Raw genomic sequence first — 115029 nt, forward strand, 5'->3', positions numbered from 1 at the left:
ACGGGCCTCGCCTCGACGGTGACCGCGCTCATCGCGGCGGAGCTCGAGCTGTACGTGGTGCTCTGAGCCGGCTCGCGTGCGTCGGACACGCGCGCCCCGCCCCACCGGCCGGCTCGCGGCATCCGCTCAGCTACTTCAGCGACTTCTGCAGCAGCACGGTGCCGAGCCAGCGCTCGAACTTGAAGCCGACCCGGCCCATGCGGCCGATCTCCTCGAACCCGAACTTCTCGTGCAATGCGATCGACGCCTCGGCGCCCTGGTCGGCGATGACGGCGATCATCTCCTTGAGCCCTGCGGCCTTCACGCGGGCGATGAGCTCGGCGAGGAGCGCCCGCCCGAGCCCCTTGCCCGCCGCCGCGGGCCCGAGGTAGATCGAGTTCTCGACCGTGTACCGGTAGGCGCGCTTCTGCTTCCACGGCGACACGAGCGCATAGCCGAGGATCTGCCCCGACGGCGACTCGGCCACGAGGAAGGGCATGCCGAGCTTCTGGAGGTAGGAGAACTTCGCCCTCCACTCGCGAAGGGTCATCGCATCCTCATCGAACGTGACCGTTGAGTTCGCGACGTAGTAGTTGTAGATCTCGCGCACCGCAGGCATGTCGGGGAGCCGGGCGTCGCGGATCGAGAACTCGAACGGCGCCTCGGCCGGCTCGGGCTTGCGCAGGTGACGGGGCAGCACGCGCCGCTCCTGGTATTCCTCCTCGAGCATCCCTCCAGATTACTCCGGGCGTGTTGCATCCGGATGTCAGTCCGGCAGGCTCCAGTCCACCGGCTCGCCGCCCTGCGCCACCAGCATCGCGTTCGCCCGGCTGAACGGCCGCGACCCGAAGAACCCGCGACTGGCCGAGAGCGGGCTCGGGTGCGCCGACTCGATGACCGGCGTGTCACCCAGCAGCGGCCTGAGGCCCTGGGCGTCGCGCCCCCACAGGATCGCCACGAGCGGCGTGCCGCGCGCCACCAGCGTGCGGATTGCGTGGTCGGTCACGTGCTCCCAGCCGCGCCCCCGGTGCGATGCCGGCAGGCCCGGCTGCACCGTGAGCACCCGGTTCAGCAGCATGATGCCGTTCCGGCTCCAGTGCGTGAGGTCGCCGTGCGCGGGCGGCGCGATGCCGAGGTCGTCGGCGAGCTCGCGGTAGATGTTCGCGAGGCTGCGCGGCACCGGCCGCACGTGCGGGTCGACGGCGAAGGAGAGGCCGATCGGATGCCCCGGCGTCGGGTACGGGTCCTGGCCCACGATGAGCACCCGCACGCCGTCGAGCGGCGCGCCGAACGCCCGCAGCACCCGGTCGCCGCTCGGCAGGTAGCCGCGGCCTGCCGCCGTCTCGGCGCGGAGGAAGTCGCCGAGCGCGGCGATCCCCGCCCCGACGGGCGCGAGGGCGCGCGCCCAGCCCGGGTCGATGAGGCCGTCGGCGGCGAGCTCGTCGAGGGTCTTCGCCACGTCAGGCGCCGATCGTCGACACGAGCACACCCGACTCCGCGGGGAGCGCCCGCCAGACGCTGCCGTGCCCGGCCACGCGCAGGCCGCCGTCGCCGACGAACGCCGCAAATGCGGCGCCGTCGGGCTCCTCCTGCCAACCACCGCCCACCAGGTGCACGCTCACGCGGCACCCTCCGCGAGGTCGACGGGCGGCAGCGCCGACCACGGGAACACGATCCAGTCGTCGGTGCGCCGGTGGTCGTAGTCGGGCTCGAGCACCGTGTGCGACTTCGTGTAGAGCGTCGCGGTGCGCACCTCGGCGCCCTCGTCGCGGATGATGGCGACGACCTTAGCGAGCGTGCGGCCGGAGTCGGAGACGTCATCGACGAGGAGCACGCGCTTGCCGCCGAGCGCGGGGGCGTCGAGCATCGGCGGATGCAGCACCGGCTCGGGCAGGCGCTCGTCGATGCCCGAGTAGAACTCCACGTTGATCGAGCCGCACGCCTTGGTGCCGAGTGCGTACGAGACGGCGCCCGCGAGGAGCAGCCCGCCCCTGGCGATCGCGATCACGACATCGGGCCGGAAGCCCGACCGGAGCACGTCGCCGGCGAGAGCCCTCGCGGCGTCGCCGAACTCGTCCCAGGTGAGGATCTCGCGCCGGATCCCGTCGACGCCCCTGGCGGCGTCGTTCGCATCGAAGGTCATCCCGTCAGGCTACCCGGCGGGTCCGGCGGGATGCGCACCGTCGACATCCGCTGCCGCTGCCTCGGGGTCCGCCTCAACCTCCGCCCTCGCCTTCGCGTCCAGGTCGGCGTCCGCCTCGGCATCCGCCTCGAGGTCCGCCTCCGCCTGCAGGTCGGCCTCCGCCTGCGCCGCGGCCGCGGCGGGGTCGGGCTCCTCCCCCGCCGCGAGCGAGGGCGGCGCCGCGAGCGTGCCGCCGCCCTGGTGCCGGAGCCCAGCGACCCGCTCGTTGAGGAAGGAGATGATCGTCGCCGACGCCGTGCCGACGATCGCGACGCCGCCTGCCATCAGCAGGACCGCGTAGAACCGGCCGAGCGAGGTCACCGGGTAGGTGTCGCCATAGCCCACGGTCGCGATCGTGACGACCGCCCACCAGATGGCATCGCCGAAGGTAACGATGTTGGCCCCCGGCGCGTAGCGCTCGGCTTCCAGCGTGGCGAGCGCGAGGAAGAACACCCATGCGAACGCGTAGGCGAGTGCGAGCGTGATGAACTGCGCTCGGACTGCCGTCGGCGTGTGCCGTTTCAGGACCGGGAGATTCTGCAGGAGGCCGACGACGCGGAGTGCACGGAACACCGGCAGGATGGCCGAGAGCACCTCGAACGGATGATGCCAGGCGTAGTGCCAGCGTCGGCCGCGCGGCGTAAGCGAGATCCGGATGATGACATCGATGACGAAGATCACCCAGGTGGTGATGAGGATGACGGCCAGGACGGTCGTCACCCCCTGTGGCCGATCCGGCCACAGCACGTAGACCGTGTAGCCGAGGACGAACAGCACGCCGAGCAACGCGAGGGTGCGCCCGGTCACGTCGACGTAGCGACGACGGCGTCGCGTCGCCTCGTCGCCCTCGGGCCCGCCCCGCAGGCTCATCGCGTGGTCTCCGCCCGCACCACGAGTTCACCCTTCGCGAGGCGGTACGGCGCCGCCTGCGCCACGGGCTTCACGACGATGAGGTCGAGGTCGACGTGGGCGGGCTTCAGCACGGCGTCGGCGATGACCGCGGCGATGTCCTCCGCCACGAGCGGCTCGGGCACGTCGTCGTAGACGGCGTCGGCCCGGGCGCGGTCGCCGCCGAAGCGCACGAGCGCGAACTCGTCGGTCCTCACCATGCCCGGTGCGACCTCGATGACCCGCAGCGGCTCGCCGTTCAGCTCGAGGCGCAGCACTTCGGTGAGCGCGTGCGCCGCGAACTTCGCGGCGTTGTAGCCGCCGCCGCCGACGTAGGCGACATGCCCGGCGATCGAGGTGACGTTCACGATGTCGGCGACCCCGCGTTCGACCGCTCCGCGGCGCAGCAGTGGCAGCAGGGCGCTCGTGACCCGTTTGAGCGCGAGCACGTTGACCTCGAGCATCCACGCCCAATCGTCGATCGACGACGCCTCGACCGAGTCGAGTCCCTTCGCGCCGCCCGCGTTGTTCACGAGGGCGTGCACCGGCCCGCTCGCGGCGAGGTGGTCGCGCAACGCGTCGACGTCGCCCTGCTTCGTGAGATCGGCGACGAAGACGGATGCCCCGGTATCGGCCGCGAGCGCCCGCAACCGCTCCTCGCGGCGGGCGACACCGACCACCTCCCACCCGGCCGCGCGCAGCGCCCGCGCGGTCGCCTCGCCGATCCCGGAGCTCGCACCCGTCACGACGGCTCGCAGCATGCTCATGCGCTCATTCTGCCGTGCGGCGGGCGGATGCCACGAGTGCCGGGCCGGGGCATGCGCCAGGCTCGTGCGGTTGAATGGATCGATGCACACGAGGCCGCACACGACCCCGACCCGGCGACGACGGGTCCCGCTGTGGGACAACGCCCGCTGGATCGCGATCACCCTCGTCGTGATCGGCCACGGCATCCTCCCGCTCATCCACGAGGATGACGCCGCCTACAGCGTCTACCTGTTCATCTACTCGTTCCACGTCGCCGTCTTCGTGACGGTGAGCGGGTACTTCGCGAAGTCGGGTCCGCCGAACGCGCGGGCGCTCCGGCAGGTGCTCACCGACATCGTGTTCCCGTTCTTCATCTTCGAGACGATCTGGAGCGTCCTCCGCTGGGCGCTTGGCGGCGAGTTCGCCCTCGACTTCACGACCGCCTCGTGGACGCTGTGGTTCCTCATCGCGCTCGCGGTGTGGCGCATCGTGCTCCCGTACCTCGTGCTGCTGCGCTACCCGCTCCTCATCGCGATCGCGATCTCGATCGGCGCGGGCTACATGGAGACGATCGACGCGACGCTCGCGCTCTCGCGCACGTTCGGCATGCTCCCCTTCTTCGTGTTCGGCTGGAAGCTTCGGCAGTGGCAGCTCACCGGCCGCTGGCTGGAGCTGCGCCCGGCGGTCGCCTGGCGCTGGCGGGGCGTCGCGATCGTGCTCTTCGCGGCGGTGCTCGCCCTGATGCCCATGGCCATCGAGACCTGGCGCGATCTCCGGCTCCGCCGGTTCATGCTCTACGACGAGTCCTACGAGGCGATCGGCTACGACGAGCCGTGGTCGGGCGCCATCCGGCTCGCGCTCCTCCTGTTCGCGATGGTGCTCGCGGTGGCGTTCCTCGTGCTCATGCCGCGAGGCGTCCACTGGTTCACCGCGTTCGGCGGCGCGACGATGTACATCTACCTGCTGCACACGTTCGTGCTCCTCCCCTTCCGCGAGACCGGCGTACTCGCGGGCGACCAGCCCTTCTGGGTGCTCCCGGCGATGATCCTGTTCTGCATCGGCATCTCGATCGTGCTGTCGCTGAAGCCGGTGCGGCGGGTGTTCCGCCCGCTCGTGGAGCCTCGGGCACGGTGGCTGTTCCGGCCCGAGCCGACAACGGCCACGGGCACGATCGTGCTGCCGCCCGAGGAGCACAAGCGTACCGAGTGAGCGGATGCCGCGGCATCCGCTCGGTGCATGACGCCGTGTGTCGGGTGTCGTTGCCGGCGCGGGCGACCCCTCGTAACGTGGGCGCAGGTTGCGGCGGGGGCCGCACACCCCACCCCGAGAAGGAGACCTCCATGAGCGAGAACGCCGCCGACTGGCGCTTCGAGACGAAGCAGGTGCATTCGGGCGCCGCGCCCGACCCGGTGACCAACGCCCGCGCCACGCCGATCTACCAGACCACGTCCTACGTGTTCAACAGCGCCGAGCACGCCCAGAACCTCTTCGCGCTGGCCGAGTTCGGCAACATCTACACGCGCATCATGAACCCCACGCAGGCCGTGGTCGAAGAGCGCCTCGCCGCACTCGAGGGGGGCACCGGCGCCCTGCTCGTGGCATCCGGCCAGGCCGCCGAGACCTTCGCGGTCCTGAACATCGCGCAGGCGGGCGACCACATCGTCTCGTCGTCGTCGATCTACGGCGGCACGTACAACCTCTTCAAGTACACGCTCGCGAAGCTCGGCATCGAGACGACGTTCGTCGAGAACCAGGACGACGCCGACGAGTGGCGTCGCGCGGTGCGCCCGAACACGAAGCTGTTCTTCGCCGAGACGATCGGCAACCCGAAGATCAACGTGCTCGACATCAAGCTCGTGGCCGACATCGCGCACGAGTCGGGCCTCCCCCTCATCGTCGACAACACGATCGCGACTCCATACCTCATCCGCCCGTTCGAGCACGGCGCCGACATCGTGGTGCACTCGGCGACGAAGTTCCTCGGCGGCCACGGCACGGTCATCGGCGGCGTCATCGTCGACGGCGGGAAGTTCGAGTGGTCGAAGAACGTCGAGAAGTTCCCGGGCCTCACCGAACCCGACCCCTCCTACCACGGCGCCAGCTACACGGCCGCGGTCGGCGACGGCCTCGCCTACGTCATCAAGGCGCGCGTGCAGTTGCTGCGCGACCTCGGCTCGGCGATCTCGCCGCAGAGCGCGTGGCTGCTCATCCAGGGCATCGAGACGCTGTCGCTCCGCATCGAACGTCATGTGCAGAACGCCCAGGAGATCGCGGAGTGGCTCGACGATCACCCCGACGTCGCGAGCGTGAACTACTCGGGCCTGCCGTCGAGCCCGTGGTATGCCGCCGCCAACAGGTACGCCCCGAAGGGCGTCGGCGCGGTGCTGTCGTTCGAGCTCAAGGGCGGCGTGGACGCCGGCCGTGCCCTCGTCGACAACCTGCAGCTGTTCAGCCACCTCGCGAACATCGGCGACGTGCGCTCGCTCGTCATCCACCCGGCATCGACGACGCACTCGCAGCTCACGCCCGAGCAGCAGCTCACGACCGGCGTGACGCCGGGCCTCGTGCGCCTCTCGGTGGGCATCGAGAACATCGACGACCTGAAGGCCGACCTCGAGGCCGGCCTCGCCGCCGCGCGTGCCGCCACGGACCCCGCCCGGGTCTGACCGATCGAGACGACGGATGCCGCGGCCCACGGGCTCGCGGCATCCGTCGTCTCCCCCTGCCAGCGGTGGAACGTGTAACAATCGCCCGCCCCAGGCCGCCGTTCGGGGAGAATCGGAGCATGGACTGGCAGACGACGGCCGACGCGGTGCCGGCGCGCATCGTCTCCGAGGCACGCGCGCTCACGATGGCCGGTCGTGCGCCGGCGACGGGCGCGTGGCGCGAGGGCGATCCGGTCGGCGGCCGCCGCTTCGTGACCATCGGCGACCTGCCCCTCGAGTCCGGCGAGACCCTTCCAGGGGTACGGATCGCCTACGAGCAGTGGGGAACCCTGTCGCCCGCGGCGGACAACGCCATCCTCGTCCTGCACGCCCTCACGGGCGACAGCCACGTCATCGGCCCGGCCGGGCCGGGGCATCCGAGTGCCGGATGGTGGCCGGGGGTCGTCGGTCCCGGCCTCCCGATCGACACCGACCGCTACTTCGTGGTCGCCCCGAACGTGCTCGGCGGTTGCCAGGGCTCCACGGGGCCGGCGTCGCTCGCTCCCGACGGGGCGGAATGGGGCGCGCGGCTGCCCTTCCTCACCATCCGCGACCAAGTGAGGGCTCAGCTCGCCTTCGCCGAGCAGCTGGGAATCCGGCGGTTCGCGGCCGTGGTCGGCGGGTCGATGGGCGCGATGCAGGTGCTCGAATGGGCGATCATGGCGCCCGACGCGGTCGGACGCATCGCGGTGCTCGCAGCGCCGGCCGCGGCGACGGCCGACCAGGTCGCCCTCAACTCGGTACAGATCGAGGCCGTCCGCAGCGACCCGGCCTTCCGCGGCGGCGACTACTACGACGTGCCCGACGGCGAGGGTCCGACGCGCGGGCTCGCGCTCGCCCGCCGCATGGCCATGCTCAACTACCGCACCGCGGCCGAGCTCAATTCCCGGTTCGAGCGGAGTTGGCAGTCCGGCCTCGATCCCCTCGGCGGCGGCGGCAGGTTCGCCGTCGAGTCCTACCTCGACTTCCACGGCAACAAGTTCACGCGCCGCTTCGACGCCAACAGCTACGTCGTGCTCACCCAGGCCATGAACTCGCACGACGTGGGCCGCGGGCGCGGCGGCGTGGCGCCCGCCCTCGATCGCATCACCGCCGCAAGCCTCGTGCTCGGCATCGACAGCGACCGGTACTTCTCCCTCGACGGGCAGGTCGAGATCGCCGCGGTGCTGCGTCGCAGCGTGCACGGCCCCGAGCCCGTGGTGCTGCATTCCGAGTACGGCCACGACGCGTTCCTCATCGAGCATGCGGCGGTCGGCGAGGCGCTTCGCGCGCTGCTCGCCTCCTGAGCCGGCGCCGGCCCTACGCGAAACGGGGGGAATTCTCGACTACAGTTCGAGATGACGGCACCCGCGTGCCGGGGTGTGGGACCCTGCTGAGGGGGTGGAGTGAAGCGCATCCACAAGGAACGCGACCGGCTACTGCGACGCCTCGCCCGCGTCACGGGCTTCGTCGGTGCCATCAGCGCCTTCGCGTGCCTCCTGGTCCCCGGCACGGCGACGCCCGTGGAGTTCATGGTCGCCGCGCTCGCGAACGTCGCGATCGTGGCGCTCGTGGGCATCCACTCCACCCGCGGGCGCCTGCTGCCGGCGCTCGGCGTGGTCGCCGGGGCGATCGTGCTCATCGTCGCACTCGGCACCGCCTCCGTTCTCGATCCCGCCGCCGTCACGTCACTGGCGATCACGGGCGGAGTCAGCTCGGCGTCGGTTGCGATCTCGCTCATCGTGCGGCCGCGGGGGCCCGCACTCGTCGGCGGACTCCTCATCGCCGTCCTCGTCTCGGTGTGGATCGTCTCGGCCTGGGGGCATGACCTGCGTGCGGTCGCCGTGGTCACCGTCGCCGGCTGGGCGGCGTGCATGACGCTCGGCGGATGGATCGACCGGGCCATCGCCCACGCATCCGAACGCATCGACGAGGTCGGGCGCGCGCACGAGGCCGAGCGGCTGGCGAGCGAACTCGAGGCGCAGCAGCGGCAGGACGCACGGGTGCTGCACGACACGGTGCTGGCCACGCTGTCGCTGCTCGCCCACTCGGGCGTTGGTGTGGGCCCGAGCGCCCTCCGGCAGCAGGCCGGCGACGATGCGCGGCTCCTCCGCCAGCTCCGCCTCGGTGCGCCGCTCGATGCGGGCTCGACCGCGATCTTCTCGCCCGACTCCCCCGACGACGAGCTCGGCACGACGTTCGAGGCGGTCAGGCAGCGATTCGCGCGCATGGGCCTCGACGTGAACTGGCACGGAGCCGGGCAGCTCGCCCTGCCACGGGAGACGCTCGACGCACTCCTCGGGGCGCTCGGCGAATGCCTGGAGAACGTGCGGCGGCACGCGGGCGTGAACGAGGCCGACGTCACCGTCACCGACGATGACCGCACCGTGCGCGCCATGGTCACCGACACCGGGCGCGGGTTCGAACCCGACACCGTCGACGGCGCGCGCCTCGGGTACGCCGAATCCGTCGTCGGGCGCCTCAACACGGTGGGCGGACGCGCTCGCGTCTTCTCGTCGCCCGGCTCGGGCACGACGGTCATGCTCGAGGTGCCGAAGCCATGAGCGACGCGCGCATCGACGATCTCCGGGTCCGGTCACGGTCGTTCCGGCGTCCCGCACGGTCGGCGCGGGTAGCGGGCGACGTGCGCGAGAGCCATGGTGGCCGACGACTCGCCACCGGCATCACCATCGCCGCGGCGTTCATCATCCTCGGGCACCTCGTGCACGCCATCGCCCTCGCCCCGTACTTCCTCCTGTCCGGCCCCGGCCCGTGGCCCGCGTGGATCGCGCTCGCGGTCGTCGTCGGCATCGGCGTGGCGTCGCGGATGGTGTCCCGCACCCTGCCCGATTGGCTCTACGTGCTCCTGCTGCTCGCGCTGGTCGCACCCGTCGGGCTGGACCTGGCGGCGTCGGCGGGCCTGCTGCACCACGGCGTGACGCCGACCGCCGCCGCGGCCGCGGGTGCCGTGCTGATGCCGGTCGCCGCGGTGCGTGGCACTCGGATCCCGCTCGCGGCGGCAGGGGCCATCGCGGTGGCCATCGCGATCCAGGTGCTCATGCAGGTGGACACCGCCCGCACCGGAGCGGTCGCGGGCGTCGCCGTTGCGGCATCGGCCGTCATGCCGGTGCTCCTCGTCGCGCTGGCGATCGACGGCTTCCGGCGCCTGGTCGGACGCGAACTCGATCTCTCGCTCGTGCAGAGCACCGTGGCCACCTCGCGGTCGGCCGTCGGCATGCGCGCCTCCGAGGAGCTCGCGCAGCTCGACTTCGACGCCGAGACGCTGCTCGACGACGTCGGGTCGGGACGCATCGCGATTCCGCTACCCGGCGAGGCCGCAGAGCGCGCTGGGACGCTCGCCGCCCGCATCCGCGTCCGCCTCATCGAGGGACGCACCGACACGTGGCTTCGCCACGCCGTCACGGAGTCCGAGTACCTCAACGGTCGCATCACCGTCGACGACCCGAACGGATGCGCCGCGCTCCTCGCCCAGTCGCAGCGTGACGGCCTGCTGCTCGGGCTCTGGCTCCTCACCGCCGACCATCCGAAGAAGTCGGCGCAGCCGATGTCGGCGGTCGTGCGCTGTCGCGAGACCGCAGACCACGGCGAAGTCGAACCCGATGGCTTCGCCATGTCGATCGAGGTCACCGGCGTACCCCGACGACGCATCGACCCGTCAGCATTGGACGCTATCGGTAGTGTCGGAGTCCACGAGGTCGTACCGGGGACCGATGGCTTCCGCGTCGACATCGACTGCAGGGTCGATCCGCACTCGCCGGCAGGCAGCACGTCGGCCCGAGCGGCCGCCAGATCGAGGGGAAGCTGAATGGCCGAGACCGGTTCACCCATCCGTCTTGCGATCGTCGACGACCATCGCATGCTCCTGGGCGCGCTCTCGGAGTGGCTGCGTGCCGCGGCATCCGACATCGAGCTCGTCGCGGCCGTCCCGTCGTGGTCGGAGCTGCTCGCCCACACCGAGTTCCCCGTCGACGTCGTGCTCCTCGACCTCGACCTGCGCGACAACATCCCGATCTCGCTGAAGCTGTCGACGCTGAAGAGCGCGGGGGTGCAGACGATGCTCATGAGCACGTACTCCGAACCCGCGGTCGTGCGCGAGGCGCTCGGGGCGGGCGCGCTCGGCTATCTCGTGAAATCGGAGCCGGTGGAGAACATCATCGAGGCGATCCGCGCAGCTCGCGACGGCGAGTCGTACCTGACGCCCGAACTCGAGGACGCGCTCGCCGACGACGGCGCCGTGCCCAAGCTCTCGGCGCAGGAGCGTCGTGTGATGGCGCTCTACGGGGCCGGCCAGCCGGTGAAGGCGGTCGCGTTCCAGCTCGGCATCTCGGAGGAGACGGCGAAGAGCTACCTGAAGCGCATCCGGGAGAAGTACCGTGCGGCCGGCTTCGACGTGGGCACGAAGGTCGCGCTCCGCAAGCGCGCCATCCTCGACGGGATCCTGCTGCAGTCCGATTGACGGCGGCGGCGAGCGGATGCCGCGTGCCGCAGGCCGATCCAGATCGGCGCGACAAAGCCGAGCCCCGCCGCGATCAGGCTCGCCGCGACGAGCGAGGCGATGCCGAAGTACGCGCCGTGCGGCAGGGCTGCGACGAAGCGCGCGACGAGCACGAGGCCGAAGCTCGGCAGCAGCGCCGAGGCGATCGTGGCGAGGGTGAACGCGGTGAGCAGCGCCAGCAGCAGGCGCTGCGCGCCCACCGAGCCGCCGCGGCACGCGAGCCGTCCGTCAGGTGTCGCCGAGCGCGCCCTCGAGTCGCTCGAGCTTGCCGTCGAGCTCACCCGTGTAACCGGGGCGGATGTCGGCCTTCAGGACGAGCGACACCCTCGATCCGTACTCGCCGACGGCCTCCGTCGCACGGCGGACGACGTCGAAGACGTCGTCCCATTCGCCTTCGAGCTCGGTGAACATCGACGTCGTCCGATTCGGGAGCCCGGATTCTCGGACGATCTTGACGGCCGCCGCGACGGCGTCGTGCACGGATCCGTCTGCGCGGCCCGTGCCGCTCGGTGCAACTGAGAATGCGACCAGCACGATTCCTCCTCGTGGGTTCAGGCGTCGGCAGGGAGACGCGCGACCCGGTGGCCACCAGCCTGCCACACGGCTCGCACGCTCCACGCGAGGAGCAGCACGAGCAGCCCGACCTTGACCGTGAGCGCGAGCACGAGCACCGGGTGCGCCATGAGGAGCCGCTCATACCAGTACGGATAGATCAGCTGCGTCACGAGCGCGACGCCGGCGGCAAGCAGGGCGGGCACCGCGAATCGCCGCGGGCGCAGCACGAGCCCAAGGACGACCGGGGCGGCCAGCCAGGTGACGAACTGCGGCGATCCCACCTTGTTGGCGAGCAGCAGCACGACGACGAACGCGAGCGCGAGCGGCGGCAGCAGCTGTCCGAACGGCGCGCCGCGGCGCACGGCGCGGATGCCGAGCAGCACGACGATGACCACGCCGACCGCCATGACTGGCGTCGTGAGGGCGGCCGCGACATCCGCCCCCGGGCCTGCGATCTGGAACGTGAGGATCTCGCGGTCGTAGATGATGCGCACGGCGGAGTTCCCGCCCACGATCTGCCACAGCCACGCGAGCGCGAGCGGCGCCTCGAGCTGGAGTCCCCGCCCGGCCTGTTCGGCGACGAACCCGAGCGCGTTCAGGCCCGAGCCGGCGATCAGGCTCGCGCCGAGGATGCCCGCGCTCAGCGCGATGGCGACCGTCGTCACGTCGCCGCGCCGGCGCGACGCGATGACGAGCGCCCCGAGCAGCGCGGCGGGCCAGACCTTCACCCACGCGCCGACCGTCAGGAGCACGGCCGCGACGCGCGGGCGACCGGCCGCCCACAGCAGGCCGGCGATCGCGATCGGCACCGTGGCCGCGTCGATGCGGCCCAGCGCGATGGGGCCGAGCAGGGCGAGGAAGCCAACCCACCACCACGCCGCCAGCCGACGGGTGCGCGAGAGCCGTCGCCCGCCGAGGAGGATCGCGAATACCAGGGCGTCGAGCAGCACGACGATGCCGAGCCAGGTCTGGCCGTACCACGCCGAGCCGAACGCGAGCGCCGCCGTCATGGGCGCGAAGGCGAGGATCGGGTAGACCCACGGCACATCGATGCCCATGCGCACGTAGCCGTTCGCGGCGTTCTCGGCCCAGGCCCGGTACACCCAGACCACGTCGCCGAGCGGCCAGCCCGGCGCCCGGAGGTTCAACTGCACGAGCGCGGCATGCACGAGCGCGAATGCCGCCCAGAGGGCGAGCCGGCCGCCGAGGATGCGCCGCAACCGCGTGCGGCGCCGGGTGCGGGCTGCGGATGCCTCGCGCACGTCGCCCGCCGTCATGACGACGAGCCTAACCGAGCGTCACAATCCGCCATCGCTTCCGCCGCGAGTCGGCGGAGTGCGCCGTGCCGGAATCCCCAGCACGTAACCGGAGGGCCCCATGACTCGACGCCCGTTCCCCACGCTCGAGGCGGCCGTGGCGTACGCCGTCGGCGCGCAGACCGGCACCACGAGCCTCGACACGATCGAGGAGGCCATCGCGCCGACCGCGGGCGCACAGGTGTTCGACACGAACGACGACGCCAGGCTCGCCCTGGAATCCGGCCAGGCGGAGTGGCTGGGCGACGACGACGCGGCGACCGTCCTCGAATGACGGATGCCGCGCTGGGCCCGGCGTGCAGCAGACCTTCTTCGATCTCGAGGTCGCGCTCGCCTCGCTTCCCCGCATCCTCGAGGGCCTCTGGCTGAACATCCAGGTGCTCGTCGCCGCGAGCATCGGCGTGCTCCTGTTCGCCCTCGTGCTCGCGACGCTCCGCGCGCTGCGCGGGCCGGCGTGATCCTCCTCGCCGGCGAGGACGTGAGCGACCCGCGCATCGACGCCGACCGCGCGCGGGCCCGCATCGGCGTGGCGTTCCAGCACTACAACCTGTCCCCGCACCTCACCGTGCTCGACAACGTGACACTCGCTGCGCGGCTCGTGCACCGGATGCCCCGGGCCGACCCCGAGCGCCGGGCTTTCGAGCTGCTCGACTCGATCGGGCTCGCGGGGCACGCGCGCGCCTGTCCCGATCGCCTGTCGGGCGGACGGCAGCAGCGCGTCGCGATCGTGCGCGCCATCGCCGCCTCGCCCGAACTGCTGCTGCTCGACGAGGTGACGAGCGCGCTCGACCCCGAGCTCGTCGGGGAGGTCCTGGAGCTCGTGAGCTCGCCCGCCGAGTCGGGCACCAACATCGTGATGGCCGCCCACGAGATGGCGTTCGCGCGTGACGTGGCCGACCGGGTGGTGTTCCTCGACGGGGGCCGCATCATCGAGGAGGCGCCCGCGGCGGAGTTCCTCAGCGCGCCGCGCGAGGAGCGCACGCGCGAGTTCCTCGCGCGGTTCCTGCCGCGCGGGTGAGGTGCTTCCCTCGGGTCGGCGCGGCCGGCGGGGTCGGCGCGATCGGCGAGGCCGGCGCGATCAGCGCTCGAGGAGGGCGCCGATCACCGCGGGCACGGCGGTCGCGATGTCGAGCGCGGTGACCGGACCCCCGCCCACCGTGGCGCTGGCTCGCAGGGCGGCCTCGCCCTGCACCCAGGACGCCGTCGCGGCGAGTGCGGTGAGCGCCGTCGCGTTCGTCGCGAGCTCGCGATGGTGGGTGGCGGCGAGCGCCCCGAGGATGCCCCCGAGCACGTCGCCCGATCCGGCCGTGGCGAGCCAGTGCGTGGGCGCCGTCACGGTGTAACGGTCGCCGTCGGGGTCGCACACGTGCGTCACGGCGCCCTTCAACAGCACGGCCACGCCGAGCTCCTTCGCCGCCCGCTCTGCCCAGCCGCCCGGGTCGGCTCGCACCTCGTCGACGCTCGTGGGGAGCTCGCGGGACGTGAGCAGCTTCGCGAGCTCACGGGCGTGCGGCGTGATGACGGTGGGCGCCGTGCGGGTGCCCACCAGGTCGAGGGCGCCCGCGTCGAGCACGACGGGCACTCGCTCGGTGAAGGCGTGCTCGAGGTCGCCGAGGAGCACGGACGAGCGGCGCCCCTGGTCGATGCCCGACCCGAGGAGCCACGCCTGCACGCGGCCGGCGACCGTCACCGCCTCGGGGCGCCGGGCCAGCACGGCCTGTCGCAGGGTGCGCCGGCCGATGTAGCGCACCATGCCCACGCCGGCCCGGTGCGCCGCCTCGACGCCGAGTACCGCGGCTCCCGGATAGTCCGACGAGCCGGTGACGACCCCGAGCACGCCGCGGGTGTACTTGTCGTCATCCGCCGTCGGTGCCGCGATCCAGTTCGCCGCGTCGTCCGCAGTCCACTCCTGCCACGCCGTCGTCATCCTCCAACGATAGTTTGGGTGGATGCCCCGCGATGTCCCTGCTCCGATCAGCCTCTCGCCGCGTGTCGTCGTGTTCGACTACGGCGAGGTCATCTCACGTGAACCGACCGACGACGACCGCGCGGCGCTCGTGGCGCGCGCGGGCGTGCCCGCCGAGTCGTTCTGGTCGGCGTACTGGGCGCATCGCGACGGGCTCGACCAGGGCACCGCGTCGATCGCCGAGTACTGGGCGTGGGTCGGCCGTGACGTGGGCGCGGATTGGGGCCCGATCGACGTGCACGAGCTGTGGGCGATCGATCACCGCAGCTGGCTCAGCGTGGATCCGGGCACGCTCGGGGTGCTGCACGCGCTCGCCGCGGGCCGCACGCGCATCGCGCTGCTCTCCAACGCCGGCGCGGACTTCACGGGGTGGTTGCGGTTCGGCTCGTTCGCGCCGCTCTTCGAGCGGGTCTTCGTGAGCGGCGAGCTCGGACTGGTGAAGCCGCATGCCGCGATCTACGAGCACGTCATGAGCGAACTCGGCGTCTCGCCCCGCGAGTTCGTCTTCATCGACAACAGGTCCGAGAACGTCGAGGGCGCGACGATGCTCGGTGCGGCCGGGCACGTGTTCACGGGTGCCGCGACGCTCGAGTCGTGGTTACGAGGTCTCGGCGCCTGACCGCGAACGCCCGCGACCCACCGGCGCCCACGCCGTCGTGCGCACCGGTGGACCGATCGGCGCTCGTGCGGCGTCAGGCCAAGCCCGCCGCGGAGGCGCGCAGCTTGGCCGCCATCTCCCGCATCTGCGCAGGGACCTCGCCGATGGCGATGATGTTGCCCTCACTGTCGCTGAACCACGCGCTGCGTTCCTCGCCGACCCGGGCGACGCCGTCCACCGTCTTCAGGCCAGGCAGGTCGTAGTCATGGAACATGACTCCGTGCGTCCGCAGGGCGGTCATGTCGCGGTCGAGGTTCTCGGTCACGAGGTTGAACGCGGTGTTCTGCGCGGTGCCGGCGTAGTCCGTCCGGTAGACCATCAGCATCGTTCCGCCGATGTCGTAGATCAGGGACTCGCCCTCGGTGTCCTCGTACACGGGGTCACGACCGAGCACGTCGTGCCACCAGTTGCGCGCACGGCCGATGTCGGATGCAGGCAGGACGGCCGTCGCCATGAGTTTCTCGAACATGATGTTTCCTCAATCCTCGGGTCGGCGTGAGTCTACGCTGATCCGAGGGAAGCCGCACCGGATTCCGGCCGACCGGTTCATGCTCGACAGTCACCGACCGATCACCCTCGCCGGGTGGCGTCCTGGACCTCGCCGACGAGCTCCTCGATGATGTCCTCGAGGAAGATCACGCCGGTCGTGGCGCCCGACTTGTCGAACGTCCTCGCCACGTGCGTGCCGAGCCGGCGCATGGTCGCGAGCGCATCCTCGAGGTCGGTGCCGTCGTAGATCGACACGAGACGACGTACCCGCTTCGCGGGGATGGGATCGTCGAACTCCTCGTCATCGAGGTCGATCACGTCCTTCAGGTGCACGTAGCCGTCGGGTTCGCCGTCGGCACCGCGGATGACGTAGCGCGAGAAGCCGCGCCGGGCGACCGCCCGCTCGACGTCGCCCGGGGTCGCGGTGGGCGGCAGGCTCACGAGCCCCGACATCGGGACCGCGACATCCTTCACCTGCTTGGTCGTGAACTCGAACGCCGCCGTGAGCGTGCCACTCGCGTCATCGAGCACGCCCTCGCGGCGGGACTGGTCGACGATCGTCTGCACCTCCTCGAGCGTGAAGGTCGAGGTCGCCTCGCTCTTCGGCTCGACGCGGAACAGCCGCAGCACGCCGTTCGCCGTGGCGTTGAGCGCGGCGATGATCGGACGCGAGAGGCGCGCGAGGAACACGAGCGGCGGCGTGAGGATCAGCACGGCGCGGTCGGGCACCGAGAACGAGAGGTTCTTCGGCACCATCTCGCCGAACACGACGTGCAGGTATGAGACGAGGAGCAGCGCGATGACGAACGCCACCGTCGAGACGACGCCCTCGGGCCACCCGATGAGGTGCAGCGGCACCTCGAGCAAGTGGTGGATGGCGGGCTCCGAGACGTTCAGGATGAGCAGCGAGCAGATCGTGATGCCGAGCTGGCTCATCGCGAGCATGAGCGTCGCGTGCTCCATGGCCCACAGCGCGGTCTTCGCGCGGCGGCTGCCGGCCTCGGCGAGGGGCTCGATCTGCGAGCGGCGCGCGGAGATCACGGCGAACTCTGCGCCCACGAAGAACGCGTTCGCGATGAGCAGCACGAACAGCCAGACGATGCCGGCCCAGTCGCTCATCGTGCCTCCTCTTCGACCTTGGGCTGAACCGGCGCGGGCTTCGGCATGAAGCGGAGCCGGTCGACGCGACGCCCGTCGAGGCGTTGCACGACGAGGGTGCCCTCGTCGATCGGAACCTCGTCGCCGACCACCGGGAGTCGGCCGAGCTCGGCCATCACGTAGCCGCCGACCGTCTCGTAGTCGCCGTTCTCGGGAACATGGATGCCGGTGCGGTCGACCAGCTCGTCGGGCCGGAGGATGCCGGGGAAGCTCACGGTGTCGCCACGGCGCACGATGCCGGCCCGCGTGCGGTCGTGCTCGTCGGCGACCTCGCCGACGAGCTCCTCCACCAGGTCCTCGAGCGTCGCGACGCCGGCGGTGCCGCCGTACTCGTCGACGACGACCGCCATCTGGAACCCCCGTCCGCGGAGCTCGCCGAGCAGCGCACCGAGCTTCATCGTCTCGGGCACGCGCAGCGCCTCCGACTGCAGGGCCGAGGCCGGGACATCCGCCCTCCGCTCGCGGGGCACCGCGACGGCCTGCTTCACGTGCACGAGCCCAACCACGTCGTCGAGGTTCTCGTCGTAGACGGGGAACCGCGAGTAGCCCGTCTGGCGCGCGAGCTCGAGCACCGCCTCCGCCGGCTCCCGGCGCTGCACCGCGGCGATCGCGGGGCGCGGCGTCATGACGTCGGATGCGTCGTGGTCCGCGAACCGAAGGGTCCGGCCCAGTAACGTCGCGGTGTCCTGCTCGAGTAGGCCCGCGCTGGCGGAGCGGCGCACGAGCGACGAGAGCTCCTCGGCCGACCTGGCACCCGACAGTTCCTCCTTCGGCTCGATGCCGACGGCACGGAGCAGCCCGTTCGCGCTGCCGTTGAGCACGGAGATCGCCGGACGGAACACCCAGGTGAATGCGGTCTGGAACGGCATCACGAGCTTCGCCGTGGCGATCGGGAGCGCGAGCGCGAAGTTCTTGGGCACGAGCTCGCCGAGCACCATCGACAACAGCGTCGCGATGATGATGGCCGTCGTGGCACCGACCGGGCGCACCGCGGCCTCGGGGAGGCCGATCGCGGTGAGCGGCCCTGCGAGGAGCGAGCTGATCGCGGGCTCCATGGCGTAGCCGGTGAGGAGCGTCGTGAGCGTGATGCCGAGCTGCGCGCTCGACAGGTGCGTCGAGGTGATCTTCAGCGCCGAGATCGTGAGGCCGAGCCGCGTCTCACCGCGGTCCCGGCGCGCCTCGAGGTCGGCGCGGTCGAGGTTGACGAGCGCGAACTCGCTCGCAACGAACAAGCCCGTGCCGATCGTGAGGAGGAATCCGATGCCGAGGAGGAGCCACTCAGACATCCGCAGCTCCCCGATCGGTCACGGGCGAGGGTCTATGGCCGGGCGTTTTCGCAGAGGGAGGATCGTCCATGGTCCGCCCATTATATCTTCGGCGGTGGCGCGGAGACCGAGCCTGTATCCACGGTGTGATGCGGTGTTTCTGCGGCTTGGGTGAACGTGAAATATCCTTCTGATCTGGGAGAATGGCAGTCGGATGAGACTGCTGTTCGCACGGTCGGGAGGAAGCCTCTCGGGTGAGAGCTTCTCACACGGTCACGCCGGTGTTCGATGAACCGAATCACGTGTCGCATGCCGGACCCGCGCCGGTGCTCGCGCTGGCCCGAGCGGGCGGGACTGTCGGAGTTGGCCAGGGAGCATGTGTCGTTCCCAGCGGCGGACCTCGATGGTGCAGGGGTGGACGTGTACGACACGATCCGCGAGGTCCACGGGCATCGGAAGCAGGGCGTCGCGTTCGGCTGCTCGGGCGGGCGCGGCCCGAACGGTCTTGTCGCCACGATCACCACCGATGTCTCGGCGCCGGTGATCGGGGAGTTCTCGCTGCGCCGAGGGAACGTGCGCCCGGGGGCATCGCGGACCGGTTCATCCCCCGCACCATCGCGACCGTTGCGAAGATGACGCCGGGGCGGCAGGTGATCGTGCGCGGCGAATCCGCTTTCGGCACCCACTCAGGCGGTGGATCAGGGTTCTCAGTGAGCGCCGTCACTCGCACGGTGTCGGGAAACTCCACCATTCAGAGGGACGTCAACGTCCTCACCGTGCGATCAGAGCCCAGAGGCCGCCGGGACCCGCGTTGCGGGCAGCGGCGCTCACCTGCAGATCCCACGAACGGACGGCCCCGTACTCACCGCGCCAGGCAAGCGCCGCACGGGTGTATTCGTGCAGGCGGTGCTCTCGCGTCGTCCCGACCGCCCCGAACACCTGATGAGCGTTTCGCACCACGACGGATGCCGCGTGACCGGCACACGATCGAGCCACGGCGACGAGGAAGTCAAGGCCCTCTGCCGACCAGCCCTCGACGAGCGCCTTGGTGAAAGCCGAATCCGTTGAGGAGCGAGCAAGCGAGGTCTCGGTCGCGATGTCGGCAAGCAGGTTCTGCACGGCCTGCAGCTTGGCGATCGGACGGCCGAACTGGACCCGCACCGGGACGTACTCGAGGGCAAGATCAAGGGAGCACTCAAGCGCCGCGCTCACCTGCACGGCGCGCACGAGAGCGCTCCTGCGCCGAAGTTCGGCGACGGTCTCGGCAGCGACGGGCGAGCCGATGATGGAGTCCAACTCGACGGCGATCGTGTCGCGCGGCTCGCCCAGCATGTTCTCACCCGGAGTGAGCCGTACTCTGGCCGCGGGTACCTCGGCGGCGAGATAACCCTCGTCGACAAGCCATACGACCACGATCGTGTCGGCCTCTCCGGCCCACGGGACGTTCTTCGCAACACCGTTTCCGTCTACGATCGCGACGGTGCTCACAGCGTTGCTCACGGCGTCGACGCCGTCGATTCCGATCGCGTCGCGAACCCATCCGGCGAGCAGGTCGTTCTCCGCGGCAGGCACACGTACGCCGTGGCGCACGGCCGCCTCGACCAGAGCTCGCCCCTCGACCCAGCTCGCACCACTACCGCCCTTGTCCTCGGCGCCCGTGAGCCGGACGAGTCCGAGCTCATCCAATTCGGCCCAGAATTCGCGGTCGAGCGTGAGCCGACCTGCGAGTGGGGCATGCGCCTCGCGGTACGAGGAGAAGACGCCGTCGAGCATCTCGAGCAGATCAGCATCGGGGGTGAGAAAGTCCTCGTTCATCGCAGCCCCATTCCGCGAGCGATCACGCCGCGCAGGACTTCGCTCGTCCCGCCGCGCAGAGTGAATCCAGGCCGCTGATCGACGGCCCGGGTGGTCAGTCGTGTCAATTCGCTGGTGACGTCGCTGCCGTCGCCGAGGAGAAGGTCCGCGTAGTCGGCGACGTCACCCTCGGTCGTAGTGCCCATCACCTTGACCACCGCTGCCGAGACATCGGCCGATTCACCTCGCTGAAGTGCGCCCGAGACAGCCATGGACATCTGGTGCAGCCCCGTTACGCGCGCGACCAGCCGCCCGAGGTCGGCGTCGAGATCGAGCCTGCCCTCGGCTACGTTCTGCACGATCTCGGTCAACAACGGGAAGGTCGACAGCACTCGCTCGGGCCCGCTGCGCTCGAAGCCGAGTTCACTGGTCACCTGCTGCCAGCCCCGTCCGATCTCACCGAACACCCGGCTATCCGGGACGAAGACTCCGTCGAGGAAGACTTCGTTGAAGTGCTGATCACCGTTCATCGAGACAATGGGTCGCACTTCGACGCCGTCCTGCGCCAACTCCACGATGAACTGGCTGAGCCCGGCGTGTCGAGCATCCGTGTCGAGCGGAGCGCTGCGCGCCAGCACGATGAAGGCGTGGGCCCGGTGAGCACCGCTCGTCCATACTTTGCTGCCGGTGATCGTCCACCCGCCGTCCACCCGATCCGCGCGGGTGCGTACACTTGCGAGGTCGGAGCCAGAGTTCGGCTCGCTCATGCCGATGCCCCAGTAGCTCTCACCGGCGGCGATGCGCGGCAGATACGCGCGCTTCTGCTCTTCGGTGCCGAACTTGAGCAGGCTCGGGGCGATCTGGCGGTCGGCGATCCAGTGCGCCGCAACTGGCGCCCCCACGGCAAGCAGCTCCTCTACGACGGCGAACCGCTCCTTGAACGTACGACCGCGACCGCCGTACTCGACCGGAACGGTCATGCCGACCCATCCGCGCGCAGCAAGCTCACGCGAGAAGTCTTCGTCCCAGCTCGACAGCCAGCTATCGACTGCCCACACGCGTCGCCCACCGGCGCGCTGCTCGGCGAGGAAGGCGCGTACTTCGGCACGGAGCTCCATCTCGGCGTCGGTGATCAGGGACGCCGGCGGCATGATGTTCGCCGTCCCGCTCACAGCGTCCTCCACTTCTCTACGCGCTTGTCGTGCTCGGGGTCGAGGTGGGCCAGCGGCTGCATGGCGGCGGCCATCGCGAGGATGGATTCCAGGTGCGCAGAGCGCGACTCGACCAGCAGCCGCTTCGCCATGCGCAGTGCGTGCGGGGGGTTCTTCGCGATACGTTCCGCGAGCCCTCTTGCGGCCGAAAGCAGCTCCTCATGAGGAACGACCCGGCTGACCATGCCCCACTCGAGCGCGGTGACCGCGTCGACGCGGTCTCCAGTGAAGGTCATCTCGGCAGCGCGTTCATATCCCACCGCGCGAGGGAGGAACCATGTGCCGCCGTCGCCGGGGACGATGCCGACAGACACGAAGCTCTCGGCGAACGAGGCCCGCTCCGAAGCGATACGGATGTCGCACATCATGGCGAGATCGCAGCCGGCGCCGATCGCAGGGCCGTTTATGGCGGCGATCAGCGGCACCTCAAGGCGGGTTGCCGCGCGGGGCAGTCGCTGGATGCCATTCATGTACTCCTGGCGCTGACGGCGCGCATCGACGCCGAACATCCCTTCCTTGTCAGCCATCTCCTTGACGTTGCCGCCAGAGGTGAAGATCTTCCCCGCGCCTGTCAGTATCACTGCCCTGACCTCAAGGTCTGCGTTCGACTCGTCGACAGCCTTGTCGAAAGCGGAGATGAACGATTTGGAAGTGATCGCGTTCCCAGTGGCATGACCGTTGATCGTCCAGATCTCGACAGGTCCTTCACGCGTGATGTCCAGTGATGTCATTCAGCGGGTCCTTCCTGGTAGAGCGGGAACGAGGCCCCGGGCGCCGAATACCGGAGCCGCGAAACGGTGCGACGCTTGATGATACGACTTCTCCTCGGTGGCTCATGGCCGACTCTCGGCTCAGCACTCCCCAATATGGTTCAGCGCCGCAGCGGGCTGCGTCTCAATCTGAGACCCCCCGGCACACAGGCGATCCGCAGTTGTCAACCCGTGAGAGGACGATGGCCGATGAGGCCCATGCCGCGGAGCCGGTTTGCGCCGGAGTGAGGGTGACGCAGAGACGGTATGACGGGCTCATCCACGGCACGCTTCGGCTGAGCGCCGCGATGCCGCGCAGCCAGGAGCCCACGACGATCTGACGGCGTTCATCAGAACCGACCTGAGCAGAACGGCCCACAGAGCACTACCTGTCTCGCAATGAGACATGAGAACCCATCCTGTCCGTTCCATGCTGATGGTCGACAGCGAAGATGCTGTCGCGACGGTCGGGACGCAGCAGTCCGCGGACGTCGTCAACGACAAGAAAGGCCATACCATGGCGAATGTCGCCCCGGGCCAAGAGTTCGACGTTCTCATCGTCGGCGCCGGCTTCGCCGGTCTCTATCAGCTGGACAAACTGCGCAAGCGCGGTCACCAGGTGCACGTCTTCGAGGCCGGATCCGGTCTCGGCGGCGTGTGGTACTGGAACTGCTATCCGGGTGCCCGCGTCGACTCGTGGGCCTCCATGTACCAGTTCTCCGATCCGGAGCTCTGGCGGGACTGGAACTTCAGCGAGCTCTACCCCGACTGGTCGGAGGTACGCGACTACTTCCACTACGCCGACGCCAAGCTCGACTTCTCCAAGGACATCTCCTACAGCACCCACGTGGAGTCTGCACGCTTCGACGAGGAGCGGAAGCGATGGAACGTCGAGGCGAAGAACCTCCAGACGGGCGAGAAGTTCTCGGTCACCGCCAACTACCTGGTGGTGTGCACCGGGTTCGGATCCGCGCCCTACACCCCCGCCTTCCCGGGTCTGGAGACCTACGCGGGCGAGGTGCATCACACCGCGCGCTGGCCCCAGAGCGGTACGCCCCTTGAGGGACGTCGCGTGGCCGTCATCGGTACCGGGGCATCAGGCATCCAGGTCTCGCAGGAGGCGGCGAAGGTCGCGGAGCATCTGACGATCTTCCAGCGCACTCCGATGCTCGCCCTGCCCATGCGGCAACGCAGGTTCACGGACGCCGACAGCGCAGAGCAGAAGGAGCACTATGAGGAGTGGATGGCGAAGCGGAACACGACCTTCGCCGGCTTCGACTTCGACTTCCTGGATCACGGCACCTTCGATGTCTCCGACGAGGAACGTCAGACGACGTACGAACGGCTGTGGACGATCGGCGGGTTCGTTCCTTGGCTCGGCAACTTCAACGACTTCTTCTTCGACGAGAAGGCGAACCGCCAGTTCTATGATTTCTGGCGCGACAAGACGCGCCAGCGCATCAAGAACAAGGACCTCTGGGAGGATCTCGCCCCGACTGAGCCGCCGCATCCTTTCGGTGTCAAGCGGCCCTCCCTCGAGCAGTGGTACTACGACATCTTCGACCAGGACAACGTCACGCTGGTGAACCTGAAGAAGAACGACATCGTCCGGGTCACCCCGAAGGGGGTGCTGACGGCGGACGGTGTCGAGCACGAAGTGGACCTGCTGGTCCTCGCCACCGGCTTCGACAGCGTCACCGGCGGTATCACCAGAATCGACATCCGCAACGCCGCAGGCGAGTCGTTCAAGGACTCGCTCCAGGGTGGCGCGCACACCGCGCTCGGCGCGGCGACCGCGGGGTTCCCGAACATGTTCTTCGTCTACGGCCCACAGAGCCCGTCAGCGTTCTGCAACGGCCCGACCTGTGCGGAAGCGCAGGGCGAATGGGTGGTGGATCTACTCGACCACCTGAAGGCGAACGGAAGCCCGCGCATCGAGGCTCGACCGGAGGCCGAGCAGAAGTGGCAGGAGATGATCGACGAGGTCATGGCGGTGGCGCTGTTCGACCGGGCGAAGTCGTGGTATATGGGGGCGAACATTCCCGGCAAGAAGGTCGAGATGCTGATGTGGCCGGGCGGGCTTCCGGCGTACCTCGGCCACGTCAACGCATCCCGCGACGCTGGCTACCCCGAGTTCGCGATCGTATGAGGCCCGGAGGGCGAGGGGCGAGGGCGCGGTCCAGCGCCCTCCGATCCACCCGGATTGGAGGAGTGACGTGCGCGGTCAGATGATGGACGTCCCACTGCAGATCAAGTCGCTGCTGTGGCGCGCCGAACGGCTGTACGGACACAAGGAGATCATCACCCGCACCGAGAGCGGGTTCCGGCACCGCACCTACGCCGAGTTCGGCGGGCGTGTGCGCCGGCTCGCGAACGCGTTGCGGACCCTGGGTATTCAACCCGGGGATCGCGTCGGAACCCTCGCCTGGAACAATGACCGGCACCTGGAGGCGTACTTCGCGGTGCCGTGCATGGGCGCGGTGCTGCACACGATCAACCTCCGCCTGCCCGCCGAGCAGATCGGCTACATCATCCAGCATGCCGACGACGAAGTCCTCCTCGTCGGCCCGGACATGCTCCCGGTGCTCGAAGGGCTGCGCGATCAACTCGGCCGGGTGCGCGCCATCCTCGTGCTGAGCGATGACGATCCCCCGGAGACGACGCTGACCCTGCCTGTCGTCGGCTACGAGGCGGCGCTCGCGGCCGAGAAGGAGGAATACGACTTCCCCGACCTCGATGAGAACACTGCCGCCGGCATGTGCTACACGTCGGGGACGACCGGCCACCCCAAGGGCGTCGTCTACAGCCACCGCAGCCACACCCTCCATGCCCTCACACTCGGCACCACGGGCTCGATCGGCGTCGACGAACGCGAGAGGTACATGCTCGTCACGCCCATGTCGCACGTGAACTCCTGGGGCATGCCCTACGGATGCGTGCTGTACGGCGCGACGATCGTGCTGCCTGGCGACCACCCGGTCGGCGTCGACTACCTCGAGACGATCGAGCACGGTCGGCCGACCTTCTTCTCCGGAGCCGTCACGGTGGGGATGCTGATTCGCGAGACCCTGCAGCACTCCGATCGCTCTTGGGACGTCTCCAGCCTCAAGACCCTCTGGCTCGGCGGACAGGCTCCCCCCGTCAGCGAAATGCGCTGGTGGAAGGAGAACCACGGCATCGACGTGGTCCAGGCCTGGGGGATGACCGAGGCCTCTCCGCTGCTGACCTTCTGCGGCCTGGCGAGCCAGTACGGTGACCTGCCCGCCGAGGACGCGTACGAGGTTCTGGGCAGGCAGGGGCAACCGCTGCCGCTGGTCGACATCGCCCTCGTCGACGACGAGGGCGTCGAGCAGCCGTGGGATGGGGCGCATTCTGGAGAGGTGCGCGTGCGGTCGCCCTGGGTGGCCTCGACCTACTACGACGACGCACGGTCGGCGGAGACCTTCCGCGACGGCTGGTTCTACAGCGGGGATATCGGCCGTATGACAGCCGACGGCTATCTCATTCTGGTGGACCGCTCGAAGGACCTCATCAAGAGCGGCGGCGAGTGGATCTCGTCGGTCGATCTGGAGAACCACCTCATGGCCCACCCCGCTGTGAAGGAGGCCGCGGTCGTCGCCGCACCCGATCCGAAGTGGCTCGAGCGCCCCGTGGCCTTCGTGGTCACCCAGGCCGCCGTGACCACTGCGGAGCTGGCCGCGCACCTGCGCGCGAAATTCCCGTCGTTCTGGGTGCCGGATCGATTCGAGTTCATCGACGCCGTACCCAAGACCGGCGTCGGGAAGTTCGACAAGAAGCTGCTCCGACGCGACTACGTCTGAAGTACCGAACCCAACCGATGAAGGAGGATGTAATGAAGCAGCACACCTACACAAACCTCAGTGCCGAGGGCCATAAGTACCTCGAGGCCCCGCGCTGGCACGACGGCAAGATCTGGACGAGCGACTTCTTCAACCGTCGCGTGATCACGGTCGACCCGGCTGACGGCAGTGTCGAGACGATCCTCGACGTGCCCGGCCAGCCCTCTGGGCTCGGCTTCTTGGCCGACGGATCGCTCCTGGTCGTGTCGATGGTCGACAAGAAGGTGCTTCGCCGGCATCCGAACGGCGATGTCACGGAGTACGCCGACCTGTCGGACCTGTGCGAAGGTCATGCCAACGATATGTTCGTCACCGCCGAGGGACACGCATACGTCGGGAACTTCGGTTTCGACCTCGGCGTCGATGATCCTCGCCCGACGCACGTCGTGCACATCACCCCAGACGGCACCGCGACCGCCGAGCCGGGCGACATCATGTTCCCCAACGGCATGCAGGTCACGCCCGACGGGAAGACGCTCATCGTCAACGAGCTCTTCGCGCACCGCATCTCGGCCTACGACATCGCTGCCGACGGATCGCTGAGCAACTACCGGCTCTGGGCGGACATGCCCGAGAGCTTCCACCCGGACGGCCTCACGATCGACACGGATGGCGGGGTCTGGATGGGCAACGCCCTCACTGAAGGCCCGGAGGCGGGGTTCTACCGCGTCGAGGAGGGCGGGGAGATCACCGACGTCATCCTGATTCCGGACGGCTGGGGGGTGGCTCCCTGGTTCGGCGGCCCCGACCGCGACGTGCTCTACTTCGTCTCCTGCGACACGAACCTGGACCGGTTCGCGGTCGAGGACTCTAGCGCATTCGTCCGATACGCGAACGTCGGCCGCAAGGGTTACGCCTGAACCGGCGTTTCCGAGCAACCCCGCCGAGAAGAACTCTGAAGGAGACACGTGTTCGAAGGACGTATCGCACGATTCGACGAGGTCGAGCGACCCTTCCAGTTGCGCACCGAGCGCCTGGACGGGGTCGGACCGGGGGAGATTCTGGTCAGAGTCCGGCGCACGAATGTGTGCGCATCGGATCTGCACGCGTGGCATGGCAGTTTCGCCACGAAGGGGCTTGGCGGGCAGCTGCCCACTGTACTCGGACACGAGATGGTGGGTAGCGTGGCCGCTCTCGGCGAGGGGGTGGCCACCGATCTCAACGGCGTCCCCCTCGCCGAGGGGACCCGCGTGGTGTTCCCCTACTTCTTCCCCTGCCACCGGTGCCGGTCGTGCCTGTCGGGTCATCCGATCTCCTGCGATCGGATGACGATGGCAATGCTCGGCCGCGCCGACAAGCCGCCGTACTTCGTCGGGGGCTTCGGCGAGTACTTCCTCCTCCCCGCCGAGGCCGTCGTCTACGTCGTACCTGACACCCTGCCGGACGAGTATGCTGCCGGCGCGAACTGCGCGCTCTCCCAGGTGATCTACGGCCTTGATCGAGTGGGGCAGGGCTTCGGTGAGACGGTCGTCGTGCAGGGCGCCGGCGGCCTCGGGCTCTTCGCGACGGCCGTCGCGAAGGCACGCGGCGCATCGACGGTCATCACTGTCGACGGTGTCGCCGAGCGACTCGAGCTCGCGAAGGGATTCGGCGCTGATCATATCGTCGATATCTCCGCGATCGAGTCCTCCCGCGACCGCGTGAAGCGGGTCCGCGAGCTCACCGGCGGGCGCGGCGCCGATGTTGTCGTCGAGGTGGTGGGAAGCCCGGCAGTCATCGACGAGGGCCTGAAGATGCTCGGGCAGTTCGGCCGCTATCTGGAGATCGGCAACATCGGCTTCGGCCGCACCGCGGAACTCGATCCGTCGCGTCTGGTGTTCGGCAACAAGACGATCGTCGGCGTCTCCCTGTACGACCCCATCGTGCTCGGCACGGCACTGACGTTCCTTGAGCAGCATCAGCATCACCTGCCGCTCGACCGGCTCAGCGGGGTATCGTACAGACTCGACGAGATCGACACGGCCTTCGCGGACGCCGACAGCCGCCGCGTCGTGCGAGCGGCGATCGTCCCTTGACCGGCCCTGCAGACATCCGGCAGCATCCACGTCGACAGGAGAAAGCATGTCCGACCATGATTACGACCGCACCCGTCACTTCATCGGCGGCGAGTGGACCCCCTCGTTGGGCACCGGTGGGATCGAGGTCGTCGACCCCTCGACGGAGCAGACGATCGGGTCGGTGCCGCGCGGCGATGGCCGCGATGTAGACACGGCGGTCGCCGCCGCGCGGGAGGCGTTCGACCCCCTGGTCTCGGTCGAGGAGCGGCGGGCACGCGCGTCGCGCGCGATTGAGGCGATGAGGGCGCGGTTGCCGCAGATCGCCGAGACGATCAGCCGCGAGATGGGCGCCCCCATCCGCATCGCCACTACCGTGCAGACCCAGGTGCCGCTCGCGGTCGCGGAGGGAATCCTCGAGGCATTCGACGACTTCGAACACGAGCGTCGGGTGGGCAACTCGCTCGTCGTGCGCGAGCCCTACGGGGTCGCCGCTGCGGTGACCCCGTGGAATTACCCGCTCTATCAGGTGGTAGCGAAGGTGATCCCGGCGATCGCCGCGGGCTGCACCGTCGTGGTCAAGCCGAGCAATGAGGCCCCGCTGTCGGTGTTCGAGTTCTTCGACGCGCTTGCCGACGCAGACCTCCCGCCGGGCGTGGTGAACCTCGTCTCCGGCAGCGGGGCGGTGATCGGCGAGCGGCTCGCGGAGCACCCAGACGTGGACCTGATCTCCTTCACTGGGTCAACGGGCGTCGGCATCCGCGTCGCACAGGTCGCCGCAGCCACCGTGAAGAAGGTGACTCTGGAGCTCGGAGGCAAGTCAGCCAACGTCATCCTTGACGACGCTGACCTCGCCACCGCCGTGAAGGTGGGTGTGGGCAACGCATTCCTCAACGCCGGGCAGACCTGCATGGCGTGGACGCGGATGCTGGTGCCGGAGTCGCGATACGTCGAGGCGCTCGCGCTGGCGGAGAGCGCCGCGTCGCGCTACGGCGTCGGGGACCCGGCCGATCCTGCGACACGCCTTGGTCCGGTGGCATCGTCGAACCAGTTCGATACCGTGCGCGGGTTCATCGAGCGCGCGATCGCCGACGGCGCACGCCTCATCACGGGAGGTGTCCAACGCGTGCGCGAACCGGGCTACTTCCTCGCCCCGACGGTCTTCGCCGATGTCGATCCTCAATCCGAGCTCGCCCAAGAGGAGGTATTCGGCCCTGTGCTCGCGATCATCCCCTACCGTGATGAGGCCGACGCACTGCGCATCGCCAATGACAGCCTCTACGGGCTAGCGGGCGCGGTGTGGTCGGGCAGCGACGATCGCGCAATGGCGTTCGCCCGCGGCATCCGGACCGGTCAGGTGGACATCAACGGCGGGCGATACAACCCGAGCGCGCCGTTCGGCGGGTACAAGCGCTCCGGCGTCGGCCGTGAGCTCGGGGCCATGGGGCTCGAGGAGTACCTGCAGACGAAGTCGCTTCAGCTGCCGGTCTGAGCGACTCGGCGCTCGAACCATCGGCTGTCAGTCGGCGAGGTCCGCGCCGGCGGAGATCCCGAGCGACCGCAGCTTGCGGTACAGGGTGGCCCGGCCGATGCCGAGCACCCTTGCCGCCTCCGTGCGATTGCCGTCGACGACCGCGAGGGTCTTGACGATGAGGTCGCGTTCCGAGTACTCCATAGGGGTGAGCTTGCGGCCCTGGGCGCGCCGCAGGATCAGGTGCGGGAGATGGGCCGGCTCGATGACGCCCCGGGGCGCTGCGCCGAGCGCGACGCCGAGGACGTCGCGGAGCTCGGTGATGTTCCCCGGCCATTCGTAGCGCATGAGCGCCTGAAGCGCGGCCGAGCTGCAGACGGCGGGCCGCTGCGAAGAGAGGTCCGCGAGGAGCGCGGGGACGATCTCGGCGATGTCCTCGCTGCGCTGCCGGAGCGGAGGCAGCCACACCTGCTGAGGAAACGCGCCGATGGTGCGGGTGACGGCATCCGTGGCGTCCTCGTGGACCGTGACGATCAGCTGCGCGGGACGGGAGACCCGACGTGCGAGTGCGGCCAGCTCATCGAGCGACTCGGGCGCCAGGAGCTGGAGGTGCCGGATGATGACGCCGTCGCCGCGTTCGAGAGCCGCGCGGCAGCGCTCCACCAGCCGCCCAGGGCCCTCGCGCCCGTCGACGGCGGCGTCGAACTCGCGCACGGACTCGTGCCCCGCCTGCGCGTGCAGGTGCGCTGCGAACCGGTGCTTGCCCGTGCCGGACTCACCGCACACGGCGATCGGCTGCCCGCTGCGGATGAGCGCGGGAACACGGTCGAGCACGTGGACCCACTGGGCGCTGCGTCCGGGCGGGGAGGAACCCGCGGATGCCGGCGCGCTCTCGTTCGCGGTGAGCGCCGGGATCGGCACAGGCTGTGCCGACGGGATCGGCGAGAAGCGCACGACGAGTCCGAGGGCGCCATGGTCACCGCCGTCGACCGGGCTGATCCGGATGCCGTAGCGTCCCGTCGAGAGCTCCACCGTGCCGACGTCGTGGCCGCCGGCGACGAGGCCGGAGGCCACCTCCCAGAGCACGGCCTGGTCGAGCCCGTTGAGGATGCCCGCCGCAGCGGAGTTGGTCAGGAGGAAATTCGTGCGCATTGCGACGAGCGGCGCACGCGTGCGTCGCCGCATTCGCACGAAAGCCTCCAGCAGCGCGCTTTCAGAGGCGGAGGCCTCCTGGGCGAAACGTGTCTCGATGTGCTTGGTCGCCTCGACCAGGAGCGGCGTCATCAGCGGATGAAAGTCAGTCGCGAGGCACGTAAAATCGAGCACGCCCTCGATGGTGCCGCGCGTGGGGTGAAGGATCGGAATGCCGACGCACGAGAACCGGTGCAGGAAGTCGGCGAAGTGCTCTGTGCCGTGAACAATGACGGCTTTGCGCTCCTCCAGTGCGGTGCCGACACCGTTGGTGCCGGCGAACTCCTCGGCGAACTCGAAACCGGGTGCGATTCTGGCATTGTCGAGCTTGTCGTTGAGCGCCCTCTGCGCCACCCAGCGATTGACGATCCTGCCATCGACATCGGCGAGAACCATGCTGTGGCGGGTGCCCGACATCGAGTCGATGAGCCTTTCCAGGACGGGTTGCGCTGCACGGGAGAGTCGGTTCTCGCGATCGAAGTCGTCGCTGTAGGGAAGCTCAAACTCGGCGGCCTGCGGGACGCCCGACGCGTACGAGCGCAGCCAGGAGGCGGCGATCAGCGGCCGCGGAGTCCGGGTGCGGTTGATCGCGGGCGCTTCGGAGTTGCGCATCGGGCCCTCCATCCTCATTGACAGTAGGTGCGCAGGAGCAAGATGCTCCCTGAAGAAAGAACTCTAAGAAAGAATAGGCCGAAATGATCCGTCCCGTCAGTGGCGGCCGTCTCATTCTGAGACGGCGGAACCCGCGACAGGTCCACGCGTTGATGGCGATCGTGCCGTAGCACAGGTCGCGTGATGACGGCCATGTGAGACTGCCCGTAGCCGTCACGAAGGCTGCCCGGTGGCGGTCAGCAGGATTGCCCGCTGGTGGCCATGAGTTCTGCCCACGTCTGATGGTTCTGTTCCCGCGCGTCGTCGCGGGGGCGGCACCCCTTCCCGGTTCGATGACGGTGCTTGTGTCGTCGTCGTGCCCGGGAAGGGGCTGTGTCGAAGTCTGACGGAGAGCCGGGTGCACGCGGTCAGCGTAGCCACGGCGACGATCGGCGGTGCCGAGGCATCCGCAGCCCTACCAGCTCACCGGCAGCGCCTTGCCCTCCTCGTAGCCGGCCGCCGACTGCACGCCCACGAGCGCCCGCTCGCGGAACTCCTCGATCGACCGCGCACCCGCGTAGGTGAATGCGCTGCGCACGCCCGACGTGATCATGTCGAGCAGGTCCTCGAGCGAGGGCCGCAGCGGGTCGAGGTAGATCGACGACGACGAGATCCCCTCGGCGAACAACTCCTTCCGGGCGAGCTCGTAGGGCGAGAGCCTGTCGAAGCGCTCGCGCACGGCCTTCGTCGACGCCATGCCCCAGCTCTCCTTGAAGAGGCGGCCGGATGCGTCACGCCGAAGGGTTCCCGGCGCCTCGATGGTGCCGGCGAACCACGAGCCGATCATGACGGATGCCGCGCCCGCCGCGAGCGCGAGCGCCACGTCGCGCGGGTACCGCACGCCGCCGTCCGCCCACACCGTGGCGCCCAGCTCACGGGCTGCCTCCGCGGTCTCGAGCACTGCGGAGAACTGCGGACGACCGACCGCCGTCATCATGCGCGTGGTGCACATCGCGCCGGGTCCGACGCCGACCTTGAGCACGTCGGCGCCGGCCTCGACGAGGTCGGCGACCGCGTCGGCGGTCACGATGTTGCCGGCGACGATCGGCACGCCGAGGCCGAGGTCGCGCACGACGCCGACCGCGCGGATCATTCCCTCCTGATGGCCGTGCGCGGTGTCGATCACGAGCATGTCGACGCCCGCGGCGACGAGCGCCTTCGCCCTCGCGGCGACGTCGCCGTTGATGCCGACGGCCGCCGCCACGCGCAGTCGTCCGCCGGCGTCCACGTTCGGTTCGTACAGCGTGCCGCGCAGGGCGCTCCGCCGGCTCAGGGTGCCGACGACGCGACCGTGCTCCATGACCGGTGCGAAGTCGATGCCGGCCTCGACCATGAGGTCGAACGCCCGGCGCGGCGTCTCCACGTCGTCGGCGTCGAGCGACGCCATCCCGCCGTGCACGAGGTCGCCGAGCCGAGCGTCGGGCAGGGCGGTAGCCAGGCGCTCCGCGGCGATGCATCCGACGTACGCCCCGCGCGAATCGTGCAGCACGATGCCGTGCCCCGGCACCGGCGGGAGCGACGCCAGGGCGTCCCCCGCCGTGTCGTCGGGCCCGAAGTGATGGGGCGTGTCGAACCGCGGCGACTGCGCCTTCACCCAGCGGATCGCCGCGTCGAGGTCCTGCAGGTGCAGGTCCTGCGGCAGCACCCCGAGGCCGCCACGCCTGGCCAGGGTCGCCGCAAGCCGCGGGCCGGTGACCGAGTTCATGTTCGCGGAGACGAGCGGAACGGATGCCCCGGAGCCGTCGTCGGGAGCGAGCGAGACGTCGAGCCGGCTCGTGACGCCAGAGCGGCTCGGCACGAGGAACACGTCGGAGTACGTGAGGTCGTGGCGCGGGGTCGTCCGGTAGAACTCCATGGGCATTACGCTACCGCCGCAACCGGGGCGCCAGCCTCCCGGAGGGGTTTAGGCTTGTGTGGGTGATCGGGCACCGTATGCGTGTGCACGTGGCGGTCGCCGCAGGCAATCCAACAGCGATGGAGAGAGTGGGCGAGAAGCTGTGTCGAGCCAACTGACCGGGTCGGGATCCGAGGAGACGACAGCGGGCGAGTACGGGGCCAATGAGTGGCTCGTCGATGAGATGTACGAGAAGTACCTCGCCGACCCCGAGTCCGTCGACCGGACCTGGTGGCCGGTCCTCGAGCACTATCGCCAGGTTCGCACGGGGACCACCGCGACGCCGGCGCCGCTGTCGACGGACGGCGTGCAGCCCGCCGCCCCCGCCGAGACCGCACCCCAGCAGGCAGTCGCAGCAGCCGAGCCACCCGTGTCCGAGCCCGCACCGCCGGCCGCGGCATCCGCTCCGATCACCGCACCCTCGCCCGTCGTCGGGCAGGCGCCCGAGGCACGCACGACCTCGGTGGCGCCGCGCACCGCGCCCGTGCCCGCCGACGTGCCGATCACGAGCCCGCAGCAGGTACTCGCCGGGGCGCCGCGGGAGGACGAGGTCGTCACCCTCAAGGGCCTGCCGAAGACCCTCGCGGCGAACATGGACCAGAGCCTCACCGTGCCGACCGCGACCAGCGTGCGCACCATCCCGGCGAAGCTCATGATCGACAACCGCATCGTGATCAACAACCACCTCCGACGTTCGCGCGGCGGCAAGGTGTCGTTCACGCACCTCATCGGGTGGGCGCTCATCCAGGCCCTCAAGGAGTTCCCGAGCCAGAACGTGTACTACGCCGAGGTCGACGGCAAGCCGAGCATGCTCAAGCCCGCGCACATCGGGCTCGGCATCGCCATCGACCTCCCCAAGCCCGACGGCAGCCGCGCTCTCCTCGTGCCGGCGATCAAGCGCGCCGAGACGATGACGTTCAACGAGTACCTCGCCGCCTACGAGGACCTCGTGCAGCGCGCCCGCCAGAACAAGCTGAAGGCCGACGACTTCCAGGGCGCGTCCGTCTCGCTCACCAATCCGGGCGGCATCGGCACGGTGCACTCGGTGCCCCGGCTCATGAAGGGCCAGGGCTGCATCATCGGCGCCGGCGCCCTCGAATACCCGGCCGAGTTCCAGGGCTCGTCGGAGAAGACGCTCGCGAACCTCGCGATCGGCAAGACGATCACGCTCACCTCCACCTACGACCACCGGGTCATCCAGGGCGCGGGATCCGGCGAGTTCCTGAAGAAGGTGCACGAGCTCCTCATCGGCCAGCGCGGGTTCTACGAGGACCTCTTCGCCGCGCTCCGCCTGCCCTACGAGCCCATCCGCTGGGCCCCCGACATCTCGGTCGACATCGCCAGCGCCATCGACAAGACGGCCCGCGTGCAGGAGCTCATCAACGCGTTCCGCGTGCGTGGCCACCTCATGGCCGACACCGACCCGCTCGAGTACGTGCAGCGCTCCCACCCCGACCTCGACATCGCGAGCCACGGCCTCACCTTCTGGGACCTCGATCGCGAATTCGTCACCGGCGGATTCGGCGACAAGCGCACTGCGCTCCTCCGCGACATCCTCGGCGTGCTCCGCGACTCGTACTGCCGAACCATCGGCATCGAGTACATGCACATCCAGGACCCCGTGCAGCGCCGCTGGATCCAGAACGAGGTCGAGCGCAAGTACGAGAAGCCGACCCACGACGAGCAGATGCGCATCCTCGGCAAGCTCAACGAGGCCGAGGCCTTCGAGACGTTCCTGCAGACGAAGTACGTCGGCCAGAAGCGCTTCAGCCTCGAGGGCGGCGAGTCCGTCATCGCACTCCTCGACGAGATCCTGCAGGGCGCCGCGAAGGAGGGCCTCGACGAGGTCGCCATCGGAATGGCGCACCGCGGGCGCCTCAACGTGCTCACGAACGTCGCAGGCAAGACCTACGGCCAGGTGTTCCGCGAGTTCGAGGGCACCCAGGACTCGAGGAACTTCTCCGGCTCGGGCGACGTGAAGTACCACCTCGGCACCGAAGGCGTCTTCACGGCCGACGACGGCCACCAGATCCCGGTGACACTCGCCGCCAACCCGTCGCACCTCGAGGCCGTCGACGGCGTGCTCGAGGGCATCGTGCGCGCCAAGCAGGACCGTAAGCCCATCGGCACGTTCTCCACGCTGCCGGTCCTCATCCACGGTGACGCTGCCATTGCCGGCCAGGGGGTCGTCGTCGAGACGATGCAGATGTCGCAGCTGCGCGGCTATCGCACCGGCGGCACGATCCATGTGAACATCAACAACCAGGTGGGCTTCACGACCGTGCCGGGCGACGCGCGCTCGTCGATCTACTCGACGGACGTCGCGAAGACGATCCAGGCGCCCATCTTCCACGTGAACGGCGACGACCCCGAGGCCGTCGTGCGCGTCGCGGAGCTTGCGTTCCGCTACCGCCAGGAGTTCAAGCGCGACGTCGTCGTCGACCTCGTCTGCTACCGGCGTCGCGGGCACAACGAGGGCGACGACCCATCGATGACGCAGCCGCTCATGTACAACCTCATCGAGGCCAAGCGCTCGGTGCGAAAGCTCTACACCGAGGCCCTCGTCGGCCGCGGCGACATCACCGAGGAGGAGTACGAGGCGGCGCACCGCGACTTCCAGGACCGCCTCGAGCGCGCCTTCGCCGAGACGCACGCCGCACAGACGGGCGCGATCCCCGTCGTCGGTGCGACCGACTCGACCCGCGAGCCCGAGTCGCCGTCGGGCGAGCTCGCGACCACGGGGGTCTCCGTCGAGGTCGTGCACGCGATCGGCGACGCGTTCGCCAACAAGCCGGCGGGCTTCACCGTGCACCCGAAGATCCAGCAGCTCCTGACCAAGCGCCAGGACATGAGCCGCAACGGCAAGATCGACTGGGGCTTCGGCGAGCTGCTCGCGCTCGGCTCGCTCCTGCTCGAGGGCACGCCGGTGCGCTTCGCCGGCCAGGATGCCCGCCGCGGAACGTTCGTGCAGCGGCACGCGGTGCTGCACGACCGCGAGAACGGCCAGGAGTGGCTGCCGCTGCAGAACCTCTCCGACAACCAGGCCCGCTTCTGGATCTACGACTCGCTGCTCAGCGAGTACGCGGCGATGGGCTTCGAGTACGGCTATTCCGTCGAGCGGAGGGACGCGCTCGTGATGTGGGAGGCGCAGTTCGGCGACTTCGCCAACGGCGCGCAGACCATCATCGACGAGTTCATCTCATCGGCCGAGCAGAAGTGGGGCCAGCGCTCGAGCGTCGTACTCCTGCTCCCCCACGGCTACGAGGGCCAGGGCCCCGATCACTCGAGCGCCCGCATCGAGCGGTACCTGCAGCTGTGCGCCGAGAGCAACATGACGGTCGCCCGCCCCTCGACGCCCGCGTCGTACTTCCACCTGCTGCGCCGCCAGGCCTACGTGCGTCCACGCCGTCCGCTCATCGTCTTCTCGCCCAAGGCGATGCTGCGACTCCGGGGTGCGACGAGCGAGGTGGCCGACTTCACGAACGGCCGCTTCGAGCCCGTCATCGACGATGCGCGCATCACCGACCGGGCGGCGGTGAAGCGCGCCGTGCTCCTCTCGGGCAAGCTCTACTACGACCTGATCGCGGAACTCGACAAGAACCCGAACCCCGAGATCGCGGTCGTCCGCGTCGAGCAGCTGTACCCGTTGCCCGCGGTCGAGCTGAAGACGGTGGCCGACAGCTATCCGAACGCCGAGCTCATGTGGGCCCAGGACGAACCAGAGAACCAGGGCGCCTGGCCGTACTTCGTCATCGAGACGAACAAGCTGGGTCCGCGTCCGGTCTCGGTGGTCGCGGCGGCGGCGTCGGCCTCGCCGGCCACGGGTTCCGCCAAACGCCACGCGGCCGAACAGGCCGAGCTCGTCCGCCGCGCGCTCACGCTGTAGTCGCGGCGCGCACGACGCCGAGGGGCGGATGCCGCGGCATCCGCCTCCTTCGCCGTTCCCGCCGTCGTTCAGCCGCGGTGGCTCGGCACCAGGCGCTCCTCCGCCGACCGCGACTCGGCTTCGGTCACGTCGAGCACCGCGTCCTCGCCGCGGGACCCTCGTCATCAGGCGATCGCCTCGGTGTCGGCGTCCGTCCGTCACGCGCGACGATCGCGGGGATGACGTCGGCGGAACGGAATCCCGACTGGAGGTCCTGCACCCGCGTCGACTCTGCGGCGTCGGGCAGGAACTGCGCCTGCTCGTTCTCGACGACGTCGCTGAGCGCACCGAATGACGCCCCGCCTGCGCCGAATGCGGCGAACCAGACGAGGATGAGGACAGTCGGGATGAGCACCCGGAGCCACGTGGGAACACGACCGGGGCGAGGGCTGGGGCGGGCGGAGGTATCCATCCAGATCGACGTCAGGGAACCGGCACGCCGCCCCGCTTGCATCGAAAGGCGGATGATGATGCGGATGCCGACACCGACTCCCGCGGCGGCCCCGTCGCCGACACGGGCGCCATGCGCCGGCTCAGTCGACGAGGATGCCGTGCCCCGACTGGATGTCGCGGATGCGCGTGAGCACGATCATCCGAAGCTCCTCGGGCGCGCTCTCCTTGCAGGCGCGCTGCACGACCTCGGTGATCGCGACGCCGACGCGGAGCTCCGCCCGGCAGTCGGCGCAGTTCTCGATGTGCTCGTGGATGTCGGCCGCGTCCTCGCGACCCAGTTCGTGATGGAGGTACTCCTCGAGTTCGGCCCTGGCCTTCTCACAGCCGCAGTCGGTCATCTCGTACTCCTCGGCATGCTCTGCCTCCTGGTGGGTTGACGAGCCGGCCCGTCCGCTGCGAATCCCTGCTCGCGGGCGTAGTCGGCGAGGGACTCGCGCAGCAGTCGCCGGCCACGGTGCAGGCGGCTCATCACGGTCCCGATGGGGGTGTTCATCATGTCGGCGATCTCCTGGTAAGAGAATCCCTCGACGTCGGCGAAGTACACCGCGAGGCGGAAATCCTCGGGCAGTGCCTGCAGCGCGTCCTTCACCGCGCTGTCGGGCAGGTGGTCGATGGCCTCGGCCTCGGCCGACCGGCTCGACCGCGCGGTCGTCGACTCGGCGCCGCCGAGCTGCCAGTCCTCGAGGTCGTCGATCGTGCCCTGATAGGGCTCCCGCTGCTTCTTGCGATACGCGTTGATGAAGGTGTTCGTGAGGATCCGGTACAGCCACGCCTTGAGGTTGGTGCCCTGCGTGAACCCCCCGAAGGCGGCGAACGCCTTCACGAACGTCTCCTGCACGAGGTCCTGCGCGTCAGACGGGTTCTTGGTCATGCGCAGGGCCGCGGCGTACAACTGGTCGAGGAACGGCAGCGCCTGTTCCTCGAAGAGTTCGCCGAGCGACCGGCCCTCGTCCGAAGGGGCCGAATGGTCGTGCGTGGGGTCGGTCTCGTCCGCAGTCATCACCGGCCATCCTAGATCGTCGACCGGAGCGACCGCCGGGCGTTCGAGCACTGCTGCCACCGTCACGCGCCACCGTCTCCTTCTGCGCCCCCTGACGCTACTGTTGATAACCGATGCAGATTTCGAGGTATTCCGCACCCGAGTTCGATCCGTACGGCGAGGCGAGGCAGACCGAGACGGATGACGGATGGCGCGCGCCGGTCGCGGTCGGCCCGCTCGCGTCCGTGGTGGCCCTCCCTGGCTCCAAGTCGCTCACGAACCGCGAACTGGTGCTCGCCGCTCTCGCCGACGGCCACTCCACGCTGCAGGCACCCCTGTGGTCGCGTGACAGCGAACTCATGCTCGAGGGTCTCCGGGCACTCGGCACCCGATTCGAGCGGATGCCGGGCACGGGCGGGTTCGGCGATGACCTGCGCGTCATCCCCGCCGATGAGCTCGTCGGCTCGACGACGATCGACTGCGGGCTCGCGGGCACCGTCATGCGCTTCGTCCCGCCCGTTGCGGCCCTCGCACTCGGCCCGACGACGTTCGACGGCGACGAGGGTGCGCGGCGCCGCCCCATGGGCGCCTCGATCCAGGGCCTCAGGGCGCTCGGGGTGGACATCGACGACGACGGACGCGGGGCCCTTCCGTTCACCGTGCACGGCACCGGCCGGGTCGAGGGCGGCGCGATCGAACTGGACGCGTCCGCGTCGAGCCAGTTCGTCTCCGGGCTCCTGCTCGCCGCGCCCCGTTTCGAACGCGGCCTCGACCTGCGGCACACCGGCGAGCGGCTGCCGAGCCTGCCGCACATCGAGATGACGATCGCCGCGCTCCGCGCTCGTGGCGTCGACGTGACGACGCCCGAGCCCGGGCACTGGCAGGTCGCGCCCGGCGCCATCCGGGCGATCGATGTCGCCATCGAGCCCGACCTCTCGAGCGCCGCGCCGTTCCTCGTCGCCGCACTCGTCGCGGGCGGACACGTCACGGTCACGGGCTGGCCCGAGCAGACGACGCAGGTGGGGGCGCAGTTGGCGGTACTCCTCCCCCGATTCGGCGCGCGGGTCTCGATCGACGACGACCGCCTGACCGTCCGGGCGCCCGAGCCGACCCCCGACGGCGGCCGCGGCATCCGGGGCGCCGATCTCGACCTGTCGGAGGCCGGGGAGCTCGTGCCCAACGTGGTCGCCCTCGCGGCCTTCGCCGACGGCCCCAGCACGTTCACCGGCATCGGGCACATCCGCCACCACGAGACCGACCGGCTCGCCGCACTCGCGGCGGAACTGAACGGCCTCGGCGGCCACGTCACCGAGCTCGACGACGGCCTGCGCATCGAGCCGGCACCACTGCACGGCGGCCCGTGGCACGCATATGCCGATCACCGCATGGCGACGACCGGGGCCATCGTCGGGCTGGCCGTGCCGGGCGTCGTCGTCGACGACATCGCCTCGACCGGCAAGACCCTGCCGCAGTTCCCGAAGCTCTGGGAGCAGATGCTCGCATGAGCTGGTGGGACACCGACGACGACGACGAGCCGGAGTTCGACGAGTCCGACGTGCGCGTACGTCCCAGCCGCCGCGGCAGCCGCCCGCGCACGAAGACGCGTCCCGAGCACGCCGATGCGGTGCCCGGCACGGTGCTCGGCGTCGACCGCGGCCGATACTCGGTGCTCGTCGACGAGGACGACGACGACGAGCGCGAACTCACCGCCGCACGGGCGAGCGAGCTGCGACGCAAGTCGGTCGTGACCGGGGACCACGTCGACCTGGTGGGCGAGACGAGCGGCGAACCCGGCACGCTCGCACGCATCGTGCGCGTCGGCGAGCGCGCGACCCTGCTGCGCCGCAGTGCCGACGACACCGACGAGGTCGAGCGGGTCATCGTGGCGAACGCCGACCAGATGCTCATCGTCGTGGCCGCGGCGAACCCCGAGCCGCGCATCCGCCTCGTCGACCGTTACCTCGTCGCCGCGTTCGACGCCGGCATCCAGCCCCTGCTCGTCATCACCAAGACCGACCTGGCCGACCCCGACGAGTTCCTCGCGAACTTCTCGGGACTCGACCTGCCGGTCTTCCGTTCGAGCGCCGAGCGGATGCCGCTCGACGAGATCACCGCTGCGCTCATCGGGCACCGCACGGTCTTCGTCGGACACTCGGGCGTCGGCAAGTCGACGCTCGTGAACGCGCTGGTACCCGAGGCGAACCGTGCGATCGGGCAGGTCAACGTGGTCACGGGACGAGGCCGGCACACCTCGTCGTCGACCATCTCGCTGCGACTGCGCACCGCCGCGGGCACGGGGTGGGTCATCGACACCCCCGGCGTGCGCTCGTTCGGGCTCGGCCACGTGAACCCCGCGAACATCCTCGGCGCCTTCACCGACCTCGCCCGGATCGCCGAGGACTGCCCGCGCGGCTGCACGCACCTGCCCGACGCGCCCGACTGCGCGATCAACGAGGCGGTCGCCGCGGGCGAGCTCGGCGAGACCGGACGCGCCCGCCTCGACTCGTTGCAGCGACTGCTCACGACGTTCGCCTGAGCGACATCCGCGACATCCGCGACCGTCTCGTGCACTGGGCACCCAGCCGCCCTGCCTAGCATGGACTGATGACCGACACACGACTCGCCCCCGGCGACCTCGCACCCGACTTCACCCTCGACGACCAGGACGGCCGGCCCACCACGCTCTCATCGCTTCGCGGCTCGCGCGTGGTGCTGTACTTCTATCCCGAGGCGATGACGCCCGGCTGCACCACCGAGGCGTGCGACTTCCGTGACAACCTCAACTCGTTCGCGGGCGCGGGAGTGCACGTCATCGGCATCTCCAAGGACGACGTCGCGAAGCTCAAGCGGTTCGCCGAGCGCGACCGGCTGAACTTCACGCTCCTCGCCGACAAGGACCTCGTCGTGCAACGGGCCTACGGCGTCTGGGGCGAGAAGTCGCTCTACGGCAGGATCGTCGTCGGCGCGATCCGGTCGACCTTCGTCATCGGCGCGGACGGACGCATCGAGAAGGCCTGGTACAACGTCAAGGCCACCGGCCACGTCGCCCGCGTTCGAGGGGAACTCGGCCTCGACGGCTGACAGGCGGCGGCCGACGGTCCGCCTTGGGCGGCGGCGACGGCGGTCGGCTTCGGCGGCGGCGGTCGGCCTTCGGCGACGCGCGTCAGGCCCCGTCGGGCGCGGACGACTCGTCCCCGGGTCGCGTGTAGGCGAGCCGCACGGGCGCCCAGAGCAGGAGCCCGATGACGGTGACCGCCGGCACGAGCAGCACCCATCCCACGTCCGGACGGGCGAAGAGCCCTTGGAACGCCCCGACCGCGATCGACACCTGCAGCACCTGCCACACGATGGCTGCGGCGCGCGACCACGGCGCCCGTCGCAGCGAGGCGACCGCCGTCACGCTCACCCAGAGGGCGCCGATGACGACGAGCACCAGGAGCGCGATGGCCGTGGTGTACGACGAGGGCTCCAGCGCCAGCAGGTCGACCACGAGCCACACCACCACCGCGACGAGGGCCGCCGCCTCGAGCAGCAGCAGGGCGCTCACGACGATGAGCGCGGCCCTCACACCGCCGGAATCGGATGCCGCGGAGGGCATGGGTCCGTCATCGGAGGCGCGGCGATTCACAGGCTAATCCCATTCACGACTATTGATTCGAACTCTCCGCTATGCGACCATTTATGAGGCCGAGTTGATGCTCACAGGGACGTGAGCCGATCAGTCATGATCCTACTTCCCGAGATTCGGCTTCCCCCCTGCAGCACATGCCGGATTCGGCGGCGCAACCGTGCGCGTCTGCACCGAAGTACACCGCGAGGAGCATCTCCATGGATTGGCGCGACAAAGCCGCCTGCCTCACCGCTGACCCGGAACTCTTCTTCCCCGTCGGCAACACTGGTCCCGCCGTCGACCAGATCGAGAAGGCGAAGGCTGTCTGCGCCCGATGCACCGTCACGGAGATCTGCCTCCAGTACGCCCTCGAGACCGGTCAGGACTCGGGCGTGTGGGGCGGCCTCAGCGAAGACGAGCGCCGCGCCCTGAAGCGCCGCGCCGCCCGCGCCCGCCGGGCCGGCTGAGCCACCGGTTCAGAGCGTCTCGCCGGCGGCATCCGTCGCCTACGCGGGCGTGATCCAGCGCAGCGGCACGTCGATGGTCACCTCGGTGCCGTGACCGACGATCGTGTGCCAGTCGATCGTTCCGCCGAGCTCGCCCTGGACGAGCGTGCGCACGATCTGGGTGCCCAGCCCCTCGCCGACCTTGCCCTCGGGCAGACCCGACCCGCTGTCGCGCACCTGTACGGTGAGGGCCGTCGCCGACCGGTCGGCGGTGATCTCGACGTCGCCCTCCTGACCGGCGAGGCCGTGCTCGACCGCGTTGGTCACCAGTTCGGTGAGCGCGAGGGCGAGGGGTGTGGCGTACGAGCTCGGCAGTACGCCGAACGAGCCCGAGCGCTTGGGATGTGCCGTGGTGTTGTGCGCCGACGCGACCTCGGCGACCAGCAGCAGCGCCCGGTCGAAGACCTCGTCGAAGTCGACGTTCTGGGTGAGTCCCTCCGACAGGGTGTCGTGCACCACCGCGATCGCGCCGACGCGGCGCATGGCCTGCGTGAGGGCATCGCGGGCCTCGTCGGAGTGCGTGCGCCGCGCCTGGATGCGCAGCAGCGACGCGACGGTCTGGAGGTTGTTCTTCACGCGATGGTGGATCTCGCGGATCGTCGCGTCCTTGGTGATGAGCTCCTGCTCCTGATGGCGAAGCTCGGTGACGTCGCGGCTCAGCACGATGGCGCCGATCCGCTCGCCACGATGGCGGATGGGCATCGCGCGAAGCGACACCGTGACGCCGCGGGACTCGACGTCGGTGCGCCACGGCGCTCGCCCCGTGACTACGAGCGGCAGCGTCTCGTCGACGACGAGCTTGCCGCTCAGGAGCCTCGTACTGACCTCCGCGAGGGACTCGCCCTCGAGCTCATCGTCGAAGCCCATGCGGTTGAACGCCGAGAGCGCGTTCGGGCTGGCGAAGGTGGTGATGCCGTCGACGTCGAGCCGGATGAGCCCGTCCGACGCGCGCGGCGCGCCGCGTCGCGGTCCGGAGGGCGCGCCGAGGTCGGGGAAGTCTCCCGACGCGATCATCTGGAACAGCTCCTCGGCGCACTCGTTGAACGTCAGTTCCTGCCGGCTCGGCGTCCGCGTGGCACCGAGGTTGGTGTGGCGCGTGATGACGGCCACCGGATCGGGAGCGAGCTCGGTGCCGGTCGTCGAGAGCCGGCGCATGACGGGCACGGCGCGCACGCGCGTGGGCATCTCCTCGTACCAGTCGGGCGCCGACGAATCGACGATCCTGCTGGTGGCGAACGCGCGCGTCACGAGGTCGCGCCATTGCGACTTGATCTGCTGGCCGACGAAGTCGCGGTAGAACAGGGTCGCGGCGCTCGACGGCCGCGAGTGGGCGACGGCCACGAAGTCGTCATCGCCCGAGGGCACCCACAGCACGATGTCGGCGAAGGCGAGGTCGGCCAGCAACTGCAGGTCGCCGACGAGCATGTGCAGCCAGTCGACGTCGGCCTGGCTGCTGCGGCCCTGGGCGAGGACGAGATCACTGAGGGTCGACACAGGTCAAGCGTAGTGCGCGGGCTTCGCGGCTCGGCCAGCCGCCGGGTGAGCAGCGCGGGGCGGACGCCGGACGCCGCCGCGCTCAGCCCGCGGCCCGGTCGGCGGCGCGGCGCAGGGGCGCCAGGCGGAACACCGGCCGCCTCGCCGGCTCGGGAACGGGGAGCAGCCGTTCGAGCGCGTACTCGCGGAGCGCCGCGCGCAACGGACTGCGCGGGGCGGCGTCGCGGAGCGTGCGTGCCGTGAGGATGGCCGCGTCGGTCGCCCGCCCGTCGTGCGGCAGCATGGCGACGTCGGCGATGCCGGAGAACCGCCTGAGCGTCTGGCGCACCTGGGCGTGCGCGTCGATGCCGAGGGCGCTCGTGCGGACGCGGTTGGCCATGACGTCGATGCGCTCGGGCTCCACGAGGTCGACGAGCTCGCCGTACCCGCGAAGGAGCCGCGAGAGTCCGACCGGATCGGCGAGGCCCACGGCGATGACCCGGTCGGCGGACGACACTGCGGCGAACGTCGCGGCATTGCGGCGCGGCGCGAACTGGTCGCTCGTGAGCTCCTCGTCGCGCTCGAGGCTGAAACCCGTGTCGATCACCACGTACTCGACCCAGCCGCGGATGACCTCGAGGGTCGCCGTCACCCGCTCGGCCGACAGCTCGGGCCACCTGCTCGGGCCGACGAGACCGGTGAACACGTCGAACGAGGCGCGCGGCGCGGAGTAGCGCTGGGCGATCCGCTCGAGTTCGGCGCGGTCGAGCGCTCCACCTCCGGCGAGGCGGCACGCGGACGCGAACCCCGGCGCCTCGTCGAGGAGGCCGAGCAGGGGTGCGATCGTGCCGCCGTACGGATCGGCGTCGACGAGCGCGACGGCATGCCCCGCCGCCGCGAGCTCCGCCGCGAGGTTCACGGCGACCGTCGTGCGGCCGGGCGCGCCGGCAGGTCCCCAGACGGCGATCACCGATGCGGAGCGCGAGGCACGCGGCGGGGCGTCGCCGACACGCGAGGGCACGGGGAGGCCGCCGCGCACGAGCGGCTCGATCCGGCTCCAGCCTGTGGAACGGTCGAGCACCTCGTGCAGGCCGAGCTGCGTCGCGTGCGCGCGCTCGGCATCGCCGGCCGCGAGCGCCACGATCCGGATGCCGCGCTCGTCGCATCCGGAGAGCAGTTCGGCGCTCAGGGTGTCTCGGCCCGCGCCGACGAGGACGACCTCGGGCGCGAGCACGTCGAGGCTCTCGAGCACGTCACGCCAGCCCACGAGTCGGCCGACGATCGTATGCCCGTGCTCGACGACGTCGGCGAGGAGTCGGTCCTCCGTCGACGGGTCGAGCGCGATGGCGAGCCGCGCCATCAGTCGGCGCTCGCGCGAGCGGGGACGAGATCGACCACGTCGCCCGCGGCGAGCGCCTCGAGCAGCGCGGCGACCCTCTCCCGCGGAATGAGGAGCTCGACCGACCTCGAGCCCGAGTCGACCACGCCCTCGGACTCCTGGAGGGCCGCGATCACGGCCCCCGCGACGAGGACGGCGGGGGGTTCGTAGGTGTCTCGGTCGGCGCGGCGCGCCGCCCACACGTCAACCGTGGCGCCGGGCCCCAGGCTGCTCGGCAGGGCGCCCCGGCTCGGAACCACCACGGTCGCGAGACCAGCGCGGTCGACCGTGTCGACGGCGGACCCGGGGACGAGCTCGCCCGCCTCGACGGTGCGAACGACGATGAGGCCGCCCTCGGGCAGGTCGCCCGGTGCGAGGTAGTGCGTCGCGGTGGCCCCGAGGCGCACCGTTGCGATGTCGAGATCGTCGGCGTCGACGCGGGCTCCGGGCGTGAGCGCGCCGCGCGCCGCGTACACCTCGGCGGAATCGTCGAGCCCGGTGACCAGTGCCCACACGCCCGTCGTGGACGCAGCGATCAGTACGATGCCGATGAGGAGTCGGGGGTCGAGTCGAACGGCGCCCCGCTCCGTGCGTTCCGGTCGACTCGACATCCTGCTCCTTCCAGGCCGGCGCCGGGTGCGCCGGGCTCAATCGTGACGCCAAACCGGGCGGATGTCTCGAAGTTATCCACACCCGCGGCCGCCTCTTCGTCCCGGGTCGATAATCGACACATGACCCCATACGGCTCTGGCGACGAGATCGGCCGGTTCCTCACCGTCGCCGACGCGGCGGAGGTGCTCGCCGTCGACGTCCAGACCGTCGACGACCTGATCCGCTCGGGCGAACTGCCCGCGATCCGCGTGGGGAGCTCCGGCCCGTGGCGTGTCGAGCGAGCCCAGCTCGAGGTGTGGATCGAGGAGCAGTACGAGCAGACCCGTCGGCACGCCCTCTGGAACCAGGGCGAGTTCGCGAACATCCTCGAGCTCTCAGGGGCCCGGTCGGGGCGGCTCCGCACCGTCGACTGACCGCGCGATCCTCACCCGAACCCGCGCGATCCTCACCCGAATTCGACGACCAGCAAGCGGTCGATCGGGATGATGCGGTAGCCCCGCACCTCGCGCTCCCGGCGCGGCACGCCGGAATCATGGAGCGCGAGGTCGACGTGGTCCCTGGCCACGCGGTCGAGCGTGCCGTGTACGCGGCCGTCGTCCGTCGTGACGTGCACGGGCGCACGGCGTCGGCACAGGTCGCGGAGCACGAACGTCAGCCCGATGCGCTCCGCGAGCCTCGAGGACGGCTCGGTGGCCGGCTCGAGGCTCGTCTCGAGCTGCATCGCGGTGGGAATCACCGCGGTGACGGCTGCGAGCGGGACGATGCACTGCCGCTGATCGTGGGCCGCTCCGCGGAGGGTGGCGCTCACCCAGTCACGCCCGAACGAGCGCGGCCTGAGCTCGAGCGCCCGTCCGCCCCTGAGTTCGACGCGCACCGTCGCCGCGGGCTCATCGGCCGCCGCCCTGGCCATCGCGGCGAGGCGATCCCGGAGCGTCAGGCGACCGAGCCGGAGGCGCTCCTCCTCGAGCGCGAGCGCACGCTCCTCGTCGCGCTGCTCCTGGTCGAGCTGCGACTCGAGATCGTCGAACAGCAGGTCCCAGCGCATGCGGGCACGCTACTCCCCGGCCCCGTCGCCGTCCGGCGTTCTCCACAGCCGGTGAAATTCCTTGACACCATTCCCACCCCTGAATACGGTTCACTCAGGGATTGCCCGAACGACCCCCGATCGGGGGTGATTCCGTCATCGGCCGAACGGCCGTCGCCCACCCTCATGGAGCACAGATGACCGCCCGCCCTGCCGTTGCACGCACCGTGGTACGAGGTTCCACCGTGCGGTTCCTCGACGACGAAGACGACTACTTCGGCCGACAGCCCGCCCGCCGCAGCGAGCTCCCCGATCCCGAGCCCCTCCTGCGCAATATCACGCACTGCGTGATCGAGGTGCTGGCGGGCGCACGCGATCTCGACCAACTGGCGCGCTGGGTCACCGACGACGTGTACCGCAACCTCTCCAAGCGCGTCGTCCTCGCCGCGCGTGCTCGGCGAGTGAAGGGGCAGGCTCCGCGCCGTCCCGCGTTCGCGATCGGCAACATCCTGACCTGCGAGCCGGCCGACGGCGTCGTCGAGGCTGTCGTGATGGTGCACCAGCGGCCGCGGTCGCGCGCGGTTGCGATCCGACTCGAGGGCTTCGACCAGCGCTGGCGCGCGAGCGCCATCAGCGTGCTCTGAGCCGGACCCCGCCCGTTCGCCCCGCTCGTCGTCAGCGCCCCTTGCGCTCCTGGGCGCGACGCTCGGCACGGTTCTGCGGCGCCGGCTCCACCGCCCCGCCCGTGCGCTGGCCGAACGCTCCGCGCGACGGCTCGGGCTGAGGTGCCTGCGCCTGCGCGACCGCTCGGCGCGCACGCTGGGTCGCCGCCTGCTGCACCTGGCCGCGCTGGTTGCGCACCTCCACGCCGCCCGAGTCGCTCGGCGCCGAGTAGCTCAGCTGCCCGTCGGCCGCGCCCTGGCGCCCGAGGCCCTTCGCCTCGATAGTGGCGCCGGCACCCGCCTGCGGGGCGACCTCGACCTCGAGGTTGAAGAGGAAGCCGATGGTCTCCTCCCGGATGGAACCCATCATCTGCTGGAACATCGCGTAGCCCTCGCGCTGGTACTCCACGAGCGGGTCGCGCTGCGCCATGGCGCGCAGGCCGATGCCGTCCTTCAGGTAGTCCATCTCGTAGAGGTGGTCGCGCCAGCGGCGGTCGATGACCGAGAGCACGACGCGTCGCTCGAGCTCGCGCATCGCGGTGCCGCCGAGCTGCTGCTCGCGGCGCTGGTAGGCCAGCCTCGCGTCGGAGAGGATCTCGCGACGGATGAAGTCGCGGTTCAGCCTGCCCTTCTCACCGGCCTCGGCCACGACCTCGTCGATCGTGATGCCGATCGGGTAGAGCGTCCTCAGCTCGGTCCACAGTGCGTCGAAGTCCCACTCGTCGGGGTTGCCCTCGGCGGTGTGCGCGTCAAGCACCTCGTCGATCACGTTCTCGAGGAACGTCTGGGTGCGCTCGTGCAGGTCGTCGCCCTGCAGGATGTGCCGTCGGTCGCTGTAGATGGCCTCGCGCTGGCGATTGAGGACATCGTCGTACTTCAGCACGTTCTTGCGGATCTCGGCGTTGCGCGCCTCGACCTGCGACTGCGCCGAGCGGATGGCCCGGGTGACGACCTTCGACTCGATGGCGACGTCGTCGGGGACCCCGCGCGACATGATGCTCTCGGCGGCGCCCGCGTTGAACAGGCGCATGAGGTCGTCGGACAGCGAGAGGTAGAAGCGGCTCTCACCTGGGTCGCCCTGACGTCCCGAGCGACCGCGCAGCTGGTTGTCGATGCGACGGGACTCGTGCCGCTCGGTGCCGAGCACGTACAGCCCGCCCGCGGCGAGGACCTTCTCGGCCTCGACCGCGATCTCCGCCTTGACCTGCTCGAACACCGCGTCCCAGGCCGCCTCGTACTCATCCGGCGTGTCGACGGGACTCAGCCCGCGCTCGTGCATCCGCTGCACTGCGATGAACTCGGCGTTGCCGCCCAGCATGATGTCGGTGCCTCGACCGGCCATGTTCGTCGCGACCGTGACGGCGCCGTGACGTCCGGCCTGCGCGACGATCGCCGCCTCGCGCGCGTGGTTCTTCGCGTTCAGCACCTCGTGCCGGATGCCCTTCTTGGCGAGCAGGCGCGAGAGGTACTCGCTCTTCTCGACGCTGGTCGTGCCGACGAGCACCGGCTGGCCCTTGCGGTGGCGCTCGACGATGTCATCGACGACCTGGGCGAACTTCGACTCCTCGTTCTTGTAGACGAGGTCGGGCTGATCCATGCGGATCATCGGCTTGTTGGTGGGGATCACGACTACCCCGAGCTTGTAGGTGGACATGAACTCGGCCGCCTCGGTCTCCGCGGTACCCGTCATGCCCGAGAGCCTGTCGTAGAGGCGGAAGTAGTTCTGCAGCGTGACGGTCGCGAGGGTCTGGTTCTCCGCCTTGACCTGCACGCCCTCCTTGGCCTCGATCGCCTGGTGGATCCCCTCGTTGTACCGTCGGCCCACGAGGATGCGGCCGGTGTGCTCGTCGACGATGAGCACCTCGCCGTTCATGACGACGTAGTCCTTGTCGCGCTTGAAGAGCGCCTTGGCCTTGATCGAGTTGTTGAGGAACGAGATGAGCGGCGTGTTCGCGGACTCGTAGAGGTTCTCGATGCCCAGATAGTCTTCGACCTTCTCGATGCCGGGCTCGAGCACGCCGACGGTGCGCTTCTTCTCGTCGACCTCGTAGTCCTCGCCGGGCACGAGTCGCTTGGCCAGGCTCGCGAACTCCGTGAACCATCGGTTCGCCTCGCCGGAGGCGGGGCCCGAGATGATGAGCGGCGTGCGGGCCTCGTCGATGAGGATCGAGTCGACCTCGTCGACGATGGCGAAGCTGTGCCCGCGCTGCACCATGTCGGCGGACTGCCAGGCCATGTTGTCGCGCAGGTAGTCGAAGCCGAACTCGTTGTTGGTCCCGTAGGTGATGTCGGCGGCATACTGCTCGCGGCGCTGCGCGGGCGTCTGACCGGCCAGGATGCATCCCGTGGTCATGCCCAGGGCGCGGAAGACGCGGCCCATGAGCTCGGACTGGTAGCTCGCGAGGAAGTCGTTCACCGTGACGATGTGCACGCCGCGGCTCGTGAGTGCGTTGAGGTACGCGGCGGTCGTCGCCACGAGCGTCTTGCCCTCACCGGTCTTCATCTCGGCGATGTTGCCGAGGTGCAGCGCCGCGCCGCCCATGAGCTGCACGTCGAAGTGCCGCAGGCCCAGCGTGCGACGGCTCGCCTCGCGGACGGCGGCGAACGCCTCGGGCAGCAGGTCGTCGAGCGATTCGCCGCTCGCGTAGCGCTCGCGCAGCTCCACGGTCTCGTGCTTCAGCTCCTCGTCGCTGAGGGCCTGGAAATCGTCTTCGAGCGCGTTGACCGCCGTCGCGTAGTTCTCCAGCCGCTTGAGGGTTCGGCCCTCGCCGACGCGGAGGACCCTTTCCAGAATCGAAGCCACGAATGTTCTCCTGTAGTCGTCGGGCGCCGGGTTCCTCGGTGGAACGCCCGGGCACACCCGGTACCGCCGTGCAGACGGTCATCATAGCCATGCTAGCGGCCAGCAAGCTGGGCGGAGGCGGCGAGGAGCTGCGCGGAACCGGCATGGCGCTGGGCGCGGACGCCGGTCCGCGCCCAGCGCGAGGATGGCGGGATGCCGCGGCGTCAGGCCGTGGCGCGGTCGAGTCGGGGCTCCGACGGGTCCGACTCCGCGTCGGCCTGCTCGTCGAGCCCGATGAGCCCGTAGTCCCAGCCCTTGCGCCGGTACACGACGCTCGGCCGGCCGGTCTCGGAGTCGACGAAGAGGTAGAAGTCGTGCCCGACGAGTTCCATGTAGTAGAGCGCGTCGTCGACGGTCATGGGGCTGGCGGCGAAGACCTTGCGGCGGATCACCACGGGCGAGTAGGCCTCCTCCTCCTGTTCGGCTTGGGGCTGCTCCTCGATGACCGGGATGCTGCCCGTGCGCACCTGCTCGATCACCTCGGGGGCCGCGGCTTGGACGCCGACGTCGCTGAACCCGAGGTCGGTCGCCTCGCGCAGCGAGGTGGGGCGGCGCTGGCCGCGGTGGACCTTGCGGCGGTCCTTCGCGCGGCGGATGCGTTCGAGGAGTCGCCCGAGGGCGACGTCGAACGCGGCGTACTTGTCGGTGCCGTCGGCCTCGGCCCGCACCACGGGGCCCTTGCCGACGAGGGTGAGCTCGACGCGGTCGAGGCCGTTGTTGTTCCCGTTCTTCTCGTTGTGACGGGTGAGCTTCACGTCGAGGGAGATGGCTCGTTCGGCGAGATTGGTGATCTTCTCCGACTTCTCGGCTGCGTAGGCGCGGAATCGGTCGGTGACTCCCAGGTTTCGTCCGACGATGTTCAGTTCCATGACGACCTCCATCTACCGGCGTGTCACCCGGGTCTGGAAGGGTGGACCGACCACGCCTGTCATGCCACCGTAGCCTCCTCGGGTGGCGTTGTCACGGAGTGTCTCCCGTGAGGCCGCCGTGTCCGGACGAGCGCCGCAACGGGGTCTCGGCGAGCACCGCGACGGCCGCGACGGAGCCCTCGGCGACCGACAGCGCACGACGGGCCTCGACGAGCGTCGATCCCGTGGTGAGGACGTCGTCGACGAGCAGGAACCGTCTTCCGTCGAGCGGTCGCCGGGCCTCGAGGGCCCCGTCGGCGTTCGCCCGCCGGGCCGCCGCACCGAGTCCGGCCTGGTCCTCGTGCGCACGCGTGAGACGGAGCACGTGCGACGGGCGGATGCCGCGGCGCGCGAGCAGCAGGTCGACCGGCGCGTAGCCGCGGGCTCGCATGGCCGCCACGGTCGATGGCACCGTGCAGACCTCGATCGTGCCGTGCGGCTCGCCGTGCAGCGCCGCGGCGATCGCGCCGACGAGCGCCCAGGAGAGCGGCCCCGCGGCATCCGTTCGCCCTCCGTCCTTGTACGCACCGATCGCGCTCGCAACCGCCCCCTCGTATCGCACGGCCGCCCAGGCGCCGATGCCCGGGCGCTCGGCGACGTACGGTGGCGCGCCGACCAGCAGCACCCGGCAGCGTCCGCAGACCGCCCGATCGACGGCGCCGCATCCGACGCAGGCCACCGGCAGGAGCACGCCGATCGCATCCAGCACCGCACGTTGCACGGCACGGGCCGACCTGCCCTCGGGTTGCGTCATGCGTCGATCCTCGCCCGCCCCGGTTCCGGTCGAGGCCGCGACCATTGGAGTGTGCGCAGGTGCGCGTGCCGGCTCGCCGTGCAGGACGGGTCGGCTCAGTCCGGCAGCTGTGCCGCGACGAAGCGGATGCCGCTCGCGCGCACCTGCCAGCCGACGCCGCTGCGCACGTCGAGATCGCCGCCTGCGGTGAGGACGCGCGGGTCGTCGTTGCCGCCGTCGATTGCCACAGCCGACGCCGGCCCCTCGATGCGTCGCGCGAAGCCGCCGAGTTCCTGGGACACGATGCGCGTCGTGCCGTCGGGCAGCTGCGTGAGCGAGGCGACCGTGCTCTCGTCGAGCCAGGCGACGTCGAGCGGCGTGCCGTCGACGTCGTCGAGTCGAAGCGCCACGGGGCTGAGCGCCACCGGCTTCCCGTCCGCATCGCGCTCGATCGACGCGGCCATGAAGTGCGTGCGCATCCCGTCGCCGAGGAGTGCGACGATTCGCGTCGAGTCGCGCGACACCGCGATCGCGGCGATCGTCGTCCCGGTCCAGGGCACGTCCACCTGCGCGGAGGTCCCGTCGGACGCGTACCACGCGAGCTCGTCGGGCGCGTCGGCGGGGACCGACCACACGACGCCCTCACCGTCGATGGCGGGCGTCACCAGGTTCGCGCGCGGATCGAGGGTCACCGGCTCCTCGCTCGCGCGCAGGAGCGACACCCCCGCCGGGGTGCGGACGGCAACCGACTCCCCGGCCGGTCCGAGCGCCGCGTCGCTCGGCGCGATCGCAACGACCTGCTCGGAGAGGTCCGCGATCGGCTCGATGCCCTCCCCCGAGGCTGCGAGGTGCCCGAACGTCTCGCCGTCGAACACGACGCTCCGGGGATCGACGCGCGGGTTCTGCACCGGGGTCGGATCCGACAGGTCGGGCACGTCGGACTCGGCGCCGTTCAGGGCCAGCGAGACCTCCTCGATGCTCCGCACGCCGATGAGGCTCGCATCGAGCTGCGCCTGGATGCGCTGCGCCGTGCGCAGGTCGCCGAGTCCGGCGCCCGCGAGCGAGACGCTCGCGACCTCGCCCGTGACGGTCACGGCCGATGGCGAGAGCTGCACACCCTCGGGGAACGACGAAACGACGCCCGAGGCGAGCCAGCCCGCCGGGCCGGCGATGAGCGACCGCACGATGCTCGTCTGCGCGGACTCGCGCCCCGCGTACCAGCGCACGTCGGGCACCAGGTAGCGGAACCCCGGGTCGAAGAAGTACAGCGTGTACGGGCGGAACACGCCGGTGAAGCTCACCTGGTCGATGACGATGCCGGCCGGCGCGCTCGAGATGCGCCACTCGCCGTCGACCTGCTCGAAGCGGTACTCGAACGGGATGGGCGCACGCGACTCGGGCTCCTCGTACTGGCCGTTGTCGCGCAGCTCCGCGGCGGGCGTCGCGTCGAGGCGCAGCGTGGTCTCGTCGACGGGCTCGATCTCGCGCTCGCTGAGCACGTCGATCGTGGCGCCCTCGTCCGCCTCCCACTCGTCGGCGAACGCCTCCGTGAGGAACTCCCGCGCGATCGCGTAGTTGTTGCGCGGACTCTGCGCCGCGCTGATGAACCCCTCGAGGATGTCCTCCTGCGTGGCGCCGTCGGCGGGCGGCTGCACGAGGATGTCGAACTCGACCGGGTCGGCCGGGGCGGGGTCGCCACGCTGCACGCTGCCCGAGTCCGGGATCGACGCGCAGCCGGTGAGCGCCACGCAGACGAGGGCGAAGGATGCCGCGAGCCGGTGACTACGCATCGTGCACCTCCGGCTCCGGCTCGAGCCCGATCTCGGGCTCGACCTCCAACGCACCGAGCGACTCCGTCGGCGGCGGCCCCTCCGCGCCGGCGTCCTCGGGCTCGAGCGGAAGTGGCGAGACGAGCGTCGCGGCATCCGCCGACCTCGGGAGGGTCAGCCGGAACACCGTGCCCTGGCCGGGCCGTGACCACACGTCGAGGGAGCCGCCGTGCGCGACGGCGTCCTCGAGCGAGATGGCGAGGCCGAGTCCCGTGCCGCCGATCGTGCGGGTACGGCTCGGGTCGGCGCGCCAGAACCGGTCGAACACGCGCGCGATCTCGTCCTCGGTCATGCCCAGGCCGTAGTCGCGCACCGACAGCGCGATGGCGGTCTTGTTGCTGTCGACGGCGACGACGATGGGGCGGCCCTCGCCGTGCTCGATGGCATTGCCGAGGACGTTCCGCACGATGCGCCGGATGCGACGCGGGTCGACCTCCGCATCGAGGTGTCCGCCCTGGGCGACCAGCCGGAGTTCGCTACCCCGGTCGCGCGCGAGCTCGTACATCGACTCGATCGCATCGCCCGCGAGGTGCACCAGGTTGGTCGGCTCCGTCGCGAGCGTCACCGATCCCGCGTCGTACCGGCTGATCTCGAGGAGGTCGCCGAGGAGCCGCTCGAACCGATCGGTCTGCGTGTGCAGGAGTTCCACCGTGCGAGCGGTCGGCCCCGGGAAGTCCTCGCGCTGCCCGTAGAGCACATCACCGGCCAGGCGGATCGTCGTGAGCGGCGTGCGGAGCTCGTGCGAGACGTCGGACACGAAGCGCTGCTGCACGACCGAGAGCTCGGCCAGCTCGCGGATGCGCGCCTGCAGGCTGTCGGCCATGCCGTTGAAGGATGCCGCGAGGGTCGCCAGCTCGTCCTCACCGCGTTCGGGCATCCGCACGCCGAGGTCGCCGGCGGCGAGGCGCCGGCTCGTCGCCGCGGCCGTGCGGATCGGCTCGATCACCCAGCGCACGACGACGAGCGTGATGGCGCTGAGCAGCGCGAGGAGCGCGGCCGCCCCGACGATGCCGGTGAACTGCATGAAGGCGAGCGTCTGCTCCGCCTCGGCGAGTTCGTAGCCGAGGTAGAGCTCGTAACGGCCCGCGGCCGGCACGTCGATCGTGCTGCCCACGACGATCCCTGGCACCGTGTCGCCGTCGCCGTCGGGCAGAGCGACCGACTGCCAGTATTGCCCGTCGGGCTCGTCCTGCACCTGCTCGCGCAACTCGTCGGTGATGACGCCGCCGCCGAGCCTGGGACTCCGCGCGCCGGGCGGTGCGTTCGAGTTGGGCGTGGCGTCGGGGTGACGGAAGATCGCGAAGTCGGAGCTCCCCGAAACGCTCGAGATCGTCTCGATCACGGAGTTCATGAGCAGCTGCAGCGACCCGCGGTCGGAGGCGTCCGAGGACGCGACGAGGGTCTGCGCGGCGGCGGTGGCGTTGTTCGACGCCGCGAGCACGCGCTCCCGTTGGTCCTGGAAGAGGTTGGATGCGATGCTGAGGGACATGTAGAGGCCGATCACGAGGATCGCGAGGCCTGAGAGCCCCAGCGTGATGAGGACCGTGCGGAACTGCAGCGACCGATTCCAGAGCGCTGCGAGACGACGCGGAACGTCGCGCCACGAACCGGCGGCGAAGAGGGAGGGGTCGTCGGCCGCAGCCATTCGCTGCCTACGTCGTCGCGCCGGCCCGGTAGCCGACGCCGCGCACGGTCATGACGATGCGCGGATTGTCGGGGTCGTGCTCGACCTTCGCGCGGAGTCGCTGCACGTGCACGTTCACGAGCCGTGTGTCGGCCTTGTAGTGGTAGCCCCACACCTGCTCGAGCAGCATCTCGCGGGTGAACACCTGCTGCGGCTTCGACGCGAGGGTCAGGAGCAGGTCGAACTCGAGGGGCGTGAGGTTGATGCGCTCGTCGTCGCGGCGCACCTCGTGCCCGGCGGCGTCGATCGTGAGGTCGCCGATCGCGAAGGTCTCGACGACCGGGTCGGGGGCGGGCCGCAGCCGGGTGCGGATGCGGGCCACGAGCTCCTTGGGGTTGAACGGCTTGACCATGTAGTCGTCCGCACCGGACTCGAGGCCCTTCACGACGTCGGCGGTGTCGCTCTTGGCTGTGAGCATGATGATCGGCGTGCCCGACTCGGCACGGATTCGTCCGCACACCTCGATGCCGTCCATGCCCGGAAGCATGAGGTCGAGGAGGACGAGGTCGGGCTTCGTGTCGCGGAACGCGGCGAGGGCGCCGGTGCCGTCGGCGCAGAACGCCGGATCGAAGCCCTCGGTGCGCAGCACGATGCCGATCATCTCCGCCAGGGCGGTGTCGTCGTCGACGACGAGTACGCGAGAAGTCATCCGTTCATTCCGGTCAGGGCCGCGGGTCACGGCCGAAATCAGTATGCCAAGCGTAGTCGCTCACGCTCTGAGGTCAGTTGGCACGCGGCGGAACCGTGATCGGGGTCGACCTGGCAGGCTCGGACGTGAACGTCGACCTGGCGACGGGCGATGGCCGCACGACCCTCGTGAACGAGGTCACCCGGCTGAGCGGCGGCACGGTCGACGGCGTGGTCGCCAACGCCGGCCTCGCGACCCCGACGGCGACGACCGTCTCGGTCGACTTCTACGGGACGGTTCCCGCCCGACGAGGCGCTGCTCGCCGAACTGCTCGAGGGGACGGAGCATCGAGCCGTGGTGAGCGGCGACCTCCTCTGAGATGACGCGCCCGGCATCGGGGCGGTGCAGGCTCCAGCACGGGCGAACCGAATGTGAAAGCATTGGGAACACCCCGCCGGAAGGAGCGCAGACAGGTGTCCGATCACGAGTGGCAGGCGCCCGGCGGTTCCCCTCAGACGCCTCGACCGGATGCCCCGTCCGCGCCGGGCGGCGCCGTCGACCCGGGCGTGTACGGCCCACCGCCACCCCACGGCGCCTGGACGCCGCCACCGAAGCCGGGCCTGCTGCCGTTGCGTCCCCTCGGGTTCGGCACGCTGCTCTGGGCGCCGTTCCGCACGCTCCGACGCAACCCCGCACCGACGTTCGGCAGCGGACTCGTCGTGCAGCTGGTCTCGGCCGTGGCGACCGCCGCGGTCGTCGTCCCCTTCCTCACCGTCGCCATCACGCGACTCGAGGGTGCGACCGAGGCCGACGCCGACGCCATCCTGTCGGGCACCGTCGGCGGCTTCCTCCTGCTCATGCTCGTGCCGATCGCGATCTCCATCGTGGTGAGCGCGTTCCTGCAGGGCGTCATGGTCGTCGAGGTCGCGAGCGGCACGCTCGGCGACCGGCTGGGATTCGGCGCCCTCTGGCGCCGGGCCGCCCGGCGGATCTGGCCGCTCATCGGCTGGACGCTGTTCGTCGGAGCAGCGCTCCTCGTCGCCCTCACGCTCCTCGTCCTCATCGTGATCCTGGCGGCCTCGATCTCGCCCATCGGGCTCGCGGTCGGCATCACGGTCGCGGTGCTGCTCGGGCTGGGCCTGGTCGTGCTCGGCGCCTGGATCGGCGTGAAGCTCTCGCTGGTGCCCAGTGTCATCGTGCTGGAGCAGGCCGGCATCCGCACGGCCATGGCGCGCTCGTGGCGCCTCACCGACGGCTTCTACTGGCGCACCTTCGGCACGCTCTTCCTCGTCGCCGTCATCCTGAACCTCGCGGCGAACGTCGTGGTGCAGCCCGTCTCCCTCGTCGGCACGCTCCTGGCGGTCATCGTCGACCCCACGGGCACCGGGTCGGCGCTCACCATCACGATCGTGACGACGGTCGTCACGCTCATCCTGTCGCTCCTCATCGGCGCGATCACGGCGGTCGTGCAGGCCGCGCTCATCGCGGTCATCTACATCGACCTGCGCATGCGCAAGGAGGGGCTCGACCTCGAGCTCGAGCGGCACGTCGAGGCGCGCGGTGCGGGCCTGCCCGTGGCCGACCCGTACGGTCCGCCCGCCGCACACGTGCCGTCTGGCGCGGGCACGCCCTCCCCCTTCGGAAGCGAGCGCCCCGCGACGTGGTCCTGATCCCGCACGGCGAGATCCCGGTCGATCCCGACGCGCCCGAGGCGCGACGGTGGCTCGAGGACGAGCTCTCGAAACCCGAGTACCAGAGCGCGCAGCCGAATGCCTTCGACCTCGCGATGCAGGCCATCCGCGACTGGATCGCCATCCTGTTCGAGGGCGCGACCGGCATCCCAGGGCCGTTGCTCGCCCTGCTCGCGGTGACGATCGTCGCCGTCCTCGTCGTGGTGGGCCTCCTCGTCTTCGGCGTTCCGCGCCTGCGCCGCCGACGGCGCGCGGCGGCTCCGCTCTTCGACGACGCCGACCGTCGCGATCTCGAGACGCTCCGGCGTGCTGCGGCGGCAGCGGCCGCCGCGGGCGACTGGCCGCTCGCGATCGAGGAGCGGTTCCGCGCCCTCGCACGCGGCCTCGTCGAGCGCGACCTGATCCGCGTGCATCCGGGCACGACGGCGAGGGGCGTGGCGGATGCCGCGACCTCGCCGTTCCCCGGTCACGGGCCTGCGCTCCGCGCCGCCGCCGCCGACTTCGACGCCGTGCGGTACCTCGGGCGACCGGGCACGCGCGAGCGGTACCGGGCGCTCACCGACCTCGAGCGCGCGATCGCCGTCGCTGCCCCGGCCGGCACGACCGCGGTGGCGACCGCGGCCGACGCCGCCACCTCGGGGGCTCCCCGATGACCGTCACGGCGCCGTCGCCCGGGCCCTCGGCCGCTCCTGCGATCACGCCCACGCTGCGCGCGCAGGTGCGGCGACGCCGCGCGTGGATCGTGATCGCCGTGGTGCTCGTGCTGGGCGCGCTCGTGCTGCTCGTCGTGCAGGGCGGCATGCGGGCACCCGGTCCGGCCCTCGGGGCAGACAACCCGGCGCCGGCGGGGTCGAAGGCGCTCGTCGAGGTGCTCCGTGCCCAGGGGGTGACGGTGACCGAGGCCGCCACGATCGACGAGGCGCTCGCGGGCGCACGCGCGGGCTCGACCGTGTTCCTCTTCGACGAGCTCGGCATCCTCGGCGAGGAACGGCTCGACGAACTGTCCGCCGCGGCCGACCGGCTCGTGATCGCCCAGCCCGGCTTCGCCGCGCTCGAGCGACTGGCCCCCGGCGTGCGCCTCGCCGGCCTCGCGAGCGGCCCGATCGATGACGTCGCGTGCGACCTGCGCCCCGCGCGACGCGCGGACGCGCTCTCCGACGGGCAGCGCCTGCTCACCGTCGACGACGCGGCGGCGGCCTCTGGATGGACCGGATGCTTCCGCGACGGCGACCTCGGGTACGCGCTCGTCAGCGGCCCCGGTGCCTCTGGCGGCGAGGTCGCCCTCGTCGCCGCGACGACGGCCTTCACGAACGAGCACGTCGACGAGGCGGGCAACGCCGCCCTCGCGCTCGGGCTGCTCGGGGCATCCGACGAGCTCGTCTGGTACCTGCCCTCCCCCACCGACGCCGACGAGGCCGCGGCGCCGACCATCGCCGATCTCACGCCGGGCTGGGTGACCCCCGTCATGGTGCTCGCGATCGCCGTCGCGATCGTCGCGGGCGTGTGGCGCGGGCGCCGGTTCGGCCCGCTCGTGGTCGAGCAGCTGCCGGTGCAGGTGCCCGCGGGCGAGACGAGCGAGGGGCGCGCGCGCCTGTACGCGCGGAGCGCTGCGCGAACCCACGCCCTCGACCAGCTCCGCATCGGCGCCATCGAACGGATCGCGGCGCTCCTACGGCTGCCACGGCCGGCCGAGGTCGCCACGGTCGCCGAGGCGGCGGCATCCGCGACCGGTCGTGACGCGGCATCCGTCGCCCGCCTGCTCCTCTCCGACTCCCCCGCGCACGACCGCGAATTCGTCGACCTCGCCGCCGACCTCGACGCGCTCGAGCAGGACGTGCGACGGTCGATCCGCCCCGACCCCGACGACCCCACCCGCCCGACAGGAAGGCGACCATGACCGACGCGATCCCAGCCACCGACGACGAGCTGCGCGCCGCGCTGAATCGGGTGCGCGCCGAGGTCGGCAAGGCCGTCGTCGGCCAGGACGGCGCCGTGACGGGGCTGATCATCGCCCTCCTCACGCGTGGGCACGTGCTGCTCGAGGGCGTGCCGGGCGTGGCCAAGACGTTGCTCGTGCGAACCCTCAGCCGCACCCTTCGCCTCGACACCCGGCGCCTGCAGTTCACGCCCGACCTCATGCCGGGCGACGTCACCGGGTCGCTCGCCTATGACCCGCGCACGGGTGAGTTCGCGTTCCGCGAGGGGCCGGTGTTCACGAACATCCTGCTCGCCGACGAGATCAACCGCACACCGCCGAAGACGCAGTCGGCGCTGCTCGAGGCCATGCAGGAGCGCCAGGTCTCGGCCGACGGCGTGACGCGTCCGCTCCCCGACCCGTTCATGGTCGCCGCGACGCAGAACCCCATCGAGTACGAGGGCACGTACGCGCTCCCCGAGGCGCAGCTCGACCGGTTCCTCATGAAGCTCGTGCTCGACGTGCCCGAGCGCGACGCCGAGGTCGCCCTCGTGCGCCGGCACGCCGACGGCTTCGACCCGCACGACCTCGCCGCCGCGGGCGTCACCGCCGTGCTCGGGGCGGACGAGCTCGCGGCGGCGCGTGCGGCCGCGGCATCCGTTCGCGTCTCCGACGACGTGCTGGCCTACGTCGTCGACCTCGCCAGGGCGACGCGGCGGAGCCCGTCGATGCGGCTCGGCGTGAGCCCGCGCGCCACGACCGCGCTGCTGGCCGCGGCGAAGGCGTGGGCGTGGCTCACCGGCTACGACTCGCTCACCCCCGACCACGTGCAGGCGATGCTCCTGCCCGTGTGGCGGCACCGCGTGCAGCTGCGGCCCGAGGCCGAGCTCGAGGGCGTGGCCGTCGACGCCGTGCTCCGCTCGATCGTGCAGCAGGTGCAGGTGCCCCTCTGACATGGCGGTCACCGGTCGGTTCGTGCTCCTGGTCGCGCTCGGCGTCATCCCCGTCGTCGCCGCCGGCATCTCGGGCGCGGATGCCGCGTGGCTGGCGCTCGTGGGCTGGCTCGCGCTCGCCGTCGGCGCGGGCGCGCTCGACCTCTCGCTCGCGGCGTCGCCGCGGCGGGTGGCGCTGACCCGCGAGCTGCCCGACCGCGTGCGGCTCGGGGAGACTGTCACGGCCGAGCTCAGCGTGCAGAACCTCGGGCAGCGGATGCTCCGCGCCGTCGTCCGCGACGGCTGGGAACCGTCGGCCGGGGTCGCCGGCCCCAACCGCACGCCGCTGCGCATCCCACCGGGCGAGCGGCGGCGGACGACCCTGCGGCTCACCCCGTGGCGGCGCGGCGACCGGCGCACCGACCAGGTCACGATCCGGGCGGCCGGTCCGCTCGGGCTCTGGGCGCGGCAGGCGACCCTCGCCGCGCCGGGTCGGCTCCGCGTGCTGCCGCCGTTCCACTCCCGGGCCCATCTGCCGTCGCGTCTCACCCGGCTCCGCGAGATCGACGGGCGCACGCCGCTCCTCATCCGCGGGCAGGGCACCGAGTTCGACTCGATCCGCGAGTACGTGCGCGGCGACGACGTGCGCTCGATCGACTGGCGCGCGACCGCGCGGCACGCCGACCCCGAGGTGCCGGGCAGCATGAAGCTCATGGTGCGCACGTGGCGGCCCGAGCGCGACCGGCGCATCGTCATCGTCGCCGACACGTCGCGCACCGCCGCAGCGCGCATCGCCGACGAGCCGCGCCTCGACACCGCGTGGGAGGCCGCGCTGCTGCTCGCGGCGCTCGCGTCGCACGCGGGCGACCGCGTCGACTTCCTCGCGTGGGATCGGCGGCTCCGCGGACGCGTGCACGGCGCGAGCGGCGCGGAGCTGCTCGCCCGCATGGTCGACACGATGGCCGACGTCGACGCCGAGCTCATCGAGGCCGACTGGACCGCGGTGCCCGGCCAGGTGCGCCGCGTCACGAGCCGGCACGCGCTGGTGGTGCTGCTCACCGCGGCCGACTCGCCCGGCAGCGCTCGAGGCCTGCTCTCGGTGCTGCCGCAGCTCACCGCGCGTCACACCGTGATCGTCGCCTCCGTCGCCGACCCGGCGCTCGTCGCCGCCTCGCGCGCGCGTGGGTCGCTCGACGAGGCGTACGCGGCGGCCGCGGCCGAGCGCGCGCTGCTCGACGGCGAGCGGGTCGCCGCGGCGATCCGGCGCCTCGGCGCGATCACCGTGACGGCTCCGCCGCACGAGCTGCCGCCCGCCCTCGCCGATCGCTACCTCGACCTCAAGGCGTCGGGCCGGCTCTGACCGCGGCGGCGGCTCGCGGCATCCGCCCGCGACATCCCCTCACCCCACGTTTCCGTTCCCACTCCACGTTCCCCGTGGGATGGGCACCTCACGCGGGAACGGAAACACCCGGCGAGCACCGGATGCGCCGGGGTATCCGCCCGGGGTATCCGCCGGGGCATCCGCCCGCGACCTCCGCCCGCGACCTCCGCCCGCCCCCCTCAGCCGGCGGCGATGCGACTCGCGCCCGCGTCGAACTCGACGAGGTCGCCCGTCTCGCCGGCACGCACCGCGCGCCCCCCGACCCCGATCATGTAGGCGAGGAATCCGCCGAGCGCGACCGCGCCGATGCCGATCTTCACCGGCCACGGCCACGGCGCCGGGGTGACGAAGCCCTCGATGAGACCCGAGACGAAGAGGAAGAACACGAGCCCGATCGCAACCGTGAAGAGCGAGCGGGCGTCCCCGGCGAGCGCGACGCCGCGCGAGCGCGGGCCGGGCGCGACCCAGGCCCAGAAGATGCGGAGCCCCGCCGCCGCGGCCACGAACACGCACGTGAGCTCGAGCATGCCGTGCGGGGCGATGTAGAGGAAGAAGGTGTCGGCCTCGTCGAAGGCGAACATGACCGCCGCGGTCACGCCGAGGTTCTGCGCGTTCTGCAGGATCACGTACGGCACCCACACGCCGGTGATGCCGAACGCCACGCACTGCGCCGCGATCCACGCGTTGTTCGTCCAGACCGCGCCGGCGAACGAGGCGGCGGGGTTCTCGGAGTAGTAGGCCACGAACCCCTCCTCGGCGACCTGCTGCAGCTCGCGCTCGGTGCCGAGCGTCGCGAGCACGCGGGGGTCGCCCCCGATCCACCAGGCGTAGAGCGCCGCCACGATGAACGTCACGATCGCCACCGCGAGCGTGAGCCAGCGCAGCCGATACAGTGCCGCCGGCAGGCTCACGAGCACGAACCTCGTGAACTGGCGGAGCGGGTTCTCCGGTGTACCCGTGAATCGCAGCCGGGCCCGCGCGAGCGAGATCGAGAGCCGGTCGCCGAGCGCGGTCGAGCCGGCCGTCGTCTGCACGAGCGAGAGGTCGGATGCCGCGCCCTGATACCGCTCGATGAGCTCGTCGGCCCCGGGCCCGTCGAGCCGGCGCGACCGCGCGAGCGCGTCGAGCCGGTCCCAGTCGTCGTGGCGGGCGGTGGCGAGCGCGTCGAGGTCCATCTGCTTGAATACTACCCATGGCCGACGCGACGGGGACCCGGATCCGGGCCGCCCGAATCGACGGCGAAGGGGTCGTCACGGGCGAGGCGGTCACCCTCGACGTCCGGCCCGCGAGCGCGCTGATTCGTGCCGGCGGCGCGGCCATCGACGTACTCGTCACGGCGCTGCTGATCATCGGGCTGCTGCTCGCGCTGTCCGGGATGTCGGTCGACGAGGCCGCGGCGCGGGCGATCATCATCGCGGGCCTCGTGTTCGCCGTCGTCGTGCTGCCCACCGCGGTCGAGACCGCCACGCGCGGCCGGTCACCCGGAAAACTCGCCCTCGGCCTGCGGGTCGTGCGCGACGACGGCGGGGCGATCGGGTTCCGGCACGCGTTCATCCGCGCGCTCACCGGCGTCATCGAGATCTACCTGACGTTCGGCGGCCTCGCGGTGCTCGTCGGCTTCCTGAATCCGTCGTCCAAGCGCCTCGGCGACCTGCTCGCCGGCACCCACGCCCAGGTCGAGCGCGTGCCGAGCCTGCCGCAGACCGCGTTCGGCGTGCCGCCCGAGCTCGTCGGCTGGGCGGCCGTCGCCGACGTCGGGCGGCTGCCCGACCCCGTCGCCCGCCGTGTCGCCGCCTTCTTCGCCAAGTTGGAGCACCTGACGCCCGAGAGCCGTGCGCAGGTCGCCGCGTCGCTCGCGGCCGAGGTCGTCCCGCACGTGTCGCCACTGCCGGATGCCTCGCCCGAGCGCTTCCTCGCGGCCGTCGTGGCGCTCCGGCGCGACCGCGACCTCGCGGCCCTCGCCATCGAGGACGCGCGCATGGCCGCGCTGGCGCCGCAGCTCACGGCGAAGCCGTTGGGCTTCCCCGATCGCTGAGGCGCGACATCCGCGCCGTCAGTACCGGTAGTGGTCAACCTTGTACGGACCCTCGACGGGCACGCCGATGTACGCCGCCTGCTCGGGAGTGAGCACCGTGAGCTCCACGCCGAGCGCGTCGAGGTGCAGCCGGGCGACCTTCTCGTCGAGGTGCTTCGGCAGCACGTAGACGCCGACCGGGTAGGCATCGGGCCGGGTCCACAGCTCGATCTGCGCGAGCACCTGGTTCGTGAACGAGTTCGACATCACGAACGACGGATGCCCCGTGGCGTTGCCGAGGTTCATGAGCCGCCCCTCGCTGAGCACGAGCACGCTGCGACCGGTCGGCAGGCGCCACTCGTGCACCTGCGGCTTGATCTCGATGCGCTCGGCGCCCGGCAGCGACTCGAGCCCGGCCATGTCGATCTCGTTGTCGAAGTGGCCGACGTTCGCGACGACCGCGAGGTGCTTGAGGCCGAGCAGGTGCTCGAGGCGCACGACATCCTTGTTGCCGGTACCGGTGACGAGGATGTCGATCTCGCCGATCACCGACTCGAGGCGAGACACCTGGTAGCCGTCCATCGCCGCCTGCAGCGCGTTGATCGGATCGATCTCGGAGACGATGACGCGCGCTCCCTGGCCGCGGAGCGCCTCGGCGGCGCCCTTGCCCACGTCGCCGTAGCCCGCGACGAACACGACCTTGCCGCCGATGAGCACGTCGGTCGCCCGGTTCAGGCCGTCGGGCAGCGAATGGCGGATGCCGTACTTGTTGTCGAACTTCGACTTCGTCACCGAGTCGTTGACGTTGATGGCGGGGAAGAGCAGTTCGCCCTTCGCGTGCAGCTCGTACAGGCGGTGCACGCCCGTGGTGGTCTCCTCGGTGACGCCCTTCAGCTCGGCGGCGATGCGGGTCCAGCGATCGGGGCTGAGCTCGAGCGAGCGGCGGAGCGTGTCGAGCACGACCCGGAATTCGTGGCTCGTGGCATCCGTCGCCTCGGGCACCGAACCCGCGACCTCGAATTCGCGACCCTGGTGCACGAGCAGCGTGGCGTCGCCGCCGTCGTCGAGGATCATGTTGGGGCCGATCCAGTCGGCTCCGGATGCCGCGGCCTCCGCGCTCCAGTCGAAGATGCGGTCGGTGGCCCACCAGTACTCCTCGAGCGACTCGCCCTTCCAGGCGAACACGGGCACGCCCTTCGGGTCGTCGCGGGTGCCGTCGGGGCCGACGACGACGGCCGCGGCCGCCTCGTCTTGTGTCGAGAAGATGTTGCAGCTCGCCCAGCGCACCTGCGCGCCGAGGGTCACGAGCGTCTCGATGAGCACGGCGGTCTGCACGGTCATGTGCAGGCTGCCAGCGATGCGGGCTCCGGCGAGCGGCTTGGACTCGCCGAACTCGGCACGCAGGGCCATGAGGCCCGGCATCTCGTTCTCGGCGAGCCGGAGCTGGTGGCGGCCCGCCTCGGCGAGCGAGAGGTCGGCGACCTTGTACGGGAGGGCGGTGGTGACGGCGGTATCCATGCGGACCATTGTCGCAGGCCGCCGCCGTTCCCCCACCCCCCCGCCCAGAATTCAGGAACCCCCCCCCCGCCCAGAATTCAGGAACCCCCGCGCGCAGAATTCAGGATCCCCCCCGCCCAGAATTCAGGAACCCCCGCGCGCAGAATTCAGGATGCAGCCGCGCCGGACGGCAACGGGCCGGCAGAAAGGTCGCCCGACCGCTCTGGCGGCTCATGCGGCTCCTGAAATCTGAACCAGCCAAACCTCCGGGCCGGGGCGAGTTCCTGAATTCTGAACCGGGAGGAGGCACGCTCAGCCGCGGATGAGCGTGAGCACCTCGTCGCGGATCGACGTCATGGTCGCGGCATCCTCGCCCTCGACGTTGAGCCGCAGCAGGGGCTCGGTGTTCGACGGGCGCACGTTGAACCACCAGAACGGCTCGTCGCCCGCGGTGACGCCGGTGACCGTGAGCCCGTCGAGCTCGTCGAAATCGGCGCGGCCCGCGAAGGCCTCCACGATGCGCGTGTACGCCACGGGGACGTCGTCGACGGTCGAGTTGATCTCGCCAGAGAGGGCGTAGGGGTTGAACCGGGCCGCGAACGCGGAGAGCGGGGCATCCTGCGAGCCGAACTCGGCGAGAACGTGCATCGCGGCGAGCATGCCGTTGTCGGCGCCCCAGAAATCGCGGAAGTAGTAGTGGGCCGAATGCTCGCCGCCGAAGACCGCGCCGGTCTCCTTCATGCGGTCCTTGATGAGCGAGTGGCCCACGCGGGTGCGCACCGCGAGCGCCCCCGCCTCTTCGATCGTCTCGGGCACGATGCGCGACGTGATGAGGTTGTGGATCACGACGACGTCGTGTTCGCCCGCGGCTCGCACACGCTCGATCTCGCGCAGCGCGACGATCGCGGCGATCGCCGACGGGGTGACGGCGTCGCCCCGTTCGTCGACCACGAAGCAGCGGTCGGCGTCGCCGTCGAAGGCGAGCCCGAGGTCGGCACCGTGCTCGACGACCGCGCGCTGCAGGTCGACGAGGTTGGCGGGCTCGAGCGGGTTGGCCTCGTGGTTGGGGAACGTGCCGTCGAGCTCGAAGTAGAGCGGCACGATCTCGAGGGGCAGGGCCGGAAGGCCTGCGGCCTCGCCGAGCACGGCCGGCACGGTGAGGCCGCCCATTCCGTTGCCGGCGTCCACGACGATCTTGAGCGGTCGGATGCCGCTGAGGTCGACGAGCGACCGAAGGTGCGCCGCGTAGTCGGCCAGCACGTCGACCTCGACGACCGAACCCGGGGCGGCGGCATCCGCGATGCCCTGCTCGAGCGAGTCGGCGGCGCGGTCGCGGATGGCGGCGAGGCCGGTGTCGAGCGAGATGCCCTGGGCGCCCGCGCGCGAGAACTTGATGCCGTTGTAGGCGGCGGGGTTGTGGCTCGCGGTGAACATGGCCGCGGGCGCGTTCATCGAGCCGGACGCGAAGTACGTCTCGTCGGTGGAGCACAGGCCGATCGCGACGACGCCGGCTCCGCGTCGTGTGGCGCCGCGCGCGAAGGCCGCCGCGAATCCGGGCGAGGAGTCACGCATGTCGTGTCCCACGACGACTCGGCCGCCCGCCGCGCCGACCTCGTCGACGAACGCCGCACCGAGCGCCTCGACGGTCTCGCCGGTGAGGCCCTCCCCCACGATTCCGCGGACGTCGTAGGCCTTCACGATGGCGTCGAGGCGGACGCGAGCCTCGGATGGGGCAGCGGGATTCATGCCTTGAAACCTACCTCACCGAGTGAGACGTGCCGCACGATCTGCCAGCCCACCGGAGCCGAGGTCCGCTCGGCGTGGCGCGCGCACAGGTCGTAGCCGTGCGGCTCGCGCGTGATGGCGAGGGGCCCGAGCACGGCCATCGAGTCGGCGTAGTCGAACGTCAGCGTCGCGACCGCCTCGGCGGCGCATGCGGTGCGCGAACAACGTCTCATGGCTCAACCAGAGTAGCGACGGGTGCGGACATTACGATGGAAGGCATGCATCGATCCCGTCGTGTCGCGACGCCCCGTTCTCCCCGGCGACTCGCGCGAGACCGGCACGGCCGCGGCATCCGCTCGGCCGTGACCGGCCCGCACCTCGAGCCGCTGCGCACGAGGCTCGACGACTTCGACTTCACGATCGCGACGACTGCGGCCTACCTGCGCGGCCTGTGGCCCCAGCTCGAGGGCGTCGTGTTCGAGGTGGCCCAGGGCCCTGCCGAGGCGATCCACGGCGACCACATCGACCGGTGGAAGGTCTGGCACGACGAACGCCGCATCACGTTCTACCGGCTGCCCATCGTGCGCTTCCTGCGGCTGCAGGAGAGCGAGGACCGCGACGAGAAGCTCCTCATCGAGAGCTGCGTGTTCCGGGCGATCGGCGAGCTGCTCGACAAGGACCCGTGGGAGCTCGCTCCGGGTCGCTACCGGCACCTCTGAACCGGCGGCCATCGCGTCGCGCGTCGGCGGTGCCGCAGGTCGGCGGCGATCGCCGCAGGTCAGCGCGGGTACACGCGGATCGGCGAGTCGAGCGGGCCGGGCGGCTGCACGCCGAACGACGCCAGTTCCTCGTCGCCCGCGAACGACACCGTCGCGTGCAGTCCCTCGGTGCCGCGGAGCACGGCGGATGCCCCTGCCACGAGCTGCACAGACGCCGATCCTGCCGCTGGCACCGTGACGGTGCGCTCCGATCCGCCGCTCGAGATCGTGACCTCGGCTGCGGCATCCGCATCGGGATTCACGAGGTGCAGCGTGGGCGAGGGCCCGGGGGGCACCGCGACGACGGCCGCGTCGAGGAGCGGCGCCGTCGCGACGGTCCACGCGAGGTCGGAGGGCGCCGAGGCATCCGTCTGGCCCTCCGTGCCGCCCACCGTGGCGCGCGCGGCGGCGGCGACCGGGGCGTCCGACTCGATCCGGATCGTGTAGGCGCCCGCGTCGAGCACGCCGAGCGGCACGTCGACGACCTGGCCCGGCTGCAGCGTCGCCGCGATCGTGGTACCGCCCGACCCGGATTCGGGGACGACCCCGATGGAGACCTCGGCCGCCCCGTCGCCGGGCGCGAACAGCCGCACGGCGGGGTGCTCGTCGCCGTCGGCATGATCCTCGGTCGGCTCGATGCCGCCCGACTGCGGCACCACGAAGCCCGGGATCACCTGTCGCGTCCCCGGCGCGGACGTGGCGCCGGTGAGCTCGATGCCGGCGGGCGCGAGACCGACGACTACCGAGTGCACGAGACTCGCCGCGATGCCCCCGCCGGTGGCCGTGACCTGCACGACGGGCGAGGTGAGGTTCGGGGCGAGGCCGGCGAGCGAGAGCACGCGCTGCGTTCCGGGGGGCACGATGATCCCGAGTGCCGACGGAGCCTCGACGGGTCCCGTCTCGCCGAAGACCCGCACGTCCACGGTCGACGCGACGGCCGACGGGTTCGAGAGGAGCACGAGGCCGCTGCGGCCCAGACTCGTCGCGCCGGCGACCAGCCAGGACTCGGCGACGGCCTCGCCGCACGCCGCCGCGGCGAGTCCCGAGATGCTCTCGCTCTCGACGGACTGCGACTGCGCACCCGCGAGCATGCCCGCGTCGACGCCGCCGGGCTCCGCGGCGATCGCGACGGGCGAGCCGTCCTCGGCGGCGCGCGGATTGCCGGGAGCCTCGAGCGGCACCTCCTCCAGGGTGGCGCCGGCCGGCTCGGTCGCGGTCACGAGGTCGGCGGAGCCGACGGAGGCGGCGGTCGTCGCGGCCGTCGGGTCCTCGCCGAGCGCGAGCAGAGGCCCTGGGCAGACGCGCAGCTGCCGGCTCTCCGCGGGCTGCACCTCGAGCGACGGCACCTCGGCGCGGTGCTCGGGCCATGGCACGAGCGCGGCCGCCGCGACGGTGCCCACAGCCAGTGCGGCCGCCGCGACGAAGGCGAGCGCACGGGCGCCGAAACGCAGGAGCCTCCGGTCAACGGCCATCGTCGTCTCCTTCCGGCGCGTCGGCAGTCGAGTCGGCGCGGCCGACGGATGCCTCGGCGGACTCCGGCTCGGGCTCCGGCTCCGGCTCCGGCTCCGGCTCGGGCTCCGGCTCGCCCCGCTCGGCGCCCTCCACCGCCGCGCCCGCCCCGGGGGTGGGCCGCCGGCGGCGACGCGCGCCGCGCCGCGCCTGCCGCCGGTCGGGCTCGCGTCCGGCTCCCGTGGGGATCGAGAGGAGCAGCGTCGCGCCGATGACGATCAGCTGCAGCGTGGTGATGACCACCGCCAGCCGGCCGCCCGCGTCGGCGGGGATGCGCGCGGCCGCGGCATCCGGTTCCGCTCCCGAGAACCGCCACAGCGTGCCGAAGTCGGTCTCGCCGACCGCGACGAGCGACGCGTTGCCGTCGAGCGCGGTGCGGGCGCGCTCCTCGGCCTGCATCGCCTCGCGCCCATCGTCGGCCGCGGGGACGAGGAGCACGAACGAGACGCCGAACTCGCGCACGGCGGCCTCTGGGTCGAACCCGCTGCGCGAGGCGAGATTGCCCGCGATCGTCGCGAGCTCCTCCTCGTCGGCGGTGAGCTCGGTGCGCGTCTGGTCGAGGGTGGACTGGTCGTCGAGGGTGGCGCCCGTGCCGTGCTCGAGGGTGGCGCGGATGCCGCCGTCGGGCTCCGGCTCCATGGTGAGCGTGGTGACGCGTGGATCCGCCTCGGCCTGGGCGACGACGTACGCCGGCAGGCTGCGCTCGCCTGCGGGCCCGAGCGGCACGGCGCCGGTGGCGATCGCGACGATCGACGGCACGACGGCGACGAGCGACACCAGCGCGACGACGCCCGCCACGACGGCGGCACCGCGGCGCAGGGCGTCGAGCGACACGACGGCGGCCAGGATGAGCCCGAGCCAGGCGAGGCTGAGTCCGGCGCCCGCCCAGACCGGCACGACCTCCGGGCCGATGATCGCGACCGACACCTGGGCGGCAGCGACGGCGGTGGCGAACCCCCCGAAGGCCGCGCCGAGCGCGAGCAGGGCGCGGCGGAGGTGGGGCGACATCACCGCCGCGAGCGCGGCGAGCACGAGCGGCACGACGAGCACGGACGCCACGATCCGGGGGTCGAGCGGCGTCACCGCACGCACGAGCTCCTCCCAGCCACCCCACCCGCCACCCGGGAGACCCAGCGCGAGCTGCCACGCCGTCGGCACCGGCCCGCCGACCGGCACGCCGGGATCGGCGAGGAGGCCGAGCGGCGTGCCGCGCCCGACCTGCTCGATCGCGAGCGGCAGCGCGAGGGCGAGCGCGGGGATCGGAAGGCCGACGAGGCGCACGGCCGCGCGGCCGCTCACGGCGAGGGCGACGATCCAGCCGATGACGAGCGCCGGAGCGAGACTCGGCGCCGCGGCGACGACCGCGGCGAACAGCAGCGCGGCCGTCGCGGCTGCGCCCCACGAGGCCGCCGCGCCGAGCACGGCGAACGCGAGCCAGCCGAGGAGGACGTGGGCGAGCACCGCGCCCGGGCGGCCGTCGGCGAGCGCGGTGAGGAACATCGGCGCCGCGGCCCAGGCGATGGCCGCGAGGGCGCGGAGCGAGCCGCGCTCGGTGAACCGGGATGCCGCGAACCACACGCCCATCGCCGCAGCCGGGAGCGCGATGAGCCACAGCAACAACACCGCGAACGACGGCGACCAGAAGGTCAGGGAGCCGAGCACCGCGAGCAGCCCGGCGAACGGGTCGGCGGCGCCGACGAACCCGGTGCCGATGTCACGCCAGCCGTACGCGGCATTGCGCCAGAGCTCGGCGAAGCCCGAGAGCGGAAGGAGCCCGCCGCCACCGACGCCGGTCACCCCGATGAGCCACGAGAACAGGCCGACCGAGGCGGCGCTCGTGGCGAGCAGTACCCAGCCGCCGCCCGCGCCCAGGAACTGCAGTTCGTCGGTGCGCCCACGAGCCCGGGCGCGACGCGCCTCGGCCGCCGCCTGACGCCGCCGGCGCACCTCGTCGGGCTGCATCCGCAGCGGTGCGATCGACGACCAGCCGGTCGTGCGCGACCCCGCGAGCACTCGGCGCGCGCGGGCGACGCGCCTGGCCGAGAACATCGCGGCGAGGGCGGCCGCGAACTCCCCGGGGATCGCGCCAGGGCGCTTGACGAGCAGGTGCCGGATGGAGCGCAGCAGCGCGAGCGGGAGGAAGCTCAGCCAGTGCAACGGCACGAGGGCCGCGGGGGCGTACACGAGCCGGCGGTGCAACTCGGCGGCACGCGCGGCCCGGGCGCGCCGGCGCACCGCGCGTCCGCGGCCGTCACCTGCGGGGCCCGCCACGCCGTCGGCGGCGAAGCGCACGCGCGCGTCGGGCACGACGGCGACGCGATGCCCGGCGAGGCGCGCACGCACGCCGAGGTCGAGGGCGTCGTCGGCCGTCGGCAGCACGGGATCGAAGCCGTCGAGTGCCCGCCAGACGGTGTGGCGCACGAGCATGGCGGCGGGGTCGAGTCCGAGCACGTCGCTGAGGCGGTCATGCTGACCCTGGTCGAGTTCGCCGGCGACGATGGGAACGCTGCGGCCGAGGCGCGTCAGCGTGCGACCCAGCCCGGCGATCCGTTCGGGCTCGTCCCACTCCATGAGCTTCGGCCCCGCCGCGGCGACCGACCTCGCGGTCTCGAGGGTCGCGACGAGGGCGGCGAGCGCGTCGGGCGCGGGTGCGGAGTCCTCGGCGAGGAGCCAGAGCGCGTCGGCGTCGGAGGCCGGGGCCTCGAGCACGCGCTCACCGGCACGCACGGCCTCGCCGAAGCTCAGCGCCTCCTGCACCTCGACGACGTGGGTCGCCCCGGCCGCAGCGGCCTGCTCGCGCGCCTCGGCGTCGGCCGCGGTGAGCACGACGACGAGCGCATCGAGCTTCCGCACCTGCGACCGGATGCCGTCGAGGGTGCTGGCGAGGTGGTCGCCGCCGTGACGTACGACGAGGACGGCGGTGACTCTGGGGAACATCGGGGCCAGCCTAAGCGGCCCGCGTCGCGGCATCCGGAACCGGGCCGGGCGAGCCATGAAACGGGCGTCCGTGCCGTGACCCCCCGATCACGCCACGGACGCCCGGCCCGCGTCATGCCCGGCGCGGACTCCCGCCCGCACCGGGCACGACGTCACACGGCGCGCTTGCGGAGCTTGCGACGCTCGCGTTCCGACAGGCCGCCCCAGATGCCGAATCGCTCGTCGTTCGCGAGTGCGTACTCCAGGCACTCGCCGCGCACCTCGCATCCGGTGCAGATCTTCTTCGCGTCCCGCGTGGAGCCGCCCTTCTCAGGGAAGAACGCCTCGGGATCGGTTTGCGCACACAATGCGTCGCTCTGCCATGCCAACGGATTCTCGTCGTCTGCCCCCGGACGAACCCCCGGAACGCCCAGTCTCACCGGATCGACGAACCAATCGTCAGGTACTCCAGAACGATATTCAGGATTGCCCATATCGTCTCCCACCCAGTTGTACCGACCACCCGAAGGGTGTGTCATGACCAATTACACCGGTGTAATTCGCGACAGTCAAGTCGCAGATCGTAAACCCTCAAGCGCCAATCGAGGCTTCAACCCGGGCGCGACACGCCGACGGTGTTCCGCAGACGTTATGTTCTGCAGGGCGCTCGATGTCATCCCCCAGTCCGAGGGGCACGTTCCCTCAGTCGGCGGATGCCGCGCGGCGGGCCTCCCAGGCGCTGTCGACCATGTCGGCGAGCGTGTGCCGCATGCGCCAGTCGAGGTCGCGTGAGGCGAGTTCGCCCGACGCGACGATGCGAGCGGGGTCGCCGGGGCGGCGCGGGCCGACCTCGGGCGTGAACTCGATGCCCGTGACGGCCGCGACGGTGCGCATGATCTCCCCGACCGAGACGCCGTCGCCCGAGCCGAGGTTGTACACGGGCTCGAGCGCGTCGCCGGCGTCGAGCCGCCGCGCGGCGACCACGTGCGCGGCGGCGAGGTCGGCGACGTGGAGGTAGTCGCGCACGCAGGTGCCATCGGGCGTCGGGTAGTCGTCACCGTTGATCCGCGGCGTGCGGCCCTCGAGGAGCGCGTCGAAGATGAGCGGGAAGAGGTTGTGCGGGCTCACGTCGTAGACCTCGGTCGTGCCGGATCCGACGACGTTGAAGTAGCGCAGGCTGGTGTGCGCCAGTCCGGTCGCGCGCGCCTGGTCGGCGAGCAGCCACTCGCCGATGAGCTTGGACTCGCCGTACGGCGACTCGGGATGCCGCTCCGTGTCCTCCATGACGAGGTCGACGTCGGGCGTGCCGTAGACGGCGGCGCTCGACGAGAACACGATGCGCTCGACGCCCGTGGCCTCCATGGCCGCGAGCAGGGTCGCCGTGCCGGTCACGTTCTGCTGGTAGGTGTGCAGCGGCCGGCTGACCGAGACGCCCGCGTACTTGAAGCCGGCGAGGTGCACCACGCCCTGCACGTCGAAGCGCTTGATGGTGGCCTCGAGCTGCGCCCCGTCGAGGATCGTGCCCTGCACGAACGGCGTGGCCGGCGGGAGGAACGCGTGCCGGCCGCTCGAGAAGTCATCGACGACGACCGCGTCGATCCCCTGCTCCGCGAACGCCCGCACGACGTGTGCGCCGATGTATCCGGCGCCTCCCGTGACCATCCAGCTCATGTTCCCGCCCTCCGCGCGGGGCGGACCCCTGCGCTCACTCGATCGTAGTGAGCGCGGGTACCGGGATGACGGATGCCTCCGGCCCGGAGTTCGCTCAGACGGCGCGGGTCGGCAGGTTCTCCGCGTGCCGGTTGCGGTCGCGGATCTCGGGCCGTCCGTAGCCATCGCCTTCGAGGCGCAGCAGCGTGGCGAGCACACCCCACCCGGCGAGGCCCGCGATGACGAGGAAGACGACGATGCTCATGGCAGAAACTGTACTCCTTGCAACATCCTGCCGATAGTGGCAGAGTGACGGATGAACGACCTCTTTCTGCCATTCGGAGGAACCCGTGCTCCAGAGCATCGCCTGCATCGCCCTCCCCCAGATGGCGCCGTTCGAATTCGGCGTGATCTGTGAGGTCTTCGGCATCGACCGCAGAGAGCACGGCGGGCCGACCTTCGACTTCCACGTGGTCGCCGCCGATCCCGGTCCGATCCCGACGAAGCTCGGATTCGACGTCGTGGTGAAGGAGGGGCTCGACTTCGCGTACGAGGCCGACCTCGTCGCGGTGCCCGCCTCGCTGATCGACTCGCCCGCCGACGAGCGTGTGCTCGACGTCATCCGCCACGCCGTCGACCGCGGCGCCTGGGTGCTCTCGGTGTGCTCGGGCGCGTTCACGCTCGGTCATGCCGGGGTGCTCGACGGCCGGCGGTCGACGACGCACTGGATGTACTCCGACACGATGGCGCGCATGTTCCCCAAGACCGAGGTCGACCCCGACGTGCTCTTCGTGCAGGACGGCAAGGTCGTCACGGGCGCCGGCACCGCCGCGGGCATCGACGCCGCGCTGCACATCGTGCGCACCGAGCTCGGGGCGAGCGCGGCGAACATCGTGGCGCGCCGCATGGTCGTGCCGCCGCAGCGCGACGGCGGACAGTCGCAGTTCATCCAGACGCCCGTGCCCGACCGCGGCAGCGACTCGTTCGCGAAGGTCACCGAGTGGATGCTCGAGCACCTCGACCAGGACCTCACGGTCGACCTGCTCGCCCGCAAGGCACTCATGTCGCCGCGCACGTTCGCCAGGCGGTTCCGCGCCGAAACGGGCACGACGCCCAACGCGTGGCTCAACCGTCAGCGCCTGCTGCGTGCCCAGCAACTGCTCGAGGAGACATCCCTCACCCTCGAGGAGATCGCCCGCGAGACCGGCTTCGGCGCCGCCGCCGTCATGCGGCACCACTTCCTCAAGGTGCTGCAGACCACGCCCACCCGGTACCGACGGCTGTTCGGCGTGAGGGCGGCCGGCTGACCGGTCGCCGTGGCCGCCGAATCTCGTTCAACATCTGTTCGACACTCGCCAGCAGAGAGACCATGGCCACCACGATCGGATTCCGCCCCGCCGCCGACGACGAGCGCATACTCCGCGAGGCGGCGCAGCCCGGCGAGAGCACATCCGACACGCTGCGCCGTGCGCTGCGTCTGCTGGATCACGAGCGCTGGCTGGACCAGTTCCGTATCGACGCCGACGCGCTGAGAGAAGAAGACGTCAACGCGGAGCCTGAAGCCTGGTGATCCGCGGCGCGGTCCACCGGATCGATCTGGGCCGGCCCCGCGGACAGGCATCGTAGAGCGTGCGCGTGACGTTGCTCTCGTCGGCGTGTGGCCGTGGATGATCCACCGGCCGGAAGGCAGTTGGCGCGCGAGCTCGACGGCACGGAGGCTCGCAGCATCTCGCCTGGCCTCGAGGAGGGCGGTCAGCCGCGCGACTACGATTTCGCTGGTCGCGAGTCTCCCGCCCCTCCATGGTCGCGAGGATCTCGTCCACGATGATCACCGAGGAACAGCGGCGGGCTTCGGTCGCCGTTCACCGCCGGTCCCTCCGGTCGACACGGGGATTTCACGTGACGGAGTGAGGGTGGCGGCGAACCAACCGACCGTTCGCACGACTGGAGTTCACATGCCACGCACCACGCGATCCGTCCTCGCGGTGGCTGCAGCCGCCGCGACCATCTTCGCCGCCACCCCGGCGGCCGCTGTGCCCGCCGAGCACGCCGTGCCGGCGAGTTCTGGGAACGCGGCGCAACCAGTGCCTGCCGCCGAGCTGCTCACCGACCCGTTCCTCCAGGCGCCGACCGAATCGGGCGTCACGGTCGTCTGGTTCACCGAATTCGAAGGCTCCCAGCATGCCGTGTTGCTGGGTGACGCCGTCGCCGACCTCCAGGGCAAGGCCCTCGCGCAGGCCGTGCACAAGCCGAACCTCGCCGACGTCCGCGCCGTTCGGGCGACCACGACACAGCTCAGCCGCACCGCCGAGGACGCGGCATCCAACATCCCCGCCGACGAGAAGCCCACCGCCGAGCTGGGCATCGTCGACCGCGCCATCTGGCGGCATGAGGCCGTGGTCACCGGCCTCGAGCCCGGTCGGCAGCTGCCGTACCGGGTCGTGAGCCTGCATGGGCAGCAGTTCACGGCGTCTGAGACCTTCACGCTGCAGCCGGCGCCGGCCGCGGGTGAAGGCACCAAGATCCTCCTCACCTCCGACCACCAAGCCATGGTGAACACCCCGGCGAACCTGCAGCTCGCGGCCGAGACGATCGGCGACATCGGAGCGGTGTTCGTGGCCGGCGACCTCGTGAACGTCCCCGACCGGGCGTCGGAGTGGTTCGACGACACTCGAGGCAGCGCGTTCTTCGCCGTGCTGCAGGGCAACGGCGGCCGCGCCTCGACCGGCGGCACCGTCTACGAGGGAGCTCCGATCATCCAGAACGCGCCACTGTTCACCGCCATCGGCAACCACGAGGTGCAGGGCCGGCGGGATGGCGCGACGAGCCTGGGCGCGTCGTTCAGCGCGGCTGTGCCGCGCGAGGTCGCCGAGGCCGAGTACGAGAAGGTCGCGGCTGAGGTGAACCCGAGCGGGGACTCCGAGGTGAAGGCTGCGTGGATCGAGGGCAACTCCTTCTCGACGCGCACGTACGAGGAGATCTTCACCCTGCCGACCAGCGAAGCCGGCGGTGAGACCTACTATGCGACGACGTTCGGCGACGTCCGCCTCGTCTCGCTGTACTCGACCCGCATCTGGCGCGGCACGAGGGCGAACCCCGACCCGGCGGCCCGCACCGCGACATCCCGGTACCAGGAGGCCGCCGCGAACCTCGGCGACCCGCTGGCGCAAGGGTACGGCGAGCACATCTTCGAAGCGATCGACGCGTCGAGCGAGCAGTACGCGTGGCTGCAGGACGAGCTCGCGAGCGATGAGTTCCAGGACGCGAAGTATCGCGTCGTCATCCTGCACGAGGGCCCGCAGGGCGTCGGCGACAACGTGATGCCACAGTTCGCCGACCCCGAGCGCATCGAAGAGCACAACGACGCGGGCGACCTCGTCGGCGTGCGCTACGAGTATCCGGCCACCCGGAACGAGCTGCTGTACGATCTGCAGCCGCTGCTCGAGGACGCCGGCGTCGATCTCGTGCAGAACGGTCACTCCCACCTGTGGAACCGCTTCGTCAGCGACAACGGCACGACCAACTGGATCGAGACCTCCAACACCGGGAACAGCTACGGCGCCTACCACCCGCTCTCGGGCCGGTTCCGCCCGGTGCCACCGGCACCGTGGGACACGTCGAACTACCTTGCGCAAGGCAACCCCGGCGGCCTCGAGCCGATCGTGCCGACCGAGAATCCGTTGCTGGCGGCGGATGGCACGCCGCAGCCATTCGTGCAGTCCAACGATCACGTCGTGTTCACCGTGTTCGACACGGCGACCGGCGAGGTGACCAGCTACGCCGCGAACGTCACGGAAGGCGAGCAGCCGACGATGCTCGACCGGTTCACGATCGGCGGCTGAACCCGGCGATGACGCGGGATCCATCGAGGTGGGTACTCCCGAGGCTCGGGTCGAACTGGTCGTCGTGACGTGTCCGAGCGGGTTCGTGGTGGTCGTCTCCGTGCCCCCGGAGCCGTACGTGGCGGGGATGGATCCCCTGCGAACCCGTCAGGCCGCGCCGGCGCCGGTCGTCGCGACCCACGCGATCCCGTCGCCGGTGATCACGAGCTCGCGCTCCTCGGGCGTGACGTAGACCGCGGCGCCCCGGCCGAGGCTCGCCGCACCGGTCGCGCCACCCAGGTGCAGCGCTCCGCCCTCCGCAAGCACGATGGCCGGCCCGTCGATCGCGACGCCCGCGGCATCCGCCCCCGGCTCGGCCCGGTACAGCACGAAGTCGGGCACGTCGGGACGGAACGCGACGACCCCCGGCCCCACGGGTTCGGGCGGGAGCCGCGGCGCGTCGAGCGGCGTGAAGTCGAGCACGTCGATGAGTTCGGTCACGTCGATGTGCTTGGGCGTGAGCCCGCCCCGGAGCACGTTGTCGCTCGCGGCCATGAGCTCGATGCCGAGGCCGTCGAGATAGGCGTGGATGTTGCCCGCTGCGAGGTAGAGCGCCTCGCCGCGGTGCAGCCGCACCCGATTGAGCAGCAGCGAGATCACGATGCCCGGGTCGCCGGGATACGTCTCGGCCAGCGAAGACACCGTCTCGAACGACAGGGCGTACGGCGACCGCCGTGCCTCGTCGGACGCCGCGAGCGCCGTCACCCGCTCGACGACCCACGCCGCCTCGCCGGTGTCGCCGCCGCGACCGTCGCGCAGCAGCCACTCGACCGTGTCGCGGAGCGGATCGGCGCCGGCCAGGTGCGCCTCGAGCAGGTCGAGGGCGCCGGGCTCGGGAGATGCGGACGCGGCATCCGCCTCGCGGAGCACCTCGATCACACCGCGCACCTCGTCGAGCGGACGGAACCCCGAGAGCGCGTCGAACGTCTCGCTCACGGCGACGATGAGCTCGGGCTTGTGGTGCTGGTCGCGGAAGTTGCGATCGTAGGCGTCGATCGGGACCCCGTCGGCCTCCTCGCGCGCGAAGCCGGCACGCGCCTGCTCAGGGGTCGGGTGCGCCTGCAACGAGAGCGGTGCGGCCGCCGCGAGCAGCTTCAACAGGAACGGCAGGCTCGTGCCTCGGGCCGCCAGCCCGGGGCCGAGGGCCCGCTCAGGTTCGGCGGCGATCCACGCCGCCAGGTCGGGGTGGCCGACGGACGCCTCGTCCACGATCTTCGAGGGCGATCCGGGGTGCGCGCCGAGCCAGAGCTCCGCCTCGGGCCCCCCTGACCGCGGTTGCCCTCGGAAGACGGCGATCGCACTCGTGGATCCCCACGCATAGTCGCGTGGAGTGTTGTCGATCGCTACGAACATGCCGGACGGCCCCTTCCCAGACGCTGGGTCCAATTTAGCAACGGCTCCGTCGCCCTCCCGAGCCGACCCCGGCTGCCCGCGGTCGCGCCTCCCTGCGCGCTAGCCTTGGTCGCATGACCCCCGGCCGACGCCGCTCCCTCATCGGTGCGTACGCGACGTTCGCGCTCTTCACGGCGCTCGCCGGCCAGTTCTGGCGCAACCTCCTCGGCTGGTGGGGCTTCGGCTTCATCGTGCTCCTCGTCGTCGCGGGCGCCGTCGCGCTCGTGTTCGCCGTTCGCCCGACGTGGCGATGGCGACGCGCGCCGAAGTCGACCGTCGCATTCCTCCTGATCGCCGCGGCATCCATCGCGTGGTCGGCCTACCGGGCCGAATCGGCGCTCGGTCTGCTCCTCGCGCTCGCCACGACGTTCGTCGCCGTGGCGCTCGTGCTCGGACTCGGCTGGACGAGGTTCGTGCGCTGCCTCGGGGGCGCGATCAAGTGGATCCTCGTGCTGTCGCTCGCCTTCGAGCTGGCGATCGCGATCTTCGTGCGCGCACCGGTGCTCCCGTTCTTCCCCGACTTCGAGCCCGACGGCGAGAAGCTGCCCATGGCCTTCTACTGGTCGCGGGGCCTCCTCTTCGAGGGCGGCCCCATCGAGGGGATCCTCGGGAACCGCAACCTGCTCGGCATGGTGGCGCTGCTCGGGCTCATCGTGTTCGGCACGCTGCTCGCCGCAGGCAGCGTGCGACGGGCCCAGGGCATCGGCTGGCTCGTGGTCGCAGGCGCCGTCATGACGCTCACGCGCTCGGCGACCGTCATCCTCGTGGGCGTGCTCGTGCTCGTCGCGCTCGCGTTCGTCCTCTGGGCCCGGCGCCGCGGGCCCGGCCGGCGGGGCGGCGTGTACTGGGCCGCGGCCGGTGCCGTCGTGGCATCCGTCACGCTCCTCAGCGTGTTCTGGCGGCCGCTGCTCTCGGTCTTCGGCAAGAGCGAGGACGTCACCGGGCGCTTCGACATCTGGGGTGCGGTCATCGGGCTGGCGCTCGAACGGCCGTGGCTCGGATGGGGGTGGATCAGCTACTGGGCGCCCTGGGTGGAACCGTTCGAGGGGCTCGCCGTGCGGAACGGCGTCGAGTACCTGCAGGCCCACAACGCATGGCTCGATGTCTGGCTGCAGCTCGGCATCGTGGGGCTCGTCGCATTCGCATCGATCGTGATCGGGGCGCTGTGGCGATCGTGGTTCCTCGCCGTCGACCGGCCCGTGGACGATGCGGGGCATCCACTCCCCCACTCGGCCGCCGCGCTCGCGCCGCTCCTGTTGCTCGTGGCGCTCCTCGGGCAGAGCCTCGCCGAGAGCCGCATCCTCATCGAGGGCGGCTGGCTGTTGCTCATCGCCATCGCCTGGTCGACCAAGCAGCGGCAGTGGGACGCCGAGCCGTTGCCGGCCGAGCAGCCGCCCGTGCCCGCGTCCCGCCGGCCCCCGGAGGGGGCCCGGTGATCGCGAGCGTCCTACGCGAATTCGTCGGGTCCGCTCGATTCGCCCAGGCGCTGACGCTCCTGTCGGTCGGATTCGCCTTCTCGACGCACGCCGTGCGGAGTCTCATCGGGTGGCCGGGCCTGCTCGCGGCCCTGGCCGGCCTGCTCGCGCTCGCCGCCGTCTCCCTCGTCGCGCGATGGCGGGCCGTCGAGTGGTACGGCATCCTGCCGATCACGATCCTGGTGTTCGTCGGGTGGGCCGCGGCATCCGTGCTCTGGAGCAATGCCCCCGGCATCACCGCCACACGCGTCCTCTACCTCGTGGCCTTCGCGTTCCTCGGCGTGTACGTGGCGCTCATGCGCGACACCATCCAGATAGTGCGGGCGTTCGGCGACGTGATGCGCCTCCTCCTCGGCGCCTCGGTCGCGCTCGAGGTGCTGTCGGGCGTTTTGCTCGACCTGCCGATCGCCTTCCTCGGCATACAGGGGAACCTCGCAGCGTTCGGTCCCATCCAGGGCGTGTTCGGCTCGCGCAACCTGCTCGGCTTCGTCGCGCTCATCGCACTGCTCACGTTCATCGTCGAGTGGCGCACGCACATCGTGCCGCGCGGACGATCGATCGCCTCGGTCGTGCTCGCGTCGGCGTGCATCGCGCTGTCGGGTTCCCCCACGGCATGGGCGGCGCTCGCGGCGTCGCTGCTCGCCCTCGCCGCGCTCTACGGGCTGCGGCGCGCGGCTCCCACGAGCCGCTGGCGCTGGCAGATCGCGCTGGTGGCCGCCGCCCTCGTCGTGCTCGTCACCGCGTGGATCCTCCGGATCCGCATCATCGAACTGCTCGACGCGCGAAACGAGTTCGACGTGCGGCTCGACGTGTGGCGCGAGCTCAGCCGCTACCTCAACCTCAATCCGCTGCAGGGGTGGGGCTGGGTCGGTTCATGGCCGGATGCCGCGCCGTACACGTGGATCGAGCTCGCAACCGGTCGCCCGCACGGATCGGCCCTCAGCGCGTACATCGACACGTACTTCCAGGTCGGAGTGATCGGCGCGATCGCCTTCATCGCGCTCGTCGGCGTCGCGCTCGTGCGCGCCTGGCTCCTGGCTTCGAGCCGGCGCAGCGTCGTGTACGCGTGGCCCGCGCTCATGCTGGTCGCCATCGCCGCAACGAGCTTGGCCGAGAGCTTCGCGCTCGTCGAGGGCGGATGGATGCTGCTCGTCGTGTGCGCAGTGAAGGCCGCGCGCGACATGAGCTGGCGCGACGCGCTCGCCGCCGGGCGGCCACCGGAGCCCACGCTCGAGCGCCTCGGCGACGACCCGGCACCGGACACGCAGGGCCGGGCCGAACGCTAGACCGGCTGCACGAGGTCGCGCAGCACGTCCTGCGCGCCGAGGCCGTATCGCCGATACGCACCCGAGCGCCACTCGCGCCACACCGGCGCGAGGCGCGCCGACCGCCGCACCGGGATCCCCTGTCGTACGACCTCGTGCGCGAGCTTGGCACGCACCTCCGCCGCCATGCGCTCGTCTGCGGGCACGATCGCCGGCAACCGCTCGGCGAGGTCCCGGGCCCGAGCGAGCAGGCGCTCGTTACGGGCGGTGCGGGGCTCACGGAGCCGAGCAAGCCTTCCGCCCGCACCGAGCCTCGTGACGCCGATCTGGTTGCCGCCGTGCTGCCGGTAGTCGATCAGGGGATCGGAGACGACGGCGATGCCACCGCCCACGGAGGCGACCATCGCCAGCCATTCGTCGTGCACCCAGCTCGCCGGGAACGGCACGGCGCGCTCGACCAGGCTGCGCGAGACCATCATGGTCGCGCCGGTGAGCACGTTGCGCCTGAGCAACTCGTCGAACGCGGCATCCGATTCGAGCCGCAGCCGCAGCCGCACGTCGACGCCGAGCGTCTCGAACAGCGAGCGACCGATCGATGCACCGCCCTCGTCGACGAGCCGCGCCTCCGCCGCGACGAGATCGAGCCCGGGTCGGGCCGTGAACTCGGCCACCGCCCGTGCGATGCGATCGGTATGCCAGACGTCGTCCTGATCGCAGAGGACGATCAGGTCTCCGGATGCCGCTTGCAGGACCTGCTCGAAGTTGGCGGTGACGCCCAGCGCCGCCGGGTTGCGGAGCACCACGAGGTCGGGCGTCGTGGCGTCCGAAGGCCGATGCCCGTCGACGAGCCTCTCGGCGAGCTCGACCGTGCCGTCACTCGAGGCATCGTCGGACAGAACGATCTCGGCGATGGGATGCGACTGAGTGAGGATGCTGCGAAGCTGCTCGCCGAGGTACCGAGCGCCGTTGTGCGTGCCGAGCACGACGGAGACGCGTGGCCACGCGGGTGCCGGCATCAGCGATCCCGTTTGAGGCCGACGTTGAGGACGCCCAGGAACATGCCTGCCATGATCGTCTGCGCACCGAGCATCATGAGGAGCGCGGAGAGGACTGCCGTGCGGATGGTCGTCGACGGGTCGAGCGAGCCGAAGCCGGAGGCTGCCCATATGGCGAACTGCCAGATCGCGATCGCCAGGCCGATGAGGAAGAGCAGGAGGCCCACGAGTGCGCCGCTCTCGAGGCTGATCCGCCGTTCGAGACGGTCGAAGTTCCGCGATCTCGGGATGCGGAATCCCTCGTGCTGCGCATAGATCTTCGTGAGGATGGCGAAGAGCACCGACTGGTAGCCGACGACCGTGAGTGCCGCGAGGTAGACCTGGCTCGAGACGTCGAACCCGATGTCGCCGAGGATGATGGGCCCGTAGCTGATGAACAGGGTGCCGAGCAGGCCCAGGAAGAACGCGACGGTGCCGGGAATCAGGAACAACCACCGCGGGCTGAAGATCAGGAGGAAGCGCAGGTGGCGCCAGCCGTCCCGCCAGCTTCGCAGGTGCGGCGGCCGGCTTCGGCCGTCCTTGTCGAGCGTCGTCGGCACCTCCGAGACCCGGAGCCCGCCGAGCGTCGACTTCACGACGACCTCGCTCGCGAACTCCATGCCCGTGGTCTGCAGGTGCAGGTTCAGGATCGACCGGCGGTTGAAGCCCCGAAGGCCGCAGTGAAAGTCGCCGATGGGTGAGCGGAACAGCACCCGCCCGATCCAGGAGAGCACCGGGTTGCCGAGGTACTTGTGGAGCGGCGGCATGGCGCCGTCGGCGATGCCGCCTCTGAACCGATTGCCCATCACGAGCTCGTCGCCCGCGCGGAGTCGTTCGACGAACGGATCGAGCTTCGAGAAGTCGTAGCTGTCGTCGGCGTCGCCCATGATCACGTAGTCGCCGCGCGCGGCCTCGATGCCGCCGAGCAGCGCGCTGCCGTACCCTCTGGCCGGGATGTCGACGACACGTGCGCCATGCGCGCGGGCGATGTCCTGTGATCCGTCGGTCGAGCCGTTGTCGGCGACGATCACCTCGCCGGCCACGCCGCTGCGCTCGAGGTAGCCGTTCGCCTTGTCGATGCAGACGGCGAGGGTCTCCGCCTCGTTGAGGCACGGCATGACGATCGAGAGCTCGATCGTCTCGGTGGAGGTGGACATGGTGAGGGATCCTGTCGGTACGCGAGGCGGCCTCCCCATCGTACAGAATGGGTGCGATGGATCTGGGTCTCGTGGTCTCGACGCTCGGGCGCACGGAGCCCTTGGAGCGCCTGCTGCGCTCCCTCGCCGGGCAGGTCCGATCGGGCGACCGGCTCGTGATCGTGTCGCAGGACCGCCTCGGCGACGTCGAGGCCCTGGCCACCCGCTTTCGCGGCGACCGCTTCGCGATCGACGTCACCGCCTCGGAGCGTGGCGCCTCCCGCGGCCGCAACGCCGGCGTCGCGGCACTCCCACCCGGTGATCGCCTCCTGCTGTTCCCGAACGACACGACCTGGTTCCCCGACGGCAGCCTCGACGCCATCCGTGCGGCGGGTCCTGCGATTGAGGCCGGCGCGCTCACCGTGGTCGACGACCACGGGCCGAAGTTCACGCTTCCCTCGCCCGGCGCCCCGCTCGACCGATGGAACGTCTGGAGCGTCATCGAGATGGGACTCGTCATGCGTCGCTCGCTGTTCGACGAGCTCGGCGGATTCGATCCCGAACTGGGCACGGGCGCGCCCACTCCCTGGCAGGCGGGCGAAGCGACCGACCTCCTGCTCCGGATGCTACGACGGCGCCCCGATCTCGCACGCTCGTTCGCCTGGCTGCCGTCCGACGTGACCGTCGGCGGAGTCGCCGACCCCGCCGGACTCTCGACGGCAGAGCGTCGACGGAAGCTGCGCGCCTACGGGCGCGGTCTCGGCCGACTCGTGATGCGGCACCGGTACCCGTGGTGGTGGCGTTTCGCGTTCCTCTTCGGCGGCCTCGCGTTCGGCCTCAGGCACCGGGCGACCAACACGCCCGCCGATGGCTGGTGGGTGTTCCTCGGCCGCGCCGAGGGCATGGTCGGACGCACCATCGGCGGCCCGACCGAGGCGGTGTCCCGGTGACGGAGCCCATGCCCGCCCCCCTGCGGCTTCGGCGCGCGACGCTGAGCCTCATCACGCTGCTCGGCGGCGTCTCGCTCGCGGTCATCCCCGCCGCGACCGTCTCGATCTCCTCGCGGCTGTTCACCGTCGACGAGCAGGGATTCCTGGCCGTCGCCGTGCTCGTCGCCACGTTCGTCGGCCAGCTCACGTTCGCCATCGTGGTGGAGTCGCGGCTGAGCTCTGCGGCGACCGAGCGACGTGTCGTGTTCCCGCTCTGGCTCGCGGCGGTCTCGATCCTGACCGCGTTCGTGCTCGCCATCGTGCCGCCGAACGCCCTGGCACTGGCCATCGGCCTGCCGATCCTCATCGCCGCGCTCGAGGTCGGACGCGGGGTCTCGGTCGCCGAGCGACTCGATCGGCGCGAGATCGCGGCATCCGTCGCCGTCGGGCTGGGTGCCCTCGTCGGCGTGCTCGCCGGATTCGCCGGGCAGACCTGGGCGCTCATCCCCCTCGTCGTCGGCATCGCGGCGGCAACGATCGTCCGCAGCCTGCCCGTCACGCACCGGCCGAGCCGGCCCGAGCCGGCGGTGATGGGATGGGTCGTGGCCGACACCGCGATCACCGGAGTCATCTACCCGCTGCTCAACGCCATGATCCTCACGTTCCTCGGTTCAGCCGACGCCGTGCTCTTCACGTCCATCGCAACGGTGTCGGGCCTCCTCGCCATTCCGTTGAACTTCATGCGGCTGCGACTCCTGAAGGAGCACTCGCGACTCGACATCGCGGTCTCCGCGGCGTCGGTACTCGCCGCGGTCGCGGCCCTGCTCGTGCTCGAGCTCGTCGGCGCGTTCGGGTTCATCTTCGGCCCTGCGTGGACGGAGTCCGCGACCATCGTGCCGCTCCTGCTCGCCTGCGCGTGGCGCGCGGCCTCGCTCGCGACGACGATCCCCTTCGCAGCGCTGCGCCGCGCCGGCGAGGTGCGCCTGCTGACGGGCCTGCGGGCCGCGGTCTCCGCGCTCACGTTCGTGTTCGCGGCGGCGGGCCTCGCCCTCGACGACCTCGCCGCGGTCTTCCTCGGGCTCCTCGTCGCCGAGCTCGCGTCCGCCGTCGTGTACGAGGTCGCGCGCCGTCGTCGGCTGGCGCGCACCATCCGCGAGGCGGCCGACGCCGACGCCGGAGCCGGAGCCGGAGCCGACGCGTGACCCGCGTGCTCGTCGACCTGCTCTTCTTCACCGGGCGGAAGGGCGGCATGGAATCGTACGCCCGCGAGATCTACTCGCGCCTTGCGGCCGACGACCCCGAACTCGAGTACGTCGCCTTCGCATCGAGCGAACTCGCCGTGCAGGGGGCGCCGTGGTTCCCGGGCCGCGTGATCGATTCCGGCGTGTCCGGCGAGGACCGCATCGCGTGGGCGCGCGGCGAGCTCTTCGCCGTCTCCCGCGCAGCACGGCGGCTCGGCGCCCACGTCGTGCACTGCCCCGCGAACTTCGGTCCGCTCCGCTCGCGCGTGCCCGTGGTGCTCACGGTGCACGACCTGCTCGCGTTCCGGCACCCCGAGTACGTGCCCGGCGCGTACTCGCGGGTCCTGCGCACCATGATCCGCGCGGCCGCGCGCACCGCCCGCCGCATCCTCACGGTCAGCGCCGCGTCGCGCGACGACATCGTGGAGTTCCTCGGCGTGCCGGCCGGCCGAGTCGTGGTGACGCCGCTCGCCGGGTCGGCGCCGTCAGCGGTCGAGCCGATACCTCGACGCCCGGCGCAGCTGCTCGCGGTCGGCAACCGGATGCCGCACAAGGGATTCGAGACCCTGCTCGACGCGCTCGCCCGGATCGAGCCCGCACACCGCCCGACGCTCGTGATCACGGGCAGCCACGGCGACGATCCGCTCGCTCCCGTCGTCGAGCGCCTCGGACTCGGCGGCCACGTCGACCTTCGCCGATGGCTGAGGCCCGACGAGCTCGACCGGCTCTACGCCGAATCGACCGCGCTCGTCTTCCCGACCCGGTTCGAGGGCTTCGGCCTCCCGCCGCTCGAGGCGATGTCCCGTGGCTGTCCCGTGATCGTGTCCGACATCCCCGTCCTGCACGAGGTCGCGGGCGACGCCGCGGTCTACGTGGATCCCGCCGACCCCGACGCGATCGCGCGCGCGATCCGGGCGGTGCTCGACTCACCGGCCGAGCGCGAACGGATGTCGCGTGCCGGCCTCGCCCGAGCGGCCGCGTTCTCGTGGGAGCGAACGGCCGCGGCGACGCGGGCAGCGCTGCTCGGTGCGGCGAGCGTGCCCGTCACCGAGCCCTGATCGCCCGCCACCGTTCGAGGAGCTCGCCGACCGAGCGGTCGAGCGAGCGTTCCCTGCGCTCGCGGGCGAACCATGCCGCGGTGGAGCTGCGCAACTCGGCGCCACCGGTGACCGCGCGCGCGATCGCGTCACCGAGCACGTCGGGAGCGACGGATGCCGCCACGAAGCCGTTCTCGCCGTCGACGACGAGTTCGGCTGCCGCATTGTCCTCCCCGGCGACGACGACCGACGGCGTGCCATGGGCGGCGGCCTCCGCGACGACCAGGCCGAAGCCCTCGCGAGCCGACGGGTTGACAAGCACGGCGGACGCGCCAAGGAGGCGCTCGAGCTCGTCATCGTCGACCCTGCCGAGCAACTCGACGACCTCCTCGACACCCGCGGCGGCCGCCGCGGCCCGGACCTGCTCCGTCGCCGGCCCGGTGCCCACGACGCGCGCCCGCAGTCGCGGCAAGCCCCGGCGAGCGGCCGCCAGCGCCGCGGGCAGCGAGTCGAGGCGCTTGTCGGCGATATGGCGTCCGATGAACAGCAGGTACGGGTCGGCTTCGTCCGCGATATGCGCCGACTCGTCGGCACGGCCAGTCGATGCTTCCACGGGAGCACGCGGGGGCCCGGCCAGATCGAGCAGTCCCAGTACGATCGGATCCGCCTTGGGGCGGGCGGCCCGCAGCTTCGCCCGGGTGAACCCGCTGTTGACCGTGATGATGTCGCCGATCCGCACCGCGAACCACTGCAGCACGGCGGCGACCGTGCCCGTCGCCGAACCTGCGTACGCGCGCCACTTTCGCGACGACCAGACCTCGAGCCAGTCGACGGCGAGCACAGTGGGGCGACCGACCAGGGCGGAACGAACGGCGAACACGTTGAGCACTGGAAGCGCAGCCACGATCACGAGGTCGTAGTCGCGCCGGTGTCGCGCGAAGTGCCGGAACAGCCCGAGCGCGAACGCGATGGCGCTCCGGGTCGTGCGCGAACCCGCGGCGTCGTAGATCTCGCCGTGCCAGACCGACACGATGTCGAACGGCGCGTGGGGTACGGCATCCTGGGTCCACTGTCGCCGCGTCACGTAGGTGACGTGCGCGCCCCGCTCGCGCAGGAGTTCGGCCATGCGCCGGTAGACGCGCTCGCCACCACCGGTGTTGACCGGGAACAGACAGTCGTAGGCGATCGCGACGCGGGGCGCGCTCATGCCGCGACACCCCGCACCGGCTCGGGACCGGCGGCGGATGCCACTGCCTCGTCACGTGCGATCGAGGCGGCCGTGCGGCCGAGCGACCCGATGAACACGGCGTAGGCGAGCGACACGAGCGAGTAGAGCCCGACGAGCAGCGGCCAGCCGCCCGGTGGCTGCCACTCCGGTGCCAGCCACATGGCACTGATCGGGTCGTCGAGGCCCACGACGTAGCGGTACATCGTGAAGAGGAACGCGAATGCGCCGAAGCCGCCGATGAGGATGCCTCCCGCCCACGTGTATCGCGAGGCGAGGAACTCGACGCGACGTGCGTGGCGCGACGAGAGCATCCAGGCGGCGACGATGAGTGCGCCGAGGTAGAGGAAGAGTCCGTATCGCCCCTGCCAGATGATGCCGGTCTGCGAGACCGAGCGCGCTTGCACCAGGGCGGGCACGATGATGCACGCGACCAGCATCCCGGTGAGAACCGCCGCCGTGCGCCGGTCGGCCGAACCGAACGCGAGGAAGAGCAGGGCACCGATCACGGCGACGACGAGCCAGTAGGACCAGGCGGGCAGGTAGGTGTCGAACCAGCCGAACACCCCGATCGACTGCTGCAGGTACTCGGGCGTCTGCCGGATCATGTACGCCAGGCCCGCCAGGAAGCTTCCGCCCACGAGCGGCGCATCGCCCACTTTCGCCTGACTCGACAGGCTGCCACCGAAGAAGGTCCAGACGAGCGAGAAGACACCGAAGGCCGCAATGATCGCGAGCCAGATGTAGCTGCGCCCCGTCGTGAAGAGCCGGCGAACCGGCGCCCAGCCGACCACGAGGGCGGCGAGCGCCACGATGACGGCCAGCCAGAGCGGGCCGAGCGCCCGTGCGGTCGCCAGCGCGGCGGCGGCCACGGCGGTGACGGCCCACAGGTACGTGCGCGAGTACACGATGCGGTCACCTGCGATGTCGGGCGCGTGCGACTCGAACAGGCGCAGAACCGCCATCCAGAGAGCTGCGGATGCCGCGATCTCGAAGCCGTTCGGGTTCACCGCGCCCATGAGGTACACGCACATCGGCGTCGCGATGAACGCGACGCCGAGTGGCATCCAGGTCACCGCGCGTCCCGCGAGCGCGAGCTGGAACATCGCGCCGACGAGGAGCGCTCCGATGAGCGCGCTGACGACGCGCATCGCAATGATGCCCTCGGCGCCGCCGAGGAGCAGCGAGGGCCAGCCGACGAGGGCGTAGTACAGGGGGTTGTACGCGCCCACCCATGTGTTGAACCAATCGGCGCCCCGGTCGCCGCCGAGCTCGGCGCCGCAATCGGCTGCGCGATTCTGGTCGAAGGCGAAGCAGAGCAGGTTCGGGTCGTAGCGGTACTCGTCGGGCAGGTCCACGACCAGGTGGAGGACGCCTTCGACCTCCTCGCCGATCACCTGGCCTCGCGCCTGCGCGATCGCCTTCGTGGCATGCGCGTTCTCGTCGGGCACCGAGAACACCGGACTCGCGAACGCCCAGAGGATCCCCAGCAGCGCCGTGAGCACGAAACCGATGAGTCCGGCGCGATTCGCCCGTGCGCGGACTTGCACGCGTCGCGACGGTCCATTCAAGAGTGCTCCCTGTCGCTCTGGCGGCATGACCGACCGATTCTAGCAACGAGGGAGCGCCCGTGTCGCCGGACACCGCCTCCGTGTCGTCTCATCCGACGGTGACAGTGCGAATCCGTCGACGTACATGGCGTCCCGACGGGTGAGCGCTCCCTTAGCCGTCGCCGCCGGCACGCTGCTGATTGCAGCGTCACAGAAGACGGGTGATGGGGGTCATCGATAAGGGATGGGGGACGTCTCGCATCGGTGCTCGCGTCTGCGGCCCTCTTGGCTACGTTGCTCGTGAGTGCCTCGGTGTCGCACCCTGATCTCGCCGTCGCCATCGACGGCTCCCAATTCCGGCCCGGGAACATCATCAGCGACGCTGTCTTCTACAACTCGGGGTCGATGTCCGAGACGCAGATCCAGGCCTTCTTCAATCAACGAGTCCCCACGTGCCCGGACGGGGGTACGTATGCCTCAAGGATTACCGCGAGACCACCACGAATCAGAGTGCGAAGGTCGAGGGATGCGCTGCTTACACGGGGCGCAACAGCCTCGCGCAGTTCCCGACCGAGTCGCCGATCCCCTGACACGAGACGCTCCCCGCGGCGTCAGCTGTTGCTTCGCCGGACCCCGACCTTGCGCTCGAGCCGCTGCCAAGTCTTCGCCGCCGCCGCCCGAGGTCCACCGACCCGGAGGTGATGCACCACTCGCTCGAGGTCGCGACGCCATCCCGCCGGAGCCTGGCGACGCATGATAAGGGACGCCCCCACCGCTCGCCCCGTGCCCGAACGGTCGGCCGCATGCCCGGCATTACGGCAGAACTCCGTCAACCCGGCGAGCGTGCGCTCCCAGCGGAAGGCCTCACGGGCACGGGTCACATTCGCCGCCGCCGCGGCGTGCACCGCGTCGTCGTACAGGACCGATTCGAGCGCCGCCGCGAGCGCCTCGACATCGGAATCGGGCACGACGCCGCCGAGCCCCTTTGCAGCCACGAGTTCGGCGAACGCGTCGCCGTCGGTGGTCACGATCGGGAGCCCCGCCCAGAGGTAGTCGAGGATCCTAGTGCGGAACGAGAACGTGGTCTCGATGTGCTGGAAGTGCGTCGACACGCCGGCGTCCGCCTCGAGCAGGTAGTTCTGGCGGTCGGCGTACTCGACCCATTGTTCGTTGAAGAAGACGTGCGTGCCAAGCACGCCGAGCTCGGCCGCCAGCGCCAGGGACCGGCCCACGACATCCATCTCGGGGACATCCGGATTCGGATGCGCAACGCCCATGAAGAGCAACCGGACGTCGTCGTGCCGTTTCGCCACTGCCGCGATCGAACGGATCAGCGTCTCGGGATCGAACCAGTTGTAGATGCCGCCCGCCCAGATCACGAGCTTGTCGTCGACGCCGATTCCGGGGATCACGCCCTTCACGGCATTGCGCGTGTGCTCGGGCTCGGCCGCGGGGATCCCGAACGGCGCCACGGTGAGAAGGCGTGCGAGGTCGGCATCCTGGAGATAGGTGAGCGGGTTCACCCTGCCCACGGCGGCGAGCTGGCCGAGCCAGAACAGGCGCTGCCGCTCGCTGGCGCAGAGGAAGAAGTCACCGAGTGCGAGCTGGTGGTTCAGCGCCATCGTCGCGTCGAACACCTGGGAGGTCCAGTGCTCGATCGTGAGACCGCGCCCCTGCTCGAGCTGCTCGAGGTGGATCGGGTCGTAGATGTCGACGACGAGCACCTTCTGGCTGCGCTCCAGCACCGGGAACAACGCGAGCGCATGGCCCTGCAGCACGATGATGTCCGCCCACTCCTCGTGTCGGTTCATCGTGGAGGGGACGTGATGGCTCACCTCGGCGACCTCGAACGGCGCGTCGCGAACCGTGACGCCGTTCGTGCTGACAAGACGGACGTCGTGCTCCGCTGCGAGCTCCGCCGCGATGTGCCATGCCCTGATCGCCGGTCCGGCCATCCTCTCGCCGACCGGGTCGCCGGTGATCACGAGGATCCTCCGGTTCCGACGCGTCGTCGTGGCCACGGATGCCGTGGGGCACTGTTCGTTGCTGTGCATCAGTGAATGGTCCTCCGGTCAGACGTTGGTCTCGGCGGCGGAACGGAGTGCGCGAGCGGCTTCGCGCGGGGCCGCCGACGCGATTCGACGAGCCGACTCGAACCCGTTCTCTGCGAGTTCGGCGTGGACCGCGTCGTCATCGAGCACGTCGGTGAGCGAGCGCGCGAGCGCGTCGATGTCGGCGAAGAGCAGGGCGTTGTAGCCATCGAGCACCTCGTACATCGTGCGCGGGTTGGGATGCGAGAGGTAGGCGGCGCCCATCGACATGAGTGCGAGCGGGACGAGGCTGTTGTCCGCCTCTGCGAACGAGACGATGGCTCGTGGGGATGCCTGACGGAGTTCCTCGAGCGCCGCGAGCGTCGCCGGAACCTCCTCACGATGCTGGACACGTGCGCCCGCCGTTCCCACCACGCGTTCGACGACCGCACGGGCCGCGGCATCCGCCCCGATCGTCACGACGAGGTCGCGCTCGGCGAGACCGCCGTCAGCTTCTTGGGGCGTCAGCGCCGGCGCGATCCGGGCGTGGGTCTCCCAGGCCGCCTCGGCCTGGAGCTGCCCGCGGGTCCACCGATCGGGCGCGAGGTACTCGAACTCCGGCCTGTACCGCGACACGATCGCGGCCTGGCGCGCCGGGTCATTCGGGAACGCGCCGCTCTCGACCGTGGGCAGGAGGTATACCGCCTTGCCGCGGTCGACGGCCGCGAGCCAGACCGTCTCGGCCACGCTCCAGTCGCACGCGACGACCAGCCCGCCGCGATCGGCGAGCGCGGCGACGAGCGCCTCGTCGACGTGACCGCCGTCGACCCGGTGCACGACCGCGTCGAACCCTTGCCCCTCGAGGTCGTCGGCCAGCGCGGCCACGTAGTCGCCCCAGAGCGCGCGGGCGCCGCCTCCGATGACAAAGTCAACGCGGGTCGCGTCGACCTCCCTGGTGAGGAACTCATCCCGCCAGCGTCGCCAGAACTTGCGCATCGACGCCAGCTCACGTCGGCCCTGGCTGTACCCGCGACTGGCCGACTCGTGGTGCACGAGCATGGCGGCGGGCTGGTAGTAGCAGCGCACGCCCTCCACCCAGGCCGCGAGCCCGTAGTCGACGTCTTCGAACCCGAGCCAATACGAGCCGTCGAGCAGTCCGACCCGTCCGAACGCCTCTCGCGTGATGTACACGCACGCGCCAGAGATGGAGCGGTTGTATCCGGCGACGTTCGCCGCGGGCTTCGTGGCGGGCGCGCCGACGTGGAGGTGGCCGAACCACTGCGGCGCCAGGACCCGGGCCCAGTAGGTGCCGGCGTACTGGATGCGTCCATCAGGGTAGACGAGCTTCGGACTCACCATTCCGATCTTCGGGTCGATCTCGTAGGCGCTGTACTGCAACGCCTCGAGCCAACCCGGCTTCGCCACGATGTCGCTGTTCAGCAGCACGATGTCGTGCCGGGCCTCCGACATGCCGATGTTCACGGTGCCGGCGAACCCGAGTCGTTCTTCCTTGAGGATGACACGTACGCGGTCGGTCTCGAGCTCCTTGAGCCGGCGCGAGTTCTCGGGCTGGCAGTAGTCGTCGACGATGATGACCTCGAGTTCGAACCCCTCGCACGTCGTATCGACGCTCGCGAGGCACTCCGTGAGGAGCGGGAGATCGTTGTAGCTCGGGATGACGATGCTGACCGGGCGCCGGTGGGCCCGCGTCCACCGCACCATTTCCTCGTTCGCACTCAGCCCTCTGGTGTTGAGAGTATAGAGGGGCTTCGATCCGAACGCCCGCGCGAGCCCACGGAGTCGGTTGGGCAGTCGTGCGTAGATTCGACGCGCGATGGCGACCGGAAGGTTTCGATTCATCGGCAAGCAGCATCCAATACCCGGAGAGAACAGACCACCCATGGTACCCAGCCCCGATCGGCAACCCGAAACACGACGACGCGTCCTGGTCGTCGCGCCCGATGTGGTCGGCGCACGCATGGCCGGTCCGGGTCTGCGGTCCGTCGCGATCGCCCGCGAACTTGCGGACCACGTCGACGTGACCTTCGCGATCGGCGTCGAGGGCAGTGGAGCGGTCGATTTCGACGGCGCCCGGGTGCGCGTCGTCCAGTACGCCGATCGCGCCGGACTCGAGGAGCTCGTGCTCGACTCCGACGCGGTGTTCTGCCAGTTCATCGACACCAACGTGGTGCGCGTCGCTTTGCCGCGGGGCGTCCGGTTCGTCTACGACCTGTACAACGCGCTCCCCGTCGAGACCGTCGGGTCGGATCGCATCAGCGGGTTCGACACGCAACCCGAGATGGATCGCGAGTTCGCCGAGCTGCTTCGCTACTTCCGGTTCGTCAGCCGTACCGGCAGCTATTTCGTGACGTCGAACGAGCGTCAGCGTGACTTCTGGCTGGGCTACATCATGGCGTCGGGCGGCCTGACGCCGAGTTCGCTCGGCGGCCGTGACATCGACGGCCTGATCGGCCTCGCCCCGTTCGGCGCCGAACGCGACGAGCCCCGCCAGCGCCGGCACGGACTCCGAGGCGCGCACGGCATCACGGACGATGACTTCGTGATCGTCTGGGCCGGCGGCATCTGGGACTGGTTCGATGCCGAGACAGCCATCCGCGCGATCGCCCGGATCTCCGAGTCGATGCCGCGGGTCAAACTCGTCTTCTACGGCACCGTGCACCCGAACGCCGCGATCGGCCGGCCGAAGTCGGTGGATCGCGCACGTGCCGTGGCCGAGGAGCTCGGGGTTCTGGGCACGCAAGTCGTCTTCCTCGACGAGTGGGTGCCGGCCGCGTCACGTGCGGACTACCTCCTCGATGCGGACGCCGCGTTGTCGGGGCACCGCGAGTCCCTCGAGACGCGTTTCGCGTTCCGCACCCGGATCCTCGACCACTTCTGGGCGGGGCTGCCGAGCCTCGTCACCGAGGGCGACTGGTTCGCAGACTACATCGGGGCGAACCGGCTCGGCCTCGTCGTGCCGTGCGAGGACATCGACGCGATGGAGTCCGCGATCCTGCGCCTCGTGGACGACCCCGCCCTCATGGCGGAACTGCGCGGCAACGTGGCCGCGATCAAGGACTCGTGGCGCTGGCCGGCGACCACCCGACCGCTCATCGAGGCGCTGACCGAGCGGTTCGACGTGCTGCCCGTACGCTGGCTCCCGTCCGAACCGGAGGCGGCCCCGGCACCGACGCCTGGTCCCCCGCCCGGCCTGACGGCACGGATCCGAGCGCGTCTCGCACGCGGGCCGGTCGGCCGGGCCTGGCGCGGCGCGCGGCGGCGCCTCGCTCAGCGCAAGCGGTCGTAGTACGCGGCGATCTGCTCCATCACGACCGCCCAGGCGTACCGCTCGGCGGTCTTCAGCCCGGCGGCGCGGAGACGATCACGCTCCGCCGGGTCCGCGAGGAGCTCACGGACCGCGCGCGCCAGGCCCTCGACGTCGTGCTGCTCGACCAGCACGCAGTTCTCACCGGGAATGCAGAAGTCGCGATTTCCGTGCGAGTCCGTGGTGATGACGGGACATCCGGCCGCCATCGCCTCGATCAGGGGGAGGCCGAAGCCCTCGTGCAATGACGTCTGCACGAAGACGGTCGCGCGGTTGTAGAGCACGTTGACCGCGGCATCCGACGGCCGGACGACATACTCCGTCCGGTCGTCCTCGAGGATGCCTGGCTCCGACCCGAAGAGCAGCAGCTGGGGGCGGTCCTTCCCGAGCAGCCGCCACGCGCGCCGTGTCTGCTCGAAGTTCTTCTGGAAGAACGACCGCCCGAGCGCCAAGACGGTTCCCGAGTCGCGCTCGACGTCCTCGAGCGGCTTGAACACCTCGGCGTCGTACCCGCTCGAGATCACGGTCGCGTGCACGCCCACGTCGGCGAGCTCGCCCTGCTGGTACCCGGCGATCGTGAGCGTCGCGAACTCGCGCCGGTAGCTCGCGGCCACGACGGCGCGGACGCCGAGCTCATCGGGATAGAACCAGGTCTCGAACTCCTGCACGTAGTACGCGGGGAGGCCGTGGTTCACGCTGGCCAGCCACACGACCTCGGCGGTCTCCCACCAGGTCGCAACCTTGATGGCATCCTCGCTGCGGAGGGCGAGGAGCAGGTCCTCGTACCCGCGGAACCGCCTCACTCGGACGTCGAGCTCGAACCACGTCGGCTGGCCTTCGAGCGACCAGATCTCTACGTCGAACCCTCGACGTCGCAGGTCGGCCGATTGCTGGAAGACCGTGCGGATGCCGCCGCTGATCGATGTCGCGTTCAGGACGAAGACGATGCGCCGACCCGCGCCGGAGTCGAGTCGCCGGTCGTCGAGCCACGACGCGTGGGCACGGGTCTTCGTCGGAACCGTCAGCTGCCGGATCGGGAAGCGCACCTGCGCGAACGTGAGCGTGCGGATGTTGGCACGCCAGCCGTTCTGGACCCACGCACCGATCTGCTCGTCGAAGGAGAGCCCGGCGATGTCGTTGCGGGAGAGGTCGACACGATCGACGGCGCGTCTCGTCGCGTAGAATCCGTGCACGCCCGCCGTCAGCGAATATCGGGGGATCTCGTTCTGGCGGTAGTCGACGACGGGCTGCTCGACGGGTTCCCACGTCCGGGTCGCCCGGTCGTAGTCGAAGCCCGCCGTCACGATGCCGTCCCGGACGAAAGCGGGCGCCGCGAACCCGACCTCGTTGCCGGCGTGGTACTCGTTCGCCGCGAACTGCAGGCGGATGATGTCCTCGATCGAGACGATCGGCTGTTCGAGGTCGAGGAACAGCACGTCGTTGTGTCGCCAGAACCGCTGCAGGTGCAACCGCACGTCGCCCAGGTCGGTCTCGGCCCGATTGCGGATGGCTGGCAATGCCGTGACGATGTTCTGCACCGACTCGGGCAATCGCTCTCGCTGGGCGTCGGACACGAGGAAGTGGCAGTGCAGGGTGCGGTGGGCGTCCGCCATCCAGGATGCGACCGCTTCGTCGGTTTCACTGAGGAGCACGATCGCCATCGGCCTGCGGTGCAGGAGGTGCCAGTTGAGCGCCGCGGCCAGCGTGAGCGCGGTGCTGATGCCGTTCGGGAAGGTCTTGCCGCTGATCGCCGCGGAGCGTTCCCTCCGGCGGTACTGAGCCAAGCCGCGCGGGCCGTGCCTCACGAGCAGCTCGACCTCGTGGCTGTGGGAGCCGATGGCGTCGACGGCTCGCGACAGCGCGTCCAGTGCGAATCGTCCCAACCGTCGAAGCATGTGTCCCTTTCGATGTCTGATCCGTCATCGGCGCGGCCACACCGAGGTGGCTTCGCCACCGCCCTCGGTTCACGTTCCCCGTCGAGTGTACGGGTCTTGCACAGAATGACCCCCGAGCGACTGGATAGGATGCAGTGTTCGGGAGGAGAGGTCCATGGGTTCAGCCGCGACGTCAGCGGTGACGCAACGCGTGATCGACGAACCGCTGCGCGAGGTCGGTCGGGTCAACGGTCGTGGTCGGAGCACGTGGTCCGCAGTCCGCGAGATCCTCGCGTACCGTCAGCTCCTCGGCCGGCTCGTCAGCCGGGAGCTGCGCGCGAAGTACAAGAACAGCAGCCTCGGTGTCGTATGGTCGCTCATGCGCCCGCTGGCGCAGCTGATCATCTACTACGTTGCTATCGGCCAGTTCCTCGGTGCGGCGCGCTCGATCCCCGACTTCGCGGTCTTCGTGTTCACCGGACTTACCGTCTGGGGCCTCTACAGCGAGATCGTCAATGCCGGCACGACGTCGATCGTCGGCAATGCCGGTCTCATCAAGAAGGTCTACCTGCCGCGCGAGATCTTCCCGCTCGCGAGCGTCGGCGGCGCCCTCTTCAACTTCCTGGTGCAGTTCGCAATCCTCGTCGCGGCGACCTTCGTGCTCGGCCGTCCGCCGTTCCACGTCGACGTGCTCTATGTGCCGTTGTCGATCGCCATCATCGTCGTGCTCGCGACCGGGATCGCGCTCGTCCTGTCGGCCCTCAACGTGTTCCTCCGCGACGTGGAGCACCTCGTCGAGATCCTGCTGCTCATCCTCTTCTGGGCATCGCCAATCGTCTACTCCGCAGGGTTCGTTCACGGCGCCATCGGCGGGACCTGGCTCGAGGAGCTATATTTCGCGAACCCGGTCACTCTCGCCGTGCTTGGCATGCAGAAGGCAATGTGGGTCGCGGGATCCGAGGATCCCACGCAGTACTGGCCCGACTTCCTCTGGCTGCGGATGCTGATCGCGCTCGCGGTGAGCTTCGTCTTCCTCTGGATCGGCCAGCGGGTCTTCTCCCGTCTGCAGAGTAATTTCGCGCAGGAGCTCTGAGCATGGCGACGGTACAGCACATCGCCCGGGTCGAGCACGTCTCGAAACGGTTCGTCCTCCACAAGGACAAGTCCCTGAAGGACCGTATCCTCTACTTCCGGACCCGGAACCAGTCCAAGACCGATTTCTGGGCGCTCTCCGATGTCAGCATCACCCTCGGACTCGGTGAGACCGTCGGCCTCATCGGCCACAACGGCTCGGGCAAGAGCACGCTGCTGAAGGTCATCGGCGGCATCATCGACGCGACGTCCGGGCGGGTGCTCCGGCGCGGACGCGTCGCGGCGCTCCTCGAACTCGGTGCCGGCTTCCATCCCGACCTGTCGGGTCGCGACAACGTATACCTCAACGCCTCCATCCTCGGGATGACCACCGAGGAGACTGACGCCGTGTTCGATGACATCGTCGAGTTCTCCGGGATCGGCGAATTCATCGATTCACAGGTGAAGTTCTACTCGTCGGGCATGTACGTGCGTCTCGCATTCGCCGTCGCCGTGCACTCCGATCCCGACCTGCTCCTCGTGGACGAGGTCCTCGCGGTAGGCGACGAGCCGTTCCAGCAGAAGTGCATGGCGAAGATCCGGCAGTTCCAGCGCGAGGGCCGGACCATCCTGCTGGTGAGCCACTCCGCCGACCAGGTCGCCGACGTGTGCAGCCGCACGGTCGTGCTCGACGGCGGGCGCATCGTTCATGACGGGAGCGTCGGCGAGGGGATCCGCGTGCTCCGCGAGGGGTACGAACGCGACCGCGTCGCCGCACAGGAGGCGGCAGCGGCCAAGGAGTCGCCGGGCTCGGCGTACGTGGGCGCCGTGACGATCTCCGAGGTCTCGGTGACGGATGGCTCCGGTGAACCGATCGGCAACGACCAGGTCGCCTACGGGACCGACCTGGTCGTCACCATCCATGCAGAGGTGCACGAGCCGGTCGACTGGATCACCGGATTCACCTTCGAGAGCGTGCTCGGCCAGATGGTCTACCGACTGAATACGGAGGGACTCGGGATCGACCTGCCGAGCGCTCCAGGCAGGTATGCCGTCGAGTTCCGGCTTCCCCGGACAAACTTCGGGCGCGACCGCATCATCGTCAGTGCGGGTGCGACAACCCTCGACGGAACCACGATCGCGCTCCTGAATCCCGCCGCCCATCTAGACTTCGAGGAGGACCCGCACGGTGCGGGGGTCATCCAGTTCGCGGCGGTCGGTTCTCTTCGCGACGAGGTCCCCGCGACGACGTGAACGAGCCTGCCAGCGACTCACTCTCGACGCCGAGGCTCGCGATCATCGTCGTCGCGTACCGATCCGACACCGAACTCGACGCATTTCTCGCGAGCGCTGGGAAGGGCTCGTCCGAGCCGGCGGTGCTGATCGTCGCGGACAACCTGCCTTCGGAGGGCGTCGCGGCCACCATCGCAGCCCGGTACGGCGCGGCGTACGTTCCCATGCACGCCAACCTCGGGTACGGCGGAGCCGTCAACGCGGCGGTGGAACTGCTCCCGACGACGATCAAGTGGGTGCTCGTCAGCAACCCCGACGTGATGATCTCCGCTGGTGCGATCGACGAGCTCCTTCGCCTCGCGGGCGGCGATCCCGCGATCGCCAGCGCAGGTCCGCGGATCCTCAACGAGGACGGATCGGTGTACCCGTCTGCACGCGCGGTACCGTCTATCGGGTCCGGCATCGGCCATGCATTGTTCTCCCGCGTCTGGGCTGGGAACCCGTGGACCGCGAGGTACCACAACGGCGAGGACTACTCGCGGGTCCGGGATGCCGGCTGGCTGTCAGGGGCCTGCGTGCTGCTACGACGTTCCGCCTTCGACGCGATCGGCGGCTTCGACCCCGGCTACTTCATGTACTTCGAGGACGTCGACCTCGGGTACCGCCTCGGGCGTGTCGGCTATCGCAACATGTTCGACCCCGCCGCTTCGGTCACCCACCTCGGCGGCCGTTCCACGGCAACCGAGTCGGCCGCGATGCTCCGCGCGCACCATCGCAGTGCCGAGCGCTTCCTCGCCAAGCGGTACGACGGCGTACTTCGCTGGCCGCTTCGCTTCGCGCTGCTGATCGGACTCCGGACGCGGCTGTTCGTCGCGGAACGCCGGCTCAGTCACTGAGCCGCCCCCTACGGGCGCGGACGGTCCGGATGACTCCCGCCGCCGCGATCACCAGCAGCACGATCGCGGCCGACATCGTCGCCCAGCTCCCGGTGACGAGGCCGGGAGTGCGATACCGCACCTCCACGCTGTGGGTACCGGACGAGACGAACACCGCACCCGCCGCATGGTCCGCCGACGCGATCGTGGTGCTCACACCGTCGATGCTCGCCGTCCATCCGGGTCGACTGAACGAATCCTCGATCACGAGCCAGCCGGCTCCCTCGGCCTCCACGTCGTAGCGGAAGGTATCCTCCTCGATCTGGTGTGCGTCGATCTCGGCGGTCGAGCCGGCGTCAGGCTCGCGCGCATCGTCCGCGGAATCGAGGATGACGGCCTCGGCGGGCACCGACCCCGCGGCCAGCGCGTCGACCTGGGCATCCGGATCCTCTATGACCTGCTCCTCCGACGCCCAGCGCACGCGCTCGAGGGCGCTCGCCCGCTCGTACACGGTCGCATCCCCGGTGTGGACGATCCGAAGGTCGTCGTCCTCCGGACGCGTGATCCCGATCGCCAGCGCGCCGTCTGCCGACGCGGCCAGCTCGACCGGTGCGTCGATGCCGGAGAGCGTGAGCCGGACCGACCACGGTGCCTCCGTGGGGATGTCGTCGCCGGCGATGGCGATGCTGCGCACATCCGCGAAGGCCCGCACCCACGTGGAGGTCGTCGCCAGGACCGACCCGTCCCCGCCCACGACGTCCGCCTTGATCGTCACTCCGCCGCTTCCGGCCGCCGGCGAGTGGAGGTCCACGCTGATGCCGCGGAGCGGTCCCCGTCCTGTCGCAGAGAAGACCGGCACCCCATCGGATGCCGCGATGGTCGTCGCGGAATCCGGGGTCGACTCGACCGTGCCGACCACGGTGCCCGGGTCTGCGACGAGGAAGCGCACCCCGAGCCGGTCCAGGATGGGCGAACCCGCCGATTCGTCGAGCGTCGCCGCCCGCAGTGTCGAATACGTGGGCGTCGCGAACGAATCCGGATCCACAGCGCGAAGCAGGTCCCGCCACTCCGCGGTGTGGAACGCGTGTCCGCCGACGGACCGTAGTCGGTACGCAGTGTTGGATCCCGGCAACATCGCCTGTTCCACGGTGGCGTAGCGGTCCTGGCCGAGATGCTCTGCGAGGAACTCATGCGTGGCGGTGGTCGCATAGAAGGTCGAATCGCGTGACGATTGCCACCAGACGGAAGTCACACCGAGAGCGGGAACGACGATGAGCACCGGGATCACCGCCGTAACGATCGACCGTGGGAAGAGTCGGAACATCCATGACGACGCGATGAGCACGATGGCGATGCCCGCCCCCACAGCGACGAACATCACCTCCCGCCTCATGAGCAGGTAGCGATCTGCAGGGACCTGGCCGAGCGAGGTCAGCACGAGCGTGACCGCGCAGACGGCAATGGCACCGGCCAGGATGCACCGCACCACGGTCGCCCACGCGACCCGCGCGTGGGCGCGCGATGCGCGGAGCACGGATCGGAGCGGAGCGGGGTCGAGGGCCGCGTGAATGCCGAACGCGGCGAGCACCGCCGCGAAGAATCCGACCATCGCTCGCATCCGCCCGATGTGGTTGCTGGAGAACACCGGCAGTTCGATGAAGGGTGCAAGGAACCCATCGCCGACGTACGTCATCACGATCGCGACGAAGAACGCGACAGTGAAGAACACGGTCGCCCCGTGGCGCGAACGAGCCCGAGTGGGAATGAGGATCGCGACGGCGACGAGCACGAGCACGACCGCACCCAAGTACGAGAAGACCTCCACAGGATGTCCGGGCACCCAGACCCCGACCGGATCCGGACCGCCGTTGAGGTCGGGGACGAGCGCAGATGCCAGTGCGGACCAGGCGAGATGCATTTCCGGCGTCTGGGCGCGCACGTCGAAGTCGATGACCGACGATGCGTTGACGGCGAACGGGACGATTTGCCAGCCAGCGAGGGCGACGCCCAGCACTACCCCGATCGCCGAGACGGCTCCGGACCCGACGACGGCGAGCACGCGCCGACGCACGACGATCGACCGCACCAGCACGTACGCGGCACCGGCGTACAGCCCGTAGCCCGCGATGGCCGGGAATCCGCCGAGCAGAATGGCGGCCACTGCCAGCGCGACCGGCACTGCATCGATGAGTCGCGTTCGCACGGACGCCCGATCGAGGGCCCAGAAGAGCAGCGGGATGAGCGCCGCCACGCGCGTCTGCGGCCAGTTCGTCCAAGCCACCATGAATCCCGATGCCGCGAAGGTGAGGCTCGCGACCGGCCACGCGACGCGTACGATGCCCAGTCGCCGGAGGAAGAGCGACATGCCGACCGTGATCACGACGATCTCGAGGAGCTTCACATATCCAGCGGCCAGTTCCGGCGGAAGCACCCACCATGGCAGGGAGAGCGGCGAGTACGCACCCGAATTCGGCAGACCGCCGAGTTCGGTGCCACCCGCGACGTACTGGTTCCACTCGGCGAAGTCACCAGCACCTGCCTGCTCGCTGAGCAGGATGGTCTGCGGCGCAACCGAATCGATCGTGTCGCCGGTCAGCAGGAGGATGGGGGTCGTGTCCTCCGCGGTCGCGGACCACGGCGCGAATGAGGTGAACCCCTCGGTCCGGAGAAACGTGCCAGCGCCGACGAGCGGCCCGCCGATGCTCAGCACCGTGAACACCACGAGAGCGGCCCAGCCGACCACCTCAGCCCAATGACGTCGTACGACGGATGCCGCTGCAGTGAATCGGCGCTCCACTGGGACGACGGGAGGCGGTGTCACGTCGACTGCTCCATTCTCTCCCGGACATTCGATTATGCCGGACTCGCGTGAGAATCCTCGCACCGGTGCCACCGGGTATCCTTGCAGATCTCCCCCCGTCCTCTTACGAAGGTCCGCATGAAGCTGTTCGTTCAGATCCCCTGCCTCAACGAAGAGGAGACCCTTCCTCTCGTCCTCGAGTCCATCCCGACCCAGATCGACGGGATCGACGAGATCGAGATCCTCGTTATCGACGACGGTTCGACCGATCGCACTGTCGAGATCGCGCGCGCACACGGGGTCCGGCATTTCGTTCGGCACACTCGCAACATGGGACTGGCACGCTCGTTCTCCGACGGCGCAGACTACGCACTGCTCCACGGGGCCGACATCGTGGTGAACACCGATGGGGACAACCAGTACCCACAGGCGCGGATCGGCGATCTCGTCCAGCCGATCCTGGCGGGTGATGCCGATGTCGTGGTCGCGGATCGCCAGACACAGCAGGTCGCCCACTTCTCGCCTTTCAAGAAGCTGATGCAGCGTTTCGGCAGCTGGGTGGTCAACAAGGCTGCAAGCACGAACCTTCCCGACGCCGCAAGCGGGTTCCGCGCTTATTCCCGCGAGTCACTGATCCGCTTGAACGTCGTCACGCGCTTCAGCTACTGCATGGAGACGATCATCCAAGCGGGTTACAAGCGACTCGCCATCACGAGTATTCCCGTCGAGACCAACCCGAAGACCCGGGAGTCTCGACTGTTCAAGAACATGTGGCAGCACATGTTCCAGTCGGGCAGCGCGATCGTACGGGCCTATCTCATGTACCGCCCCTACGTGATCTTCGCGGGGCTGGGCACACTCTTCCTCATCGGCGGCATCATCCCGTTTGTGCGCTATCTCGCGCTCGAACTTGGCGGCGTCGCCGGTGACCACCTCCAGTCGCTGCTGCTCGGCGTGCTGCTCATCACGGGCGCCCTGCTCGCGTTCGCGATCGGCGTCGTCGCCGACCTCACGCGCATCAACAGATCGTTGACGGAAGACCAGCTCGAATTGCTGAAGCGGCAGCGTTACCGCGAGGGTCGCGCCGCCGTGCGCTGAGCCTCGTCCCGCGACGGTCGCAAATCCGCCACCACCTCGTCGAGGTTCTCGCGCAACTCTGACGCCATGGCGTCGACTGAGTAGATCTCTCGCGCCGCGCGCTGGAACGAGCGAGCCTGCTCCGCGCGATCCGGGCCGAGGCTGACCGCCATGATGCAGCGCACCCACGCGGCCGCGTCCTCGCTCGGGACGCGGATCCCGGTGACACCGTCGCGTACGGCGTCGACGAGGCCCTCGCGGTCGGCGGCGATCGTGAACAAACCGGCTTGGCTCGACTCCGTGACGACCAGCCCGAAGCCCTCGACGTCGCCGGGAACGGCGATGTTGGGCTGCACGTAGAGATCGGCACCGTGGAGGACTTCCGTGCGCTCGTCGTCGTCGACAAGGCCGAGCAGGTGCACTCGGCCAGACACGCCCGTCGCCTCCGCCGCCGCAGCGATCGCACCGCGGTCCTCCCCGTCACCGACGATGAGGTAGACGAAGCGGTCGTCGAGCGCCGGCAGCACCATTTCGACGAACCAGCGGACTCCCTTGCGCCTCACCAGACGACCGGTGGTCACGAGCAGGATGTCGGACGGTCGTAGTCCGTATCGAACTTCGAGGCGCTTCCGCGCCACCTCCCGCGAGTACGGCGGGTCGGCCGCCGGGGGAAGGCCGAGGACGACGACATGCACGCGGTCGGGTCGGGCGCCGATCGCGAGGGCCGCTCCGCGGGTCGACTCGCTGATCGCGATGATCCTCGATGCGCGTCGAAGAGCCGGGCGGACCACCATCCGGTAGAGCGGATGGTCGTAGGTCACGTCCAGTCCCATCACCATGGGCACTGCCGCGACTCGGAGCGATCGCGGAATCCAGCCCATTGCCGCCCAGGTGAGGGCGTCTCCGAACAGGATCACCCGATCCCTGCTGAGAAGGCACCGCCAGAAGAGCCGCATCGACGCCACGGGCAGCCACCAGACAAGGTTCCGGTTGTTCCGGCCCAAGGCGATGAGCTCGGTCCGCGTGTCGCCCGCCTGAAGCGCTCTGTGCGTGCTGACCGCCAGGGTCTCCATGCCCCCGATCGAGGGCGGGAACTTGCGCGTGACGAAGAGCGGCGCCGGTGCGGCATCCGGAACCGAGCGCGTCCGTGTGCGCGGACTGATGGTGAACACCAGCATGGCGACGTCGCCGATCGTCATCAGGATTCGATCGACCACCACGATGCTGAGCACGGAGGCGGCGGGAAGGAAGGACCCGAGGGTGAGGCCGAGCACCACCTCGCGCACACCTGCCCCCGCGGGGGCGATGACAGCCGCGAAACCGGAGACCCATGCGATGGCGTAGCTGGCGACGGAGAGGACGAACTCGAATGGCGAGATAGCCTGCGAGGCGGCGACGAGGAGCGCCAGTCCCGTGCCGAGCAGCGCCCAGCTGAGGACGGACCATGCGATGGCCGCCGCGAACGGACGGTATCGGAGCGCCGGCACCGCTTCCCGGCGCATCAGCCTCAGTGCCAAGCCGATGAGGCGATCGAGGATCGGCGGCATGAGGATGACCACGCCGATCGCGAGGAGGACGACCGGCGCCCACCAGTACTGTTCTCGTACAGCGGGAACGAGGAACAGCGCTCCCGTCGAGTACACGGCGCCGACCGTCACGCCGATGAGGAGGGCGATCGTCATAGATGTCACGCTCACGCGCGCCGCCAGTCCGGCGGCACGACCGGTGCGGGCGCTCAGGACGATGGGCCAGATGCCACCGGGGATGTACTTCGCGAGCTGCGACACGAAGAACACGCGGGCCGAATCTCGGTATCCGAGCCGGATGCCGAAAGCGCCGACGACGCTCCGCCACGAGAGCATGTTGACGTACAGGCCGGCGAGGACGCTCGACGCGGCTGCGAACACCAGCCACGGGTTCATCTGCAGCACGGCTGCCGAGAATGTCTCCCAGTTGACGACGACGCTCCACGAGAGCAGCACGATCGTGAGCAGGCCCACGATGATCTGCAACCACGATCGCAGGCGCATCGCCGTCGAGCGTTCCACGGTCGGGTTCGCGGGAGCGTCAGACGTGGAGAGTCCGACAGGGCGCACGCGTGTTCCTCTCATGGTGGACCTGGGTCGGGGCCCGCGCGGGATGGCCTCGGGCTGGGCGATACCCGGTTTGACCCCGGGTATCCTCTGAGTGTACCTCGCACCTCGAAGCGGCTTTCGCTGCGCGAACGAACGGAAGAACATGCCCCGCGCCCTCATCACGGGAATCACCGGCCAGGACGGCTACTACCTGAGCAAGCTCCTTCTCTCGAAGGGCTACGAGGTCTTCGGCCTCGTACGGGGGCAGAACAACCCGAAGATCGACTTCCTGCACGCCGAGCTGCCCGAGGTGAAGATCCTGACGGGCGACCTGCTCGACCTCTCGAGCCTGCTCCGGGCGCTGAACGCCTCGAAGCCCGACGAGGTCTACAACCTCGGCGCGATCTCGTTCGTGGCGTACTCGTGGGAGAACGCCCACCTCACGACCGACGTGACTGCAAAGGGCGTGCTCAACATGCTCGAGGCGATCCGCCTCTACGCCGGGGAGGACGCTGCCAAGGTCCGCTTCTACCAAGCCTCGAGCTCCGAGATGTTCGGCAAGGTGCAGGAGATCCCGCAGAGCGAGTCGACGCTGCTCTGGCCGCGTTCGCCCTACGGCGTCGCGAAGACGTTCGGCCACTACATGACGATCAACTACCGCGAGTCCTACGGCATGCACGCCTCGAGCGGCATCCTGTTCAATCACGAGTCGCCGATGCGCGGACCTGAGTTCGTAACCCGCAAGATCAGCCTCGCAGTGGCCCGGATCGCCGCGGGGAAGCAGGACAAGCTCGTGCTCGGCAACCTCGATGCGCGCCGCGACTGGGGCTTCGCGGGCGACTACGTCGACGCCATGTGGCGGATGCTGCAGCAGGATGAGGCCGACGACTACGTGGTCTCGACCGCCGAGACGCACTCGGTGCGCGAGTTCGTCGACCTGGCATTCCGGCGCGTCGGGATCGAGGATTGGGAGCACTACGTCAGCCAGGACCCTGCGTTCTTCCGCCCCGCCGAGGTCGACGTCCTCATCGGCGACGCCACGAAGGCGCACGAGCAACTCGGCTGGAAGCCGGCGGTCTCCTTCCCCGAGCTCGTCAAGATGATGGTCGACGCCGACGTCGAACGCGTGGCTCGCGGCGAGGTCTAGTCCGGATGCGCACGGCCCTCATCACGGGGATCTCAGGGCAGACCGGCAGCTACCTCGCCGAGCAGCTCCTCGCCGACGGCTGGGCCGTGCACGGTCTCGTGCGCAAGGCCGACGCACGCCGCGACGCCCTTGAGGGGACGGCTCCCGAGGCAGTGCTGCACGAAGGCGACCTGGCGGATGCCGCCCGGCTCGCCGAACTCGTCGACGACGTCGCGCCCGACGCCATATTCAACCTCGGCGGGCTGACGTCCGTCGCCGCTTCCTGGGGCCAGCCGATCGAGACGGAGGCCGTCACCGCGCGCCCGGTGGCCGTACTGCTCGACGCATGCCGGCGACTCCGCGACCGTACCGGGCATCCGGTCGCGTTCGTGCAGGCGTCGAGTGCCGAGATCTTCGGTCATTCCGATGAGGTGCCGCAGCGCGAGTCGACGCCGGTCCGTCCGGTGAATCCCTACGGCGCTGCAAAGGCATACGGGCACCACCTCGTGGGTGCGTACCGGGCCGTGGGACTGAACGCGTCCAGTTGCATCCTCTTCAATCACGAGTCGCCGCGTCGCCCCGAGACGTTCGTCACCCGGAAGATCACCGCCGGCGTGGCGCGCATCCACCTCGGCCTGGAGACGAAGCTCCGCCTGGGCAACCTCGACGCGGTGCGGGACTGGGGCTGGGCGCCCGACTACGCGCGGGCGCTTGCACTGGCCGCCGCACGGCCCGACGACTATGTGATCGCCACCGGCGTTGCGCACTCCGTCGCGGACTTCGTCGCAATGTCGTTCGCGGCCGTCGGGATCACCGACTGGCGCAGCCTCGTCGAGCAGGACCCGGCGTTCATCCGCCCGACCGACGCAGCGATTCAGCTCGGCGACGCGAGCCGGGCGCACGACGCCCTCGGCTGGTCGCCGACGATAGACCTCGAATCCGTCGTCGGCGCAATGGTGGCACACGACGTCGAACGACTGGGCGGCGAGGCGCACGCCTGATTCCCCACGGCCGAGCTCGGCTCGGCTCAGCCCGCTTCAGGAGGCGGTCTCGACCAGGCGGGCGAGGTATCGGCCGTAGCCGCTCTTCTTCAGCGGCTCGGCGAGCGCCGCGAGGCTGGCGGAGTCGATCCAGCCCGCGCGCCATGCGATCTCCTCGATGCATCCGATCTTGAACCCTTGCCGGTCCTCGATGACGCGCACGTACTCCGACGCCTGCATCATTGACTCGAACGTGCCGGTGTCGAGCCACGCGGTGCCTCGGTCGAGCACCTGCACGCGCAGGTCGCCACGCTCGAGGTAACGCTCGTTGACCGTCGAGATCTCAAGCTCGCCGCGGGCGCTCGGCTCGATGGTCTTCGCGATCTGCACGACGTCGTTGTCGTAGAAGTACAGCCCGGGGACGGCATAGTCGCTCTTCGGCTTCGCGGGCTTCTCCTCGATCGAAACCGCCGTGAAGTTCTCATCGAACTCAACGACGCCGTAGGCTGACGGGTCGCTCACCTGGTAGGCGAAGATGACCGCACCGTCGATCTGCTGGTGCTGCCGCAGCGACGAGCCGAGTCCCGTTCCATGGAAGATGTTGTCGCCGAGCACCAGTGCGACAGATTCGATGCCGATGAACTCCTCGCCGATGATGAACGCTTGCGCGAGCCCGTCGGGCGACGGCTGCACCGCGTACTCGAGCCGGATGCCCAGCTGCGACCCGTCGCCGAGCAGTGCGCGGAACTGGTCGTTGTACTCGGGCGTCGTGATGATGAGGATCTCGCTGATCCCGGCCATCATGAGCGTCGACAGGGGGTAGTAGATCATCGGCTTGTCGTAGATGGGCATGAGCTGCTTGGAGATGCCCTTGGTGATCGGCCAGAGCCGCGTGCCGGAGCCGCCGGCAAGAATAATGCCGCGCATCGGTCAGTTCCCCTTGTTGTTCAGCGTGTCGTAGAAGGCCCGAGCAGCATCCCAGGTGGGCAGCAGCCGGGTTGCCGCTGCCTCCGCGAGGCTCGGCGCCTCCGTGTCCTTCGGCGAGAGCAGGAGTTCGCCAGCCTCCTTGGGGAATTCGAGGCCGACCTCGGGGTCGAGCGGGTCGATGCCGTGCTCGCGGGGTGCGTTGAAGGGAGCGGTGACGAGGTAGCTGACGGTCGCGTCGTCACTGAGCGCGACGAAGCAGTGGCCGAGCCCCTCGGCGATGTAGATCGCGCGACGGTCGACCTCGTCGAGAAGCACCGAATCCCACTGGCCGAAGGTCGGCGAGCCCACGCGGATGTCGATCACGAAGTCGAGGACGGCGCCGCGCGTCGCAGTGACGTACTTGGCCTGGCTCGGCGGGATGTCGGCGAAGTGGATGCCGCGGACCACGCCGCGCTTGGAGACCGACGTGTTCGCCTGCGCGAGCGACAGTGAATGCCCGACCGCCTCCTCGAGCGCGTCGAAACGGTACCACTCGAGGAAGAGCCCTCGGTCGTCGCCGAACTGCTTCGGCGTCACCTCGTAGCTGTCGGGAATCTTCAGTTCGCGGATGAGCACGAAGGGGATTCTACCGGTCGCCAGTCAGCGCCCGCGGCGGAACCAACCGCCGACGGTCCGGAGCGGCGCGGTGATCCGCCAACTCGAACTCGCGTGGATCGCGTCCAGTTGGTTCCCGACACCGATGAGCTCCGCCTCGCGCGCGGCCGCGAGCTCCTCCGCCGCGATGGCGCGGGCGCGGGCCTCGTGGAGCTCTGCCGCGGCAGCGAGCCCGGCGGCGTACTCGGCGGTGATCTTCGATCCCAGTTCGGCGTAGAACGCGCGAATATCCTCACCCGACACCGCGCCCGCTGCGAAGAACTCGGCGATTGCGGGGTCGAGGTCGGGCCAGACGCCGAGCACCCCGAGGCCGTGGTTGTGGTCGAAGCGGAAGGACGGCACGGTCGATGAGATCTCGTCCCAGAACCGCCAGACTCCGAAGCCCTCCCGACGCTCGGCGACGTCGTGGAAGATGACCACGGCGCGCCCCGAGAGCTTCGGCACCCAGCTGCGATAGTCGTGTGATACGTCCTCATAGCCGTGGCGCCCGTCGATGTGGAGCAGGTCGACGGTGCCGTCCTCGATGTCAGCGAGCGCCTCGTCGAAGGTCGCGCGGTGCAGCGTGGAGAAGCCGGCAAACTCCGCCTCGTTGATCGAGACCACGGCCGGGTAGACGCCCTCGCCGTAGAAGCCCGCCTGATCGTCGCCCTCCCACGTGTCCACGGCATGCGCTGAGCATTCGATCCCGAGGCGGGCCAGCGTCTCGCAGACCGAGAAATAGGAGTAGCCGTTGTGCGTCCCGAGCTCCACGAAGGTCGCAGGACGCAGCACCGACACCAGCCAGCTCACGAACGGCGCGTGCTCGTGCCATGCCGACTCCGGCACATACGTCGGTCGCAGATGGGAGGCCGCACCGCTCCAGGCAGTCGCGCGGTCAGCCTTACGCGCGACGATCGAACTCGACATCCTCGTCCTCTCTCGGTTGCCTCACTTTAATCGAGCACCGACCCCGGCACCAGCGCGGCGGTCACCGGCGTGCGACCCGGGCGGCCGCCGTCCCCTGGCGCGCGCAGGATCGATCGCAAGCGAATCCTCATCACCGGGGCATCCGGCACGCTCGGAAACGCTCTAGACCTGCGTTCGAAGGTCACGACGTCACCGGGGGCCCGACTGCAATTCGGGCATCGCGCGGGCCCTCAAACGTCGGCGTCCGGGCCGCACTCGACAATGGCGCCGACTTCGTGGTGAACACCGGACACCGAGTTGCCTCCCGGCTACGTGCCCCATGCTTGGCGACGTTCGCTGGCCAACCATGTCACCCATCCTGGGATCGTCTGCGCCGACAAGATGAACGGGCAGCCGTCGATCCCCACCTGGTCTTCGCCCGAGGGGCTGGGCCTCGTCCCCGAGGCGATCCCATCGGGCTCCGTGATCTCGCGCGAAGCGTCGAACGCGCGGGGGCTTCGATGAGCGGCTCGTGATCGACTGCGGCGACACCGAGGCTTGCCTCAGAGTCCGCGACCACGGGTTCCGAATCGCGGTCGCGGGAAGTACCGACATCACGCACGAACTCGGCGAGATGGTGCCGTTGCGGCCCTTCTGCATTCCCTGTGGAATCGCGGACGGCGAGGAGGAGCACCAGTACCACTCGCCCTTCCGCCAGTACTACGTCACGCGCGACAACACCTCCCTATCCGCAACTTCGGCAAGCGGCGCCGTTGGACGCTGGCCTTGAACAAGCGCCAAAATCGGCCCGTCGTTCGACGCGATCGTGAGCGGGCCGCTCCGGCTCCGCCACGTGATCGCGATTGTGGTGGCACCGTGCACGGACTACTTCGAATCCGCTGTCCGATACCGCCCGGACTGCGGCGGTTTCTCACCCGTTAGGGCGGTTCCGGCGCCCACGTCCGTTCTCGTGCGCACGCACCGGCGGTGGCGCGGACACGCTCGAACTGGTCGCGGGTCTCCTGCGCGCAAGCACTGGCGACGTTGAAGTCGTGATCGGAGACAACGCGTCGCCTCGTGACGAGACCGCCATCCTGGCGGCGGCTTTCCTCGACGATCGGAGGATACGCCTCGACCGGTACGCGGGAGACCTCGGCATCGCGGTGACCGCGAACGCCGGTTCCGCGGTCTCGTCCGGCAACATCGTGGTCGTGCTGGACGGGACCGATCCGCTCCCGGAGGCGTGGGATCGGGAGATACGCGGGAAGCTGTCGTCCGACACCCGCGTCCTGCTCCGGCCTTTGCCCGGAGTGCCGGTCGCCGCGACGGCGCGCGCCTACCGGGCGCATCGCGGGTCCGATCCGATGTCGGGGACGCGCGACCCGAATTGCGGGTCGCCTCGTAGGATCGTCGCATGCGAATCGTCATCGCCGGGGCTTCCGGCATGCTGGGAACTGATCTCCAAGCCGCGTTCGTGGGGCAGGACGCCACTGCGCTCGGACGCGCCGACCTCGACGTCACCGACCTCGAGGCGGTGCGCACCGCGGTCGCCGGCCACGACGTCGTCATCAACGCCGCCGCCTACACGAAGGTCGACGACGCCGAGTCGAACGAGGCGGCCGCGTATGCCGTGAACGCGCTCGGCGCGAAGAATCTCGCGATCGCGGCCCGCGAGGCGGGTGCGAAGCTCGTACAGGTCTCGACGGACTACGTGTTCGACGGCGCCGCGACCACCCCCTATGCCGAGGACGCACCACGGGATCCGATCTCCGCCTACGGTCGCACCAAGGCGGCGGGCGAGGTATTCGCACTGACTGAGCATCCGGGGGGCACGTACGTTGTTCGAACAGCGTGGTTGTATGGCGCGCACGGCCCCAACTTCGCCGCAACGATGGTGCGCCTCGCCGGTTCGCACGAGACCGTGAGCGTCGTGACCGACCAGCTCGGGCAGCCGACGTGGACTGCCGACCTCGCTGACCAGATCCGGCTTCTCCTCGAATCGGATACCCCGGCGGGCGTCTATCACGGCACGAACTCGGGTCAGTGCTCGTGGTTCGAATTCGCGAAGGCGATCTTCGCCGAGATCGGCCTCGACCCCGAGCGCGTGCTCCCGACGGACAGCAGCACGTTCGTTCGGCCGGCGCCCCGCCCGGCCTACTCGGTGCTGGGCCACGATCGCTGGGCAGCCGTCGGGCTCCCCGAGATGCGCGACTGGCGGGTCGCGCTCCGTGCCGCGATCGCATCGCGCGTCGTACCCGTGTCTGTCAACTGAACCGCGGCGCTGGACTTCACCTGAACGCCAACGGGCAGCGCTTCATCGCCGACCGGTCCGTCACCGCGGTGGAGGATGCGATCGCGGACCGCGCCAGATCTTGACGACGACTGCTCTTCCGCCGGGGAAGCTGCGCCGGACGGCGAACGCGCAGACCGTTGGCGCAGATCCAAACGGGTCAGCGTTCGTCGAGCCGAGCGTCGGTAGGATGAAGCGCGTGTCAAGACTCCTCGTGACCGGCGGCGCCGGCTTCATCGGCTCGAACTTCGTCCACTACGTGCTCGCGAACACCGACAACACGGTCACCGTGCTCGACAAGCTCACGTACGCCGGCAACCTCGCCTCACTCGAGGGCCTGCCGGCCGACCGATTCCGCTTCGTCAGGGGCGACGTCGCCGATGCCCCCCTCGTCGACGAGCTCTTCGCCGAGCACGACACCGTCGTGCACTACGCCGCCGAGAGCCACAACGACAACTCGCTCGCGAACCCGCGGCCGTTCCTCGACACCAACCTCATCGGCACCTACACGCTGCTCGAGGCGGCGCGCACGCACGACATACGGTTCCACCACATCTCGACCGACGAAGTCTACGGCGACCTCGAGCTCGACGACCCGTCGAAGTTCACCGAGCAGACGCCGTACAACCCGTCGAGCCCGTACTCGTCGACCAAGGCCGGCAGCGACCTGCTCGTCCGGGCGTGGGTGCGCTCGTTCGGCGTGAAGGCGACCATCTCGAACTGCTCGAACAACTACGGCCCGTACCAGCACGTCGAGAAGTTCATCCCGCGCCAGATCACGAACGTGCTGCGCGGTGAGCGGCCCAAGCTCTACGGCAGGGGCGAGAACGTGCGCGACTGGATCCACGCGAACGATCACTCCTCGGCGGTGCTCACGATCCTCGAGAAGGGTAGGATCGGCGAGACCTACCTCATCGGCGCCGACGGGGAGAAGAACAACAAGGAGGTCGTCGAGCTGATCCTCACGATCCTCGGCCGGTCCGCCGACGACTACGATCACGTGGTGGACCGTCCGGGCCACGATCTCCGCTACGCCATCGACTCGACCCGCCTGCGCACCGAGCTGGGCTGGCAGCCGGAATTCTCGGACTTCGAGGCGGGGCTGGCCGATACGATCGCGTGGTACCGCGACAACGAGGGATGGTGGGCCCCCCAGAAGGACGCCACCGAAGCCAAGTACGCGGCACAGG

At 70.2% G+C, this 115029-nt stretch carries 101 protein-coding genes and 2 pseudogenes (2 of these 103 running past the window's edge); 49 read left to right on the plus strand and 54 right to left on the minus strand.

The annotated features are described in order from the left end of the window. Positions 1-66, plus strand: partial view of a hypothetical protein gene (locus IEX31_RS02810; protein ID WP_188741922.1) — the end only. The gene continues 540 nt to the left of window position 1, outside the view; 66 of the gene's 606 nt are visible here — the last part of the coding sequence; its start codon lies beyond the left edge, outside the window; its stop codon occupies positions 64-66. Between the two features lie 64 nt (positions 67-130). On the opposite strand, the gene IEX31_RS02815 is transcribed toward IEX31_RS02810, so the two are convergent. From IEX31_RS02815 to IEX31_RS02840, 6 genes are read right to left on the minus strand one after another with little or no spacing between them, the layout of a single operon-like run. After that, positions 131-709 carry a GNAT family N-acetyltransferase gene (locus IEX31_RS02815; RefSeq protein WP_188741923.1) on the minus strand — a complete coding sequence of 193 codons (579 nt, stop codon included), beginning with the start codon at positions 707-709 and terminating at the stop codon, positions 131-133. A 36-nt stretch (positions 710-745) separates the two neighbouring features. Then, complete coding sequence (locus IEX31_RS02820; protein WP_188741924.1) at positions 746-1438, minus strand: uracil-DNA glycosylase; 693 nt, start codon at positions 1436-1438, stop codon at positions 746-748. Position 1439: 1 nt separating this feature from the next. Then, positions 1440-1601, minus strand: a complete 162-nt coding sequence (locus tag IEX31_RS02825) for a hypothetical protein (protein WP_188741925.1) — start codon at positions 1599-1601, stop codon at positions 1440-1442. Further along, complete coding sequence (locus IEX31_RS02830; protein ID WP_188741926.1) at positions 1598-2122, minus strand: phosphoribosyltransferase; 525 nt, start codon at positions 2120-2122, stop codon at positions 1598-1600. Before IEX31_RS02830 ends, IEX31_RS02825 begins: the two co-directional genes overlap by 4 nt. Positions 2123-2131: 9 nt before the next feature. After that, on the minus strand, positions 2132-3031 hold the full coding sequence (locus IEX31_RS02835) for a potassium channel family protein (RefSeq protein ID WP_188741927.1): 900 nt from the start codon (positions 3029-3031) through the stop codon (positions 2132-2134). Further along, positions 3028-3816, minus strand: a complete 789-nt coding sequence (locus tag IEX31_RS02840) for an SDR family NAD(P)-dependent oxidoreductase (RefSeq protein WP_188741928.1) — start codon at positions 3814-3816, stop codon at positions 3028-3030. Before IEX31_RS02840 ends, IEX31_RS02835 begins: the two co-directional genes overlap by 4 nt. A gap of 82 nt (positions 3817-3898) precedes the next feature. Here IEX31_RS02840 and IEX31_RS02845 point away from each other — a divergent pair, with 82 nt between their 5' ends. From IEX31_RS02845 to IEX31_RS02870, 6 genes are all read left to right on the plus strand, one after another. Continuing rightward, on the plus strand, positions 3899-5005 hold the full coding sequence (locus IEX31_RS02845) for an acyltransferase family protein (protein WP_188741929.1): 1107 nt from the start codon (positions 3899-3901) through the stop codon (positions 5003-5005). A gap of 131 nt (positions 5006-5136) precedes the next feature. Continuing rightward, complete coding sequence (locus tag IEX31_RS02850; RefSeq protein ID WP_188741930.1) at positions 5137-6462, plus strand: bifunctional o-acetylhomoserine/o-acetylserine sulfhydrylase; 1326 nt, start codon at positions 5137-5139, stop codon at positions 6460-6462. A gap of 119 nt (positions 6463-6581) precedes the next feature. Next, complete coding sequence (gene metX, locus IEX31_RS02855) at positions 6582-7787, plus strand: homoserine O-acetyltransferase MetX (protein ID WP_188741931.1); 1206 nt, start codon at positions 6582-6584, stop codon at positions 7785-7787. Between the two features lie 99 nt (positions 7788-7886). Continuing rightward, a complete protein-coding gene (locus tag IEX31_RS02860) occupies positions 7887-9044 on the plus strand; it encodes a sensor histidine kinase (protein ID WP_188741932.1) in 1158 nt (385 codons plus the stop codon). Beyond that, positions 9041-10306: a hypothetical protein gene (locus IEX31_RS02865; RefSeq protein WP_188741933.1), complete on the plus strand. Its 1266-nt coding sequence runs from the start codon at positions 9041-9043 to the stop codon at positions 10304-10306. Before IEX31_RS02860 ends, IEX31_RS02865 begins: the two co-directional genes overlap by 4 nt. Next, the gene (locus tag IEX31_RS02870; RefSeq protein ID WP_188741934.1) at positions 10307-10957 is read left to right on the plus strand and encodes a response regulator transcription factor; all 651 of its coding nucleotides are present in this window, start codon (positions 10307-10309) and stop codon (positions 10955-10957) included. Here the strand turns inward: IEX31_RS02870 and IEX31_RS18670 are convergent. Genes IEX31_RS18670 through IEX31_RS02885 form a run of 3 tightly spaced genes read right to left on the minus strand, consistent with a single transcriptional unit; the run spans position 10846 to position 12828 of the window. Beyond that, positions 10846-11277: a hypothetical protein gene (locus IEX31_RS18670; RefSeq protein ID WP_229662066.1), complete on the minus strand. Its 432-nt coding sequence runs from the start codon at positions 11275-11277 to the stop codon at positions 10846-10848. The genes IEX31_RS02870 and IEX31_RS18670 overlap by 112 nt on opposite strands. After that, complete coding sequence (locus IEX31_RS02880; RefSeq protein WP_188741935.1) at positions 11225-11530, minus strand: thiamine-binding protein; 306 nt, start codon at positions 11528-11530, stop codon at positions 11225-11227. The genes IEX31_RS18670 and IEX31_RS02880 overlap by 53 nt, the downstream gene beginning before the upstream one ends. A gap of 17 nt (positions 11531-11547) precedes the next feature. Continuing rightward, positions 11548-12828, minus strand: a complete 1281-nt coding sequence (locus IEX31_RS02885; protein WP_188741936.1) for a glycosyltransferase 87 family protein — start codon at positions 12826-12828, stop codon at positions 11548-11550. Between the two features lie 100 nt (positions 12829-12928). Here IEX31_RS02885 and IEX31_RS02890 point away from each other — a divergent pair, with 100 nt between their 5' ends. From IEX31_RS02890 to IEX31_RS02895, 3 genes and pseudogenes are all read left to right on the plus strand, one after another. After that, complete coding sequence (locus IEX31_RS02890; protein WP_188741937.1) at positions 12929-13141, plus strand: type 2 periplasmic-binding domain-containing protein; 213 nt, start codon at positions 12929-12931, stop codon at positions 13139-13141. Positions 13142-13163: 22 nt separating this feature from the next. Next, complete coding sequence (locus IEX31_RS18675) at positions 13164-13325, plus strand: hypothetical protein (RefSeq protein ID WP_229662067.1); 162 nt, start codon at positions 13164-13166, stop codon at positions 13323-13325. Then, a pseudogene (locus IEX31_RS02895) lies at positions 13319-13885 on the plus strand (amino acid ABC transporter ATP-binding protein); the annotation flags it as partial. The gene IEX31_RS18675 and the pseudogene IEX31_RS02895, both read left to right, overlap by 7 nt. A 60-nt stretch (positions 13886-13945) precedes the next feature. On the opposite strand, the gene IEX31_RS02900 reads toward IEX31_RS02895, so the two are convergent. Beyond that, complete coding sequence (locus IEX31_RS02900; RefSeq protein ID WP_188741939.1) at positions 13946-14794, minus strand: ADP-dependent NAD(P)H-hydrate dehydratase; 849 nt, start codon at positions 14792-14794, stop codon at positions 13946-13948. Between the two features lie 22 nt (positions 14795-14816). Here IEX31_RS02900 and IEX31_RS02905 point away from each other — a divergent pair, with 22 nt between their 5' ends. Then, on the plus strand, positions 14817-15452 hold the full coding sequence (locus IEX31_RS02905; RefSeq protein WP_188741940.1) for an HAD family hydrolase: 636 nt from the start codon (positions 14817-14819) through the stop codon (positions 15450-15452). A 73-nt stretch (positions 15453-15525) separates the two neighbouring features. Here the strand turns inward: IEX31_RS02905 and IEX31_RS02910 are convergent, their stop codons facing one another. The 6 genes from IEX31_RS02910 to IEX31_RS02935 form a co-directional block, all read right to left on the minus strand. Next, positions 15526-15960, minus strand: coding sequence for a VOC family protein (locus tag IEX31_RS02910; RefSeq protein WP_188741941.1), 435 nt, complete (start codon positions 15958-15960; stop codon positions 15526-15528). A gap of 101 nt (positions 15961-16061) precedes the next feature. Further along, positions 16062-17099: a hemolysin family protein gene (locus tag IEX31_RS02915; RefSeq protein ID WP_188741942.1), complete on the minus strand. Its 1038-nt coding sequence runs from the start codon at positions 17097-17099 to the stop codon at positions 16062-16064. Beyond that, complete coding sequence (locus tag IEX31_RS02920) at positions 17096-18424, minus strand: hemolysin family protein (protein WP_188741943.1); 1329 nt, start codon at positions 18422-18424, stop codon at positions 17096-17098. The genes IEX31_RS02915 and IEX31_RS02920 overlap by 4 nt, the downstream gene beginning before the upstream one ends. A 750-nt stretch (positions 18425-19174) precedes the next feature. Further along, positions 19175-20218, minus strand: coding sequence for an acyl-CoA dehydrogenase family protein (locus IEX31_RS02925; RefSeq protein WP_229662068.1), 1044 nt, complete (start codon positions 20216-20218; stop codon positions 19175-19177). After that, entirely contained in the window at positions 20215-21369 is a 1155-nt protein-coding gene (locus tag IEX31_RS02930) for an acyl-CoA dehydrogenase family protein (protein ID WP_229662069.1), read from the minus strand. Before IEX31_RS02930 ends, IEX31_RS02925 begins: the two co-directional genes overlap by 4 nt. Continuing rightward, positions 21366-22139: a crotonase/enoyl-CoA hydratase family protein gene (locus tag IEX31_RS02935; RefSeq protein ID WP_188741944.1), complete on the minus strand. Its 774-nt coding sequence runs from the start codon at positions 22137-22139 to the stop codon at positions 21366-21368. Before IEX31_RS02935 ends, IEX31_RS02930 begins: the two co-directional genes overlap by 4 nt. A 454-nt stretch (positions 22140-22593) precedes the next feature. Between IEX31_RS02935 and IEX31_RS02940 the strand changes: the two genes are divergently transcribed. From IEX31_RS02940 to IEX31_RS02960, 5 genes are all read left to right on the plus strand, one after another. Then, positions 22594-24306, plus strand: a complete 1713-nt coding sequence (locus IEX31_RS02940; RefSeq protein WP_229662070.1) for a flavin-containing monooxygenase — start codon at positions 22594-22596, stop codon at positions 24304-24306. 67 nt (positions 24307-24373) lie between these two features. Next, entirely contained in the window at positions 24374-25978 is a 1605-nt protein-coding gene (locus IEX31_RS02945) for a long-chain fatty acid--CoA ligase (RefSeq protein WP_229662071.1), read from the plus strand. A 32-nt stretch (positions 25979-26010) separates the two neighbouring features. Next, positions 26011-26877 (plus strand): SMP-30/gluconolactonase/LRE family protein, encoded by an 867-nt coding sequence (locus IEX31_RS02950; RefSeq protein ID WP_188741945.1) that lies wholly within the window; start codon positions 26011-26013, stop codon positions 26875-26877. Positions 26878-26925: 48 nt separating this feature from the next. Next, the gene (locus IEX31_RS02955) at positions 26926-28032 is read left to right on the plus strand and encodes a zinc-binding dehydrogenase (protein WP_188741946.1); all 1107 of its coding nucleotides are present in this window, start codon (positions 26926-26928) and stop codon (positions 28030-28032) included. A gap of 46 nt (positions 28033-28078) precedes the next feature. Then, positions 28079-29503: an aldehyde dehydrogenase family protein gene (locus IEX31_RS02960; protein WP_188741947.1), complete on the plus strand. Its 1425-nt coding sequence runs from the start codon at positions 28079-28081 to the stop codon at positions 29501-29503. A gap of 27 nt (positions 29504-29530) precedes the next feature. Here the strand turns inward: IEX31_RS02960 and IEX31_RS02965 are convergent, their stop codons facing one another. Together IEX31_RS02965 and guaB1 are read right to left on the minus strand one after the other, a co-directional pair. Further along, positions 29531-31285 carry a sigma-54-dependent Fis family transcriptional regulator gene (locus tag IEX31_RS02965; RefSeq protein ID WP_188741948.1) on the minus strand — a complete coding sequence of 585 codons (1755 nt, stop codon included), beginning with the start codon at positions 31283-31285 and terminating at the stop codon, positions 29531-29533. Positions 31286-31739: 454 nt separating this feature from the next. Next, on the minus strand, positions 31740-33179 hold the full coding sequence (gene guaB1, locus IEX31_RS02970) for a GMP reductase (protein WP_188741949.1): 1440 nt from the start codon (positions 33177-33179) through the stop codon (positions 31740-31742). 142 nt (positions 33180-33321) lie between these two features. Between guaB1 and IEX31_RS02975 the strand changes: the two genes are divergently transcribed. Continuing rightward, the gene (locus tag IEX31_RS02975; RefSeq protein ID WP_188741950.1) at positions 33322-37104 is read left to right on the plus strand and encodes a multifunctional oxoglutarate decarboxylase/oxoglutarate dehydrogenase thiamine pyrophosphate-binding subunit/dihydrolipoyllysine-residue succinyltransferase subunit; all 3783 of its coding nucleotides are present in this window, start codon (positions 33322-33324) and stop codon (positions 37102-37104) included. 124 nt (positions 37105-37228) lie between these two features. On the opposite strand, the gene IEX31_RS02980 is transcribed toward IEX31_RS02975, so the two are convergent. From IEX31_RS02980 to IEX31_RS02990, 3 genes are all read right to left on the minus strand, one after another. Then, on the minus strand, positions 37229-37498 hold the full coding sequence (locus IEX31_RS02980; RefSeq protein WP_188741951.1) for a hypothetical protein: 270 nt from the start codon (positions 37496-37498) through the stop codon (positions 37229-37231). Between the two features lie 178 nt (positions 37499-37676). Beyond that, on the minus strand, positions 37677-37934 hold the full coding sequence (locus IEX31_RS02985) for a zf-HC2 domain-containing protein (protein ID WP_188741952.1): 258 nt from the start codon (positions 37932-37934) through the stop codon (positions 37677-37679). Then, complete coding sequence (locus IEX31_RS02990; protein WP_188741953.1) at positions 37931-38596, minus strand: sigma-70 family RNA polymerase sigma factor; 666 nt, start codon at positions 38594-38596, stop codon at positions 37931-37933. The genes IEX31_RS02985 and IEX31_RS02990 overlap by 4 nt, the downstream gene beginning before the upstream one ends. 113 nt (positions 38597-38709) lie before the next feature. On the opposite strand from IEX31_RS02990, the gene aroA reads away from it, so the two are divergent. The 3 genes from aroA (at position 38710) to bcp (ending at position 41656) form a co-directional block, all read left to right on the plus strand. Then, a complete protein-coding gene (gene aroA, locus IEX31_RS02995) occupies positions 38710-40080 on the plus strand; it encodes a 3-phosphoshikimate 1-carboxyvinyltransferase (protein ID WP_188741954.1) in 1371 nt (456 codons plus the stop codon). Then, positions 40077-41111 carry a ribosome small subunit-dependent GTPase A gene (gene rsgA, locus IEX31_RS03000; RefSeq protein ID WP_188741955.1) on the plus strand — a complete coding sequence of 345 codons (1035 nt, stop codon included), beginning with the start codon at positions 40077-40079 and terminating at the stop codon, positions 41109-41111. Before aroA ends, rsgA begins: the two co-directional genes overlap by 4 nt. A gap of 68 nt (positions 41112-41179) precedes the next feature. Then, positions 41180-41656: a thioredoxin-dependent thiol peroxidase gene (gene bcp, locus IEX31_RS03005; protein WP_188741956.1), complete on the plus strand. Its 477-nt coding sequence runs from the start codon at positions 41180-41182 to the stop codon at positions 41654-41656. 82 nt (positions 41657-41738) lie between these two features. On the opposite strand, the gene IEX31_RS03010 is transcribed toward bcp, so the two are convergent. After that, the gene (locus IEX31_RS03010) at positions 41739-42203 is read right to left on the minus strand and encodes a hypothetical protein (RefSeq protein ID WP_188741957.1); all 465 of its coding nucleotides are present in this window, start codon (positions 42201-42203) and stop codon (positions 41739-41741) included. Between the two features lie 200 nt (positions 42204-42403). On the opposite strand from IEX31_RS03010, the gene IEX31_RS03015 reads away from it, so the two are divergent. Continuing rightward, on the plus strand, positions 42404-42652 hold the full coding sequence (locus tag IEX31_RS03015; RefSeq protein ID WP_055859573.1) for a WhiB family transcriptional regulator: 249 nt from the start codon (positions 42404-42406) through the stop codon (positions 42650-42652). Between the two features lie 39 nt (positions 42653-42691). Here the strand turns inward: IEX31_RS03015 and IEX31_RS03020 are convergent, their stop codons facing one another. The 3 genes from IEX31_RS03020 to IEX31_RS03030 form a co-directional block, all read right to left on the minus strand. Next, positions 42692-44185, minus strand: coding sequence for a sensor histidine kinase (locus IEX31_RS03020; RefSeq protein ID WP_188741958.1), 1494 nt, complete (start codon positions 44183-44185; stop codon positions 42692-42694). 82 nt (positions 44186-44267) lie between these two features. Continuing rightward, positions 44268-45524, minus strand: a complete 1257-nt coding sequence (locus IEX31_RS03025) for a CpaE/TadZ family protein (RefSeq protein ID WP_188741959.1) — start codon at positions 45522-45524, stop codon at positions 44268-44270. Further along, positions 45524-46153, minus strand: coding sequence for a hypothetical protein (locus IEX31_RS03030; RefSeq protein ID WP_188741960.1), 630 nt, complete (start codon positions 46151-46153; stop codon positions 45524-45526). The genes IEX31_RS03025 and IEX31_RS03030 overlap by 1 nt, the downstream gene beginning before the upstream one ends. 120 nt (positions 46154-46273) lie before the next feature. Here IEX31_RS03030 and IEX31_RS03035 point away from each other — a divergent pair, with 120 nt between their 5' ends. Beyond that, a complete protein-coding gene (locus IEX31_RS03035) occupies positions 46274-46567 on the plus strand; it encodes a helix-turn-helix domain-containing protein (protein WP_188741961.1) in 294 nt (97 codons plus the stop codon). A 32-nt stretch (positions 46568-46599) separates the two neighbouring features. Here the strand turns inward: IEX31_RS03035 and IEX31_RS03040 are convergent, their stop codons facing one another. Next, on the minus strand, positions 46600-47199 hold the full coding sequence (locus tag IEX31_RS03040) for a hypothetical protein (protein WP_188741962.1): 600 nt from the start codon (positions 47197-47199) through the stop codon (positions 46600-46602). Between the two features lie 224 nt (positions 47200-47423). Between IEX31_RS03040 and IEX31_RS03045 the strand changes: the two genes are divergently transcribed. Next, on the plus strand, positions 47424-47822 hold the full coding sequence (locus IEX31_RS03045) for an Rv3235 family protein (protein WP_188741963.1): 399 nt from the start codon (positions 47424-47426) through the stop codon (positions 47820-47822). 31 nt (positions 47823-47853) lie between these two features. On the opposite strand, the gene secA is transcribed toward IEX31_RS03045, so the two are convergent. The 6 genes from secA to mtrA all read right to left on the minus strand — a co-directional run bounded on the left by secA (position 47854) and on the right by mtrA (position 56485). Next, positions 47854-50643, minus strand: coding sequence for a preprotein translocase subunit SecA (gene secA, locus IEX31_RS03050; protein WP_188741964.1), 2790 nt, complete (start codon positions 50641-50643; stop codon positions 47854-47856). A gap of 203 nt (positions 50644-50846) precedes the next feature. After that, positions 50847-51551 carry a ribosome hibernation-promoting factor, HPF/YfiA family gene (gene hpf / locus IEX31_RS03055; RefSeq protein ID WP_188741965.1) on the minus strand — a complete coding sequence of 235 codons (705 nt, stop codon included), beginning with the start codon at positions 51549-51551 and terminating at the stop codon, positions 50847-50849. A 91-nt stretch (positions 51552-51642) separates the two neighbouring features. Next, complete coding sequence (locus IEX31_RS03060) at positions 51643-52344, minus strand: ComF family protein (RefSeq protein WP_188741966.1); 702 nt, start codon at positions 52342-52344, stop codon at positions 51643-51645. Between the two features lie 95 nt (positions 52345-52439). Further along, positions 52440-54113 (minus strand): LpqB family beta-propeller domain-containing protein, encoded by a 1674-nt coding sequence (locus IEX31_RS03065; protein WP_188741967.1) that lies wholly within the window; start codon positions 54111-54113, stop codon positions 52440-52442. Further along, positions 54106-55797, minus strand: coding sequence for an MtrAB system histidine kinase MtrB (mtrB, locus tag IEX31_RS03070; protein ID WP_188741968.1), 1692 nt, complete (start codon positions 55795-55797; stop codon positions 54106-54108). The genes IEX31_RS03065 and mtrB overlap by 8 nt, the downstream gene beginning before the upstream one ends. A 7-nt stretch (positions 55798-55804) precedes the next feature. Further along, positions 55805-56485: an MtrAB system response regulator MtrA gene (gene mtrA / locus IEX31_RS03075; protein ID WP_188741969.1), complete on the minus strand. Its 681-nt coding sequence runs from the start codon at positions 56483-56485 to the stop codon at positions 55805-55807. Positions 56486-56937: 452 nt separating this feature from the next. Here mtrA and IEX31_RS03080 point away from each other — a divergent pair, with 452 nt between their 5' ends. From IEX31_RS03080 to IEX31_RS03100, 5 genes are read left to right on the plus strand one after another with little or no spacing between them, the layout of a single operon-like run. Beyond that, positions 56938-58134 carry a hypothetical protein gene (locus tag IEX31_RS03080; protein ID WP_188741970.1) on the plus strand — a complete coding sequence of 399 codons (1197 nt, stop codon included), beginning with the start codon at positions 56938-56940 and terminating at the stop codon, positions 58132-58134. After that, a complete protein-coding gene (locus tag IEX31_RS03085; protein WP_188741971.1) occupies positions 58125-58808 on the plus strand; it encodes a DUF4129 domain-containing protein in 684 nt (227 codons plus the stop codon). Before IEX31_RS03080 ends, IEX31_RS03085 begins: the two co-directional genes overlap by 10 nt. Beyond that, entirely contained in the window at positions 58805-60052 is a 1248-nt protein-coding gene (locus tag IEX31_RS03090) for a DUF4350 domain-containing protein (protein ID WP_188741972.1), read from the plus strand. Before IEX31_RS03085 ends, IEX31_RS03090 begins: the two co-directional genes overlap by 4 nt. Continuing rightward, positions 60049-61023, plus strand: coding sequence for an AAA family ATPase (locus IEX31_RS03095; RefSeq protein ID WP_188741973.1), 975 nt, complete (start codon positions 60049-60051; stop codon positions 61021-61023). Before IEX31_RS03090 ends, IEX31_RS03095 begins: the two co-directional genes overlap by 4 nt. A 1-nt stretch (position 61024) precedes the next feature. Further along, positions 61025-62362: a DUF58 domain-containing protein gene (locus IEX31_RS03100; protein WP_188741974.1), complete on the plus strand. Its 1338-nt coding sequence runs from the start codon at positions 61025-61027 to the stop codon at positions 62360-62362. Between the two features lie 200 nt (positions 62363-62562). On the opposite strand, the gene IEX31_RS03105 is transcribed toward IEX31_RS03100, so the two are convergent. Continuing rightward, positions 62563-63558, minus strand: coding sequence for a stage II sporulation protein M (locus tag IEX31_RS03105; RefSeq protein ID WP_188741975.1), 996 nt, complete (start codon positions 63556-63558; stop codon positions 62563-62565). 17 nt (positions 63559-63575) lie between these two features. Between IEX31_RS03105 and IEX31_RS03110 the strand changes: the two genes are divergently transcribed. After that, the gene (locus tag IEX31_RS03110; RefSeq protein WP_188741976.1) at positions 63576-64418 is read left to right on the plus strand and encodes an RDD family protein; all 843 of its coding nucleotides are present in this window, start codon (positions 63576-63578) and stop codon (positions 64416-64418) included. 18 nt (positions 64419-64436) lie between these two features. Here IEX31_RS03110 and ahcY read toward each other — a convergent pair whose 3' ends face one another. The 3 genes from ahcY to IEX31_RS03125 all read right to left on the minus strand — a co-directional run bounded on the left by ahcY (position 64437) and on the right by IEX31_RS03125 (position 67852). After that, entirely contained in the window at positions 64437-65915 is a 1479-nt protein-coding gene (gene ahcY / locus IEX31_RS03115) for an adenosylhomocysteinase (protein ID WP_188741977.1), read from the minus strand. A 291-nt stretch (positions 65916-66206) separates the two neighbouring features. Next, on the minus strand, positions 66207-67640 hold the full coding sequence (locus tag IEX31_RS03120; RefSeq protein ID WP_188741978.1) for a phosphomannomutase/phosphoglucomutase: 1434 nt from the start codon (positions 67638-67640) through the stop codon (positions 66207-66209). After that, a complete protein-coding gene (locus IEX31_RS03125; RefSeq protein ID WP_188741979.1) occupies positions 67637-67852 on the minus strand; it encodes a DUF3499 family protein in 216 nt (71 codons plus the stop codon). Before IEX31_RS03125 ends, IEX31_RS03120 begins: the two co-directional genes overlap by 4 nt. 45 nt (positions 67853-67897) lie before the next feature. Between IEX31_RS03125 and IEX31_RS03130 the strand changes: the two genes are divergently transcribed. Continuing rightward, positions 67898-68338: a hypothetical protein gene (locus IEX31_RS03130; protein ID WP_188741980.1), complete on the plus strand. Its 441-nt coding sequence runs from the start codon at positions 67898-67900 to the stop codon at positions 68336-68338. 59 nt (positions 68339-68397) lie between these two features. On the opposite strand, the gene IEX31_RS03135 is transcribed toward IEX31_RS03130, so the two are convergent. The 5 genes from IEX31_RS03135 to IEX31_RS03155 form a co-directional block, all read right to left on the minus strand. Beyond that, a complete protein-coding gene (locus IEX31_RS03135; RefSeq protein WP_188741981.1) occupies positions 68398-69849 on the minus strand; it encodes a DUF5719 family protein in 1452 nt (483 codons plus the stop codon). Beyond that, positions 69839-72823 carry a glycosyltransferase family 2 protein gene (locus IEX31_RS03140; RefSeq protein WP_188741982.1) on the minus strand — a complete coding sequence of 995 codons (2985 nt, stop codon included), beginning with the start codon at positions 72821-72823 and terminating at the stop codon, positions 69839-69841. Before IEX31_RS03140 ends, IEX31_RS03135 begins: the two co-directional genes overlap by 11 nt. Before the next feature lie 152 nt (positions 72824-72975). Next, positions 72976-73296 (minus strand): WhiB family transcriptional regulator, encoded by a 321-nt coding sequence (locus tag IEX31_RS03145; RefSeq protein ID WP_136706763.1) that lies wholly within the window; start codon positions 73294-73296, stop codon positions 72976-72978. A gap of 208 nt (positions 73297-73504) precedes the next feature. After that, a complete protein-coding gene (gene galE / locus IEX31_RS03150) occupies positions 73505-74473 on the minus strand; it encodes a UDP-glucose 4-epimerase GalE (protein ID WP_188741983.1) in 969 nt (322 codons plus the stop codon). A gap of 94 nt (positions 74474-74567) precedes the next feature. Continuing rightward, positions 74568-74717, minus strand: a complete 150-nt coding sequence (locus IEX31_RS03155) for a hypothetical protein (protein ID WP_188741984.1) — start codon at positions 74715-74717, stop codon at positions 74568-74570. Between the two features lie 85 nt (positions 74718-74802). Between IEX31_RS03155 and IEX31_RS03160 the strand changes: the two genes are divergently transcribed. The 3 genes from IEX31_RS03160 to IEX31_RS03170 all read left to right on the plus strand — a co-directional run bounded on the left by IEX31_RS03160 (position 74803) and on the right by IEX31_RS03170 (position 78294). Next, a complete protein-coding gene (locus IEX31_RS03160) occupies positions 74803-75759 on the plus strand; it encodes a GlxA family transcriptional regulator (RefSeq protein ID WP_229662072.1) in 957 nt (318 codons plus the stop codon). 62 nt (positions 75760-75821) lie between these two features. Continuing rightward, positions 75822-76022: a hypothetical protein gene (locus IEX31_RS03165; RefSeq protein ID WP_188741985.1), complete on the plus strand. Its 201-nt coding sequence runs from the start codon at positions 75822-75824 to the stop codon at positions 76020-76022. Positions 76023-76407: 385 nt separating this feature from the next. After that, entirely contained in the window at positions 76408-78294 is a 1887-nt protein-coding gene (locus IEX31_RS03170) for a metallophosphoesterase family protein (RefSeq protein WP_188741986.1), read from the plus strand. Between the two features lie 147 nt (positions 78295-78441). On the opposite strand, the gene manA is transcribed toward IEX31_RS03170, so the two are convergent. Then, positions 78442-79686, minus strand: coding sequence for a mannose-6-phosphate isomerase, class I (manA, locus tag IEX31_RS03175; protein ID WP_188741987.1), 1245 nt, complete (start codon positions 79684-79686; stop codon positions 78442-78444). A 113-nt stretch (positions 79687-79799) separates the two neighbouring features. Here manA and IEX31_RS03180 point away from each other — a divergent pair, with 113 nt between their 5' ends. Next, positions 79800-81161: an O-antigen ligase family protein gene (locus tag IEX31_RS03180; RefSeq protein WP_188741988.1), complete on the plus strand. Its 1362-nt coding sequence runs from the start codon at positions 79800-79802 to the stop codon at positions 81159-81161. Beyond that, a complete protein-coding gene (locus tag IEX31_RS03185; RefSeq protein ID WP_229662073.1) occupies positions 81158-82486 on the plus strand; it encodes an O-antigen ligase family protein in 1329 nt (442 codons plus the stop codon). Before IEX31_RS03180 ends, IEX31_RS03185 begins: the two co-directional genes overlap by 4 nt. Here the strand turns inward: IEX31_RS03185 and IEX31_RS03190 are convergent. Together IEX31_RS03190 and IEX31_RS03195 are read right to left on the minus strand one after the other, a co-directional pair. Then, positions 82483-83481, minus strand: a complete 999-nt coding sequence (locus tag IEX31_RS03190; protein ID WP_188741989.1) for a glycosyltransferase family 2 protein — start codon at positions 83479-83481, stop codon at positions 82483-82485. The two genes, IEX31_RS03185 and IEX31_RS03190, sit on opposite strands and share 4 nt — an antisense overlap. Further along, positions 83481-84656 carry a glycosyltransferase family 2 protein gene (locus IEX31_RS03195; protein ID WP_188741990.1) on the minus strand — a complete coding sequence of 392 codons (1176 nt, stop codon included), beginning with the start codon at positions 84654-84656 and terminating at the stop codon, positions 83481-83483. Before IEX31_RS03195 ends, IEX31_RS03190 begins: the two co-directional genes overlap by 1 nt. Positions 84657-84712: 56 nt before the next feature. On the opposite strand from IEX31_RS03195, the gene IEX31_RS03200 reads away from it, so the two are divergent. From IEX31_RS03200 to IEX31_RS03210, 3 genes are read left to right on the plus strand one after another with little or no spacing between them, the layout of a single operon-like run. After that, positions 84713-85585: a glycosyltransferase family 2 protein gene (locus IEX31_RS03200; RefSeq protein WP_188741991.1), complete on the plus strand. Its 873-nt coding sequence runs from the start codon at positions 84713-84715 to the stop codon at positions 85583-85585. Continuing rightward, positions 85582-86766, plus strand: coding sequence for a hypothetical protein (locus IEX31_RS03205; protein ID WP_188741992.1), 1185 nt, complete (start codon positions 85582-85584; stop codon positions 86764-86766). The genes IEX31_RS03200 and IEX31_RS03205 overlap by 4 nt, the downstream gene beginning before the upstream one ends. After that, positions 86763-87863, plus strand: a complete 1101-nt coding sequence (locus IEX31_RS03210; protein ID WP_188741993.1) for a glycosyltransferase family 4 protein — start codon at positions 86763-86765, stop codon at positions 87861-87863. The genes IEX31_RS03205 and IEX31_RS03210 overlap by 4 nt, the downstream gene beginning before the upstream one ends. Here IEX31_RS03210 and IEX31_RS03215 read toward each other — a convergent pair. The 4 genes from IEX31_RS03215 to IEX31_RS03230 all read right to left on the minus strand — a co-directional run bounded on the left by IEX31_RS03215 (position 87850) and on the right by IEX31_RS03230 (position 94507). Then, positions 87850-89049 carry a glycosyltransferase family 4 protein gene (locus IEX31_RS03215; RefSeq protein WP_188741994.1) on the minus strand — a complete coding sequence of 400 codons (1200 nt, stop codon included), beginning with the start codon at positions 89047-89049 and terminating at the stop codon, positions 87850-87852. The genes IEX31_RS03210 and IEX31_RS03215 overlap by 14 nt on opposite strands. Continuing rightward, complete coding sequence (locus IEX31_RS03220; RefSeq protein WP_188741995.1) at positions 89046-90617, minus strand: DUF2142 domain-containing protein; 1572 nt, start codon at positions 90615-90617, stop codon at positions 89046-89048. The genes IEX31_RS03215 and IEX31_RS03220 overlap by 4 nt, the downstream gene beginning before the upstream one ends. Before the next feature lie 611 nt (positions 90618-91228). Further along, positions 91229-92671, minus strand: coding sequence for a glycosyltransferase family 4 protein (locus tag IEX31_RS03225; protein WP_188741996.1), 1443 nt, complete (start codon positions 92669-92671; stop codon positions 91229-91231). A gap of 18 nt (positions 92672-92689) precedes the next feature. Further along, positions 92690-94507, minus strand: a complete 1818-nt coding sequence (locus IEX31_RS03230) for a glycosyltransferase family 2 protein (RefSeq protein ID WP_188741997.1) — start codon at positions 94505-94507, stop codon at positions 92690-92692. 118 nt (positions 94508-94625) lie between these two features. Between IEX31_RS03230 and IEX31_RS03235 the strand changes: the two genes are divergently transcribed. Continuing rightward, positions 94626-95954 carry a glycosyltransferase gene (locus IEX31_RS03235; RefSeq protein WP_188741998.1) on the plus strand — a complete coding sequence of 443 codons (1329 nt, stop codon included), beginning with the start codon at positions 94626-94628 and terminating at the stop codon, positions 95952-95954. Here IEX31_RS03235 and IEX31_RS03240 read toward each other — a convergent pair. Further along, entirely contained in the window at positions 95936-97855 is a 1920-nt protein-coding gene (locus IEX31_RS03240; RefSeq protein ID WP_188741999.1) for a glycosyltransferase family 4 protein, read from the minus strand. The two genes, IEX31_RS03235 and IEX31_RS03240, sit on opposite strands and share 19 nt — an antisense overlap. Positions 97856-98021: 166 nt before the next feature. Here IEX31_RS03240 and IEX31_RS03245 point away from each other — a divergent pair, with 166 nt between their 5' ends. The 3 genes from IEX31_RS03245 to IEX31_RS03255 are packed head-to-tail and all read left to right on the plus strand — an operon-like array spanning position 98022 to position 101046. Continuing rightward, on the plus strand, positions 98022-98939 hold the full coding sequence (locus tag IEX31_RS03245) for an ABC transporter permease (protein WP_188742000.1): 918 nt from the start codon (positions 98022-98024) through the stop codon (positions 98937-98939). 2 nt (positions 98940-98941) lie between these two features. Beyond that, the gene (locus IEX31_RS03250) at positions 98942-100171 is read left to right on the plus strand and encodes an ABC transporter ATP-binding protein (protein ID WP_188742001.1); all 1230 of its coding nucleotides are present in this window, start codon (positions 98942-98944) and stop codon (positions 100169-100171) included. Next, a complete protein-coding gene (locus IEX31_RS03255) occupies positions 100168-101046 on the plus strand; it encodes a glycosyltransferase family 2 protein (protein WP_188742002.1) in 879 nt (292 codons plus the stop codon). Before IEX31_RS03250 ends, IEX31_RS03255 begins: the two co-directional genes overlap by 4 nt. Here IEX31_RS03255 and IEX31_RS03260 read toward each other — a convergent pair. Continuing rightward, positions 101036-103822, minus strand: coding sequence for a hypothetical protein (locus IEX31_RS03260; RefSeq protein WP_188742003.1), 2787 nt, complete (start codon positions 103820-103822; stop codon positions 101036-101038). The genes IEX31_RS03255 and IEX31_RS03260 overlap by 11 nt on opposite strands. A 141-nt stretch (positions 103823-103963) precedes the next feature. Between IEX31_RS03260 and IEX31_RS03265 the strand changes: the two genes are divergently transcribed. Beyond that, positions 103964-104923 carry a glycosyltransferase family 2 protein gene (locus IEX31_RS03265; protein WP_188742119.1) on the plus strand — a complete coding sequence of 320 codons (960 nt, stop codon included), beginning with the start codon at positions 103964-103966 and terminating at the stop codon, positions 104921-104923. Here IEX31_RS03265 and IEX31_RS03270 read toward each other — a convergent pair. Continuing rightward, positions 104893-106950 carry a glycosyltransferase gene (locus IEX31_RS03270; protein WP_188742004.1) on the minus strand — a complete coding sequence of 686 codons (2058 nt, stop codon included), beginning with the start codon at positions 106948-106950 and terminating at the stop codon, positions 104893-104895. The genes IEX31_RS03265 and IEX31_RS03270 overlap by 31 nt on opposite strands. Positions 106951-107140: 190 nt before the next feature. Between IEX31_RS03270 and IEX31_RS03275 the strand changes: the two genes are divergently transcribed. Continuing rightward, the gene (locus IEX31_RS03275; protein WP_188742005.1) at positions 107141-108124 is read left to right on the plus strand and encodes a GDP-mannose 4,6-dehydratase; all 984 of its coding nucleotides are present in this window, start codon (positions 107141-107143) and stop codon (positions 108122-108124) included. A 5-nt stretch (positions 108125-108129) separates the two neighbouring features. After that, positions 108130-109104 carry a GDP-mannose 4,6-dehydratase gene (locus IEX31_RS03280; RefSeq protein ID WP_188742006.1) on the plus strand — a complete coding sequence of 325 codons (975 nt, stop codon included), beginning with the start codon at positions 108130-108132 and terminating at the stop codon, positions 109102-109104. 36 nt (positions 109105-109140) lie between these two features. Here IEX31_RS03280 and rfbA read toward each other — a convergent pair whose 3' ends face one another. From rfbA to IEX31_RS03295, 3 genes are read right to left on the minus strand one after another with little or no spacing between them, the layout of a single operon-like run. Further along, positions 109141-110010, minus strand: coding sequence for a glucose-1-phosphate thymidylyltransferase RfbA (rfbA, locus tag IEX31_RS03285; protein WP_188742007.1), 870 nt, complete (start codon positions 110008-110010; stop codon positions 109141-109143). A gap of 3 nt (positions 110011-110013) precedes the next feature. Beyond that, on the minus strand, positions 110014-110625 hold the full coding sequence (locus IEX31_RS03290; RefSeq protein ID WP_188742008.1) for a dTDP-4-dehydrorhamnose 3,5-epimerase family protein: 612 nt from the start codon (positions 110623-110625) through the stop codon (positions 110014-110016). 24 nt (positions 110626-110649) lie between these two features. Further along, positions 110650-111453: a class I SAM-dependent methyltransferase gene (locus IEX31_RS03295; protein WP_188742009.1), complete on the minus strand. Its 804-nt coding sequence runs from the start codon at positions 111451-111453 to the stop codon at positions 110650-110652. 628 nt (positions 111454-112081) lie between these two features. Between IEX31_RS03295 and IEX31_RS03300 the strand changes: the two genes are divergently transcribed. The 4 genes and pseudogenes from IEX31_RS03300 to rfbB all read left to right on the plus strand — a co-directional run. Further along, positions 112082-112339: a glycosyltransferase family protein gene (locus IEX31_RS03300; RefSeq protein ID WP_188742010.1), complete on the plus strand. Its 258-nt coding sequence runs from the start codon at positions 112082-112084 to the stop codon at positions 112337-112339. A gap of 73 nt (positions 112340-112412) precedes the next feature. Further along, positions 112413-112775: pseudogene (locus IEX31_RS19500) on the plus strand (glycosyltransferase family 2 protein); the annotation flags it as partial. A gap of 188 nt (positions 112776-112963) precedes the next feature. Then, positions 112964-113821 (plus strand): dTDP-4-dehydrorhamnose reductase, encoded by an 858-nt coding sequence (gene rfbD, locus IEX31_RS03305; RefSeq protein WP_188742011.1) that lies wholly within the window; start codon positions 112964-112966, stop codon positions 113819-113821. Between the two features lie 217 nt (positions 113822-114038). Then, positions 114039-115029, plus strand: the 5' portion of a protein-coding gene (gene rfbB, locus IEX31_RS03310) for a dTDP-glucose 4,6-dehydratase (RefSeq protein ID WP_188742012.1). The gene runs 8 nt beyond the window's last position; only the first 991 of its 999 coding nucleotides appear in the window; the start codon lies at positions 114039-114041; the stop codon falls past the right edge of the window.

It is taken from the genome of Agromyces bauzanensis (assembly GCF_014645655.1).
Classification (GTDB): Bacteria; Actinomycetota; Actinomycetes; order Actinomycetales; family Microbacteriaceae; genus Agromyces; species Agromyces bauzanensis.

Coding starts and splice junctions, on each gene's coding strand:
- IEX31_RS02815 (WP_188741923.1), bottom strand. CDS start 709: ATGCTCGAGGAGGAATACCAGGAGCGGCGCGTGCTGCCCCGTCACCTG.
- IEX31_RS02830 (WP_188741926.1), bottom strand. CDS start 2,122: ATGACCTTCGATGCGAACGACGCCGCCAGGGGCGTCGACGGGATCCGG.
- IEX31_RS02835 (WP_188741927.1), bottom strand. CDS start 3,031: ATGAGCCTGCGGGGCGGGCCCGAGGGCGACGAGGCGACGCGACGCCGT.
- IEX31_RS02840 (WP_188741928.1), bottom strand. CDS start 3,816: ATGAGCATGCTGCGAGCCGTCGTGACGGGTGCGAGCTCCGGGATCGGC.
- IEX31_RS02845 (WP_188741929.1), top strand. CDS start 3,899: ATGCACACGAGGCCGCACACGACCCCGACCCGGCGACGACGGGTCCCG.
- IEX31_RS02850 (WP_188741930.1), top strand. CDS start 5,137: ATGAGCGAGAACGCCGCCGACTGGCGCTTCGAGACGAAGCAGGTGCAT.
- metX (WP_188741931.1), top strand. CDS start 6,582: ATGGACTGGCAGACGACGGCCGACGCGGTGCCGGCGCGCATCGTCTCC.
- IEX31_RS02865 (WP_188741933.1), top strand. CDS start 9,041: ATGAGCGACGCGCGCATCGACGATCTCCGGGTCCGGTCACGGTCGTTC.
- IEX31_RS02870 (WP_188741934.1), top strand. CDS start 10,307: ATGGCCGAGACCGGTTCACCCATCCGTCTTGCGATCGTCGACGACCAT.
- IEX31_RS02885 (WP_188741936.1), bottom strand. CDS start 12,828: ATGACGGCGGGCGACGTGCGCGAGGCATCCGCAGCCCGCACCCGGCGC.
- IEX31_RS02890 (WP_188741937.1), top strand. CDS start 12,929: ATGACTCGACGCCCGTTCCCCACGCTCGAGGCGGCCGTGGCGTACGCC.
- IEX31_RS02900 (WP_188741939.1), bottom strand. CDS start 14,794: ATGACGACGGCGTGGCAGGAGTGGACTGCGGACGACGCGGCGAACTGG.
- IEX31_RS02905 (WP_188741940.1), top strand. CDS start 14,817: ATGCCCCGCGATGTCCCTGCTCCGATCAGCCTCTCGCCGCGTGTCGTC.
- IEX31_RS02910 (WP_188741941.1), bottom strand. CDS start 15,960: ATGTTCGAGAAACTCATGGCGACGGCCGTCCTGCCTGCATCCGACATC.
- IEX31_RS02915 (WP_188741942.1), bottom strand. CDS start 17,099: ATGAGCGACTGGGCCGGCATCGTCTGGCTGTTCGTGCTGCTCATCGCG.
- IEX31_RS02920 (WP_188741943.1), bottom strand. CDS start 18,424: ATGTCTGAGTGGCTCCTCCTCGGCATCGGATTCCTCCTCACGATCGGC.
- IEX31_RS02925 (WP_229662068.1), bottom strand. CDS start 20,218: ATGAACGAGGACTTTCTCACCCCCGATGCTGATCTGCTCGAGATGCTC.
- IEX31_RS02935 (WP_188741944.1), bottom strand. CDS start 22,139: ATGACATCACTGGACATCACGCGTGAAGGACCTGTCGAGATCTGGACG.
- IEX31_RS02940 (WP_229662070.1), top strand. CDS start 22,594: ATGGTCGACAGCGAAGATGCTGTCGCGACGGTCGGGACGCAGCAGTCC.
- IEX31_RS02950 (WP_188741945.1), top strand. CDS start 26,011: ATGAAGCAGCACACCTACACAAACCTCAGTGCCGAGGGCCATAAGTAC.
- IEX31_RS02960 (WP_188741947.1), top strand. CDS start 28,079: ATGTCCGACCATGATTACGACCGCACCCGTCACTTCATCGGCGGCGAG.
- IEX31_RS02965 (WP_188741948.1), bottom strand. CDS start 31,285: ATGCGCAACTCCGAAGCGCCCGCGATCAACCGCACCCGGACTCCGCGG.
- guaB1 (WP_188741949.1), bottom strand. CDS start 33,179: ATGGAGTTCTACCGGACGACCCCGCGCCACGACCTCACGTACTCCGAC.
- IEX31_RS02985 (WP_188741952.1), bottom strand. CDS start 37,934: ATGACCGACTGCGGCTGTGAGAAGGCCAGGGCCGAACTCGAGGAGTAC.
- IEX31_RS02990 (WP_188741953.1), bottom strand. CDS start 38,596: ATGACTGCGGACGAGACCGACCCCACGCACGACCATTCGGCCCCTTCG.
- aroA (WP_188741954.1), top strand. CDS start 38,710: ATGCAGATTTCGAGGTATTCCGCACCCGAGTTCGATCCGTACGGCGAG.
- rsgA (WP_188741955.1), top strand. CDS start 40,077: ATGAGCTGGTGGGACACCGACGACGACGACGAGCCGGAGTTCGACGAG.
- bcp (WP_188741956.1), top strand. CDS start 41,180: ATGACCGACACACGACTCGCCCCCGGCGACCTCGCACCCGACTTCACC.
- IEX31_RS03015 (WP_055859573.1), top strand. CDS start 42,404: ATGGATTGGCGCGACAAAGCCGCCTGCCTCACCGCTGACCCGGAACTC.
- IEX31_RS03025 (WP_188741959.1), bottom strand. CDS start 45,524: ATGGCGCGGCTCGCCATCGCGCTCGACCCGTCGACGGAGGACCGACTC.
- IEX31_RS03030 (WP_188741960.1), bottom strand. CDS start 46,153: ATGTCGAGTCGACCGGAACGCACGGAGCGGGGCGCCGTTCGACTCGAC.
- IEX31_RS03035 (WP_188741961.1), top strand. CDS start 46,274: ATGACCCCATACGGCTCTGGCGACGAGATCGGCCGGTTCCTCACCGTC.
- IEX31_RS03040 (WP_188741962.1), bottom strand. CDS start 47,199: ATGCGCTGGGACCTGCTGTTCGACGATCTCGAGTCGCAGCTCGACCAG.
- hpf (WP_188741965.1), bottom strand. CDS start 51,551: ATGGAACTGAACATCGTCGGACGAAACCTGGGAGTCACCGACCGATTC.
- IEX31_RS03060 (WP_188741966.1), bottom strand. CDS start 52,344: ATGACGCAACCCGAGGGCAGGTCGGCCCGTGCCGTGCAACGTGCGGTG.
- IEX31_RS03065 (WP_188741967.1), bottom strand. CDS start 54,113: ATGCGTAGTCACCGGCTCGCGGCATCCTTCGCCCTCGTCTGCGTGGCG.
- mtrB (WP_188741968.1), bottom strand. CDS start 55,797: ATGGCTGCGGCCGACGACCCCTCCCTCTTCGCCGCCGGTTCGTGGCGC.
- mtrA (WP_188741969.1), bottom strand. CDS start 56,485: ATGACTTCTCGCGTACTCGTCGTCGACGACGACACCGCCCTGGCGGAG.
- IEX31_RS03090 (WP_188741972.1), top strand. CDS start 58,805: ATGACCGTCACGGCGCCGTCGCCCGGGCCCTCGGCCGCTCCTGCGATC.
- IEX31_RS03095 (WP_188741973.1), top strand. CDS start 60,049: ATGACCGACGCGATCCCAGCCACCGACGACGAGCTGCGCGCCGCGCTG.
- IEX31_RS03100 (WP_188741974.1), top strand. CDS start 61,025: ATGGCGGTCACCGGTCGGTTCGTGCTCCTGGTCGCGCTCGGCGTCATC.
- IEX31_RS03105 (WP_188741975.1), bottom strand. CDS start 63,558: ATGGACCTCGACGCGCTCGCCACCGCCCGCCACGACGACTGGGACCGG.
- IEX31_RS03110 (WP_188741976.1), top strand. CDS start 63,576: ATGGCCGACGCGACGGGGACCCGGATCCGGGCCGCCCGAATCGACGGC.
- ahcY (WP_188741977.1), bottom strand. CDS start 65,915: ATGGATACCGCCGTCACCACCGCCCTCCCGTACAAGGTCGCCGACCTC.
- IEX31_RS03120 (WP_188741978.1), bottom strand. CDS start 67,640: ATGAATCCCGCTGCCCCATCCGAGGCTCGCGTCCGCCTCGACGCCATC.
- IEX31_RS03125 (WP_188741979.1), bottom strand. CDS start 67,852: ATGAGACGTTGTTCGCGCACCGCATGCGCCGCCGAGGCGGTCGCGACG.
- IEX31_RS03130 (WP_188741980.1), top strand. CDS start 67,898: ATGCATCGATCCCGTCGTGTCGCGACGCCCCGTTCTCCCCGGCGACTC.
- IEX31_RS03135 (WP_188741981.1), bottom strand. CDS start 69,849: ATGGCCGTTGACCGGAGGCTCCTGCGTTTCGGCGCCCGTGCGCTCGCC.
- IEX31_RS03140 (WP_188741982.1), bottom strand. CDS start 72,823: ATGTTCCCCAGAGTCACCGCCGTCCTCGTCGTACGTCACGGCGGCGAC.
- IEX31_RS03145 (WP_136706763.1), bottom strand. CDS start 73,296: ATGGGCAATCCTGAATATCGTTCTGGAGTACCTGACGATTGGTTCGTC.
- galE (WP_188741983.1), bottom strand. CDS start 74,473: ATGAGCTGGATGGTCACGGGAGGCGCCGGATACATCGGCGCACACGTC.
- IEX31_RS03155 (WP_188741984.1), bottom strand. CDS start 74,717: ATGAGCATCGTCGTCTTCCTCGTCATCGCGGGCCTCGCCGGGTGGGGT.
- IEX31_RS03165 (WP_188741985.1), top strand. CDS start 75,822: ATGGCCACCACGATCGGATTCCGCCCCGCCGCCGACGACGAGCGCATA.
- IEX31_RS03170 (WP_188741986.1), top strand. CDS start 76,408: ATGCCACGCACCACGCGATCCGTCCTCGCGGTGGCTGCAGCCGCCGCG.
- manA (WP_188741987.1), bottom strand. CDS start 79,686: ATGTTCGTAGCGATCGACAACACTCCACGCGACTATGCGTGGGGATCC.
- IEX31_RS03180 (WP_188741988.1), top strand. CDS start 79,800: ATGACCCCCGGCCGACGCCGCTCCCTCATCGGTGCGTACGCGACGTTC.
- IEX31_RS03190 (WP_188741989.1), bottom strand. CDS start 83,481: ATGCCGGCACCCGCGTGGCCACGCGTCTCCGTCGTGCTCGGCACGCAC.
- IEX31_RS03195 (WP_188741990.1), bottom strand. CDS start 84,656: ATGTCCACCTCCACCGAGACGATCGAGCTCTCGATCGTCATGCCGTGC.
- IEX31_RS03200 (WP_188741991.1), top strand. CDS start 84,713: ATGGATCTGGGTCTCGTGGTCTCGACGCTCGGGCGCACGGAGCCCTTG.
- IEX31_RS03215 (WP_188741994.1), bottom strand. CDS start 89,049: ATGAGCGCGCCCCGCGTCGCGATCGCCTACGACTGTCTGTTCCCGGTC.
- IEX31_RS03225 (WP_188741996.1), bottom strand. CDS start 92,671: ATGCACAGCAACGAACAGTGCCCCACGGCATCCGTGGCCACGACGACG.
- IEX31_RS03230 (WP_188741997.1), bottom strand. CDS start 94,507: ATGAATCGAAACCTTCCGGTCGCCATCGCGCGTCGAATCTACGCACGA.
- IEX31_RS03235 (WP_188741998.1), top strand. CDS start 94,626: ATGGCCGGTCCGGGTCTGCGGTCCGTCGCGATCGCCCGCGAACTTGCG.
- IEX31_RS03245 (WP_188742000.1), top strand. CDS start 98,022: ATGGGTTCAGCCGCGACGTCAGCGGTGACGCAACGCGTGATCGACGAA.
- IEX31_RS03250 (WP_188742001.1), top strand. CDS start 98,942: ATGGCGACGGTACAGCACATCGCCCGGGTCGAGCACGTCTCGAAACGG.
- IEX31_RS03265 (WP_188742119.1), top strand. CDS start 103,964: ATGAAGCTGTTCGTTCAGATCCCCTGCCTCAACGAAGAGGAGACCCTT.
- IEX31_RS03275 (WP_188742005.1), top strand. CDS start 107,141: ATGCCCCGCGCCCTCATCACGGGAATCACCGGCCAGGACGGCTACTAC.
- IEX31_RS03280 (WP_188742006.1), top strand. CDS start 108,130: ATGCGCACGGCCCTCATCACGGGGATCTCAGGGCAGACCGGCAGCTAC.
- rfbA (WP_188742007.1), bottom strand. CDS start 110,010: ATGCGCGGCATTATTCTTGCCGGCGGCTCCGGCACGCGGCTCTGGCCG.
- rfbD (WP_188742011.1), top strand. CDS start 112,964: ATGCGAATCGTCATCGCCGGGGCTTCCGGCATGCTGGGAACTGATCTC.